This is a genomic window from Variovorax ginsengisoli, from assembly GCF_030486595.1.
Lineage (GTDB): Bacteria > Pseudomonadota > Gammaproteobacteria > Burkholderiales > Burkholderiaceae_C > Variovorax > Variovorax ginsengisoli_B.
Genome location: NZ_JAUJZH010000013.1, coordinates 1 through 110950 on the forward strand (window position 1 = coordinate 1; position 110950 = coordinate 110950).

Sequence of the window (110950 nt, forward strand, 5' to 3'; positions counted from 1 at the left end):
TCGTCGCTGGAAAGCGGCCAACCGTGATGAAACATGATCGGCTGGCCGTCCTTGGGGCCCCAATCCTTGTAGAAGATCTCTACGCCGTCCTTGGTCTTGATCGTGCTCATGAGCTGATGGCCTTTCTGAAAAGCTGTTTGGATTCGCGTGTGACGAACGCCACACGATATTTCGAACGATTCCTCCATGCAAGTCTCGCACCAGACGCGCGCGCGGCGCCCTTAGACTCGAAGCCAGATGACCGCCCCGCTTTCAGCCGTCGCGCGCGAACGAATCCGGCGCTTCATGCGCGTCGTGCGCATGGCCGCGGCCATCGGCGCCGGCGTCGGTGCCGTCTACGCGGGCGCGATGGCCGCCCCGGACGCTCGCTCGCTGCTCGCTTCCCTGCTGATCTCCATGCCGATCGGCGTCATCAGTGCCGTGCTCACGGCTTCGTCGATCGCCGGCATCGAGATGTTCCTGCTGCCGCGCGCTTCGATGCGCTGGCTCGACGCGCTGCCGTTTGTCGCGGTGTTCATCCTGAAGACGCTCGTCTACGGCGCGATCGCCTGGGCGGTGATCGCTGGCCAGCCGGGGCAGCGCCTGTTGGGCGTCGTCACCGCCTACGACGCGCGCACCGGCCTGATCGCGGCGTTCTTGTCGCTCGTGCCGGTTGCCGTCATGGTGATGATGTTTCAGGCCGCAGGCCTCGTCGGCTACCGCACCTTCATGGCCCTGCTGACAGGCAAGTATCGACAGCCCTTCGCCGAGCGACGCTTCTTCCTCTTCGTCGACGTGGTGGGCTCGACCGCGATCGCCGAGCGGCTCGGCGCCTTGCAGGCACACCGCTTCCTGGCCGCGGTGTTCTCAGCGGTCGCTGAACCGATCGAGCTGTGGCGCGGCGAAATCTACCAGTATGTCGGGGACGAGATCGTGATTACCTGGGTCGAGGCGGACGGCGTCGTCGATGCGCGGGCGCTGCGCTGCTTGTTCGCGATGCGCGCTGCAATTGCCGCCGACGCGAACCGGTTTGTCCAGCGCTTCGGCGTGCAGCCGGAACTGCGCGCGGCCCTGCACCTGGGCGAGGTCATCGCCGGCGAGGTCGGCCAGGTGCGCCGCGCGATTGTCTACCATGGCGACGTCATGAACACGACCGGGCGCCTCGAGCAGGCAACCCGCGAGGTCGGATGCCTGTTCATCGCCTCGGCGGAAGCGCTGGCCTCCCTGGCGGCGCCGCCCGAAATCCGTACCCACGACCTCGGGGCACTGGCCCTGCGCGGACGGGTCGAGCCCATTCATGCGTTCTGCGTCGAAGAGTCGGTCAAGAGCGTCTTGACGCGTGCACCTTGAGCAGGCCGTTTTCCAGCGGCGACCATGCCGCCGACCCGTCCGGTCGTTGCCCGGCCGGTCTCGCCCGCACCAGGCTCGCGATGCCCGCCGCCAAGGTCAGCACGGCGCCGATTCCGAGCCCGATCCTGGGCGCAGCGTCGGCGGATGCGACAGTGAACAGCAGGCTCATGACGATTCCGCCTGCGGTTTGACCCGCCAGCCTGGCGGTGCCCTGGAGGCCTCCGGCAGCCCCGCTCCGATCATCGGGAGCGGACAGGAACAGGTTGCGGTTGTTCGGCACCTGGAACAGCCCGAAGCCCAGCCCGCATGCCACGGTGATCAGGATCAGTGGCTGCGACCTCCCCTTCAGGGGCCACAGCGAGGCCGCCGCCAGCCCCAACGCGAGCAGCGTGGCGCCAGCCGCGCAAAGCCACGCCGTCGGCACGCGGTCGGCCAGACGTCCTGCAAGAGGCGCCGCGACCGCCACGGCCAGGGGCCAGGGCGTCATGAAGAGCCCTGTGGTCAGCGCGCCCTGCCTCAGGCTGTGCTGCAGGTAGAAAGGAAGCGCCATCAGGCCCGCTGTCGTGCCCGCGAAGCAGCACATCGAGGCGATCACCGAGAGGCGCATCGACGCCGAGCGGAGCAGATCCAGCGGGATCAGGGGCGTGGCCTTCGGCATCTCCCGCCGGACCAGCGCCGTCAGCCCGAAAGCCGCTGCGGCGAGGAGCACCGCGGCCAGGGCCGGCACCTCGACCAGAAGCTCCGCGCCAATGACCAGCGAGGCCAGTGCCCCTGCGTTCAGCGCCACGCTGGCCAGGTCGAGGCGGCGCGCCGTCCCGTCGAGCGCCGGCAATGCACGCGTGGCGATCAGGACCAGGCCACCCAGCGGCAGGTTCAAGGTGAACAGCCAGGGCCAACTCAAGTTCGTGAGGATCGGCGCGCCGACGGTCGGACCCGCCGCGGACGACAGCGCGACCGCGAGCGCGTTCCAGCCGATGGCGGCGCCGAGCCGTCGACGCGGAACGACGGAGCGCAACAGGGCAACGCCGAGCGCCATCACCGCCGCGCCGCCGAGGCCCTGGACAAAACGGGCCGTGACGAGCCACGGCAGCGAAGGCGAGAGCGCGCACAACGCGGAAGCGACCGTGAACACCGCAACGCCAACCCTGAACACCCGGCGATGGCCCAGGCTCTCGCCCAATGCCGCGCAAGGCAGCAGTCCGATCATCAACGCCGCCTGGTAGGCCGTGACGACCCATACCGACATCGCAGGCGCGACCTGCAGCGATCGTCCGATCGTCGGCAGCGCGACGTTGACGATGCCCGCATCGAGCACCACGAGCACCATCGCCGCCAGCACCGCCGCAACGGCGGCGGCCCGCGAACCTTGCGCGGTCGAGGTTTCGATCATGGCGTGCCGAAGGTCCAGACGCCGTCCTTCTCGACATAGCGCGTCACCCGGTGTTCGTCCTTGTCTTCCTTCTTGAGGTCGCGCTCGGTGAACCGGTACAGGAGCGCCGGCCCTTTCATGCACCGCGTGTCATGGATGTCCCCCGGCAGATACACCTGGACCTGCCCCGGCCGCATCAGCGTCGAGTCCCGCATCACGAGCCCGACCGTGCCGTTGCGGTTCGCCACCCGCGCATAGGTTCTCATCTCGATCTCGCCCTGCTGGATCGCGTAGATGACCCAGCCCCGGCCGTGGTCATGGGGTGGCCTGTAGAGCCCCGCGTGTTCCGAATGCGCCAGGAGCACGAAGCCGTGGGTCGGATCGCGATGGAGCTCCTTGTTCGCCGGCGCTTCGACGTGCAAGGCTGCCAGCCAGTCTTCCGTGCCCGGTGCCCGGAGAAGGTCGGCCAAGTGGCGCCTGCACCCGGCGACCACCTGCTCGCTCAGCGGGCCCCAGACGGACTTGATGCCCTGGATCGATGCTTCGAGCGTGTTGCTGGCCATGACTTCTTCCCTTTCAGTTGCGCTTGGACGACCCTCGTCAAGCAGTGCTCGAACGATAGGACGCCAGTGCGAATTGCGGAAGGCGCAGCAGTTGCAACATATACGTGCACCGAACGCCATGTCAGCCCGAACGTGCTAGCTTCGGCGCATGTCGACGCCTGATCTGAACCTGCTCGTCACCCTCGACGTCCTGCTGGCCGAAGGCAGCGTCGCGGGCGCTGCGCGACGTTTGCGCCTGAGCCCTTCGGCGATGAGTCGGGCCCTCGCGCGATTGCGGGAAACCACCGGCGACCCGCTGCTGGTCCGCGCCGGGAGGGGCCTGGTGGCCACTCCCCGCGCGCTGGATCTGCGCGAGCGCGTCAACCAGCTCGTCCAGGAGGCCGAGGCGGTCCTGCGGCCTGCCGAGGCGCTCGACCTCCGGGCGCTGGTCCGGACGTTCACGCTGCGCACCAGCGAAGGCTTCGTCGAGACCTTCGGACCCGGTCTGCTCGAACGCGCCGGTCGTGAAGCGCCCGGCGTGCGGCTGCGTTTCATGCAGAAGGCGGACAAGGAGAGCGCGTCCCTGCGCGACGGCACGGTCGATCTCGAGACGGGGGTCATTGGAAATACCACCGGACCGGAAGTCCGCGTGCAGGCCCTGTTCCGGGACCGATTCGTTGGCGTCGTGCGCACCGGGCATCCGCTGTGTCGGGGCGAGATGACGGCAGCCCGGTACGCGGCCGGAAGCCACGTGGTCGCGTCGCGGCGCGGCGCCGACAAAGGCCCGATCGACGAAGCCCTGAAGCCGCTCGGCCTGGAGCGCGAGGTCGGGACGGTCGTCGGCGGGTTCGCGACCGCGCTGGCACTGGCTCGGGCCTCCGACCTGATCGCCAGTGTTCCTGAACGCCACACCGAAGGCCTGCGCGCCGGCATGCACAGCTTTCGCCTGCCGATGCCCGAGCCGGAGATCACCGTGTCGCTGCTCTGGCACCCGAGGTTGGATGGCGACCTGGCGCACCGCTGGCTGCGCCGTTGCGTTCGGGACGTCTGCGGCGCGTTCACGCCACCCGACTGCGCCTGACGCCGGGTTCCGGGTGCTCCGTCGCATGGCGATGGCGCGGTGGAGGTCGCGCCATGACGATGGCGATCCCGACCACCCGGCAACCCCTGCCACTTCCTTCAAGGAACCCGCTCATGCGCACCAGACAACGTGGCCTCCTGCTGGCCCTCGGCCTGTTCCTGTCGATCAACGCCCTGGCCAGCCAGGCAGGATTCCGGACCCTCAGCGTTCCCGGCCTGCCCGCGGACCCCGGGCCCATCCCCGTCGCCTTGTTCTACCCCACGCAGGCGCCCGAACGAACCGTCGCGATGGGCCCGTTCACGGTCCATGCCGCCCTGGGCGGTGCGCCTGAGGCACAGGTGAAAGGCTTGATCGTCCTGAGCCACGGACACCGCGGCTCGGAACTGGCCCACGCCAGCCTGGCCGAAGCGCTGGCGCGCGATGGCTACCTGGTCGCCGCGCTGCGCCATCCCGGCGACAACTGGCAGGACGGCTCGTTGCTCGCGAACGGCCCGGCCCGCTACTTCAGCGCGCGCCCGCAACAGGCCTCGCGCGTGATCGACGCGCTGCTGCAGGACCCCGCCTGGAAGGACCGGATCGCGCGCGACGCCAGGGGGCCGCGCATCGGCGCCGTCGGACACTCGGCGGGGGGCTACACGGTGCTGGCGCTGGCCGGGGCAGAGCCCGAGCTGCAACGCCTCGCCACCCATTGCGCGAGCGAGCGTGCCGACGATCCGATTCTTTGCGGCCTGGCTCGCACCGGAGACCCGGCAGCGACCCGCACCGGGCAGACGGATCAGGGGGTGCCGACGCTGGCGGACGGCCGGGTTCGCGCCATCGTCGCGCTGGCCCCGCTGGGCGCCGTCATTTCAGCGCGATCGCTGGCCGCGATCCAGGTCCCGACCCTGGTCTACGAAGCCGAACAGGACCGATATCTGGTCCCGCGCTTCCATGCCGAGTGGATCGCGCGCAACCTGTCCGGGGTCGAACTGCGCCGCGTTCCCGGCGCCTGGCACTCGGCATTCATGGACATCCCCGGCATGCCCATCCCGACGCCCGACGGCGACATCGCGGCCGATCCGCCGGGCTTCGATCGGCCCGCGTTCCTGCAACGGTTGGGCACCGAGGTCCCGGCCTACTTCGACAGGGTCCTGAGCTCGGCTGCCCCCTGAAATTGCTCAGAGGCTGTCGACCATGCGCTGCAATGCCACCATGCCCGGGTCGTCCAGGCCGATGGTCTTGTCCGCGAACATGCGGGCGCGGCCGATCCGGTTGGGCTGGTCGCGAAAGGCATCCAGCGCATCGCGCATCGCGCTGCTGGCGACCTGACGCACAGCGGCCTCCGGGGACGCGCCGGCAAGTGCGAACTGGATCGCGTGCAGGCCGTCCAGAACCGTCTTGTCGCCGAGGCTGGCGCCACCGCGGGCGGACAGCACCGACACCACCTCGCCCAGCAGCGCCGCCAGATCGGATCGATCGAGCGAGGCCACGCCCGCGCAGCGCTTGGCCGACGTGGCCAGGGCGACCGTCAGCAGGGTGCCGAAGCTCGATCCCGATGCCTTGGCGCTGGCCTGCGCGCAGCGCTTGAAGATGCCTTCCAGCGTGTCGGGCAGTTCAGGCAAGGCCTGCTCGATCAGCGTTGCACACTTGTCGAGCGTGACGCCCAGGTCGGCATCGCCGAGACGGCCGTCCAGCGCATTGAGTTCGGGCGCCGCCGAATGCATGGCCGCGCACCAGCGCGGCACGGCGGCGGTCAGAGTGGGGGCGTCGAGCATCAGCGGACACTCCAGAACGGGCAATGGGCCGGCGCGGCCAGCAGGGTTTCGAGTTCGGCATCGAGCTTCATGACGCTCAACGAGGCGCCGGCCATTTCCATCGACGTCGCATAGCGACCCACCAGGGGCCGCACGACCGTGACGCCGCGCTCGGCCAGCACCGACGCCACCCGCCGGTAGAGGATGTAGAGCTCTTCGGCCGGGGTGGCGCCCAGGCTGTTGACCAGCACGGCCACGCGATCGCCCGAAGCCAGGAACAGCTCCGGCAACACGTGGGCCAGCATCTCGTCCGCCAGCGCGTCGGCCTTCTTGAGCGGTCCGCGCCAGATGCCCGGTTCGCCATGGATGCCCATGCCGAACTCGACATCTCCGGCGTCGATGCTGAACGAAGCCTGCCCGGATTCGGGCACCACGCAGGGCGACAGCGCCACCCCGATCGATCGGCATGCATCGTTGGCCTTGCGCGCCACCGCTGCGACCTGCGCCAGCGTTGCGCCCGCTGCCGCGCTCGCGCCCGCGACCTTGTAGACCAGCACGAGTCCGGCCACGCCGCGGCGCTTCTCGCGCTGCGCCATGGGCGCGCTCGCGACGTCGTCGGACACCCGGACCGATGCGATGTCCATGCCGTCGAGCGCCAGCATCTCGGCGGCCATCTCGAAGTTCATGCGGTCGCCGCCGTAGTTGCCATACAGCTGCAGCACGCCGGCACCGCCATCGGCCGCGCGCATGGCTTCCATGCAGTCGTCCATCCGAGGTCCGGCAAAGACGTTGCCCACGGCGCAGCTGTCGAGCAGCCCTTCCCCGACATAGCCCAGAAACACCGGCAGATGGCCCGAGCCGCCGCCGGTGACGATGCCGACCTTGCCGGACACCGCCCCGCCCGCGCGGCACACCACGCGCCCGCCGTCGCCGCGGCGCTGCAGTTCGGGATGGGCCATGCAGAGTCCGTCGAGCATTTCGTCGACGTAGGCATTCGGGTCGTTGAGGATCTTCTTCACTTGTCAGTCGACCTTGAGGCGGCCGTCCTTGGTGGCCTGGGCGGCGAGTGCGTACTCGGCTTCGAGGATCCGTCCGAATTCCTGCGGCGTGCTGGAGAGCGCCACGCTGCCGAGCTCGCGGGCGCTGTTCACCGTCTGCGGGTCTTTCACCGCCTGCGCCAGAGCGGCCGCGAGCTTGTCCTGGACGTCCTTCGGAGTTCCGCTCGGCGCCAGGACGCCGACATAGGTCGTGCCGTCGATGCTGCCGAAGCCGAGCTCCGAGACCGTCTGCACGCCGGGCAGCAGCGGGTCCTGGGTGGGCCCCAGGACCGCCAGCGCCTGCAGCGCGCCGCCCTTGATGTGCTGCAGCGCACTCGGAACCTGGTCGAAGTGGACGTCGATCTGGCCACCGATCAGGTCGATCAGCGCGGGACCGGAACCCTTGTAGCTGACGATCGTGAACTTGGTCTTGAGCAAGCTTTCCAGCTGCAGCAGGGCCAGGTGGTTGGGCGTGCCCGGGCCGGAATGCGCCGCGGTCAGCTTCCCTTCGCCGGAGCGTGCATAGGCGGCGAACTCCTTGAAGTTCTTGAAGCGCGTCTCGTCCTTGCGGGCGAGCAACACCATGGAGCTCTTGTTGACGAGCCCCAACGGCGCGAAGTTGGTGCGCCCGTAGCTGGTCTTGACCATCTCGGGAACGGTCACCACCACGCCGGCGCCGCACAGCAGCAAGGTGTAGCCGTCCGGCGCGGCGCGTGCGACTTGTGCAGCGCCGATCGAGCCGCCCGCGCCGGCGCGGTTGTCCACGATCACCGACTGGCCGAGCACCTTGCCCAGTGCGACCGCGACGGTCCGGGCCACGATGTCGGTGTTGCCGCCCGGGGCGAACGGCACGACGAGCGTGACGGGCCTGCTCGGGAAGGCTTGCGCCCAGGCATGCGAACCCAGTGCGCCGCTGGCGGCGGCGACCGCGCCGAGCTTGAGTAGTTGTCTGCGTTGGATGGTCATTTCCTTGTCTCCGTAGTCGTTGATTGCCCGGGCTTCAGTTGTCGAAGCGCAGCACGTTGTCCATGGCGGCCTTGATGCGGGCCAGCTGAGCCGGCTGGGTCGCCGGCATCGGTGCGCGCGGCAAGCCCGCGTCGCAGCCCTGCAGCGTGATGGAGGTCTTGATGTTGGCCGGCAGGTTGTCGCCGACCAAGGCGTTCCAGAATGCGAGCATCGCCTTGTGGATTTCCAGCCCCTTCACATGGTCACCCGCCTGCACGGTGTCCCACAGGGTGACGCACACACCCGGGAGTGCGGCCGGCGTTGCCGCGATCGTGCCGTGCGCGCCCAGCGCGAATGACGAATACAGCAACGCATCGACGGCGGAGAACACCTTGCAGCCTGCCGGCACGCCGAGCAGCAGATCGGCCATGAGCTTGAGGTCGCCCTGGCTCTGCTTGATGCCCTGCACACCGGGCAGCTCCTGCATGAGGCGAATCATCTGGGCCGGGTTCAGGTAGTTCCAGGGCACGACGTTGTAGATCACGACGGGGACATCCGTGGCTTCGGTGAGCGCCTTGAAATGGTTGTGGGTCGCTTCCTCGTCCGGCTTGAACAGGTAGTGGACCGGCGTGACCTGCAGCGCGGCGATGGGCAGGTGCGCGATCGCCTTGGCGCGGTTGATGGCATCGCGTGTGCTGTTCGAGATGATGCCGGCCACGATCGGCACGGCGCCCGCGACTTCCGCTGCGGTGATTTCCATGACGCGCTTGAACTCGTCGACCGTGAAGGTGTGGCCCTCCCCCGTGCTGCCGCCCGGGCAGACACCATGGACCTTCTTGTCCAGGTTGAAACGAATGACCTTGCGGAAGGCGGCTTCGTCGATGCTTCCGTCCGCGGTGAACGGTGTGACGAGCGGCGGAATGACGCCGGTGAGATCGAGACCCATGAGAACGACTCCAGTGGTGGTGAGGGATGGCTGTGGACGCTGAGTGCTGCGCTGGTATCGAACTATACTCCAACTGACATGTCAGTCATAGTTCAGTATTAACCCTAGTTCCTCGCCATGAGGTCCGCGCGCTCGACGCGGCTTAACATCTCACCCCATGAACACCAGCGCCATCGTCCGAACCGCGGCCGTGAAATCCGCCACTGCGGGAGCCAACGAAGGCGAACACGTCAACCAGCGCAGCCGCGCCTACCAGGGTTTCCGGCAACAGATCATCGACGCCAGGATCCGGCCGGGCCAGTTCGTTTCACAGCGGGAACTGATGGAACTGCTGGAGATGCCCCTGGCCGCGGTGCGCGAACTGATCCCCCGCCTCGAGGCTGCCGGATTGATCAAGACCGTGCCGCAGCGCGGGCTGCAGATCGCATCCGTCGACATGAAGCTGATCCGAAATGCGTGGCAGGTGCGGGCGATGGTGGAGCGCGAGGCGGTCGTGAACTTCGCGCGTGTCGCGAGCCCCGAGACCATTGCCCGGCTGATCAAGCAGCACGAGGCGATTCTTGAGCGCGCGATGCAGCCGCACCCCGACGAGCACCTCGAGAAGGATGCCCAGGCCGTGGACTGGGGACTGCACGACCAGATGGTCGACGCCATCGGCAACGAAATCCTGTCCGAGATCTATCGGGTCAACAGCCTCCACGTGCGCTTGATCCGCTACGACGCGGACTCGATGCGTCCGGTCCAGGTCGTGCCAGCGATGCGCGAGCACCTCGCGTTCCTGCACGCGCTGGAGGCCGGGGACAGCGAAGGCGCGCTGGCGCAGATGATGGCGCACATCGAGCAATCGAAGCACCGCGTTCTCGCCGGGATGCTTCGCGCCGGGCAAGGCGCAGCCTAGGGCTTCGACGACGAGGTGCGGCTGCGGCCGCCCTCCCCGCGCGAGGCCCTACGCCGCCGCAGGCCGCTTCGCCAGCTCAAGCTTGGCGATGGCATTGCGGTGCACTTCGTCCGGTCCGTCGACGATGCGCACGGTGCGCTGGTGCGCATAGGCCTCGGCCAGCCAGAAGTCCTGGCTGACGCCGGCCGCGCCATGCGCCTGGATCGCCCAGTCGACCACCTTGCACGACATGTTGGGGGCCACCACCTTGATCATGGCGATCTCGGCACGCGCTTCCTTGTTGCCGACCGTGTCCATCTTGTAGGCGGCGTTCAGCGTCAGCAGGCGCGCCTGGTCGATCAAGCAGCGCGACTCGGCGATGCGCTCGTGCCAGACCGATTGCTCGGCCAAGGGCTTTCCGAAGGCGATGCGCGAACGAAGCCGGTCGCACATCAGTTCCAGCGCGCGCTCGGCAGCGCCGATCGAGCGCATGCAATGGTGGATGCGTCCCGGGCCCAGGCGGCCCTGGGCGATCTCGAAGCCGCGGCCCTCGCCGAGCAGGATGTTGCCGACCGGCACGCGGACGTTCTCCAGCAGCACCTCCATGTGGCCGTGCGGTGCATCGTCGTAGCCGAACACCGAGAGGTGCCGCAGCACGCTCACGCCGGGCGTGTCGCGCGGCACCAGCACCATCGACTGCTGCGCATGACGCGGCGCCTCGGTGTCGGTCTTGCCCATCACGATGAAGATCTTGCAGCGCGGGCTGCCCGCGCCGGACGAGAACCACTTGCGGCCGTTGATGACGTATTCGTCGCCTTCGCGCGTGATGGTGCACTGGATGTTGGTGGCGTCCGAGGAGGCCACGGCCGGCTCGGTCATCAGGAAGCCCGAGCGGATCTCGCCGGCGAGCAGCGGCTCGAGCCACTGGTCCTTCTGCGCCTCGGTGCCGTAGCGTTCGATGGTTTCCATGTTGCCGGTATCGGGCGCCGAGCAGTTGAACACCTCGCCCGACCACGAGACACGCCCCATCACCTCGCACAGCGGTGCGTAGTCGAGGTTCGAGATGCCCGGCACGCCGCGGTGCTCGTGCGGCAGGAACATGTTCCAGAGGCCGGCGGCGCGGGCCAGCGGCTTGAGTTCCTCGATCAACGGCGAGACCTGCCATGCATTGCCCTGGCGGCGAAACGCATCCATCTCCTCGTGATAGCGCGCTTCGTTGGGATAGATGTGCTGGTCGAAGAATTGCCGCAGGCGCTGCAGCAGATCGCGGGTCTTGGGGGAGGGTTCGGCAAACATGGTGTGTCCTTCGTTCTGGAGGGTGGCGTCCGTTCATGGCGCCCGGTGTCCACGATTAGAACGCGGCCGCAGCCAGGATGCCGTCTCCCTTGTGACGCGGTGGCTAGACCCCGGCGACCGGATCCGCCGCGGCGAATCGCGGTTCGGCCTCCGCATCGGCCTTCGCCGGCCCGAAGCTGAAGCTGGCGTACCCGTCATGCGCGGCCGCCGCCGTGTACTGCCGGTAGGCATGGAAGCCCCCTGTGAAAAGCGTCAAACCCTGCGGCTTGTCCTTCACGTTGGCGCCGACCCACCAGGTCTTGGCCTTGTTGATCAGCGAGCGCTTGGCCAGGTTGCGCACGACGCCCATCCAGTCCTCTTCGGCCTTGGGGGTGGGCTCGATCGTCTTCAGGCCGTTCTTGTGCATGTGCGTGATGGCCCCGGCGATCCAGTCCACGTCGTGCTCGCTGATGCGGATGATGTTGGCGAGCGCCGCCGGACCGTTGGGGCCGGTGGTCATGAAGAGGTTCGGGAAGCCTTCCATCATCAGCCCCAGGTACGAGCGCGCGCCCTCCTTCCACTTGTCGTTGACCGTCCGCCCGTCGCGCCCGGTCACTTCGAAGGCCATCATGGCGCCGGTGAGCCCGTCGTAGCCGGTGGCGAGGATCAGCATGTCGAGTTCGACCTCGCCCGACTCGGTGCGCACGCCCTTCTCGGTGACCTCGACGATCGGATCGGCGAGGCAATCCTTCAGGTGCACGTTCGGCAGGTTGTAGGTCTCGTAGTAGCTGGAGTCCAGGCAAGGCCGGCGGGCGAAGATCGGATAGCCCTTGGGCTTGAGCTTCTCGGCGACCACCGGGTCCTTGACGATCTCGGGGATCCGGTTGCGCACGAACTCGGCCACCTGCTCGTTCGCCTCCTCGTTGAGCATCAGGTCCGAGAAGGTGCCGAGCATCGCCAGCCCGCCCTGCTTCCAGGCGTCTTCCAGCAAGGCCTGGCGCTGGGCCCGGGTGACGCTGAAAAAGGCCCGCGTCGACTGCGGCCGCGTGCCGCCGACGGCGCTGTTGCGCGCCGCCTCGCGGATCCCCGGGTAGTGCCGCTTGACCTCGGCCACGTACTCGGCGTCGAGCTCGACATTGCGCATCGGCATGGTGAAGCTCGGCGTGCGCTGGAAGACGAAGAGTTCGCCGGCCTGCGGGCCGATCTCCTGCACGATCTGGATGCCGGTCGACCCGGTACCGATGACGCCGACGCGCTGGCCCTCGTAGCTGACCGGTTCGTGCGGCCACCGGGCGGCATGCAGCAGGCGGCCCTTGAAGCGTTTCACGCCGGGGATGTCCGGCTCCTTCGGGACCGACAGCGGGCCGGTCGCCATGACGCAATACGGCGCCTCCCAGGTCTCGCCGCGGTCGGTCTTGAGCACCCAAAGCCCGCGCGCCGCGTCCCAGTTGGCACGGTTGACCCGCGTGTCGAACTGGAAGTGCGGGCGCAGGCTGAGCTTGCTGGCGACGAAGTCGATGTAGCGCAGCAGCTCGGGCTGGGCCGCGAACTGCTCCGACCAGGTCCATTCCTGCTCGATCTCGGGCGAGAACGAATAGCTGTAGTCGATGCTGGGCAGGTCGACCCGCGCGCCCGGATAGCGGTTCCAGTACCAGACACCGCCCAGGTCGCCCCCGGCCTCGAAGGCCTGCAGGCGGAGGCCCATCTCGCGAAAGCGGTAGACGGCGTACATGCCTCCGAAGCCGCCGCCGACCACCAGGACGTCGACGCGTCGGGTGCCGGGGCCGTTCTGAGCGAGGGCGGTGTTGAGGTTCTTCGAGGTGTCGGCGTTCATGCGCATCTCCATGGGGGTTCTGGTCAACAAATCGGGGCCGCACCAGGGCGGGTTCGCAGGGTCATGCGGCGAGCACCCCGCCGTCCACCGGCAGGGTGACGCCCGTGATGTAGCTGGCCATCGACGACGCCAGGAACAGCGCCGGCTCGGCGATCTCTTCGGGCCGGCCGACGCGGCCCAGCGGCGTGCGGCGCAGGAAGCCCTGCAGCCGCTGCGGATCGGCGCGGGTGGCATCGGTCATGGCCGTCTCGATCACGCCGGGTGCGATCGCATTGACGCGGATGCCGTCCGGCGCGAGGTCGACCGCCATCGACTGGGTCAGCATCTTCACCGCGCCCTTGGAGCCCGAATAGCCGATGCAGCCGGCCTGCGCGATGAAGGCCGCGCCCGAGGCGATGTTGATGACGCAGCCCCGCGTCCGACGCAGCGCGGGCAGGAAGGCGTGCAGCACGTTGAAGCCGCCCATAACGTTGACATCGAACACGCGGCGGATCTTGCGATGCGCGTCCGGCGCGTCGATGCCTTCGCGCAGCAGGATGCCGGCGTTGTTGACCAGCACGTCCAGCAGGCCGATCTCGCGGCCGACCCGTTCGGCCAGCTCGGCGCAGGCCGGCACGTCGGTGATGTCGAGCGCGAAGGCCCGGGCGCTGCCGCCGGCCTCGGCGATCTCGCGCACAGCGGCCTCGCAATCCTCGGCGCGCAGGTCGGCCAGCACCACGCGGGCCCCGGCGCGCGCATAGCGCACGGCGATGGCGCGGCCGATACCGCCGGCGGCGCCGGTCACCAGGGCGAGCCGGCCCTGCAGCAAGAGGGGGTCGGGACGCTCAGTCATGGACAGCTCCGGCACGCGGGGTCCGGGGAGGCACAGCGGCCGCCTCGGGGGTCTGGCCGAGTCTCGCGCGGCGGGCCAGGAAGGCATTGATCTCGCCCACGATGCCACGGCGGAAGAGCATGACCACCAGCACGAAGACGGTGCCCTGGACGATCATCACCGCCTCGGCGAAGGCGGACAACTGGTTGGCCATGGTCACGACCACCATCGCGCCCACCACCGGGCCGAGCATGGTCTGCAGGCCGCCGACGATGCCCATGAGCAGGGCCTCGCCCGAGGTGACCCAGCTCACGTCGGTGAGCGTGGCGATCTGGAACACGATGCTCTTCATGCCGCCGGCCAGTCCGGCCAGCGCAGCAGAGAGCGTGAAGGCCAGCAGCTTGTAGCGGTTGACCCGGTAGCCCAGCGAGATGGCGCGCGGCTCGTTGTCGCGGATGGCGGTCAGCACCTGCCCGAAAGGCGAATGCACCACGCGCCAGATCAGCCAGAAGGCGGCCACCACCGCGACCATGACCACGTAGTAGAGCGTGAGGTTGTCCTGCAGGCTCAGCAGGCCGAGCAGCTTGCCGCGCGGCACGTTCTGGATGCCGTCCTCGCCGCCCGTGAAGGGCGAGCGCAGCGCGATGAAATAGACCAGTTGGGCGCAGGCCAGGGTGATCATCGAGAAGGCGATGCCCGCGCGCCGGATCGCCAGCACGCCGGTGGTGGCGCCGATCGCCGCCGCCACGGCAGCACCGAAGAGCACGCCCAGCGCCGGGTCGAAGCCCCAGACCTTGACGGCATGCGCCGTCGCGTAGCCGGCCGAGCCGAAGAACATGGCATGCCCGAAGGACAGCAGCCCGACATAGCCGACCATCAGGTTCAGCGAGGCCGCGAGCAGCGCGAAGCACATCAGCTTCATCAGGAAGATGGGGTAGGCCACGAACGGCGCGGTGAGCAGCGCCAGCGCGCCAGCGGCCAGCAAAACCGTGCGGTGGCGATCGAAGAATGTGGAGGTAGCGGTCATGTTGTCTCCTTCGAGCGGTTTCAGCGCAGGCTGCCGAACAGGCCCTGCGGACGCACGGCCAGCACGATCAGCATGACCACGAACACCACCATGCCGGCGCCGTCCGGATACACCAGCTTGGTGATGCCTTCGAGCACGCCCAGGCCGAAGCCGGCCACGATCGCGCCCACGATCGAGCCCATGCCGCCGATCACGACGACCGCGAAGACCACGATGATCAGTTGGGAGCCCATCAGCGGATTGACCTGGTAGATCGGCGCCGCCATCACGCCGCTGAAGCCGGCCAGCGCCACGCCCAGGCCGTAGGTCAGCATCAGCATGCGCGGCACGCGCACGCCGAAGGTCCGCACCAGGTTCGGGTTCTCGGTGGCGGCGCGCAGGTAGGAGCCCAGCTTGGTCCGCTCGATCACGAACCAGGTCAGGATGCACATCCCCATCGAGGCGGCGATCACCCACAGCCGATACCAGGGGAAGAAGGCCATCGGCGTGTCCAGCCCGCCCGCGATCGGGTTCGGATAGGGCTGGCCGGTGGCGCCGAACTTGTAGCGGAACACGCCCTCCAGGATCAGCGCGAAGCCGAAGGTCAGCAGCAGCGCGTAGACATGGTCGATGTGATAGAGCCGGCGCAGCAGGGTGCGCTCAAGCGCGACGCCGCTCAGCCCCACCACCAGCGGCGCCAGCACGAGCGCCCACCAGTAGTTCAGGCCCAGGTACTCCAGCAGGCCCCAGGCGACGAAGGCGCCGAGCATGTACTGCGCGCCGTGGGCGAAGTTCACCACGCGCAGCAGCCCGAAGATGATCGCCAGGCCCAGGCTCATCAACGCATAGAGCGAGCCGTTGATCATGCCCACCAGCACCTGGCCCGCGATGGCGGCCAGTGGGAATCCAAACAAGGTGTCCGGCATAGGGTGTCTCTTTGTTTTCTTGTCTCGCGTCAGACGCCCAGCAGCGCCTCGATGCGGGCGTGGTCGGTGGCCAGGGTCTGGCGGTCGAAGTGCTCGGCGACCCTGCCCTCCTCGATCACGTAGAAGCGGTCGCCGACACCCGAGGCGAAGCGGAAGTTCTGCTCCACCATCAGGATCGTGAAGCCGCGCTGGCGCAGGATGCCGATGGCCTCGCCGATCTTCTCGATGATCACCGGCGCCAGGCCTTCGGTGGGTTCGTCCAGCAGCAGCAGCTTGGCGCCGGTGCGCAGGATGCGGGCGATCGCCAGCATCTGCTGTTCGCCGCCCGAGAGCCGCGTGCCGGGGCTCTTGCGGCGCAGCTTGAGGTTGGGAAACAGCGTGTAGATCTCTTCGAGCGTCATGCCGCCGGGCATCAGCACTGGCGGCAGCAGCAGGTTCTCTTCCACGTCCAGGCTGGCGAAGATGCCGCGCTCCTCGGGACAGTAGGCAACGCCCAGGCGGGCGATGTCCTCGGGCGCCATGCCCTGGGTGGGGCGGCCGTCGATCGCGATGTGGCCCCGACGCTTCGCGAGCAGGCCCACCACCGCGCGCAGCGTGGTGGTCTTGCCGGCGCCGTTGCGCCCGAGCAGGCACACGGCCTCCCCCGGCTGCACCACGAAGTCGATGCCGTGCAGCGCCTGCGTCTCGCCGTAGAAGCCGGTGAGGCCGCGCACCTCCAGGCAGGGCACGTTCTGTTCAGGCATGGGCGCCTCCCACGTAGGCTTCGCGCACGCGCGCATCGTTCGAGACTTCGTCGTAGCTGCCCTCGGCCAGCACCTCGCCGGCCTGCAGCACGGTGATGCGATCGCACAGCTCGGCCACGACCTTCATGTTGTGTTCCACCATCAGCACCGTGCGGTCCCGGGCCACCTGCGCGATCAGGCGCGTCACCGGCCCGATGTCCTCGTGGCCGAGGCCGGCGATCGGCTCGTCGAGCAGAATCAGCTCGGGCTCCAGCGCCAAGGTGGTCGCCAGCTCGAGCGCGCGCTTGCGGCCATACGACAGGTCGGCGGCGCAAAGGTCGGCGTAGGGCTCGAGGTTGACCGCGGCCAGCAGTTCGCGCGCGCGCCCGGTGTGGCGCTCCAGCACCCGCGCGCTGCGCCAGAAGGCGAATGTGCCGCCGGCCTTGCGCTGCAGCGCCACGCGCACGTTGTCCAGCACGCTCATCTGGCCGAAAACCGCCGAGATCTGGAACGAACGCACCATGCCGCCGATCGCCACGCTGGCCGGGTCGCTCTTCGTGATGTCGCGCCCGTTGTAGTAGATGCGTCCGGCACTGGCCGGGATGAAGGTGGTCAGCAGGTTGAAGCAGGTGGTCTTGCCGGCGCCGTTGGGGCCGATCAGGGCATGGATCGTGTGGCGCCGGATGTTCAGCGACACGTCCTTCACGGCATGGAAGCCGAGAAACTCCTTGCTGAGCCCTTCGGTGCGAAGGATGCAGTCGGTGGCGTGTGCCGGGTTCGTCACGCCAGACTCCGGTCGTCGAACAGCACCTCCGGCAGGCCGCGCACGCCCAGGCCGTGGAAGGCGAACAGCGCGCCCGCATCCGGATGGTCGCTGCGCAGCAGGTTGCCGGTGTTGCGGATGCTGGTGAGATACAGCACATCCAGGTCCGGCCCGCCGAAGCAGGGGCAGGTCGGGAACGGCGTCGGCACGTCGATGAGCGTCAGCAGCTGGCCGTCGGGCTGGAAGCGGCCGAGCTTGCCGCACTGGACCAGCGCGATCCACAGGCAGCCCTCGGCATCCACCGTGGCGCCGTCGGGCGCCGACCCGTGCGCCTGGGTGCTGAAGAGCGTGCGACGCGGCCCGACCGCCCCGGTGTCCGGGTCGTAGTCGACCACGCTGACATTGCCGCTCAGGCTGTCGGCGTGATAGAGGCGGCGGCCGTCGGGACTGAAACAGGTGGCATTGGCCAGCGCGATGCCGTCGAAGAGCGGCGTCACGCTGCCGTCGGTCTCGAGCCGGTAATAGCCGCCATCGGTGTCGTGCCGGCCCATCACCATCGAGCCGGCGACGAAGCGGCCCTGCCGGTCGGTGCGGCCGTCGTTCATGCGCATGGCCGGGCCCTTGTGCCGTACCTCCGCCAGCCGGCGCACGGCGCCCGTCGACAGGTCCATCAGGTGGAAGCCGTCCTCGAGCGCCAGCACCAGCCGGCCGCTGCACGTGAGCGCGATCGAGCCGACGTCGCTCGGCGTGCGCCACTCGCTGTACCGGCCTTGCGACATGCGCCGCACCAGCCTGGCCTTGGAATCGACCCAGTACAGCGACTGGTCGCGCGCATCCCACAGCGGGCATTCGCCCAGCCGGTCGCGCGTGTCGCCGATGATCTCTTGTCGTACGCTCATGTGGCCCCCTGCCCGCTCGTGCTCACTTCTTGACGAAATCGCAGCCGCCTTCAGACAGCGGACGAAACACCTTTTCGGCGGGGATCGCGGCGCCCACCGTGTAGAAGTCGTTCTTGCCCTTGGACTGCGCGGGGCTCTTCACCTCGACCGGATAGACCGGGCGCATCACCTGGCCGTCCTCGCGGATCTTCACGTCCTTGGACATGAAGTCGTTCACCGGCGTGGCCTTCATCTTCTCGACCACCGCCGGGCCGGCATCGCTGCCGGCCGCCTGCACGCCCTTCAGGTAGTGGGTCACGGCGCTGTAGACGCCGGCCATGATGTAGGTCGGCACCACCCCGTTGTTGCGTTCCATGAAGCGCTTGCTCCAGGCCCGCGAGGCGTCGTCCCGGTCCCAGTAGAAGGGCACGGTGATGTTCAGCCCCTGCGCGGTCTCCAGGCCCATCGCGGCGACGCTGTTGATCGTCATGCCGAACACGCTCACGCTCTGGCCGCCCTTGGTGATGCGGAACTCGGCCGCCTGCTTGAGGGAATTCGACAGGTCGAGCCCCGCGTTCAGGATCACGATCGCCTTGGCGCCGCTCGACTGCGCCTGCAGCAGGTAGGACGAGAAGTCGGTGGTGCCCAGCGGATGCTTGACCGAGCCCACCACCTTGCCGCCGGCCTGTTCGATGAAGCGCGTGGCCTCGGTCTGCAGCGCCGCGCCGAAGGCGTAGTCCACGGTCACGAAGAAGAAGGTCTTGATGCCCTTGTCGATCAGCGTCTGCACGCCGGCCTTGGGCAGCGAATAGGTGTCGACCAGGAACTGGAAGGCCATCGGGGAGCAGGCCTTGCCGGTGAGGTCGGAGGTGACGGTGCCGGCGATCAGGTAGGGCTTCTGCTTTTCCTTCATCAGCGTCTGCACGCCCAGCGCGATCGACGAGGCCGAGCCGCCGACGATCGCGTCCACCTTGTCGGCCTCCAGCCACTTGCGCGCCGCGTTCAGCCCGACGTCGGGCTTGTTCTGGTCGTCCATGGTCAGCAGCTCGACCGGCTTGCCGTTGACCTTGCCGCCGAAGTCCTCGATGGCCATCTTGGCGGCAAGCACCGAGCCAGGCCCGCCGTTGCCGGAATACGGGCCGCTCAGGTCGCCCATGAGGCCGATGCGGACCACGTCGTCCGAGATCTGGGCCTGGGCCAGGCCGGCGATCGCGGCCAAGCCGGCCGTGGCGAGGACGGCGCGCAAGGCCGCGATGGAGTGGCGAAAGGTGTTCATTTCTGTGTCTCCTGCTGTCGTTGGTGAAGGCTTGGCCGGGTATCAGGCGCGGCCCGAAGGCAGCGCCAGGATCTGCTTGGCGAGGATGTTGCGCTGGATCTCGTTCGAGCCACCGAAGATGGCGGGCATGCGCGAATCCAGGTACTGGTTCATCACGTCGGCCGCGATGTCGCCGATGACCACGTCGTCGACCTGGCCGCCGTGGTCGCCCGCGAGCTGCACCAGTTCGTCCGTGATGCGCTGGTAGGTCTCGGTGCCCCAGACCTTGAGGTAGGACACTTCCGGCCCGAGCTCTTCGCCGCCGCGCAGGCGCCCCATGAAGAGCTCGAACGCGGCCTTCAGGTCGCGCACGTCGAGCACCAGCTGCGCATAGCGGTCGCGGAAATCGCCCGCGGCGAGCGCATTCGTGGCCTCGGCCAGCCGGTCGAGCTGGGCCAGTGCATATTCGCACTGGCGCGGCGTGCCGAAGAAGATGCGCTCCTCGCGCAGGAACGAGTTGGCCACGCTCCAGCCATCGTCGATGCGGCCCACCACGTTCGACACCGGCACCCGGACGTTGTCGAAGAAGACCTCGCTGAATTCGCCCTCGCCCTTGAGGTTGACGATCGGCCGCACCTTCACGCCGGGTGACTTCAGGTCGATCAGCAGGAAGGTGATGCCGCGTTGCTTGGCGCCGTCGACCTTGCTGGTGCGCACCAGCGCAAACATCCAGTCCGCCCCCGGACCCAGCGTGGTCCAGGTCTTCTGGCCGTTGACGACCAGGAAGTCGCCGTCGCGCTCGGCGCGCGTGCGCAGGCTGGCCAGGTCGGAGCCCGCGTTCGGTTCGGAGTAGCCCTGGCACCACATGATCTCGCCGCTGAGCACGCGCGGCAGGTGGTAGTCGATCTGGGCCGGCGTGCCGTGCATCAGCAGCAGCTTGCCGATCGCGAGCCCGTGATCCGGAATGCGCGCGCAGCCGTGGCGTGCGATCTCCTCGGCGTAGATCACCTGCTTGGTCGCCGACAGGCCCATGCCGCCGGCCGTCTTGGGCCAGGCAGGCGCGAGCCAGCCCTTCTTCGACAGCGCCTGGTACCAGTCAGAGATGTCGGCGTAGTAGGCGCGCTTCTTCATGAAGCGCTTCTCGGGCGGGTAGTTGGCGGCGATCCAGGTCGCCAGCACGCGCCGGAACTCGTCGTCGGGCAGCTCGGCCACGTCGACGCCCTCCGGCACCACCAGGGGCGAGTTGTCGGACTGGCGCACGCGGCCGCTCTTCATCAGCTGGTCCAGGAAGCGGGCGCGCTGCCACAGCGGATTGCCGAGCCAGGCCGACAGCGCCAGCGCCCGCTTCAGGCACAGGCCGATGTCGGTTTCGTCGGCGATGCCCATGCCGCCGTGCAGCTGGATCGCGGTCTTCGAGACCCCCAGCGCCGTGGCGCCGGCGCGTGCGCGCGCCGCGCGGACCGACTGGATACGCGTGGACTCGTCGGCCGGGCGCGCCCAGTCCAGCAAGGCGTTCTCGGCCGAGGCGCGCGCCAGCTGGCAGAGCATCCACATGTCGACCATGCGGTGCTGCAGCGCCTGGAAGGACGCGATGGGCTTGCCGAACTGGACCCGCTGCGAGGTATAGGCCACCGTGGCTTCCAGCGCCCGTTCGGCGACGCCGACGAGTTCGAAGGCGCTGGCCAGCCGGGCCAGCTCGATCGCCTGCGCGACCGCGTCGCGCACCGCCGGGCCGCTGGCGAGCCGGGCGTCGGCCGCAAGCGCAAGCCCCTCGACCTCCAGTTCGCCGAAGTCGAGTCCGTCGACGGTGCGGGTCGTGCGGATCGCGGCGGGCTGCGTGATCCAGAACAGCGCCGGGATGCCGTCCTCCAGCGCGTAGACGAGGAAGCCGTCGGCAGCGTCGGCCAGCGGCACGAAGCACTTGGCCGCACCTTCCAGCCGCCAGCCCTCGCCGCTGCGGACGGCGCGCATCCGGACATCGTCGATGTCCAGCGCGCCGGCGGCTTCCTGCCAGGCCAGGGCCGCCAGCGTCCGACCGTCCAGCACCTGCTCGAGCAGCGCACGGGCGGGCGCCGAGCCGGTGGCGAGCGGCACCAGCGCCTGCACCACCATCAAGCCACAGGCGACATAGGGTTCCGGCGCCAGGCCGCGTCCCAGTTCGCTGGCGATCAGCATCGCCTCCGCCGCGCCCAGACCATGCCCGCCGAGCGATTCGGGGACCAGCACGCCGCTCCAGCCCGCCTCCGCCATCTCGCGCCAGACGCTGCGGTCGAAGGGAATGGCCTGGTCGCGCAGGCGCCGCACGCGCGCCGGGGCCGGGTGTCTTTCATGGAATGCCTGCACGCTGTCGCGCAGCATCGTCTGGGTTTCGTCGAGATGGGTCATGGGTTGGGAGCCTTGGTGCTGCGCGAACGTCGCGCGCGTCATGCGGCCGGGCCGCTCGCGGCCACGTCCGTCGGAAGCTGGTGAGATCGGAACTGTTCGCGCAACTTGAGCTTCTGCAGCTTGCCCGTGGCGGTATGCGGCAGCGCGTCCACGAAGACCACGTCGTCGGGCATCCACCACTTGGCGACCTTGCCGGACATGAAGGCCAGGATGTCCTCGCGCGTCGGCTGCATGCCGGTCTTGGGCACGACCAGGAGCAGCGGGCGCTCCTGCCAGCGCGAGTGGGCCACGCCGATCACGGCGGCCTCCTGCACGTGGGGATGCGCCACGGCCGCGTTCTCGAGGTCGATGGACGAGATCCATTCGCCGCCGGACTTGATGACGTCCTTCGAGCGGTCGGTGATCTGCACGAAGCCGTCGGGGTCGAGCGTGGCGACGTCGCCGGTCGGGAACCAGCCCGCGGCATCGGTGGCGTCGCCGTCGCCGCGGTAGTAGCCCGAAGCGACCCAGGGCCCGCGCGCCTTCAGGTCGCCGAAGGCCTTGCCGTCGTGCGGCAGCGGCTGGCCGTCCTCGCCGAAGATCTCGATCTGCACGCCGTAGATGGCGCGGCCCTGCTTGGCCTGCACGTCGTAGCGCTGCGCGAGAGGCAGCTCGCGGTGCTTGTCGAGCAGGGTGCCGATGGTCGCGAGCGGGCTGGTCTCGGACATGCCCCAGGCATGGATCACGTAGGCGCCGAAGAGCTCCTCGAACTTCTGGATCATGGCGCGCGGCGCCGCCGAGCCGCCGACGATCAGCCGTTCGAGCGCGATCTCCGACAGGTCGAGCGCGGCGCGGTTGCGCTCGATGTAGTCGAACAGGCCCAGCCACACGGTGGGCACGCCCAGCGAGAAATTGCAGCGTTCCTCGCGCAGCAGGCGATAGATGTTCTCGCCCGACAGATGCGGGCCGGGCAGCACCAGCTTGGCGCCGCACATGGCGCCCGCATAGGGCACGCCCCAGGCGTTGACATGGAACAGCGGCACCACCAGCAGCACGCTGTCGCGCGCCGAAATCGCCAGGCCGTCGGCCGCGCAGGCGGTGAAGGAATGCAGCACCGTCGAGCGGTGGCTGTACAGCACGCCTTTCGGGTTGCCGGTGGTGCCCGAGGTGTAGCAGAGCGACGATGCGGTGTTCTCGTCGAACACCGGCCATTCGAGTGCCGGCGACGCGTCGGCCAGCAGTTGCTCGTAGCACAGCAGGTTGGGCAGCTTCACGTCCGGCATCTGCGAACGCTCGCAGAGCGCGACGAAGCCCTTCACGCGGCCGAGCTGGGGCGCCAGCTCGGCCAGGGTCGCTGCGAAGCTGATGTCGAAGAAGACATAGCCGTCCTCGGCATGGTCGACGATGTAGGCGATCTGCTCCGGAAAAAGCCGCGGGTTGACCGTGTGCAGGATGGCCTGCATGCCCGAAACGCCGAAGTACAGCTCCAGGTGGCGGTGCGTGTTCCAGGCCAGCGTGGCGACCCGGTCGCCCGCGCCCACACCCAGATGCGCCAGGGCATTGGCCAGGCGCTTCGCGCGCTGCTGCACCTCGCGCCAGTTGCTGCGGTGGGTGCTGCCGTCCGGCATGTGGCTGACGATCTCGCGGTCGCCGTGGAAGGCCGCGGCATGGTCGATGAGTCCGGACAGCAGCAGGGGATGCTGTTGCATCAGGCCGTTCATGAAGTCTCCTTGGTCCGATCCGGTTCAGTGGTAGCTGCGCCCGCCGTCGACCGCCAGCACGATGCCGGTGACGAAGGAGGATTCGGCGCTGCTCAGGTAGAGCGCGGCCAGCGCGATCTCGTGCGGCTCGCCGATTCGGCCCAGCGCGTAGCGCGGGCCGACCTGCTCGCGCAATTCCTCGGGGCTGTAGCCGCCGCGCACCATGGGCGTGTCGACCGCGCCGGGGCAGACGGTGTTGACGCGCACCTGCGGTGCCCATTCAATCGCGAGCGAGCGGGTGAGCGAGATCACACCGGCCTTCGAGGCCGCGTAGGCGCTGCGCTGCTTGAAGGGCGCCAGGCCCTGGCCCGACGCGAAGTTGACGATGGTGCCGGCGCCTGCCTCGCGCAAGTGCGGCAGGCAGGCGCGGCAGACGATGAAGCTGCCGGTGAGGTTCACCTCCAGCACGCGCTTCCAGTCCGCCAGGCTCACCTGGTCGGCCCAGTCGGTGTTGGCGATGCCCGCGGCGTTGACCAGACCGTCGAGGCCGCCAAAGGCTTCGGCGGCGTGGGCCACCGCGCGTTCCACGGCATCCGGGTCGGTCACGTCGGCTTCGAGGCAGAGCGCCTCGCCCGGCAGGCCCTCCGGCCGCTGCCGGTCCAGCGCCGCGACGCGCGCCCCGGCGCGCAGGAAGAGCTCGGCCACCGAGTGGCCGATGCCGGAGGCCGCGCCGGTGACGAGGATGCGCCGGCCGGCGAGGCGGCCCTCGACCTTCAGGTCGGCGGGCGCCAGGGGTGCGTGTGCTTGCATGGTCTCAATCCGCCCTGATGTTCTTGTCCCGGATCACCGGGCCCCAGCGTTCCGCTTCCGACTTCAGGTAGGCGGCGAATTCGGCCTGGGTCATGGGCAGCGGCTCGACACCCGCGCGGTCGATGGCCTCGCGCATGTCCGGCGTGTCCAGCACCGCCCGGATGTCGGCATGGAGCCGGCTTTGGATCGGCTTCGGCGTGCCCTCGGGCACCAGCACGCCGAACCAGCTCGCGGTCGCGAAGTTGGCCAGCTCGGGCACGCCCGATTGCGCGATCGGCTTGAGATCGGGTGCCAGGGTCGACGGCTTCAGCGAACTGATGCCGAGCGCCTTGAGCTTGCCGGCCTTGACGAAGGCCAGCGCCGCCTTCGAATCGAACATGCCCTGAACCTGGCCGCCGATCAGGTCGTTCAGCCCTGGGCCGTTGCCCTTGTACGGCACGTGGACGATGCTGACGCCGATCTGCGAGGCGAACAGCTCGGCACCGATGTGCGGGCTCGAGCCGTTGCCCGACGAGGCGAAGCTGAAGGGCTTGCCCGAGGTCCGGATGTACTTCACCAGCGACGGCACGTCGTCGGCCGGCACCGAGGGATGCACGAACAGGATGGCGGGCGCGACGGCGATCATCGCCAGCGGCTCCAGCGCGCTCTGCTTGTAGGGCAGGTGGGACATCATGAACGGGTTGGTGGTGAAGCCGAAGCTGGTCACCAGCAGGGTCTTGCCGTCCGCCGGCGCACGGGCCGCGGCCGCCGTGCCGATCACCGTGCCGCCGCCCGCGCGGTTGTCCACGATCACCGGCTGGCCCCAGCGCTCGGCGAGCCGCTGGCCCAGGGCGCGGGCCAGGTTGTCGGTGAGGCCGCCCGCCGCATACGGCACGATCAGCGTGACGGGTCCGCCGGGAAACGGCGGGGTCTGCGCAGCCGCCGGCAGCGTGGCCAGCGCGGCGACTGCCCACAGTGCTGTCGCCGCAGCCCTTCTCCAAAAATGACTTGCCGGCCGGTCAATGAGAAGAGCGAGAAAGGTGGAAAGCATGGTTCTCATGGTTCAGGCCTTGGCTGAGCGGGCCGCGGGCGGCCCGGCGGCTGCCGTGTCCGCCGGACGCGCTTCGGCGAGCAAGCCGTGCAGCGCCATGTCCAGAAACTGCCGCATCACTTCGGTGACGCCCAGGCGGCCATCGGGCCGGTGCCAGTTGGTCATCTGGTTCAGGCCGGACAGAAGAAAGCGGCCCGCGATGGCGGGATCGATGGCGCGCACCTCGCCGCTGGCGATGCCCTCGGAAATGCACTGCCGCAACAGGTTCTCGTAGCGGTCGCGCAGCGCGATCGCGGCCAGGTGCTGCCCTCCCCTGCCGCCTTCGCGGAAGGCCCGGGAGCCGGCGATCCACCGATCGCGCGCCAGGTCGAACACGTCCGCCGAGGATTGCATGAAGGCGCGGATGCGCGCCGTCGGAGAGTCCGCGGCGGCCACAGCGGCGGACACGTCGTCCACCAGGGACTGCATCGACTCCAGCACCACCCGCTCGTACAGCGCTTCCTTGTTGGGGAAGTAGTAGTAGAGCGCGGCCTTGGTGATGTCTGCGACTTCCGCGATGTCCCGCATCGAGGTGCGCTCGTAGCCGTCGCGCGCGAACAGGCTGCGCGCGATGGCCAGCAGCTGGTTCTCGCGCGTGTCCGGTGCATCGGCCGCCGCCGCGCGGGCGGGTGGCGATGAAGCGGTTCGGCGTTGGGACATGGCGAAGCGAACGAAATGGTGGAATGCGGACGACGCGCCTGGCTCAGCGTCCGGTGAAGACCGGCTTGCGCTTCTCGAAGAAGGCGCGCTGCGCTTCCTTGGTGTCTTCGGTCTTCGACAGCGCCACCGTGTTGCCCTGCTCGTAGCGGTAGGCGTCGCGCGGCGGCATCGTCAGGGTCATGCGCGCGGCTTCCTTGGCCAGCCGCACCGCGATCGGGCTCTTGGATGCGATCTCGCGCGCGATGCCCATCGCATAGGGCATCAGCTCGGCCGCCGGCAGGCAGGCTTCGACCAGGCCGAGCCGGTACAGCTCCTGCGCCGACACCTGCATGCCCGTATAGAACATGCGGCGCGCGCGCGACTGGCTGAAGAACTTCTGCAGGAAGGTGACGCCGCCGGCCAGGCCGACGTTGATCTCGGGCATCGATACATAGGCGTCCTCCGAGGCGACCCAGATGTCCGATCCCATCACCAGGCCGAAGCCGGCGCCGAGCGCGGCGCCGTTGATGGCGGCGATCACCGGCTTGGAACATTCGACCACCGCGTAGTAGGACTCCCGCACCAGCCGGTTGTGGCGGCCGTAGGCACCCGGCGTGGCCGCCAGGTTGGGCCGCTCGCGGATGTCGGCGCCGGCCGAGAACAGCTTGCCGCTTCCGGTCAGCACGATGGCGGCGACCTCGTCCATGTCGCTGAGCGTGTCGAACACCTCCGTGATCTCCGCCCGCATCTCGGCGTTCTGTGCATTGACCGGCGGGCGGTTCAGCGTGACGACGGCGATGCCGTCCTCGATCGTCAGGGTGAGTGTCTTGAGGTCCATCATGCGTGTTCTCTCGGGTTGGGGTTGACGGGGGCTTGGCGCATGGAGATCAGGGCATCCAGGCACACGCCCCCCTGGGGCTTGACGACGAAGGGGTTGATGTCGATGCCGGCCAGGTGGTCGGCATGGCGCAGCGCGAATTCCGACAGCCGGCTGAGCGCATCGGCGAGGGCTCGCGTGTCGTAGGCCGGGCCGCCGCGCCAGCCCTTCAGCAGGGCCGACGAACGCACCGCGTCGACCAGCGACATCGCCTGCGCGGGCGTGAGCGGCGCGGAGGCGAAGGCCACGTCCTTGAACAGCTCGACGGCCGTGCCGCCGAGGCCGAACATGACCATCGGCCCGAACACCGGATCCATGTGGACGCCGATGATGGTCTCCACGCCGCCGCGCACCATCGGCGCGATCAAGACGCCATCGATGCGGGCCTGCGGCGCGCGCTCGGCGGCACGGGCCATCAGCGTGTCGTAGGCGGCAGCCACCGCGCCGGCGTCCGCCAGGCCCACGAGCACGCCGCCCACCTCGGTCTTGTGCGGGATGTCGGCGGAGACGATCTTGGCGACCACCGGGTAGCCCATGCCGTCCGCGGCACGCGCGGCCGACGCGGCGCTGGTGCAGGTCTGTTCGGGCAGCACGGGGATGCCGGCCGCGCCGAGCAGCGCCTTGGCCTCGGCCTCGGTCGCGGCCTGCGGCAGGGGCTCGGAGCCGCTGGCGGCGGGGCTGTCGCTGCGCATCTCGCGCCGCAGTCTGGCCATCCGCGCTGCACCGGCGACCGCGCGCACCGCGCGGGACGGATCGGCGAAGACGGCGACGCCCGCGGCCTCGAGCCGCTCGGTCACGCCCTGCTCGGACAGCATCACCAGCACCAGCGGCCGGTCCGGATGCGCCGCCCGGATCTCGATCATCCGCTGCTCGGTCGATGCGAATCGCGACGGCGACAGGCCGACGTGTGCCAGGTAGGCGAACAGGGTGCCGAAAGGCGAGCCGGGCAGCAGCATCGCATCGAGCACGCGGGCCACGCCGTCGGGCACCGCGGTGACCTGCGCGGTGGTGTCGTAGGGATTGGCCGGCACCGCGAAGGGCAGCAGTTCGCGCAGGGCGTCGGCCGAGCCGGTGGTGATCGGCGGCAGCGCCATGCCGAGCTCGGACGCGTCGTCCGCCATCAGGATGCCGATGCCGCCCGAGCCGGTCATGATGCCGATGCGCTCGTTGGCCGGCAGCTGGCCGGTGACGGCGCACAGGTGAGCGATGTCGAGCATCTCCTCGATCGATGCCGCGCGGTGCGCGCCGCACTCGGCGAACACGGCGTCGTAGATCGCGTCGTTGCCCGCCAACGAGCCGGTGTGCGTCGCGGCGGCGGCGGCACCGACCTCGGTCCGGCCGATCTTCATGATGACCACCGGCTTGCCGGCGGCGGCCGCCTTGCGCAGCGCCGCGCGCAGCCGGGCGCCGTCCTTGCAGGCCTCCAGCGCGGCGCAGATGACGCGCGTGTCGGCGTCGTCGGCCAGGTAGTCGATGCATTCCGCCACGTCGACGTCGGCCTCGTTGCCGGTCGCGATCACGCGGCTGAGCCCGATGCCGCGCAAGGTCGCCATGCCGTACGCGGCCGAGCCGAAGGCACCGCTCTGCGTGGCCATGCCGATCACGCCCGGCTTGGGCCGCAGGCCGTTCAGGGCGGTGGAGAAGGTGGCGTAGAACTTCGCCGACGGATTGAGCAGCCCGAGCGCATTCGGGCCGACCATGCGCATGCCCGCTTCCTTGCAGATGCGCACCAGCCGGGCCTGCAGTTCGGCGCCCGCCGCGTCGGCCTCCGCGAAGCCCGCGGTGAAGACCTGGACCACCTTCACGCCCTTGCGGGCGCAGTCCTGCAATGCGGCCTCGACACCCGGCACGGGCACCGCGACGATGGCATGGTCGACCGCGCCGGGCACGTCGGCCAGGCTGGCGAAGGCGGGCAGGCCCTGGATCTCGGCGGCGCCGCTGCGGTTGACCGGGTACAGCGCGCCGGCGAAGCCCGCCTCGACCAGGAAGCGAAGCGGCCGCCCGCCGATGCGCTCGGGGTCGGACGAGGCGCCGATGATGGCCACCGACGACGGGAAGAAAAGCGGATGGAGCGAATGCATGGGTGCGGCGCCGGTTCAGAGAAACGCGTGCGTCACGCCGCCGTCGATCAGCATCGACTCGCCGGTCATGAAGCCGCTGTCGTCGCCCGCCAGGAACACCGCGGCGTTCGCGATGTCCTCGACCTGGCCGAGGCGGCCTACGGGCGTCCGCGCGATGCGCTTCGCCATGCCGGCCTCGTCGACGTTGATGCTCACGCCCTCGGTCATGATGGTGCCGGGCGCAATGGCGTTGACGCGGATCTTCTTCGGCCCGAGTTCTACCGCCGAGGCCCGGGTCAGTCCCAACACCCCGGCCTTGACGCCGCAGTAGATCAACCCGTTGGGCATGCCGAGGAATCCGGCCGCCGATGCGATGTTGATGATGGAGCCGCCGCGGCCCCTGGCCATCAGGCCGGCGGCGACCTGCGTGCCCCAGACCACCGACTTGAAACCGGTCGCGACCATGCGATCGAGCGTCTCGGGCGTGATCGCGTCGATCGGGCCGTAGCGCACCCAGATGGCGTTGTTGACCAGCACGTCGAGCCGACCGTGGTCGCGCTCGAGCATGGAGACCGCCGACTCGAAGGTGGCCCGCTCGGCCACGTTGCCGGCACAGGCCACGGCCTGCCCGCCTTGCTCGCGGATCGCCTGCGCCGAGCGCTCGGCGTTCTCGGCCTTGATGTCCAGCACCGCGACGATCGCGCCTTCGGCGGCGAATCGCTCGCAGATCGCTCGTCCGATGCCTTGTGCGCCGCCTGTCACCAGGGCCACCTTGCCTTCCATGCGTAAAGCCATGCTTGTCTTCCGTGCTCTATTTGCAGAAAATTCTACCGGCCGGTTAGTAAGTCGATGAAGCGTTTTTTGACTAGGAGATACCCTATGGACCGCAACGAAATGAACGCCAGCGTGGTCGAGCTGATGGACCGCGAGGCCATCCGCGAGTGCATGTTTCGCTATTGCCGCGGCATCGACCGCCAGGACGAAGCTGCCTTGCGCAGTGCCTACTGGCCCGACGCGACCGACCGCCACGGGCCCTACCAGGGCAGCGCCACGGGATTCGTCGACTGGGCTCTGGAGAAGTTGCGCACCCAGGGCGAGCGCTCGGTGCACAACGTCGCCAACCTGTCGATCACCCTGCGCGGCATGCAGGCCGCGGTGGAGACCTACTTCACGGCCCTGCAGCGCGACCGCGACGCGCAAGGCATCGCGCGCGAGGTCTTCCTGGCCGGCCGCTACCTCGACCGCTTCGAGAAGCGCGACGAGGAATGGCGCATCGCGCAGCGCACTGTGGTGTACGACTGGGTACGGCCGCTGGGCACGCCCGACGGCAGCGAGGCGGAGCGCTTCGGTCCGCGGCAGCCGATCGGTGGCGTGCGTGGCGACGATCCGGTCCATGCGCTGCTGGCTGCAATACAGCAGCCAGGCAGCCAGGACGACCCCGGGTCAGCGAGAAATCTCTGAAGAAGCGCGCCTCAGGGCTTCGGCGCAGCGCGACGGCCCGCGGCCTTCGCGCCCTTGGCCGCGCCCGGCGCATTCATCCCGACCAGGATGATGTCGAGATACTGCTCGATCACCTGGCGCGGCTTCAGCCGCCCGTCGGGCTTGATCCATCGCGTCATCTGATTGAGCGTCGACAGCAGCAGGCGCCCCGCCGTCGCCGCGTCGAGTTCGCGAAACTCGCCCGAGGCCACGCCCCTGGCGATGCAGCCACGCAGCAGCTTCTCGAACCGGTCGCGGCGGCCGACCGCGGCTTCGCGTATTTGCGGACCCATGCTCGACCAGAAGACATTGGACCCGGCGATCCAGGCGTCGGGCGCTTCCGCGAAGACATCCGCCGCGGTCAGCATGAAAGCGCGCACCTGCTCGGTCGCGCCATCGGCCTGCTCCACCGCTTCGCTCACGCGATCGATGAGCGCCTGGAGGTTGTCGACGACGATCTGCTCGTAGAGCGCTTCCTTGTTGGGGAAGTGATAGTAGAGCGCGGCCTTGGTGATGTGCGCTTGCTCGGCGATGTCGCGCAGCGAGGTGCCGGCGTAGCCATGGGTGGCGAAGAGGCGGGAGGCGATCTCGATCAGCTGGGTCGGGCGGTCCTCGACCGTGGCGCTTGCGCCCGCCTTTGTCCGTGCTGCTCTGTCGGTTGCCATCCATGCCCTCGTTGATGGGCGTGAATATACTTCATGGCCCCTGCCGGCTACTCCAGCTTCATGCCGGCACTCTTGACGAGCGGCCCCCACTTGTCTCGTTCGGTGCGGGCGAAACGCGCCAAGCTGTCGGGCGTTCCCCCGGCGGCTTCGTGGCCGAGTTCGAGCAGGCGCTGCCGCGCTTCGGGCAAGGCCAGGATCTTGGCGATCTCCACATTCAGCTTCTGGATGATGGCGGCGGGTGTCCCGTGGGGCGCATAGAGCCCGTTCCATGCGATCACCTGGAAACCCTCCAGGCCCTCGCCGGCCGCCGGTGGCGTACCCGGCAGAAGTGGCGAGTCCTTGAGCGAAGTCACAGCCAGCGCCTTCAGCTTGCCGCTCGCGACGAAGGGACGTGCCGCGCTCGCCGTGTCGATGGCGACCAGCACCTGCCCGCCCATGAGATCCGTCATCGAGGTGCCTGAACCTTTGTAGGGGACGGCACGCATCACCATGCCGCTTTGCTTCTGGATGAGCTCCAGCACCAGTCGCGACGTCGTGCTCGGCAGGCCGACGTTGACGACATCGGGCCGCGCCTTGGCGTCCGCCAGCAGGTCGGCCATGGTCTTGTAGGGCGCATTCGGGTTGGCCAGGATCACCATCGGAAAGGTGCTGACCAGTGCCACCGGCTCGAAGTCCTTCTCCGGGTCGAAGGGCATCGAGGGATAGAGGAACTGGTTGAGCACATGGGTTCCGTTGGTTCCCATGAGCAGCGTATAGCCGTCGGGCGCAGCGCGCGCCACTTCGGCGGCCCCGATGTTGCCTCCGGCGCCCGCGCGGTTTTCGATCACCAGCGCCTGCCCCAGCGCGCGGCCCAGATGCTCGGCCAGGTACCGGGTCGCGACATCCGTCCCCTGCCCTGCCTGGTAGGGCACGATGACGCGTATCGGCTTGTTGGGATAGCTTTGCGCCGAGACGATGGAAGAGGTCCAGAGCGCGACCAGCGCGATCAAGAGGCTGAAGATCCGATTCATGACTTTGTCTCCGTTGCTTGTTATAGGTGCGATTGCCGTTGCTCAGGGCGCTTCGCCGAGAAGCTCCTGGGCATGCTGGTCCAGGCGCGGCGGAGGTCGACCCGGCCGGCCCGGTGTCCGCGACAGGCGCACCGGGACACCGATGCCCCGGTAGCCGTCGCTGCTCACACTCATGGCCCGGTGCGACGCATGGGCCTGCGCGAACGCTTCGGGCACCGTGTGTACCGGCCCGACCGGGACGCCGACGTGCATCAAGGCGCTGCAGAGGGTTTCTCGCTTCCACCCCGAGAGGGCCGCCTCGATCTGCTGCCGCAACGCGTCGCGATGTTCGAGGCGTGCGGCATTGACCGCGAAACGCGGGTCGCTCGCGAGCGCCGGAAGTTCCATCACGGCGCAGAACTTGGCGAACTGGCGGTCATTGACGATGCCGAGAAAAACCAATCCGTCCTGGCAATGAAACTTGTCGTAGGGCGCGATGTTCGGATGCGCGCTTCCCAGCAGGCCGGGCACCTGGTCCGAGTGCATCCAGTTGGCCGCATGGGGCACCAGCAAGCTCAATGCGGAATCGAACAGCGTCGCTTCGACGCGTTGCCCGAGGCCGGTGCGGTCGCGGTGATGCAGCGCGAGCAGGATGCCGGTCAGCGCGGTGTAGCCCGTCAGGTGATCGACGATCGGAATGCCCATCCGGGTCGGGCCGGACGAGGGCTCCCCATTGATGCTCATGAGGCCGCACATGGCTTGCAACACGGCGTCGTAGCCTGGCAGGCTGCCCAGCGGCCCGTCCGCTCCGAAGCCGGAAATCGAGCAGTAGATCAAACCGGGAAAGCGCGGCTTCAACTCGTCCTCGAAATCCAGCCCCCAACGTTGCATCGTGCCGGGAATGAAGTTCTCGACCAGCACGTCGGCCTCTTCTAGAAGACGCATCAGCGTCTCCCGGCCCTGCGGGACTGCAAGGTTCAGCGCGATGCCGCGCTTGCCTCGATTGACCGCCGTGAAGTAAGCCGCATCGCCGTCGTCATTGAACGGCGGGCCGAGCGTCCGCGTCTCGTCGCCCGACGGCGGCTCGACCTTGATCACGTCGGCCCCATGGTCGGCAAGCATCTGGGTGCACAAGGGCCCGGCCAGCACCCTGGACAGGTCGATCACCCGCAGCCCGGCTAGCGCCCCGCGCCCGTTGGCACTTCGCTCTGGAGTATTTGGCATAGCTGATCCGAGAGGCATCGCCCGAGGCGATGCCGGTTTGCCACCTGGCCTTCGCCCCCGGCAAGGGGGCGAGGCGACTCAACCGCGCGTCGGCAGTTCGACGACGCCCGAGCCGATCACCGACAGCTCGTCGTCCTGGTTGTGAGCCTCCTGGGAGATCTCCACCAGGTGGCGCCCGTTCTCGATGAACTTGCGCTTCACGAATCCCTTGATGAACAGCATGTCGCCTTCGGGGTTGTGGCGGCGGATCTTGCAGTGCGCCTTGCGCAGGAAGCCGTCGTCGCCCATCCAGTTGGTCAGGTGATGCGTGAGCCACGACGTGCGCTCCGGACCGTAGTCGTAGGCGCCGGGGGCACCAACCTCGAGCGCGAAGTCTTCTTCCCAGTGCACACGTTCCGGCACGTCCGGGATGCCGAAGCGGTTGGTGATGCCGACACCGGGGTGGGCGTCGATGAGCTTCCATGCCAGCTTGTTGGCGCGGATGTACAGGCCGCCCCAACCCTGCGCATAGGCGATGAACCCGGTCACGGTCATCGGTCCCTTGAACATCACCGGCAGCGCCTCGCCCTCCTTCACGTCTTCCCAGTAGCGGGGCGTGGCGCCGCGCACTTCTTCCTTGGCGTAGAGCTTGTACGCCTCCTGGATCTCCTCGGCCGAGTAGCGGCGCGGCGCCCGGGCCCGCACCTCCTTGTACTTGCTGCCTTGCTCGCGGGCGTGGTCGCGCTCGGTGCGGAAGCACCAGCTGTCGGCCTCGGCCACCTTGTCGCCTTCCTGGTTGAAGAAGTCGACGTGATAGGTCTGCTGGACGGCGCGGCCGGCGAAGCGGGTCTGGTGCTCGACCAGGTCCTTCAGGTAGGCCTCGGTCCGGATGGTGTCGTTGCGGTGGACCGGCTTGTGCCATTCCCAGTCGGCGCCCGACCACATGGCATGGACACCCGGCAGCCCACCGACGTAGCCGGACACGATCCGGCTGGTGGAGAACAGGAAGCTCGGCAGGGCAATGAGGCCGCCGTACTTCGTCTTCGCCGCGTAGTCGGGGTCGCACCACAGGGGGTTGTCGTCGCCGATGCCGTGCGCGTAGTGCCGGATGTTGTCGCGCGTTGCCTCGTAGCACCACGGCTCGGCGGTGGCGCCGATCTTCTGGCCGATGCGCTCGCGCAACTCGTCCATGCCGTTGTCGGTGATCTTGGGGAAGCTTCTTTCGGTGGTGGTGGACATGCCGTCTCCTGTTGATTGAAAGGGTTGAGGGGGTGGATTACGAATGCGTCGAAGCGGCGGCGGCCTCTTGCTCGCGCAGCTTCTTGCGGTGGATCTTTCCGGCGGGGGTCTTTGGCAGTTCGGCCACGAACGCCACCTGCCGTGGGTACTCGTGCTGGCTCAGGCGCGTGCGGACCGCGTCCTGGATCTCTTCGATGAATGCCTCGCCGGCGGGACGGTCCGAGACGACGAAGGCCTTCACGACCAGTCCGCGCAGCGCGTCGGGCACGCCGATGGCGGCAGCCTCCTTGACGTCGGGATGCTTGAGGATCGCGTCCTCGACCTCCACCGCACCGATCGTCCAGCCGGCCGAGATGATCACGTCGTCGGCCCGGCCTCCATGCCAGAAGTAGCCGTCGGCGTCGACGCGGCCGAGGTCCTTGGTGGCGACCCATTCGCCGCGGCGCCACAGCTTCAGCTCGCCGACGACACCGGGTGCGCAGGGCTTGCCGTCGATGTCGTGCACTTCGACCCGAAGGCCTGGAATCGGCTTGCCGAGCGCTCCCGACTTGACGGGGAAGTCCGCCGCGCCGGGATAGGACACCAGGCAGACGCCGATCTCGGTCGTGCCGTACATGCTGCAGGCCTTGTGGCCGAAGGTGGCCTCGATGAACGCGGCGGTCTCGCTGTCGATCGGCTCTCCGGTGAACGACAGCTTGTCGAGCAGGTAGCGATGTTTCGACACGGCGCCCGAGTTGCGCATCATGCGGTAGTGGGTCGCCGCCGCCGACAGGTTGTTGAAGCGATGCGCCTCCAGGGCCTGCAGCAGCCGCTCGCCGCTGAATCTGCCTGCATAGGCGCCGATCGTCACCCCCATGGCCAGCGGGGCCAGCGTTCCGTGCCAGAGGCCATGCCCCCAGGCCGGCGACGACGGACACATGAAGCGGTCACCCGGGCGCACGCCGGTTCCGTAGAGCGCCGCGAGCATCAGCGTGACGATCGCCCGGTGCGTGTGCTTGACGGCATCCGGCAGTTCCCTGGTGGTGCCGGAGGTGTATTGGAAGATGGCGAGGTCGTCGGCCCGTGTGCTGGTTTCGAAGCGCGACGGGAAGCAATCGAGCGATGCGATGAAGGCATCGTCGGCGACCGTTACGCGCAAGTCCTCGAACCCGGCCACGACTTCCGCTTTCTCGTGGTTCGTCACGAGCATCTTCGGCTGGCAGTCCTGCACGCGCAGCCGAATGCCGTCCGGGCCGAACAGCGTGAACAGCGGGACCGCGATGGCGCCCGCCTTCATCGCGCCGAAGATGGCGGCATAGAACGCCAGCGACGGCTCGAGCATCACCGCCACGCGATCGCCCGGCCGGATTCCCTGCTCGACGAGGAAGTGGGCGAAGCGGGACGAAGCTTCGGAGGTCTGCCGGAAGCTCAGAGTCTGGTCCTCGCGGTCGGCCCGAACGAGGACCACGGCCGCGTTGTCGCCATCGACATGCCGATCGATGCACTCGTGCGCGATGTTCATGCGCTCGGCGTCGCCATCGAAAAGCGCCCACAGGCCGGCGCTGCTGCAGCGCGATTGCGCATCCGCATAGGAAGTGAATTGCGTCAGTTTCGTCATCGCTGTCTCTCGTTTGCTCTTGATGGGGAGACTTTGCGCGTCTGCGTTTTAATTGTCAATGGCGTCTATGAATTGTCTATAGACAATTATTAGAATGACTTCAGGCGGTCCGCATGACCCATCGATGCCGGCCGACGGACGCCAGGTCAAAGCGTCGTATGCTTCGCCAACCCAGTGAACCGCCCCTTCTCCATGCCAGTCGCAGCACCCGCATCACCGTCCGCCAAGGGCCCTCGCGTTCGTCCCGTGCCCGCCGTCTCGCGCGCGCTTTCCATTCTTCGTTTGTTGGCGGGAAGCCCCGAGCCGATGACGCTCAAGACGATTTCGGAAGGACTCGATCTGGTCACCAGCACCTGCCTCCACATCCTTCGCGTTCTGGTCGACGAAGGCATGGTCAAGCTCGAGCCGGGAACCAAGCGATACAGCCTCGATGTCGGCGTGTTGTCCCTCGCGCGCAGCGTGGTCGAGAACAACCCGTTCCCCGTACGCGTGCAAAGCGCGCTCGACCGGATCGCCGAGCGATGGAACGTCACCACCATCGGCATGAAGGTCTCGGGCCTCGACGACCTCGTGGTGCTGTCGCTGGCGCGATCGAAGGGGCCGTTTCGCCTGTACGTCGAAGTCGGCAGCAGGGTGCCCGCCCTCACCAGCGCGACCGGGCGACTGGTCGCTCACTATTCCGGCTTGACCGACAGCGAGCTGCGCCGCGGCTTCAAGTCACTGAACTGGGAGAACCCTCCTTCGTTCGACACCTGGTTGAAGGAAGTGAAGTTGGTGGAGCAAAAGGGATTCGCGGTCGATCGCGGCAACTACATCAACGGCATTTCCGTGCTGGCTGTTCCCATTCTCGATTCGCAGCGCCGCATCGGCCACGCGCTGGCGGCGCTGGGCCTGGCGGACACGTTGACCCCATCGACCCTGCGATCCCTCGCCGCGGACATGCAGGTTGAAGCCGCCGCGCTGGCACAGTGAGTCCGTTGGCGAGGACTTGGGGCGCAAGCTATATTTCCGGCTCAGCAACAAGAGAGATCACCATGCCGAAAGCCTACTGGATCAGCGCGTACCGTGCCGTCAAGGACCCGGACAAGCTGGCGGCCTATGCCAAACTCGCCGGTCCCGCCATCACCGAAGGCGGCGGTCGCTTTCTGGCACGCGGCGTGCCGGCCAAGGTCTACGAGGCCGGCCTCGCCCAACGCACCGTGTTGATCGAGTTCGACAGCATCGAGCAGGCCACGGCCACCCACGACAGCCCCGCCTACCAGGCCGCGCTCGCCGCACTGGACGATGGCGCCGAGCGCGATCTCCGGGTCATCGAAGGGGTCTGAGCGCGAGCGCGTGCCGCGGCGCCGATGACTGCCGCCGACCTGCTTCCCGCCGCACTGACGATCGGCTTCGACGGCCCGTCGCACGAGGTGGCGCGCCGGCTCATCGGCGTCACCTTGCTGGTCGATGGCGTGGGCGGGCGCATCGTCGAGACCGAGGCCTACGACAGCACCGAGCCGGCGGCCCACAGCTTCGGAGGCCCGCGGCCGCGCAATGTCGCGCTGTTCGGCCCCCCGGGCCACGCCTACGTCTATCGCTCCTACGGCATCCACTGGTGCCTGAACTTCGTCTGCCGCGAGTCCGGGCACGGCGCCGGGGTGCTGATCCGCGCCTTGGAGCCGACCCACGGCCTGGCACGCATGCGCGAACGGCGCGGCCTCGATGACTTGCGGCTGCTGTGTGCCGGCCCCGGGCGGGTCGGCCAGGCACTCGGTGTCGACGACAGTTTCAACGGCAAGGCACTCGATGCGCCCCCTTTCGCGCTGCTCGCACGGCCCGGCGACCGGCCGCCGCTGGCGGTCGAGGTCGGGCCGCGGATCGGCATCTCGAAGGCCATCGAGTTGCCCTGGCGCTTCGGCGAGAAAGGCTCGCGCTTCCTGAGCAAGCCGTTCCGTCCTGCGGGCTGATCAATAGTCGGTGTCGCCGTACCAGGGCTTGGACCCCGGCCTCGGGTCGAAGCCCTTGCCGCCCTTGTGGATCTCGGCGTGGTGCAGTTCCCATTCGGTCCGCACGACATCGACCACGACCTTCAATTTAAGCCCGGACTGGATTCTTCGAACGGTGAAGGTGTAGGCCGATGGCCGCGCGATGTTCTCCTTCGCCAGCGCGATCGCCTCGCTGTCGCTGGGAGGGGTTTCGGCCGTGATGTCGACCGGGCCGTTCTTGAATTCGTTTTTCGGCGTGAAGGTGAACACGGTGTCCTTGCCCACGCGGCGGCTGGAGCCGAACGTGAAGTCCTTCACGTTGAGCTGCTTCGCCTGCGACCTGAGCAGGTCCAGTTCCTTGCCCTTGGACGGAAAGACGCCGTCGTAGGCGACTTCCTGGCTCTGGTCGGTGGTCCGCCGGAGCTTCTTTCGCATCGCGGCCCAATCGGTGACGAAGGCGTATTCGGGCTTGGCCTTCATCCGCTTGAACGCGTCCTCGTCGGACAGCTTGCTCGCGCCGGGCTCCTCGTAGAACGGATCGGCCAGCGATTCGGTGCCGCCGCCATAGCGTTGGCCATGGGTCGGCGCGATCACCCGCGCACTGCCGCCGAAGGCGGTGCGCACCTCGCCCAGCATCTCCTCGCTGCGCCCGAGGTTGCAGCCCCTGATCAGCACGTTGGTCCAGAAGCCCACCAGGTCCGGCTTGGGCTGGGTGATGCCGCCGGCCGCATTGGCCTTCTTGAGCTCCGCATACTCCACCTTGCCCGGCGTCGCATCCTTGGCGTCGAGAGAGAGCTGCAGGGTGCCGTCGGGGTGCGCGTGCGAGACGATGATCAGGTTGGCCACCGGCTTGCCGCCGCTGTTGATGCGCTGGTTGATGCCGTCGAGGTCGCGCACGTCCTCCACCAGTGTTGCGCCCGCATATTCGGCCGTGAAGAACTTCTTCGCTTCGGTATAGAACTTGTTGCCGCTCTTCGCGGCGTCCTTGCCCATGATGAAGACGTAGTCGATGGCGCCGCGCGCCGTATCGACACGCCCGATCTGGGCCTCGATCTCCTTCGCCAGCGCCGGGGCGTCGCCCTTGGCGACCCGCTGCAGCGCATCGTCGCCGGCGACGATGGTTCCGGTGGTCCTGGGTCCGCTGCCCTTGAAGTCGACGAAGACGCCCTTGCGGCCCTTGTCGTAGCGGCTGCCGCTGAGTTCGAAATGCATGTCGAGCCCGTAGGCGTTGATCAGCCGCCAGACGACTTCGTGCACGGCAAATGCCGGCTTGCCCGAGGCCAGGGCGCGCTTCGCCAGTGCCGCGAGCGTCGTCTCCTCCTTGGTGATCGCGGCGGCTTCGTCGGGATCGCGCGCCCTGCGCTGGAGACGGATCGGCGCGGCGGAGGCGCCGCGTTGCTGGACGACGTGGGCCAGTTCGTGGGCCAGCAATCGGCGCCCGTCGCCGGTGCCGTCCGCGCGCCGGCCGGCACCGAACACGATGTTGCGGCCGACGGTATAGGCATCCGCGGCGACCTCTCTCGCCGATTGCGCGGCCATGGTCCCGGAGTGAATCCGCACGGCCGAGAAGTCGGCATCGAAGCGCCTTTCCATGTCGCGCAGCAGCATGGGCGCGATCGGGCTTCCGGCCTGCTGCAGGACCTGATCCACGCTGGCCGGCACCTCGCCAGGCGTTGGTCCGCCCGCATGGATGGGAACCCCGCCGAAGCTGTAGCCGGCGCGCGTGAATTCGCGCCTCGGTGCGGCTCGCTCGCTTTCCGATACTGCGCCTCGCACCGGCCCGGATGGCCGCGCGACGACCGGATGCAGAGGATCGAACATTGGGCTTGCACGACGCATGGCGCGGATGGTGCCCCGATCCACGGGGCCTAGCAAGCTCGGGGCAGGCGCGGCGCCCCCAACGTTCGGCGTATCCCCAAGCGGCACGCCCAGGGCTAATATGCCGATCGCTCTTCTTGTCGCCCGCCACTTCGTTCCGGAAGGGGTCGATCCATGTACGCGCCGCAGGCCGCCAGGACGCAGGTCCGAAAATCCGCCAGCCGCACAGCGTGGGTGGGGTCCCCGCCCCTGCACGGGGTCGTCCAGCGCAAGCTCACGATCGGGGCGATCGACGACCCGCTCGAGCACGAAGCCGACCGCATTGCCGAGAAGGTCCTGCGGGCGCCCGACAACGAGTTGTCGTTCACGCCTGGGCCCCCGCGCATCAGCCGCGCCTGCGCCCGGTGCGAACGCGAGGAAGAGCAGGAGAAAGGGCTGCTGCAGCGATCCCCCGAGCCGGGCGAGGCGGTCGCCGAATCGCTGTCCCAAGGCCTCGGTGCGACCGGCGGCGGCCGTGCCCTGCCGCCGGCCACCCGCCTCTTCATGGAACGCCGGTTCGGCGCCGACTTCTCCGCCGTGCGCATCCATGCGGATGCCTCGGACAACGAGCATGCGCGGCAGCTGAATGCCCAGGCCTTCACGATCGGCAACCACATCCACTTTCGCCACGGCAAGTTCGACCCCGACCACCACGCCGGACGTCTGCTGCTCGCGCACGAGCTGGTGCACACGCTGCAGCAGGGCCACGCCACGCCGCGCGTGCAGCGCAAGACCGAGGCCGAATGGAAAACCGAGGCGACGGCGTTCGAGACCCAGATCCTGGCCGCCCCCGAATTCAAGGCGCTGGACGGCGTGTCCAAGGGCAACGTCACCTGGATCATCGCGCAGGCCAGGACCAAGCCGCTCGGGGATGCCAAGGGCCAGCGTCTCTACTATCTCTTCAAGCTGTTGAAGGCGATCGCTACGCCCTTCGTCGGCACCTCGACGGGATCGGGCTACGGCTGCTCGCCGGACGTCGCCAAGCAGAACCGCGAGGTCGTCGACAAGGCCCTCAAGACCGAGGCGATATGGGGCGGCGCCTACAGCGACGTCGACGAGCTCTCGGTCGCCTCGGCCACCCACATGGTCGAGAGGACCGGCGAGCAGGGCAAGAAGTACAAGGTGGACCGCAGCGATCCCAAGAACATCCGCGTGAAGATCAAGGTCAAGCTCAACGGCGCCCCTGACGAGGTGTCCAAGATCAAGGGCCTCGAGGATGCGATCGAGCGCTCGATCTCGATGACGACCAAGGGCTACTACGTCGACATCGTGTTCGTCGACAAGTCGGGGCCGGACGTGTTCGAGTTCACCGTCAAGTTCTGCGAATGGCCCAACTCGGGCAACTGGGCATCGAGCCCGGTGACGCTTTCGCACGAGGTCCATCATGCGCTGGGACTCGACGACCGCTACGACTACATCGAGAGCCATTCGAGCCGATCGAGCATGCGGCTCGAGATGCGCCTGAGCCTGTTCGTCCAGCAGATGAAGAAGACGGCCGGCCCCCGCGATGCCTACAGCAAGATGGCCTACAACAACAATCCGCTGCTGGCCGAAGACGTCTGTGCCGTGGCCTTCGCGGCCGGTGCCGATCGCAACAAGTGCATCGAGGCACGCAAGAGCCTCGACCCGGCCAACGTGCCGCCCTGAGGCGCAGGCCTTCGAGGGCATGGCGCTATGCCTATGGCCCACAGTCTATTGCGGTTCATGTTTCGCGCGGGTAATGTCGGCTCCCCTTCGGGCATCGATCCGTCGGCCTGGCGCGAGGCGCTGCCTCCAGGACCGCGCGTCGTGTCGATTTGCAACAAGGAGTGTCGACCATGCCTTCCGCACTGCTGTCCCCCGGCGTCTATATCGAGGAGGTGCCGAGCGGGGTGCGCACCATCACCGGCGTGGCGACTTCGGTCGCCGCTTTCATCGGCAGGACATCGCAGGGACCCGTGAGCGAGCCTGCGCTGATCACCAGCTTCGGCGACTTCGAGCGGCTGTTCGGCGGCGTGCAGATGGACTATCCACTGAGCTACGCGGTCCAGGACTTCTATTTGAACGGCGGCAGCCAGGCCATCATCGTGCGGCTGCAGTCGGGCGCCGTCGCCGCCTCGGCGGCGCTGGTCACGGGCGGCGCCAACGGCGAGGCGCTGGACCTCGTCGCGTCGAGTCCGGGCACCTGGGGCAACGCGCTCAAGGCGATCGTCGACGACGCCACGCGCGACCCGACCGACACCACGCTCTACAACCTCACGATCACCCAGGCCGGCGGTGCCACGGAGAAGTTCCTGAACGTCTCCTCCAGCGCGGCCAGCCCGCGCTTCGTGGCCCGCGTGCTCGACAGCAGTTCGCTGCTCGCGAAGGTGGCGCTGGACAACGCCGGCCATCCGATCGCGCCTGCCACGCGACCGCAGCCGGGCACCGTCGCACTGGCCGGCGGCGTCGACAGCGCGCATCTCGCGAACGCCGACTACCTGGGCTCCGCGAGCCTGAAGACGGGCATCTTCGCGCTCGACAAGGCCGACCTGTTCAACCTGATGTGCATCCCGCCCGACACCCGTGGCGGCGATACGGCCGCGGCGGTCTACCAGGCGGCGATGGCCTATTGCGCGACCCGCCGCGCGGTGCTGCTGGTCGATCCGCTGGCCGCCTGGGGGCAGGTCAAGGAAACCGCGGCGGCGAAGGCCTCCGACCCGTCGACCGGCGTCGCCAGCCTGGGACTGACCGGCGACGCGGCACGCAACGCGGCGATCTTCTTCCCGCGCGTGATCAAGTCCGATCCGCAGCTCAACGGACAGCCCGACGTCTTCGCGCCTTGCGGCGTGGTGGCCGGCATCATCGCGCGCACCGATGGCACGCGGGGCGTCTGGAAGGCACCCGCCGGACTGGACGCGGCGCTCAACGGCGTGCAGGGCCTGCAAGCCAACCTGAGCGATGGCGACAACGGCGTGCTGAATCCGCTCGGCATCAACTGCCTGCGTTCGTTCCCGGTCTCCGGCCGCGTGATCTGGGGTTCGCGCACGATGCGCGGCGCCGACCTGCTGGCCGACGACTACAAGTACCTGCCGGTGCGCCGGCTTGCGCTCTACATCGAGGAAAGCCTCTACCGCGGCACGCAGTGGGTGGTCTTCGAGCCCAACGACGAACCGCTGTGGTCGCAGATCCGGCTCAACGTCGGCGCCTTCATGCAGAACCTGTTCCGCCAGGGCGCCTTCCAGGGCCACACGCCATCGGCCGCGTACTTCGTCAAGTGCGACAGCGAGACGACGACGCAGAACGACATCAACCTCGGCATCGTCAACATCCTGGTCGGCTTCGCGCCGCTCAAGCCCGCCGAGTTCGTCGTCATCCGCCTGCAGCAACTGGCCGGCCAGATCGCCGCCTGAGGAGAAGACCATGGCCCAATTCACCGTCAACACCTTTCGCGTCGACCCCTACAAGAACTTCAAGTTCAGGGTCAAGTGGGATGGCCGGTATGTCGCGGGCGTGAGCAAGGTCGGCATGCTCAAGAAGACGACCGAAGTGGTCAAGCACCGCGACGGCGGCGATCCCAGCACCTCGCACAAGTCGCCGGGGCGCACCGAGTTCGACGCCATCACGCTGGAGCGCGGCGTGACGCACGACCCCGAGTTCGAGAACTGGGCCGGCAAGGTCTGGAACTTCGGCGGCGGCCTCGGCGCGGAAGTCTCGCTCAAGGATTTCCGCAAGGACATCATCATCGAGGTCTACAACGAAGCGGGCCAGAAGGTGATTGCCTACAACGTGTACCGCTGCTGGGTGTCCGAGTTCCAGGCCTTGCCCGACCTCGATGCCAATGCGAATGCGATCGCCATCCAGCACCTGAAGCTCGAGAACGAAGGCTGGGCGCGCGACACTTCCGTCACCGAACCGACCGAGCCGACGATCAACGCCTGATCCTCGCCCTTCACCGCGCGTTTGCCATGGACACCCTGGCCGACTCCGACCTGCTCCACCTGTGGGAAACCATGCGGCGCCAGACGCTGCCGCGCCGTGCCGCCGCGCTGCTCGCGGTGGCGGCGCCGGACCTGGCGAGCGGCCGGTTGGCCGGGCTGAGCCTCGGCGAGCGGGAGCGCCGGCTGCTGGACCTGCACGCGCATTGCTTCGGCGCCCGCCTCGCCTGCGTCGCGGACTGCCCGCAGTGCGGCGAGGCCTTCGAGTTCGAACTCGACGCGCGTGCGCTTGCGGCAGGGTTGCCCGTGCCGGCCGAGGCCGCGCCGACGCGAACTGTCGAGTCCGGGGACTTGCGCGTCGAGATGAGACTGCCGACCGTGGCGGACAGCATCGCGCTCGCCGACGAAGACGATGTCCGGCATGCCTACAGCCGGTTGCTGGACCGCTGCCTGGCCTGCACGACGCGAACGGGCGAGGCCATGGCGCCGCAGGCGCTGCCGCCGGCGCTGCTGGAGGAAGCCGCCGCCTGGATGGAAGCCGCCGATCCGGCCGCGGAGCTGATGATCTCGATGGCCTGCCCGGCGTGCGATGCGGTCCTCGGCGAGCCGATCGATCTCGCCGCCTTCTGCTGGGCCGAGGTCGAGGCCCGCGCGCCGCGCCTGCTCGCCGAAGTGGATGCGCTGGCCTCGCGCTACGGCTGGAGCGAGGCGGACATCCTGTCGATGAGCCGCGTCCGGCGCGACGCCTATCTCGCACTGGTGCTGTCGTGATGGGCTACCTCGATCGTCTCGCCGCACGACTCGTCGAGCCCCGGCCCCTCATCAGGCCGCGTCCCTTGTCGCGTTTCGAGGCTGTGGATCCGCTGAACGCATCCATGGCGGAGCCCGGATCGGCCAGCGAGGACGAGGCCTTGCCTGCGCCGCCGGCGCGCGCGCGGCCGGCGCCTGTGGCGCAAGAGCGGGGAGAGGAGAGCCTTGCGTCGTCCATGCGGACGCCTCGTGCAGGTGTCGATGCAAGCCCGAAGGAACAGCGCCGGCCTTCGGTCATCCGCGAGATCTCCGACCCGCCATCGGTCCAGGATGCTTCGCGGGAAGTTCCGAAGCCTGCATCGCAGGGCGTTCGAACGACGCCACGCGAAGGACCTGCTCCGGCGTCGGCCGAACGGCCGGCGTCGGTCCATGCGGTCGCCACCGCAGTGCCCGCCATCCGCACCGCATCGCCGCGGCCGGACGCTGCGCCCATGCCCTTGCCTGCGCTGCCCGCCGCAGCCGAGCAGCCCCGCACGCCGGTCACCGACATGGCGAGCCGCATCGCGCCGTGGCGAGAACCGACCGACGCCGCCGCACGGCCTTCGATCGACACGCGCACAACGGCCGCGGCCTCCACCGCCGCAACAGCGCCGAAACGCCGCGAGCCGGCGGCCACAGCCACCGATCCGTCCGCCGTGGTGCAGGTGACGATCGGCCGGCTCGAGCTTCGATCTCCCGAAGCGTCGCCGCGCCGGCCTTCGGCGAAGCCGGCGCGCGCCGCGCCGCGGATGAGCCTGCAGGACTACCTGCAGCGCCGTGCCGGAGGACATGGGCGATGAGCAGTGCGCTCGCCATCGCCAGCGTGACGCGCGGGCTGCGCGCATTGGTCAACCAGGCGCTGCAGGCTCCCTTGCCCGCCAACCTGCCGGCCGACACCGTGCCCACCACCCAGGTCCAGGTGACGACGCTGCCGCTCGACAAGGTGCGCAGCTTCTCGGCCAACGGCAACCTGCTCAACCTGTACCTCTACAGCACGGTGCCCAACCCGGCGCTGAGCAACGGCCTGCCGCCGCACGGCGGCCCCGCCGGCGGCGAGCCGCCGCTCGCGCTCAACCTGCACTACATGCTCACGGCCTTCGGGCAGGACGACAACGAGCTGATCGCGCAGCTGCTCCTCGGCCGCGCGATGCTGGCATTGCACGACAACCCGCTGCTGATGCCGGCCGACCTTGCCGATGCCCTGGGCGCGGCCGACGTGCAGGGCCAGGTCGAGCGGGTGCGCATCACGCCGCACTCGCTCGGCTTCGAGGAGATGTCGAAGCTCTGGATGGCCTACCAGACGCAGTACCGCCTGTCGGCGGCCTACGAGGCCTCCGTGGTCCTGATCGACAGCGCCCGGCCCGCGAAGATCGCGCCCCCGGTGCGCAGCGCGAGCATCGTCGTCGCGCCGCTGCGCACGCCCTCGATCGACCAGGTCACGCCGCAGGTCGCCGTGCCGGGCGCGACCATGACGCTGGTGGGCGCGAACCTGGGTGCCCCGGCGACGCAGGTGGTGGTGGCCGGCCTCCGGGTGGCGCCGTCGACCGTCGCCGATCGGACGCTGTCCTTCACCCTTCCTCCCGGTGTCCCGGCCGGCGTGAACACCGTGCGAGTGGTGCAGGAAGTGCCGCTGGGCGCGCCGCCGGTGGTGCATCCGGGCGTCGGCTTCGAGTCCAACGCCGCCGCCTTCATGCTCAGCCCGAGCATCGCCGCCGCATCGCCGATCAGCGTCGCGCGCGGCGCGGTGCTGCAGCTGCAGGTGGCGCCGCCAGTCGGCCGCACGCAGCGCGCCGTGCTGCTGCTCGACGACGAGCAGGTCGCGTCGGCGCCGCATGCGCCGGGCGACCCCGACACCAGCAGCACGGTCTCGTTTCCCATTCCCGCCAACTTCGTCGCCCGCAGCTACCTGGCCCGGGTGATGGTCGACGGCGCCTGCAGTGCCCTGGTGACGGATGAAGCGCCCGGGAGCCCGACCCTCCACCAGTACGTGGGCCCGACGGTGACACTCACATGAACGCCGGCGCCACACCCCTGCAGAGCAACGAGCTGGCGCTCGGGGCGGCGCTCGCGTGGCTGCGCGATCGGCTGCAGCGGCTGGCCGATCGCAGCGCGCCCGCGGCAGCCGTCGACGCGGACGAACTCGTGGCGGTGCCGACCCTGGCCGTGCTCGCGCAGCGGCTGGGTCTGTCGACGTTCGAGTGCAGCGTGCTGCTGCTGTGCGCCGCGGCGGCGCTCGACACGCGCATCGGCGGGCTCTGCGCACAGGCGCTCGACGAACCCTCCCGGCCCTGGCCGAGCTTCGCGCTCGCGATGGTGCTCTTCGACGACCCCGCATGGGAGGCCCTGTCGCCCGACCGGCCGCTGCGCTACTGGCGCCTGGTCGAAGTGCACGCCAACGGCGCGACGCCGCTGACGATGAGCGCACTGCGGGCCGACGACCGGATCGTCGACTACATCAAGGGCCTCAATCGCGCCGACGAGCGCATCGCGCCTTCGCTGCTGCCGATCGCCACCGACGACCTGCAGGCGCTGCCGCCCTCGCAGCAGTCGGCGGTGGATGCGCTGCTGGCCTTCGTGCACAGGTCCGCCGACGAAGGCAGCGCCCCGGCGCTGCAGCTGACCGGGATCGACGTCGCCAGCAAACAGCTGGTGGCTGCCCATGTCGCGGCCGGGCTGGGGCTGCGCCTCGAACGCGTCGGGCTGTCCGCGCTGCCGGCGCAAAGCGCCGATCTGGAGGCCTGGTGCCGGCTCTGGCGACGCGAATGCCTGCTGATGCCGCTGGCGCTCTACATCGATGCGCACGACGTGCCCGCCGGCGAGTCGTCCGACGCGAGCGCGGCCGTGCTGGGGCGGCTGCTCGACCGGCTGCACGCGCTGGCCTTCGTCGCCACGCGGGACGCCCATGCGCTCGGTGCCGGCGGCCGCGACGGGCTTCTGGTGACGGCGATCGAGAGGCCCAGCGCCACCGAGCAGACGCAGGCCTGGCTCGACCTGCTGGGCGAATCGCGCGAGGCGCTCGCGTCGCGGCTGGCGAGCCAGTTCAACTTCAACCTGCCGCAGATCGCGTCGATGGTGCGCAGCGCCGGGCGCGCGGCCGGCGACGACGGCGACAGCGGCGATGACGGCGTCGCCTCGGCGCTCTGGACGGCCTGCCGCCAATGCGCGCATTCGAAGATGGACATGCTCTCGCAGCGCATCCGGCCCAAGGCCGAATGGAGCGACATCGTGCTCCCCGCGGAGGCGCTGTCGCTGCTGCACCAGATCGTGGCCCAGGTCGCCCTGCGCCGCCGGGTCTACGGGGACTGGGGCTTCGAGCGAAAGATGAGCCGCGGCCTGGGGCTCAGCGCGCTGTTCCACGGCGAGAGCGGATGCGGCAAGACGATGGCGGCCGAAGTCATCGCCAACGCGCTCGCGCTCGACCTCTACCGCATCGACCTCTCGGCGGTGATCAGCAAGTACATCGGCGAGACCGAGAAGAATCTGCAGCGCATCTTCGATGCCGCGGAAGACGGCGGCGGCATCCTGTTCTTCGACGAGGCCGACGCGCTGTTCGGCAAGCGCAGCGAGGTGCGCGACAGCCACGACCGCTACGCAAACATCGAGACCAACTACCTGCTGCAGCGCATCGAGGCCTTCCGCGGCCTGGCGATCCTGGCGACCAACCTGAAGGGCTCGCTCGACGCGGCCTTCATGCGGCGGCTGCGCTTCGTCGTGCCATTCACCTACCCCGGTCCGCACGAGCGGGCGCTGATGTGGCAGCGCGCCTTTCCCGCCGACACGCCGCTCGAAGGGCTCGACCCGACGCAGCTCGCAAGACTCGACTGCACCGGCGGGAGCATCCACAGCATCGCGTTGAACGCCGCCTTCCTCGCCGCCCACCGCGGCGGCAGCGTGACCATGGCGCTGGTCCACGAGGCCGCGCGCAGCGAGCTCCTCAAGCTCGGACGGCCGATCCACGAAGCGGATTTCCGGCCCGCGGCCGTTCAGGGAGCACACGCATGAAGATCGAGCTGCACATCGACCGGCTGGTCGTCGACGCGGGCAGCGGTGCCGCCGTCGATCGCGAGCGGCTGGCGCAGGCGGTGTCGCAGGCGCTTGCGCAGCGCATCGACGCCGGGGCTCCACGCCAGCCGGCCGTTCGGCAGGAACCTGCCGCAGGGCAGCGCCTCGAACACCGCATCGCCGCGGCGGTGCACCAGGCGCTGCCGCCCGCGGCGCGCGGAGGCCGGCCATGAGCGGCTTCCCAGGCTCGCCTCGGCTCGTGAAGGGCGCGATCGTCGGCATCGATCCGTTCAACCCGCTCGCGAGCATCATCAGCTTCCAGTACAACCCCGACACCATGACGCGCCAGATCGAGGCGCAGACCACGCGCTCGGACGATGGCGACCGCGGCGAGGCACTGCGCCTGAAGGGCGCACCGGTCGAGACCATCTCGCTCGACGTCGAGATCGATGCCACCGACCAGCTCGAGCAGGCCAACCCGCTGGCGGTGAGCTCGGGCATCTATCCTCAGCTCTCGGCCCTCGAGATGCTGGTCTATCCGAAAAGCAGCCTGGTGATCGCCAACACGATCCTGCTGGCGGTCGGGACGATCGAGATCATTCCGCCGGCCGCCCCCTTCACCTTGTTCATCTGGGGGCCGCAGCGGGTGCTGCCGGTTCGCATCAGCACCTTCTCGATCACCGAGGAGGCCTACGACGTCAACCTCAATCCGACCCGCGCCAGGGTGCAGCTGGGCCTTCGCGTGCTGAGCTACAACGACCTGCCGATCACGCATCCGGGCTATGCGCTGTTCCTTGCGCACCAGGTGGCCAAGGAGACGATGGCCACGCTCAACACGGTCGGCAATGCGTCGGCGTCGGGTTCGCTGTCGTTCAGCGGCGGCGTCAGCACGGGGATGTAGACCATGGCCACGACCAGCCGCTATGCCAGCCTTCCGGTATTGACCCACACGGACCCCGGCGGGCGCGCCGTAAGCTACTTCGGGCGCCGCTTCCTGCCGGCGGGCAGCGCGATGCCGCTGGTGATGGGCGTCACGGTCACGCAGGGCGACCGGCTCGACCTGATCGCGGCGCGCACCTTCGGCGATCCGGAGCAGTACTGGCGCATCTGCGACGCCAACGATGCGCTCGATCCCTTCGAACTCACCGCGACGATCGGCCGCGTGCTGCGCATCGCATCGCCCCAGTTCTGAGCCATGGACTTCCTCGGCATCCACCTGACCCTGCTGATCGGCCCCTCGGTGCCGCTGCCGGCGCCCGTGGACATCATGGAGGCGCTCGAGGAGGTGGAGGTCCACACCGGCGACGATCGATCGGGCTTCCAGATCCGCTTCCAGGTCGGCCGCTCCGGGCCCGCCGACCTGCTCGACTACGCCCTGCTCGCCAGTCCGCTGCTGCAGACCTGGAACCGGGTCATCCTGATCGTGACCTTCAACGCGACGCCGCGGGTGCTGATGGATGGCTTCGTGACGCAGCGCGAGTTCTCCGCCAGCGACGAGCCCGGGCGCTCGTTCATCACGCTGACCGGCGACGACGTGAGCGTCAAGCTCGACCTCGAGGAGAAGAGCGCCGAGCATGTCGGCCTCGACGACGGGCTGGTCGCGCTGAAGCTCATCGGCAGCTATGCCGAGTACGGCCTGGTTCCGAACCTGATCCCGCCGCCGGTGATCGATCCGCCGCTGCCGATCGACCGCGTGCCGGTGCAGCTGCGCACCGACCTCGAGCACCTGCGCTTCCTGGCGCTGCGCCACGGCTATGTGTTCTACATCGTGCCCGGCCCGGTGCCGATGACCAACACCGCCTACTGGGGGCCGCCGGTTCGCGCCGGCCTGCCGCAGAGCGCGATCACGGTGAACATGGGGCCGAACACCAACGTCCGCGATTTCAGCGTCCACAGCAACGGCCTCGGGCCGACCCAGGTGAGCGGCAAGGTGCAGGACCGTTTGACCAACCAGGCGCTGCCGGTGCGGCTGTTCGCGAGCCTTCGGCCGCCGCTGGCTGCGCTGCCCGCCTGGCTGGTGAACCAGCCGAACGTGCGCACCACCCGGTTCCGCGAGTCGGGCGTCGATGCGATGCAGGCCTACGGACGCGCGCAGGCACTCATCGAGGACTCGATGGACCTGGTGGTCGCCAACGGCGAGCTCGATGCCCTGCGCTACGGCGACATCCTGCAGCCGCGCGGCGTGGTGGGCGTGCGCGGGGCAGGCTACCTGCACGACGGCCTCTGGTACGTGAAGAACGTCAGGCACCGCATCCGCAAGGAAAACTATTCGCAGTCGTTCACGCTGGCGCGCGAGGGCTGGGGATCGACTGTCCCGGTGGTACGAACATGACTCCGTTCTACGGCAAGTACCGCGGCAAGGTCGAGAACAACGTCGATCCGATGATGCTCGGGCGGGTGCAGGTCAGCGTCGCGGCGGTGCTCGGCGACGGCACGCTCTCGTGGGCCCTGCCCTGCGCACCCTACGGCGGCTCGGGCGTGGGCTTCTTCGCCGTGCCGCCGGTGGGCGCCAACATCTGGGTCGAGTTCGAGGGCGGCAATCCCGAGCAGCCGATCTGGAGCGGCTGCTTCTGGGGCGCGGGCGAGGTGCCGGCGATGCCGGCCGTGGCCGAGATGAAGGTGTTCAAGACCGATTGCATCAGTCTCCAGATGAGCGACCTGCCCGGCGTCGGCGGCTTCATCCTGGAGGTCAGTCCGCCGGCGGTCGCGGTGCCGCTCAAGCTCACGCTCGATTCGGACGGCATCAAGCTCGCCATGGCCGCGTTCAGCATCGCGATCGGTGCCACCGGCGTGTCGATCAACGACGGTGCGCTGGAGGTGATCTGATGCCCGGCTTCCTGCTCGACCAGACCTCGGTGGTGACCTGCATGCACGCGGGGCAGGCGAAGGCGACCGCGCCCTTCCCGCGCGTCACGCTGAACAAGCAGGCGGTGGTGACGCAAGCCGCGGCCTACATGGTCTCGGCCTGCCCCTTCAATGTCTCGGGCGCGCCGAGCCCCTGCGTGAGCGCGGCCTGGACGACGGTGGCGACCCGCGTCAGGGCCGGCGGCGCACCGGTGCTGCTGGTGGACAGCCAGGCCCAGTGCGTGCCCAACGGCACCGGCGTGCTGGTCGCGCCTTCGCAAGTGCGCGCGAGGGGAACGTGATGCAGCTAGCCTATCCCTACGGATTCGACGCCCAGGGCCGCACGGCACAAGCCGCCGGCGACGACCATATCCGAGACCTGATCGAGCAGGTGCTGTTCACGGCGCCGGGCGAGCGCGTGAACCGGCCGACCTTCGGCACCGGGCTGGCGCAGCTTCTCTTCTCACCGACCAGCCCCGAACTGGCGACCGCCACGCAGTTCCTGGTGCAGGGTGCGCTGCAGCAGTGGCTCGGAGACCTGATCAAGTTCACCGGCGTGCAGGTGGAGAGCGTGGAGAGCACGGTGACGGTGACTGTGCAGTACGTGGTGCTTGCGACGCAGCAGCGCATGTCTGCCGAGTTCACTCGGGGGGGTGGATAGCATGAAGAACAGCTTTTCGATCCAGGGAACGATGGGGCCGGCACGCGCCCCGGAAGTCTCCAGCCCAGGCGCGGTGGACCGCTGACATGGACCAAACCCTCTGCTGCGACGCCCAACGACGCATCGACGTCGCGAACTCGACCACGCTCAACGGCATCGACTTCGTGGAGGTCGTGGACGTGGGCGCGCAGTTCCAGCAGGGCCTGCGCGTGCACTTCCTGCGCGCTCCCGCGCCCGCGGGCATCACGGCGGCCAACGTGCGCATCAGCGGCGGCGAGCGCTTCACCGGCATCGTGGTCGACCGGCCGCCCACCTACGACAACAACGTGCTGTTGCTGCACGTCGACCAGCCCGGCGACTTCTCGACCTACACGCTGCAGCTCGTGCAACCGGACGGCAGCGGCCTGCCGATGACTGGCATGGACCCGGTGCTGGCGTCGGCGCAGTTCTCGTTCAAGGTGGATTGCCCATCGCCCTTCGATTGCCAGTCGTCGACTGCCTGCGCGCCCGCCGTGGCCGCGGTGCCGGAGCTCAACTACCTGGCGAAGGACTACGCGGGCTTCCGCCAGCTCATGCTCGACCGCCTCGCCACGCAGGTGCCCGGCTGGCAGGAGAGCCACGTGGCGGACCTCGGCGTCGCGCTGGTCGAGATGCTGGCCTACGTCGGCGACTACCTGAGCTACCAGCAGGACGCCGTGGCGACCGAGGCCTACCTGGGCACGGCACGGCTGCGGACCTCGGTGCGCCGCCACGCCCGGCTGGTCGACTACTTCATGCAGGAAGGCTGCAGCGCCCGCGCCTGGGTGCAGGTGCAGGTGCAGGCCGACAACGTGGCGCTGCCGGCGCACACGCCGGTCCTCGGCGGCAAGGCCGGCGCTGCGCCGGTGGTCGCCAGGGCCAGCTACGTCGCCGCACTGGCGGGTCTTCCTGTCGTGTTCGAGACAGCCCAGGCCGCGACGCTGTTCCAGGCCCATCAGCAGATCGGCTTCCACACCTGGGGCGACCGGCGCTGCGCGCTGCCCCGGGGCGCGACGCGGGCAACCCTGCGCGGCCGCTTCCCGAACCTGAAGCCGGGCGACGTGCTGGTGTTCGAGGAAGTGCTCGGGCCCGAGACCGGCCTGGCCGCGGACGCGGACCCGACCCACCGCCAGGCGGTGCGGCTCGTCAGCGTCTCGGTCGACGATGCCAAGGGCCAGCCGCTGCAGGACCCGCTGTACAAGCAGCCCGTCACGCAGATCGCATGGGCCGCCGACGACGCGCTGGCCTTTCCACTGTGCCTCTCGGCCCGCATCGCGAAGGACAACACGGAGAGCGACGTGAGCGACATCAGCGTCGCCCGCGGCAACATCGTGATGGCCGACCATGGCCAGCGTCTCGCGGCGGCCGAGGCCATCGGCGAGGTGCCCGCGCCGACTCTGTTCCGCGCGCCGGCGGCGAGCGGCGCGATGTGCAGCGCCGCCCGTCGCGAGCCGGTGCCGCCGCGCTTCAGGCCGCGGCTGGCGCGGTCGCCGCTCACCTGGGCCGTGCCCTTCGATCCCACCGATCTCGCCGCCTCGGCCGCGGCGCTGCAGCAGCCCGATGCAGCACGCGCCGCGCCGGCGATTCAGCTCGCCGGCCAGCTCGAAGGCCTGTCGGTCGACTGGTTCGCGCAGCAGGACCTGCTCGGCAGCCATGCCGACGATCCGCACTTCGTCGTCGAGCCCGACGACGCGGGCGTGGCGTGGCTTCGCTTCGGCGACGGCAGCCACGGCCGCCGTCCCGCGTCCGGCACGACCTTCAGCGCGAGCTACCGCGTCGGCACCGGCAGCGCCGGCAATGTCGGCGCCGGCACGCTGGTGCGCATCGTGACCGACGACCCGGCCATCGTCGGCGTTCGCCAGCCGCTGCCGGCGAGCGGCGGCAGCGAGCCGGAGAGCATCGCCTCGGTGCGCGCCAACGCGCCGTATGCGCTGCGCACGCAGCAGCGCGCGGTCACGACCGACGACTACGCCCGCCTGGCCGCGCAGCTGCCCGGCGTGCAGAGCGCGGCCGCCACGATGCGCTGGACCGGCAGCTGGCGCAGCGTCTTCGTCACCGTCGACCCCTTCGGCGGCGGCGCACTGGATGCGGAGTCGCAGGCCCGGCTCGCGCAGTCGCTCGACAGCCTGCGCATGGCCGGACACGACCTGGAGATCGAGGCCCCGATCGCCGTGCCGCTCGACATCGCGATGGAGGTCCGCGTGCGGCCCGACTACTTCCGCGCCGAGGTCGCGCAGGCCCTGTCGGAAGTCTTCAACAGCCGCGTGCGGCCGGACGGGCGGCTCGGGCTCTTCCACCCCGACAACTTCCGGATCGGGCAGGACGTGTATTCGAGTCCGCTCTATGCGGCGGCGATGGCCATCGATGGCGTCGAATCGGTGCAGATCACGACCTTCCAGCGGCGCGGCGAGCCGGGCCGCGCGGCACTGGACGCCGGCGTGCTGCCGATCGGGCGGCTCGAGGTGGCCCGGCTGGACAACAACCCGGACTTTCCGGAGCGCGGCGTGTTCAGCTTCGCGGTGAGGGGCGGAAAATGAACGTCGAACTGGACGCTTGCGGCGCCTGCGCCGGCACGTCGCCGCAGACGCCCGCGCCGGTGGCCAACCGCGCCGGCCTGTCGGCGATCGGCTACCGGGTCGGAACGCAGCCGCTCTTCAAGGAGAGCATGCAGGCGCGCCTGGGCACCCTGCCCGAGCTGCGCACGCGCGACCCCGGCGATTTCACGCTCGGCCTGATCGACGCCTGGGCCAGCGTCGCCGACGTGCTCAGCTTCTACCAGGAGCGCATCGCCAACGAATCCTTCCTGCGCACCGCCACCGAGCGGCGATCGCTCGCGGGCCTGGCGGAACTGGTCGGCTATGTGCCTCAGCCCGGCGTGGCCGCGAGCACCTGGCTCGCCTTCACGCTGATGCAGGCCCCCGGCGCGGCGCCGACGGCGGTCGAGGTTCCGGCGGGCACGCGGGTGCAGAGCATTCCCCTGCCCGGCGGCCTGCCGCAGACCTTCGAGACCCTCGAGGCCGTCCCGGCCAGGGTCGAATGGAATGCGTTCCGCCCCAGCCTCAGCCTGGCCCAGACGGTGGACGCCGACACGACGGAAGTCCTGTTGAGCGGCGTGTCGACGGGGCTCAAGCCCGGCGACAGCGTGGTCGTCGCACCCAGCGACGCGGGCAGCCGCCCGGTGCTGCGCACGGTGGCTGGCGTGACGCCGATGGCGGCCGAGCAGCAGACCCGCGTGACGCTGCGACCGGCGATCTCGGGGGCCCAGGTGCCGGCACCGGCGCCACCTCCGCCGCGCCCGCGGCGCCCGCGGATCGCCTTCGAATCGCTGCGGGCCGACACCGTGCCGCTGCACATCACAGCCACCTTCGCCGCGCCGCGCAACTGGTCCTTCGTCACGCAGCAGGCGCTGTCGGCGCATGTGCCCTTCGTCGCGCGCGCCGACGACCTGAAGGTCTTCGGCTGGCGCTTCGGGCTCAAGCTCAGGCACTTGTTCCGGACCCTCGCGGCCTGGTCGCCGCCGGTCGCACCGAGCATCTACGCGTTGCGTACGAAAGCTTCGCTCTTCGGCTACAACGCACCCGACCCGCGCAGCCTGCCGGCCGCCATCTCGGGCCAGTATTCGGACGAGTACGTGGCGGGCGGCGACTGGGTACCGCCCGCCGACGTGCTCGACCCGCTGCTCGACGCCAGCTATCCGCGCATCGCGCCGGGCGGCGATGCGGCCCCCAGCTTCGCCGCGCTGAGATGGAGCGATGCCCAGGGCGACCACTGGGTGGTCGCCAACGTCGACGGCGTGGCGGAGCACGGCATCGCCAGATACACGATGACCGGCAAGGTGACCCAACTCCGGCTGTCGGTGGTCGGCCAGAGCGACAGCGGGCCGGTGTCGATCGCCTACCCGAGCTTCAGCAGCTACCGCGGCGCCACCCTGCAGGCCGAGAGCGAGGCCCTGCCCCTGGCCCGCCTGCCGAACGAGGACCCGCTGCCCGCCGACAGCCAGATCGACCTCGACACCTGGGTCGACGGCCTCCATGCCGGCCAGCGGCTGATCGTCAGTGGCGAGCTCGCCGATTCGCCCGGCAACCTGGCGAGCGAGATGGTGCAGATCCAGGCGGTGGCGCACGCCATCGGCGCCGACGGCGGCACCAGCCTGACCCTGGTCAGCGCGCTGACCCAGGCCTATGTGCGCAAGACCGTCACGATCAACGGCAACGTGGCAGCCGCCACGCACGGCAGCGCGGTGAGCGAGGTGCTCGGCAGCGGCAATGCCGCCGTGCCGTCGCAGCGCTTCACCTTGCGGCAGTCGCCGCTCACCCATGTCAGCGCGGCGACGCCCAGCGGCGTGGCATCGACCCTGGCACTGCGCGTGAACGGCGTGCAGTGGCGCGAGGTCCACGACTTCTTCGGCAGCGGTCCCCGCGACCGGGTCTATGTCGCCCGCCTCGACGACGACGGCAGCACCGTCGTCGGCTTCGGCGACGGCAGCCACGGCGCGCGGCCTCCGACCGGCACCGAGAACATCGTGGCCAGCTACCGCAAGGGCATCGGCGCGGTCGGCAATGTCGGCGCCGGCCAGCTCACGCTGCTGCAGACGCGCCCTCTCGGCGTGCAGGGCGTCACCAACCCCACGCCCGCCACCGGCGGCGCCGACGCCGAGACCGCGGACGACATCCGCGCCAACGCCGCGCTCGGCCTGAGCACGCTCGGGCGCATCGTCTCGCTGCAGGACTACGAGGACTTCGCCCGCGCCTTCGGCGGCATCGCCAAGGCGCGCGCCACCTGGACCTGGTTCGGACAGACCCGCGGCGTCTTCCTCACGGTCGCCGGCATCGACGGTGCCGACGTGGAATCGGGGGGCGCGGTCTTCGGCCACCTGCTCTCGGCGATCGGCGATGCGGCCGAGCCGAACGTGCCGGTCAGGCTCAGCAGCTACCGGCGCGGCGCCTTCACCTTCAGCGCCAACCTGATGATCGATCCGGCCCGCGACATGGACGCCGTGCTGGCCGCCGCGCAGCAGGCGGCGCGCGATGCGTTCTCGTTCGCGCGCCGCGGCTTCGGACAGGCGGTGGCGCGCAGCGAGGTCATCGCGCTGCTGCAGGGCGTGCCGGGCGTGGTGGCGGTGCAGGTGAGCGCGCTCCGGCGCACCGACACGGCCCTCTTCGTGCCGGCGGCGCGCCTGGCCGTGCTGCGCGAGAACGCGCAGATCGATGCGGCGCTGCCCCAGGTCGGCTCCGACGCGAGTGTCCTGGCGGCCGAATTGCTGACGCTGGACCCGAGGCCGCTGGACCTGGTCGCAACCTGGGCGGAGGCACCTCCATGACACTCGACGGCGCCGCCCTCCTCCAGCTGCTGCCCGCGATCTACCGGCTGCGCGACGCCGACCAGGGCGGGGCGCTGGCGCGCCTGCTCGACGTGCTGGCGGAACAGGTGCAGGTGCTGCAGGAAGACCTGGCGCAGCTCTACGACGACCAGTTCATCGAGACCTGCGCCGACTGGGTCGTGCCCTACATCGGCGACCTGATCGGCTACCGGCAACTCAACGGCGTGGCCGCCACCGTCAGCAGCCCGCGCGCCGAGGTGGCCAACACCATCAACCTGCGGCGCGGCAAGGGCACCGTCACCGTGCTCGAGCGGCTGGCCCGCGACGTCACGGGCTGGGATGCGCATGTCGTCGAATACTTCCTCGGGCTGGCGGCCACGCAGTGCGTGAAGCACGTCCGGCCGGGCGCCGGCGGCACGGTCGACCTGCGCGGCCAGCCCCTGCTCGAACGGATCGGCTCGCCTTTCGACGGCGCGGCGCACGGGGTCGAGGTGCGCGGGCTCGGCTGCGGCGGCCGCTGGAACCTGCCGAACGTCGGCATCCACCTGTGGACCCAGCGCAGCGTCGGCTTGTCGCAGGCCACGGCCTTCGCGCGCGACAACCTGCGCTTCTTCTTCGATCCGCTCGGCGCCGACACGCAGCTCTTCAACCGCCCGCAGCCGCTGCCAGCCGATGCGCCGCTGGCCCGCGAATCGAACCTGCCGGTGGCCATCAGCCGCCGCGCGCTGGCTTCCGGTATGGCGGACTTCCACGGACCGGACGCGTCGCTCTTCATCGCCGGCCTGCCCGCCGGCACGACCTTGCTGGCGGCCGATCTGTCGGACCTCGATGCCGCCGGCACCCAGTGGGCGCACGTGCCGGCCGCGGGCAGCGTGCTGATCGATCCGCAGCGCGGCCGCATCGCCTTCGCCGCCGCGCCATCCAGGCCGCTGGCGGTATGGTTCCATCGCGCCACCGAGGCGGACCTCGGCGGCGGCGAATACGAGCGCTTGTCGACGCTCTCGCTCGGCCTCCAACCGGTGGTCGAGGTCCAGGCCGCGAACGGCAGCGTGCAGGCCGCGTTCGGCGCCGTCAGCGCGGGGGGCGCGGCGCAGTTCCCGAGCAGCGCGACCTGGGCCGAGACGCCGTCGGTCGCGCTGGCGGCCGACGCGGTCGTCGAGCTGCGGGCCGCCGACCAGACGCGGCCGGTCCTGCAGCTGGCGGGCGAACTGAAGATCAGCGGCGCGGCCGGCTCCGAGCTGACGCTCAACGGGCTGGTCATCAGCGGCGGTGCGCTGCACCTGGCGGCCACCGCCAACGGACAGGGCCCGAACACGCTGCGGCTGGTGCACTGCACGCTGGTGCCGGGGTCGACGCTGAAGAACGACGGCAGCGCCGCCCAGCCCGGCGCGCCCAGCCTGATCGTCGAGACGAAGGGCACGCGGGTCGAGCTCGACCATTGCGTGGTCGGCGCGCTGCGCATCGCCGCCGAGTGCCAGGTGAGCCTGAGCCACTGCATCGTCGACGCCGGGGATCCGGCCTCGGTGGCCTTCGCGGCGGTCGACGGCAACGCGGCGGGCGGCGCACTGCAGGCGACCGACTGCACGCTGGTCGGCCGCGTCCACAGCGCGATGATCGGGGCGGCCTCGAACTGCATCTTCCACGCCCGCGCCAGCCTTGCGGGCGGCGCTGCCCCGCCCTGGCCGGCGCCGGTCTGGTCCGAGCGGCGGCAGGAGGGCTGCCTGCGCTTCTCCTACCTGCCGCTCGATTCGATCGTGCCGCGCCGCTACCGCTGCCAGCCGGCGACAGCAGCGGACGCCAGCCGCGTCGTGCCGCTCTTCGATTCGCTGCGCTACGGCGACCCGTCCTACTGCCAACTGGCCCGGCGCTCGGCGATCGAGATCCGCACCGGCGCCGAAGACGGCGCCGAAATGGGCGTCCACCACGAACAGATGGCCCAGCAGCGCGAGAGCAACCTGCGCCTGCGCCTGGCGGAGTACCTGCGCGTCGGACTCGACGGCGGCCTGCTCTTCGCCGACTGAGCCTCCGAGGGAGAAACGACATGACAGCCGACTTCAGCCGAAACACCTTCGATCCGCGCAAGCACTACAGCGACGTGCTGCTTCAGCAGGGACGGGTGCAACTCGATGCCGACTGGAACGAGCAGCAGTCGATCAACGCCCATCGGCGCGAGCGCCTCGGCATCGATGTCGTCGGCCCGAGCGGCGCGCCGCAGGACGACCCGGGCTTCGGCCTGGCCCTCACCGCCGACGGCAGCGACCTGACGATCACCTCGGGCCGCTACTACGTCGACGGGATCGCCTGCGATGCCGAGCCGGGCCAGCGCCTGGCCTTCAGCAGCAGCGGCGACAACAAGGCGCTGGTGGCCCTGCCGCGCGCCGATCTGGCCGACTTCCGCGCCGGCCAGTGGGTGCTGCTGAACGTCACGGCGGACGCGTCGCAGATGCTGCGCATCACCGCCGTGGCGGCCGCGGACGGCGGCTTCACGCTGACCCTGGCGGGGGCCGTCACCCGGCCGCCGACGCCGACCAGCGGCAGCTTCAACGGCGTGCTGCGCCGGATCACGACCTACCTGACGCAGCCCGATTTTCCGAATCCGGACTTCGCCAGCGCCGCGGCCGGCGCCAATCCGGCCACCCTGGCGCTGCCCAAAGGCCTGTACGTGGCCTACCTCGACGTCTGGCAGCGCCTGGTCACTGCGCTCGACGATCCGGACATCCGCGAGAGCGCGCTCGGCGGCCCCGACACGGCCGTGCGCACCAGGACCATCCGCCAGCTGAAGCTGCTCGCGGTCACGCCGCCCGCCACCGATGCGCCGGCCTGCGGCACGGCCTTCCCCGAATGGGATGCGCTGACCGGCGGCACCAGCGGCGCGCTGTCCGCCCGCGCGGCACCGTCGCTCGGTCAGAGCGGACCTTGCCTGATCCCGCCCGGCGGGGGCTACCGCGGACTCGACAACCAGCTCTACCGGGTCGAGATCCACGACGCCGGCATCGACGGCAGCGCGACCTTCAAATGGTCGCGTGACAACGGCAGCGTGGTCACGCGCATCCGGGGCTTCAACGGCAGCACGCTGACGGTCGACAGCACCGGACCCGACGACGCGCTGGGACTGGCGAACGGCCAGTGGGTCGAGATCATCGGCGCCGCCGACGAACTGCACGGCCGGCCCGGGCAGCTGATCCAGATCGCCACCGTGCAGCCGGCCACCTCGACCGTGAGCTTCGCCGCGTCGCCGACGCCGATCGATGCGTCGCTGAATCCGAAGATGCGCCGCTGGGACGGCGCCGCGACCGTGGTGCCGGCGGGCGGCGGCGGCTGGCTGGACCTGGAGCTCGGCGTGCAGGTGCAGTTCACGGCCGGCCAGTACGCGACCGGCGACCACTGGCTCATTCCCGCCCGCTCGGGCGCCACGGCCAGCGTCGAATGGCACCATGCGGCCCCCCAGCCGCCGGCCGGCATCGTGCACCACTTTTCCCGCATCGGGCTGCTGCGCTGGGCCGGCGCCCCGGCCGGCAGCCTGCTCACGGACTGCCGGCGGACCTTTGCGCCGCTGACCGACATCCCGCCGGCGCTCCACGTCACCGGCATCAGTTGGCAGAACGACGACGTGCTGCAGCTGTCGCAGTTCGTCGCCGGGCTGTCGATCTCGATGGACGGGGCGCCGATCGGGCAATACACGGTCAACCTCGACCCGGGCACGGGCACGCCGGTGCCGACGAACGTGGCGCTGATGACGGTTTCCGACAATTCGATGGTCGTCAGTGTCGAAATTCCGACACCGGTGCCGAACCAGCCCGCCAACGCCCAGCCAGCGTTGACCATGCCCGTGCCGGTGGTGCTGCCCGGCAACCCGATCAGCTGGCAGGCGAAATCGAACACGCTGCTGTGGGTGCCCAGCCCGGCGGCCCAGAGCGTGGTCAATGCACTGAGCGGCGGGCAGGCGCGCGTGCGCGTGCGGATGAAGGGCAATTTCATCTGGGGCGACCTCGGGCAGGAGCGGCTCTATCTCGACGGCGAGGTCCGCGGCCAGCCCGGGCTGAGCGCATCGCGCACCAACAGCCTGCGCACCGACCTGGCCTTTCCCTCGGGCTGCGGGCGCCGCTACAGCGACTTCGAGAGCTGGTTCACCCTCCAACTCGCCGCCACGCCGGTCTCGCTGCGCAGCTTCGGCCTGAACGCGGCGGTGCTGCTCGGCGACGGCGCGCTGACCGGCCAGGTGGTGCTCGCGAGCGTCGCGCAGTCGGCGGTCACGGTGACGCTGTCGGCCAGCAGCGCGCCGGCGATCCCGGTCGTGCTGAACGGCGGCAACCCGCTCACGATCCCGGCCGGGCAGACCAGCGCGAGCTTCCCGATCACGGTCTCGGCGCCGCCATCGAGCAGCGTGGTCAACGTGACGGCCAGCGTGCCCGCAATTCCCAATTCGCAGCTGACGACCACGCTCACCACCAACTTCACCGTGGTGGTCCTGGCGGTCGGCGTGTCGCCGCCGACGGCGCTGCTGCTCGCCGGCACCTCGCAGCAGTTCACGGCCAGCGTCGGCAGCAGCGGGGTCGCGATCCCTGGGGGTGTCGACACCGGCGTGAGCTGGAGCTGCAGCGGCGGCTCCGTCAGCGCCTCGGGCAACTACGTCGCACCGGGCGCGGCCGGCGTGTTCGCCGTGGTCGCGACCAGCGTCGCCGACCCGCGGCGCAGCGCCCAGGCCACGGTGACCGTGCGCGTCAAGGGCAAGGACAAGGACAAGGACAAGGAGGCCGCCGCCGACAAGACCGTGCGCCTCGACAAGGCGGTGCTGGCCGAGAAGGTCAGCGACGTGGTGGTGCGCCCGGCGGTGGTCAGCCCGGTCATCGCCAGCCCGGCGGTGATCTCGTCGCCGGTGATCCTGCAGCGCTCCTTCATCGCACCCGCACAGCGGCCGGAGGTCGGGCCGCCGCCGCCGGCCGCGCCCGAACCGCCCGCACCCCCTGCGCCGCCCAAGGCACCCGGCAAGACCAAGGGCAAGAGCAAAAAAGGTGGCTGATCGGCCGCTGCTCGTGCTCGCCGACGAACGGGATGTCGCGGCGCAGGCGTTCGTCGCCCGCCATCGCGCGGAGGGCGCGCGGCTCTTGTTACCTTCGGACCTCTCGCGCCCCGGCTGGCGCCTTCGCGTCGGCGATCCGGGCGCCTCCGTCGCCGTGGCGGAAGATGGTGCCATCCCCGCATCGGCGCTGCGCGGCGTGATCACGCGGCTCGCCGCCATCGCACCCGCGCAGCTGCCGCACGTGGCCGATGCCGATCGCGACTACGTGGCGAGCGAGATGAGCGCCTTTCTCGGGGCCTGGCTGTCGGCGCTGGCCTGCCCGGTGATGAACCGCCCTTTCGTTCCCTCGCTTTCGGGGCCGGTGTGGCGCCGGGAACAGTGGGCCCGGCTGGCGCTCGACCTCGACATTCCCGTCGCGCCGGTCCGGCTCACGCTGCGGCCCGGCTCGCCGATGCCGGCGCCACCGCCTCCGGGCGCGGCCCGCGTTCGCCTCGACGTCATCGGCCGGGCGGTCATCGGCCACGGGCATCCGCGGCTGCGCGAGCATGCCCGGCGGCTGGCCGATGGCGCCGGCATGGCGCTGCTCGGCGTGTTCTTCGATGCGGACGACGGCCAGGCACGCTTCGTCGGCGCCGACCGCTGGCCCGACCTGTCCGACCGGTCGATCGGCGATGCCGTGATGGAGAGCCTGTCATGAGCCTCCGCCCGTCCGGGCCGGTGCTGCTGTGGGGCTCGCCGCTGGACCTGCCCATCGCCGCCGTCTGCACCGCGCTGAGCCGTCTCGGGACGCCGATGTTCCTGGTCGACCAGACGCGCGCCGGCGAGACTTCCATCGACATCGAGATCGATGGCGTCCTCGGCGGCTGGATCCAGGTCGGCGACCAGCGCTGCGCGTTGGACCGCATCCGTTCGGCCTACGCGCGGCCGCAGGACGCGGTTCGCGCCGACGACACGGCCCCCGCCAGGCTCCACGCCGTCGCGGTCGACGAGGCGCTGGCCTGCTGGCTCGAACTGACGCCGGCGCTGGTCGTCAATCGGCTGTCCGCGATGGGATCGAACGGCTCCAAGCCCTACCAGGGAGCATTGATCGCGAAGGCCGGCTTCGCGGTGCCCGACACGCTCGTGACCAACGACCCCGATGCCCTGCGCGGGTTCTGGCGGCGCCACGGCAGCATCGTCTACAAGTCCTGCAGCGGCGTTCGCAGCATCGTCTCGCGCCTGGCGGCGGACGATGCCGACCGGCTGGCCCGGCTCGCCACCTGCCCGACCCAGTTCCAGGAGTATGTGCCGGGCACCGACTACCGCGTGCATGTGATCGGCGACCAGATCCACGGCCACGCGATCGACTCGGAAGCCGACGACTACCGCTATGCGGGATCGGCCGGCGTTCGACTGCAGCCCTGGCGGGTGCCCGACGAACTCCGGCCCCGGGTGCGCAACCTGGCGGCATCGCTGGGGCTGGTCATGGCCGGGATCGATCTGCGTCGCAGCGCACAAGGCGAGTGGATCTGCTTCGAGGTCAATCCCTCGCCCGGATTCACCTTCTACGACGCCGAGGACGACGAGCCGATCGCGCGCGCGGTCGCGCGGCTGCTGACGGGGGGCTGACCCGCCACACCCGGTTGCGCAAAGTCATCGCGGCTTTACGGTTCCTTCATCAAATTGCCGCATCGCCGCGCCAATATGCTGGATGCAGAGAAAGGAAGCAGACACATGGCAAACCTCGCATCGTGGCCTGACGACCCCACACCCGAATCCCCCGAAGCCACCGCCGAGACGGCGATCCCTGCGCTGGTGGCGCAGGTCTACGAGTCGGCGCCCGCGGAAGAGCGTTGCCGCCTGGTCGAGACGCTGCTGCGCCCCTTGGGCGTGCTGTCGCTGGTAGCCATCGCCAATGGCATCTTCGCCAAGATCCGGTTCCGCAACGCGGGCCAGGATCCGGGCGTGCGCATCGACGATCTTCAGAACGTCGGCACCGCCGACATGGTGGCGCTGGCCCACCACGCGCAGCAGGTCAGCGTCGAGACCGTCGACGGCCTGGTGCAGCAGCTCACCACCTCGGGCGCACTGGCGGGTTCAGCGGCCGCGGCCCTGCTGATCGGGCTGCTGGTGCAGCGCGCACGGTCCCGGCGCGGTGCGCAGGCCCGCGCCGACGACGGGTCCCTGGACCCTTCCTGAGCGAGCCGCCGGACGCTGTCACCAGGTGCCCGGCGGCAGCACGCTCGCTGCAAGCAGCCGGTCAGAACCGCGCCGCCGAATAGGGCGCGGGGTCGACCACCGGCGGGCTGCCCTCGATCATCTCGGCCAGCAGCCGGCCGCTCACCGGCCCCAGCGTGAAGCCCTGGTGCGCATGGCCGAAGTTGAACCACAGGCCCGGATGCTGCGGCGCCGGCCCGATCACCGGCTTCATGTCGACCGTGCAGGGCCGATTGCCCATCCAGGGCTCGGGCTCGACCGGCTGCGGCAGATCGAGCAGCTCGCGGGCCGCGGCTTCCGCCTTGTCGAGCTGCACCGGCGTGGCCGGCGCGCCGATGCGCGCGAACTCGGCGCCGGTGGTGATCCGCATGCCCTGCGCCATCGGCGCCAGCACCAGGCCGCGCTCCGCATCCAGCAGCGGCAGCCGCAGCCCGGGGCCGCCGCGGTAGTGGCGGTGATAGCCGCGCTTGACGAACAGCGGAAGCCGGTAGCCGAGCGGCGCGATGAGCGGGTCGGCCCAGGGCCCGAGCGCCACCACCGCGTGGCGCGCGGCCAGCGGCCCGGCCGCCGTCTGCACCTGCCAGCCGCCGCCCACCGGGCGCAAGCCGCTGGCGTCGGCCTCGACCACCTGCCCGCCGAGTTCGGCGAAGCGCCGGGCGTAGCGCGCCACCAGCGCGCCCGGATCGTTGACCGACCATGGATCCAGCCAATGCAGCGCACCCGCCATGGGCCGGCGCAAGCCCGGCTCGGCGCGCGCCAGCGCGTCGCTGTCGAGCAGCGCATGCCGCACGCCGTAGCGCCGCGCCAGATCGGCGGCGCGCGCCACGGCCTGCTCCATCGCCGCCGGTGTGCGAAAAGCGAAGTGGTAGCCCTCCTTGCGCACCAGATCGCCGGCGCCGGATTCGTCCATCAGGGCCTGGTGCTCCGTCAGGCAGTGCTCGATCAGCCGGCTGTACGCCTGGGCGATCGGTGCGTAGCGCGCCGGGGCCGAGGCGTGCCAGTAGCGGGCCAGGCGCGGCAGCACCGCGGGCAGCGCGCTGAAGTGGTAGTTGACGTCGATGCCGCGCTTGAACGCGACATCGAACACACTCGCCCACTCGCGGGGAAAAGCATAGGGCTCCACCGCCTCGCGCTGGATGATCCCGGCATTGCCGTAGGAGGTCTCGCGGCCGGGCGGGCGCCGATCGACCAGGGCCACCGAGTGCCCGCGCCGCGCGAGCTGCAGCGCCGTGCAGGTGCCGACCATGCCGGCACCCAGGACCAGGACATCGCACGCCATCTGCGCCTCGCCTTTTAGTCGGGCTGGGCCGCGGTGACCGTGACTTCGAGCCGCGCGCCGGGCGCCAGCAGGCTCGCGACCACCGTCGTGCGCACCGGCAGCGGGTCGCGGAAGTGCTGGCGGTACTCGGCGTTGAAGGCGGCGAAGTCGGCGCCGTCGACCAAGTGCACGGCGACCTGCACCACGTCGTCCAGCCCCAGGCCCACCGTGGCGAGCGTGGCGCCGATGCGCCGCAGCACCAGCGCGGTCTGCGCCGCGATGCCCTCCGGGATGCCGCCGTCGTCGGCAAAGGGCATCTCGCCCGACAGGAAGACCAGGCCCCTGGCCTGGCGAAGCTTGGAGAACGGAAGTGCGGGTGCTGTCATGTCGCTGCTTTTGAAATGCGATCGATTATGGGTGGCCGAGCACATTACAGAGGTGCCAATCTGTCGAACGATGTGTTGCGCAAATCACAATGCGTCCGGCGCTTCATCCCTCCCGGCGCAGCACCTCTCTAAGGTGATCGAGAAAGGCCCGGCATGATCCGGACAAGGTCCGCCCGGCCATGGTCTGGACCTCGAAATGGCGCTCGTTCATCTCGCGGTCGCGCAGCGGGACGCCGACCACCAGGCCGGCCTTCAGCCGGGTGCGCAGCGCCGCTTCGCCGCTGAGCGCGATGCCGCCGCCGGCGGCGGCGAAGGCGATCATGGCGTCGAGCCGGTTGCTCAGGAAGACCGGCTCGCACTGCAGGCCCTGCCGGCTGCAGCTGATGTCGAACAGCTGGCGCAAGGTGGAATACGGGCCGGGCAGCGCCATCGGGTAGCCGACCAGCTGCGACAGCGCCAGCTGGCGCCGCGACGCGAGCGGGTGGTCCTTCGCCATGATCGCCAGGATCGGCGAGGGGTGGCGCAGCTCGACGTTGATGTGGCGCTCGGAACTGGTGCTGAGCGTGACCCCGATGTCGACATCGCCGTCGCGCACCAGCTGCGGGATCTCGGCTTGCATGCGGACATCGAGCGCGAAGCGGATGCCGGCGTAGTCGCGCTGGAAATCGGCGATCAGGTTCGGCAGGAACTCGGACGCGAAGCCCTCGGTGCTGGCCACCCGCACCTGCCCCGTCTGCAGCCCGCGCAGCGCCAGGATGTCGTCGGTGACGCGCTCGATGTCCTGCCAGGCGCGCTTGGCGTGCGCGGCCAGCAGTTCGCCTGCGGCATTGGGGACCATGCCGCGCGCCCGGCGTTCGAACAGCAGCGTGTCGAGTTCGCTCTCCAGCCGCGCGATGTGCCGGCTGACCGCCGACGGCGCCACGTTCAGCCGCTCGGCGGCCGCCGTGACCGAGCCGGTGCGCACCACCTCGAGGAAATGGCGCAAGGAGCTTTCCTGCAACACGCGCTGACTGATGTTCCTGGACACGGGATGACCCTGATGAAGATTGCCATTATCGCAATGAAAGGTTTCTAACATTGATATTGCTGGAGGGCATTCGCCTTTCTACGATGAGGCTTCGCTGCCCCTCCCGCCCCATCGCCCCCACCCAGCCATGCACCTCCAACACCTGCGCGCCCTCGGCATCGCCGCCCTTTGCACACTCTGTCTGCACGCCCCCCACGCGATGGCGCAGGACGCCTGGCCGTCGCGGCCGATCACGATGGTGGTGCCGTTCCCGCCGGGTGGCGGCGGCGACGCCCAGGGCCGCCTGCTGGCCCTGAAGCTGGCCGAAAAGCTGGGCCAGAACGTGATCGTCGACAACCGCCCCGGGGCCGGCACCGCCATCGGCGCCGCCTACGTCGCCAACGCCAAGGCCGACGGCTACACGCTGCTGATGAGCTCGGCCTCCACCTTCACGCTGAACCCGGCGATCCGCAAGACGCTGCCCTACGACCCGGTCAAGAGCTTCGAGCCGATCGGCATCGTGAGCCGGGTCGGGCTCGTGATGCTGGCCAACCCGAACGTGCCCGTGAACAACCTGAAGGAGCTGGTGGCGGCCGCCAAGGCCGCCCCCGACAAGTACGCCTATGCCTCCTTCGGTGCCGGCACCAGCTCGCACTTCGCGGCCGAGATGGCGCTGCAGGCGATGGGCATCCGCCTGGTCCACGTGCCCTACAAGGGCAGCGGCCCGGCCATGACCGACCTGATCGGCGGGCAGGTGCCCTTCTCCTTCGACACCGTGACCGCCGCGCTGCCGCAGATCAAGGCCGGCAAGGTCAAGGCGATCGCGGTCACGACGGCCAGGCGTTCGGCGCTGATGCCGGGCGTGCCGACCTTTGCCGAGTCGGGCTTCCCATCGGCCGTGCTCGACAGCTGGGGCATGGTGGTCGCGCCGCGCGGACTGCCGCCGGCGGTGCATGCCCGGCTCGAGAAGGCGCTGGCCGAGACGGTGGCCGATCCGGCGGTGCGCAAGGGCTTCGCCGAGCAGGGTGTCGAGCCCGGCTTCATCGGCTCGGCCCAGGCCGCCGCCCAGCTCGAGGCCGAGCTGCCGCTGATGCGTGCCGTCGCCGTGCGCGCCAACATCCAGCCGGAGTGATCCGATGAGCGAAGGAACCCGTCCCGTCGCGCTGGTCGAGCACTCGGCCGTCGCCCTGCGGCAGATGATCGCCACCCGGGAGATCTCGCCGGTCGAGCTGCTGGCGGCCTGCATCGAACGCATCGAAACCGTCAACCCCTTCGTCAACGCCGTCACCGCGACCTGCTTCGAGCGCGCCCGCGACGAGGCCCGCGCCGCCGAGCGGGCGGTGCTGAGAGGCGAGCCTCTCGGCCTGCTGCACGGACTGCCGCTCGGCGTCAAGGACCTGGAGCCCACGGCCGGCCTGCTGACCACCTTCGGCTCGCCGGCCTTTCGCGGCCACGTGCCGACCCAGGACATCGAACTGGTGGCCCGCCTGCGCCGCGCCGGTGCCATCGTCGCCGGCAAGACCAACGTGCCCGAGATGGGCGCCGGCGCCAATTCGCGCAACCCCGTGTGGGGCGCCACCGGCAACCCCTTCGACCCCCGCCTCAATGCCGGGGGCTCCTCGGGCGGTTCGGCCGCCGCGCTGGCCTGCGACATGCTGCCCGTGTGCACCGGCTCAGACACCGGCGGCTCGCTGCGGATCCCGGCATCGAAGTGCGGCGTGGTGGGCTTCCGCCCCTCGCCCGGTGTGGTGCCGAGCGTGCGCAAGCTGCTGGGCTGGACGCCGATCTCGGTCGTCGGCCCCATGGGGCGCAGCGTCGGGGATGCCTGCCTGCAGCTGGCCGCGACGGCCGGCATGCATGCCGGCGATCCGCTCAGCTATCCGCTCGACCCGCTCGCGTTCCTGCAGCCGCGGGCCGCCGAGCTGGGCCGCCTGCGGGTCGCCTGGACCACCGACTTCGGCAGCTGCGACGTCGACCCGGAGATCCGTGCCACCTTCGCCAGCCGGATCGCGGCGATGCGGCACCTGTTCGCCCGCTGCGACGAGGTGCGCTTCGAGCTCGGCGACGTCCACCGCTGCTTCGACGTGCTGCGCGCCGAAGCCTTCGTCGCCGGCATGCGCGAGGCCTACGAGAAGGACCCTGCGAGCCTGGGCGAGAACCCGCGCGCCAACTACGAGATGGGCGCCGGCATGAGCCTGCTCGACAGCGCCTGGGCGCAGGCCGAGCAGACCCGCATCCTGCAGCGCTTCCAGGCCACCTTCGCCGACTACGATCTGGTGCTGGCGCCGACCACGCCGGTCTCGCCCTTCCCATGGACGCAATCCCACGCCCAGGTGATCGACGGCAAGGCGCAGTCCAACTACTACCGGTGGCTGGCCCTCACCTACGTCACCACGCTGACCACCCACCCCGCGCTGACGCTGCCCTGCGGCACCGATGCCAGGGGCATGCCCTTCGGGCTGCAGGTGGTCGGGCCGTTCCGCGGCGACCTGCAGGTGCTCTCGGCCGCGCTGGCGCTGGAGCAGGCCTTCGCCGCCGACCCGGTGCTGCGCCGACCGCGCCCGGACCTCACCGCGCTGCGGATGACGGAGCCGGCGCTGGACTCGATCGTCACCGCGCCGCCGCCGGCGAACTGGCGCGAGCCCGGCTTTGCCGGCGGCGGTGCCACGTCGGTGGTCTAGGATAAACAACGGAGACACAAGAAAGAGCCATGACGACTTCCTCGCCCACCTCCCAGGCGCTCGACCAGGCGCTGGCGAACTTGCTGGACGCGTTCGCCGCGTCCAACCCCGCCAGCCGCGAGTGCTTCGACATCCATGCGCGCTACCTGCCCGGCGCCAACAGCCGCTCGGTGCTGTTCTACGCGCCCTTCCCCCTGACGATGGCGCGCGGCGAAGGCGCCGTGCTGTGGGACCTGGACGGCCACCGCTACGACGACTTCATCGCCGAGTACACGGCCGGTGTCTACGGCCACTCGGCCCCGGAGATCCGCGCGGCCGTGATCGAGGCCATGGAAGGCGGCATCAGCCTCACCGGCCACAACCTGCGCGAAGGCCGGCTCGCGCAGCTGATCTGCGAGCGCTTTGCGCAGATCGAACGGGTGCGCTTCACGAACTCCGGCACCGAGGCCAACCTGATGGCCATCACCGCAGCGCTGCATTTCACCGGGCGGCGGCGGATCGTGGTCTTCTCGGGCGGCTACCACGGCGGCGTGCTGGGCTTCGGTGCGCAGCCGGCGCCGACCACCGTGCCCTTCGACTTCCTGGTGCTGCCCTACAACGACGAAGCGGCCGCGCGCGCCGCCTTCGCGCGCGAGGGGCCGGACATCGCCGCGGTGCTGGTCGAGCCCATGCTCGGCGCCAGCGGCTGCATCCCGGGGCGGCCCGCCTTCCTGCAAGCCTTGCGAACGCTGGCCACCGACGCCGGCGCCCTGCTGATCGTCGACGAGGTGATGACCTCGCGCCTGGCGCCGCACGGGCTGGCGGCTCAGCACGGCATCCGCCCGGACCTGACCACGCTGGGCAAGTACATCGGCGGCGGAATGCCCTTCGGCGCCTTTGGCGGGCGCGCCGACATCATGGCGCTGTTCGATCCGCGCAGCGGGCCGCTCGCCCACTCGGGCACCTTCAACAACAACGTGGTGACCATGGCCGCGGGCCACGCAGGCCTGACCCGGCTCTTTCCGCCCGAAGCCGCCGCGGCCCTGGCGGCGCGCGGCGCGGCGCTGCGCGATCGGCTCAATGCCCGCTGCGCAGCAGCCGGCGTGGCGCTCCAGTTCACCGGCATCGGTTCGGTGATGAACGCCCACTTCGCGGCGGGCGAGGTCCGGCGGCCGGAAGACCTGGCAGCGGTCGACGCGCGCCTGCGTCAGCTGTTCTTCTTCCACCTGCTCGCGCAAGGCATCTATGCCTCGCCACGCGGCTTCATCGTGCTGTCGCTACCCCTCGACGACGACGCGATCGCGCGCCTGGAGCAGGCCGTGGGGGACTTCCTGGCGCGTTTCGCAGCGCTGCTGCCGCCGCGCACGATGCCTTGAGGCCTTCATTTGCGCGCCAGTTTGGCCGGGTCGACACGGTCATAGCCGCTCAGCTCCATGAAGCCCTCGCCGCCCGCGCCACTGGTGACCTTGACCGGACCTTCCCAGTAGACATTGGCGGTGGTCTGGGCGGCATCGAACTCCGCGTCGGCGAAGTACGGTTTGAGGTGGAAGACCCCCGAAGGCAGCTTCAGGTCCCATTCGACGACATAGCTGATCCGGGTCCGCGGACTGGTCCAGGTGCCGGCGGGCGTCAACACGGTCTCGCCGGCCTTCAGTGGCACCGCCGCCCCTTTGCCATCCGAGACCGTGCCGGCGGTCAGGACGTTTCGGCCTTCCATGTCGAACAGTGCATAGAGCATCACGTCCGAGCCGTCGGCCAGGTGGAGGGCGAACCAGTTCCAGCCCAGGGTCAGGACATCGAAGTCGCCCCACTGGTGATCGAACCAGATCTCGCCGCGCACCGGCACCTGCTTGCCGCCGATCGAGACCTCGCCCTGCGCCTCCATGCGCGGGCGCGAATAGTAGTAGCTGATGCCGCTCTGGCCGAAATCGAGCAGGCCCGGCGTGCGGGAATCGGCGGCGCGGTGGGCGACCACCGGGTGGCTGTCCTTGAGGTCGAGCGTGAACCACGCCCCGTCGAGCGCCGCGCGCACCACGTGGGCCGGACCCGAGCCGGAAACCTGCCAGCCCTCCGGCCTGAAATCGAAGCCCTTCTCGACTGCGTTCGAGGGCATGCCGCCGGTGCGGCTCTGGCTGGTGAAGCGCCGGCCGGATTGAAGATCGGTCAGCGCGGCATGCAAGACCGTGTGCTTGATCAGCCCGTTGGCCACGAAGACGGCGACGTGGAACGCATAGCGCTCCCCCGACGTGGCGTTGAGGATGCCGCTGTAGTACCACCACTCCATGCCCGAGCCGTGCGCCCGGTCGTCGGCCGGCAGGTTCAGGGGGGCCAGGGCGGCGGTGCGTTCGACCGGCTGTCCGGGCCCGGCGGCGGCGGCCGCGGCCGCGCCCGATGCGGCCAGCGGCGCCGGCTCGAAGGCCAGGAGATGGTACAGGCCGGCGCCGACCACCGCGGCCACCACCACCAGGGTGGCGAAGAAGATCAACAGGCCCTTCCTGCGCGCCCGTCGCGAACGGCGGCTGCGCCAGCGGCCCGAACCGGAGCGTCGGGAACTTCTGGAGAGATCGTCGGCGTTCATGGCGGGGTATCCTGGGTCGTGAAGTCAGGTGGTGAGCAAGCGTATCAGTTGCATCTGTCGCCAACCGACAAAATTGCCGCGCGCCCTCAACTTTTGCCGCGAAGCGCCGATAGACCGGGATTCATCTCCGGCGCGCCTCCATGAACGATCTCAGCTTCCTTGCCGCGGATCACGATCCGTGGGTCGTCCTCGCTTCGGTGGCGGTGGCGATCCTGGCGTCCTACGTGACGCTCGACCTGTCGCTGAAGGTCCGCACCCCCGAGGGCGGCGTCAACCGAATGTGGTGGATCGCCGGTGCGCTGGTCATGGGCACTGGTGTCTGGTCGATGCATTTCGTCGGCATGCTGGCCCTCATGCTGCCGATGGACATCGGCTTCACCTCCCTGTTGACCTTCATCTCCTGGCTCGCCGCGGTCGGCGCCTCGGTGATCGCGCTGGGCGTGGCGAGCCACGGCAGGTACAGCCGCCGCTCGATCGCGCTGGCGTCGCTCGCGATGGGCGCCGGCATCTGCGCCATGCACTACATCGGCATGGCGGCCCTGGACTTGCAGCCCGGCATCGTCTGGGACTGGCGCCTGGTCGCGGCCTCGGCGGCGATCGCCGTGGCCGCCTCGGCCGCGGCCCTGCTGATCTTCCGGCTGCTGCAGCGCGTGCACGCGCGGCGGCGCTTCGCGATGCAACTGCTGTCCGCCACCCTGATGGGTGCCGCGATCTGCGGCATGCACTACACCGCCATGGCCGCGGCCGGCTTTCCGGCCGATTCGGTCTGCCTCAGTGCCGACGCGCTGGGCGGGCGCAGCCTGGGCGCCGCAGTCGCCATCGCGACCCTGGTGCTGCTGCTGGGCACGCTGCTGGCGTCCATGCTCGAGGCCCGGCTGCAGCGGGTCGCGCGCCTGCTGTCGCAGTCGCTCCAGGAGTCGAACGCGCGGCTGCAGACCGCCAATGACGAACTGCTCCAGCGCGCCTTGTCCGACCCGCTCACGGGACTGCCGAACCGCAAGCTGTTCGAAGACCGGCTGCGCCAGGCCGTGCACCGCTTCGAACGCGTCAACCAGAAGACGGTGGTCGAACAGCTGGCCGTGATGTTCGTCGACCTCGACGGCTTCAAGCCGGTCAACGACACCTTCGGCCACGGCGCCGGCGACCAGATCCTGATCGCCACCGCGCAGCGGCTGATCACCGAGGCCCGCGCGGGCGACACGGTGGCCCGGGTCGGCGGCGACGAGTTCCTGCTGCTGCTCGAAGGGCTGGACGCCATCGAGGACTGCGTCCAGGTGGCCAACCGGATCCTGCGCGCCTTCGGCCAACCCTTCGAGCTGGCCGACCGGCAGCTGCGCATCTCGTGCTCGATCGGGATCGCGACGCACTCCCTTCGGGGCGACCCCGAGAAGCTGGTCGCCCACGCCGACGCCGCGATGTACGCGGCCAAGCGCACGGGCGGCTCCAGCCTGGCCTTCTTCGAGCCGCACATGGCCATCGACACGGCCGACCACCTGCAGCTGCAGAGCGACCTGCGCCAGGCGCTGGAAGACAACCAGTTCGAGCTCTACTACCAGCCGAAGATCCACGGCCGGCGCCATCGCATGAGCGGGCTCGAGGCCCTGGTGCGATGGAACCACCCGCGGCTGGGCATCGTCGGCCCCGACACCTTCATTCCGCTGGCCGAGCGCTTCGGCCTGATCGTGCGGCTCGGCCACTGGGTCATCAACGAGGCCTGCCGGCAGGTCGCGGCCTGGAGCGCCGAGGGCCGCCACATGCGCGTGGCGGTGAACCTGTCGGTGCACCAGTTGCGCGAAACCTCGCTGGTCGATTCGGTCGAGGAAGCGCTCAGGCGCTACGGCCTGCTCGGGTCGCAGCTGATTTGCGAGATCACCGAGTCGGTCGCGATCCAGGAGCGCGAAGTCACGACCCGGACCTTCGAAGGCCTGGCGCGCATCGGCGTCCACCTGTCGATCGACGATTTCGGCACCGGCTACTCGAGCCTCAGCCAGCTGCGCGACCTGCCGGCCCGGCAGCTCAAGATCGACCGCAGCTTCGTCAAGGACATCGAGTCCAAGGAGGATGCGCGCGCCGTGGTCGAGGCGGTCATCAAGCTGGCGCACGCGCTGCGCCTCACGGTGGTGGCGGAAGGCGTCGAGACCCAGGGGCAGCGCGACGTGCTGCTGCGGCTGGGCTGCGACGAGCTCCAGGGCTTCTTCTACGCGCGGCCGATGCGGGCCAATGCGGTGCTGGGGTGGTCGCTGGACGAGTCGGCCGGCCTGGCGCCGGCATCGTAGCCACCGCCGGCGCGCACCCTCACTTCCCCGCCGTCGCCGCGTCGCTGACCCAGCTGGCCGAGCGGCCGATGCTCTCGAGCAGGTGCTCGGTGAAGGCCCGGACCTTGACACTGGCACGCGGCGCGGCCCGCACCAGGAAGATGCCGCTCGGCTCCTGCCGCGGCGTGCCTTCGAGGTCGAGCTCGACGATGCGGCCCGCGGCCAGGTCCTCGCCGATGGCCCAGTTCGGCATCAGCGCGATGCCCAGCCCCTGGGCGGCGCACATGCGGCGGGCGTCGCAGTCGTTGCTCTCCAGCGCGAACTGTGGCGGGCGACGCCAGTCAAAGCCGTCGAGTTCGCGCCAGCCGCGCGCACTGGTGCTGTGCTGGCGGTCGATCAGCCGGTGCCCCGACAGGTCTTCGAAGGTCCGCGGGCGGCCGTGGCGCTGCAAATAGGCGGGCGAGGCGCCCATGACGTAGCGCTGGCTGCCGATGCGCTGGCAGATCAGGCTGCTGTCGGGCTGGTCGCCGATGCGGATCACGATGTCGAAGCGCTCCAGCACCGGATCGACCACCCGCTCGGTGAGTTCCAGCTCGACGTTGAGCGCCGGATGCCTCTCGAACAGCGAGCCCAGGTGCGGCGCCACGTGGCGGCGGCCGAAGGCCGGCACGCAGCTCACCCGCAGCAGCCCCTGCACGCTGCCGTCGAGCGAGACGACCTCGCTGCGCGCATCGGTCATGTCGTGCAGAATCTTCACCGCCCGCTCGAACAGCAGCGAACCGGCCTCGGTCAGCACCAGGGCCCGGGTCGAGCGCGTGAACAGCGGCACGTTCAGGTCCTGCTCGAGGGCGTCGATCTGGCGCGCCACCGACGATGCGACCAGGCCCTTGCGCCGGGCCACGGCCGAGAAGCTCTTCGCCTGCGCCACGTCGACGAACATGGAGAGGCTTTCGGCAAAGCGGATGGATTCCATTGGTGCGATTTGTGCGACTGGCGCAAAGGCATTTGGCCCTCATGCCGGATTCCCATGACGAAGCGCAAAGAATAGCATCGGTGGGCGCCACCATCAAAAGGACCCGCCGCATGACCCGACCAGAGACGACGCCCCGCCGCTCCCTCATTCCCGCCACCCTGCTGCTCGGCCTGGCGCTGGCCCTGGCCGGCCCGGCACGGGCGGAGACTTTTCCCTCCCGGCTGGTCACGGTGATAGTGCCTTTCGCGGCCGGCGGCACGGTCGACAAGGTGGCGCGGCAGGTCCAGGAGCCGTTGCGGGCCCGGCTCGGCCAGCAGGTGCTGATCGACAACCGGGGCGGTGCCGGCGGCACCATCGGCATGGCGGCGCTGGCCAAGAGCGCGCCCGACGGCTACACGGTCGCACTGGTGTTCGACTCCTACGCGACCGAACAGCACATCTACCCGAAGCTGCCCTACGCGACCTTGCGCGACTTCAGCGGCGTCAGCTACGTGGCCCGCTCGCCGATGGTGCTGGTGGTGCCGGCCGCCTCGCCCTACAAGACGCTCCAGGACTACGTGGCGGCAGCCAAGGCGAAGGGCGCGGTGTCGTACGCCTCGGTCGGCGCCGGCAGCTCGAACCACCTGGCGGCCGAGCTCTTCCACGAAACCGCGGGCAGCCAGGGGCTGCACGTGCCCTTCAAGGGCGGCGGCCCGGCGCTGACCGACCTCATGGGCGGCCATGTCGATTCGATGATCGCCAGCCTGCCGCTGGTGCTGCAGCAGGTGCAGAGCGGCAAGCTGCGAGCGCTCGCCGTGACCTCGCCGAAGCGCAACCCGGCGCTGCCCGAGGTGCCGGCGGTGGCCGAGACCTACAAGGGCTTCGAGGTCTATTCCTGGGTCGGGATGGTGGCCCCCTCCAAGACGCCGCCACCGGTGCTCGACAAGCTGTCCGCCGACATGACCGCCACCCTGCGCGAGCCGGAGGTCGCGAAGCGGCTCGCGGACGGCGGCTTCGAGGTGGTGGCCGGGGGCCGCGACGCGATGAACCAGCTGATCAAGAGCGAAAGCGAACGCTGGGGCCGTCTGATCCAGGCTCGTAAGATAGTCGCCGAATGACCACCGATGCGGGTGCTGGCCGTCTCCAGTCCTTCAGCTTCGAAAGCCGCGCACAGCGCGTCCTGTTCGGCCATGGCTGCCTGGCCAAGGTCGCCGACGAACTCGCCAGGATGGGCGCCAGCAAGGCGCTGGTGCTGTGCACGCCGCCCCAGCGCGCCCAGGCCGAGCGGGTGGCCGACCTGCTCGGCGCCAGCGCGGCGGGCATCTTCGACGGTGCCGTCATGCACGTGCCGATCGAAAGCGCACGCGCCGCGCGCGAGGCGGCCGCGCGTCTCGGCGCCGACGCCGCGGTGGCGATCGGCGGCGGCTCCACCGTCGGACTGGGCAAGGCCATCGCGCTTGAGTCGGGGCTGCCGATCCTGGCCATCCCGACCACCTACGCGGGCTCCGAGATGACCCCGATCTACGGCCTCACCGAGAACGGGCTCAAGCGCACCGGCAAGGATCCGCGCGTGCTGCCGCGTACCGTCATCTACGACCCGGCCCTGACCCTGGGCCTGCCGGTCGGCCTGTCGGTGGTCAGCGGCATCAACGCCATCGCGCACGCGGCCGAAGGGCTCTACGCGGTGGACGGCAACCCGGTCTGCGACCTGATGGCGGTCGAGGGCATCGCCGCGCTCGGCCGCGCCCTGCCCGGCATCCATGCCAATCCGGCCGACACCCAGGCCCGCCGCGACGCGCTGTACGGCGCCTGGCTGTGCGGCACCGTGCTGGGCAGTGTCGGCATGGCGCTGCACCACAAGCTCTGCCATACGCTGGGCGGCAGCTTCAACCTGCCGCATGCCGAAACCCACACCATCGTGCTGCCGCACGTGCTGGCCTACAACGCCGCGGCCGCGGCCGGCGCGATGCAGCGCATCGCCGCGGCGCTGAACGCCGCCAGCGCGCCCCAGGCGGTCCATGCGCTGGCGCTGGCCAATGGCGCACCGGTCGGGCTGAAGCAGATCGGCATGCGCGAGCAGGACCTCGACCGCGCCTGCGGGCTGGCGCTGCAGAACGCCTACGCCAACCCGCGCCCGGTCGAGGCGCAGGCCCTGCGGCAACTGCTGCAGGATGCCTTCGACGGCGTGGCGCCGAGGATCTGATGGCCTCTCTCGGCGCTGCCGCCACCCCGTTCGCGCGCCAGCTCGCGCACCAGTACGGACTCGACGACGTGCCGGCCTCGCGCTCGCCCGGCCTGTCGCTCGACATGGCCAGCATGCACCACGCGCAGCCGCACCTGTTCGTGCTGGACCCGCTGCCGGCCGAGGACGCCTTCGTCGTCAGCGTGGAACTGGCACGGGCCGGCAGCCGGCGCTTCTTCCAGGGCAATGCCCAGACCTATCTCGGCCTGCTGGAGCCCGGTGCGGTCCATATCTCCGACCTCGCCGAGCGGCCGTCGGCCTACGTGTGCAGCCCTTTCCATTCGGTGCTGTTCCGCCTGCCGCGCGCCACCATGGACGACTTCGCGCGCGAAAGCGGCGGCCTCGCGATCGCCTCGCTGGACTGCACGCCGGGGGTGACCGACCCGGTGCTGGCCGGCATCGCGGCGGCGCTGCTTCCGGCGCTGGAGCGGCCGGCCGAGGCCTGCAGGCTGTTCCTCGACCACATCGCGCTGGCGCTGTGCGCGCACCTCGCCAGCACCTACGGCGGCGCCCGCAGGCGGCCCGCGACCGTGGCCGGCCTGGCGCCTTGGCAGGAGCGGCGCGCCAAGGAACTGCTGTCCGGAAACCTCGCGCGCCAAGTCTCGCTGGCGGAAGTGGCGGCAGAGTGCGCGCTGTCGCGCGGCCACTTCAGCAAGGCCTTCAAGGCGACCACCGGGCACTCGCCGCATGCCTGGCTGATCGAGCGCCGGATCGAGGCGGCGCGGCAGATGCTGCAGGCGTCGACCGCCTCGCTGTCGGAGATCGCGATCGCCTGCGGCTTCGCCGACCAGAGCCACCTGACGCGCGTCTTCGGCGCCCGCGTGGGCAGTTCGCCCGCGCAATGGCGGCGGATGCGCCGCCACTGACCGAACAGGTTCTCAGGCCGCCGGCAGGATGTCCGGCAGCAGCGGCCGCTGCAGGCGGGCCCGCCACCACTTGAGCGCCTCCCCCACGGCGGTGCCGGTCTTCCAGGCCAGCCAGAAGCCTTCTTCGGGCCGCGCTTCTTCGAGCGACAGCTCGACCAGCTCGCCGCGCGCCAGCGCCGCCCGCACGCAGGCCCGCGGCAGGAAGCCGTGGCCCAGTCCCTCGGCCTGGAGGGCGATCTTGGCCGCCATCGACGGCACGGTGATGCGCCGCTGCCCGGCCAGCAGGCCGATGGTCCGGTCGGACATCGAGCGGGCGCCGTCGCCGACCACCACCGCCGTGTGATCGAGCAGGTCGGCGCGGGTCAGCGGCCGCTGCAGCATCGCCAGCGGGTGGGTGGGTGCGACGCAGAAGGCGAAGTCGAGGCTGCCCACCGACACCGCCTTGTAGCCGCCGCCACCGGGCCCGTCGCCGGCGGCGACGATCAGGTCCGCGCGGCCGTCGCGCAGCGCCTCCCAGGTGCCGGTCAGCGTCTCGCAGGCGATCCGCAGGCGGGTGCCGCAGTTCAGGTCCTCGAAGGCCCGGATGTCGTGGCTGAATGCCGAGGTCGGGATGAGCGAGTCGTGCACCAGCCGCAGCTCGGCCTCGAACCCGGTGGCGATCTGGCGCATGCGCGATTCCAGGTCGGCGGCGGCCGCCACCAGCCAACGCCCTTCGCGCAGCATCTCGTGTCCCGCGGCCGTGAGGCTGACGCGCGGACCCTGCCGCACGAACAGCGCGATGCCCAGCTGCTCCTCGAGGCGGCCGATGGCGTACGAGATGGTCGAGGGCACCTTGTGCAGACGCTCGGACGCAGCGGCGAACGAGCCGTGGCGGGCGATCGCATCCACCAGTTCGATGGCTTCGAGGCTGAGTTTCAGCACGGCGGGTTCCTTCGCTTTGAATGATCGAAATTATCGATCATTGAAGCCGAAAATTGTCAGCATATGGCCATATCCGAGCGAGATACTAAGCGCACTGAATCGTGAATTTCATCGAACGAAGAACCCGAAAGGAACGCCCATGATCGAACTCCGCAAGGCAGACCAACGCGGCCTCGCCGACCACGGCTGGCTCAAGTCGCGTCACACTTTCTCTTTCGGCCACTACCACGACCCGAAGCAGCAGGGCTTCTCCGACCTGCTGGTGATCAACGACGACCGGGTGGCGCCCGAACAGGGTTTCGGCACCCACCCGCACCGGGACATGGAGATCATGTCGTACGTGCTGGACGGTGCGCTGGAGCATCGCGACTCGATGGGCACGGGCTCGGTCATCCGCCCCGGCGACGTGCAGCTGATGAGTGCCGGCACCGGCGTGCGCCACAGCGAGTTCAACCATTCGAAAAGCGAGCCGGTGCACTTCCTGCAGATCTGGCTCGTGCCCTCGGTCCGCGGCGCGGTGCCGCGCTATCAGCAGGTGCACTTCAGCACCGCCGAGAAGCGCGGCAAGCTGCGCCTGATCGTCTCGCCCGACAGCGCGCAGGGCTCGCTGTCGGTGCACCAGAACGCCCGCGTCTACGCCGGGCTCTTCGACGGCGCCGAGAGCGCCACCTTGCAGCTCGATCACGACCGCTATGCCTACGTGCACGTTGCGCGGGGCAGCGTCGAGGTCAACGGCGAGCGCCTCGGCCAGGGCGACGGCGCCCGGATCCGCGACGAGCGCACCCTCCGATTCGCGAAGGGCGACCAGGCCGAGGTGCTGGTGTTCGACCTGCGGCCGCGCGAACGGCCTTCGATGTAGCCGAACATCGCACTACAGTGCGGGGATGTCACCGGTCCAGAAGCATCTGATCATCCACGGCGCCGTGCAGGGCGTGGGATACCGCTGGTCGATGGCCCAGGCCGCCGAGGCGCTGGGCGTGCACGGCTGGGTGCGCAATCGCCGCGACGGCACGGTGGAGGCCCTGGCCGTCGGCGATGCCGCGGCGGTGGAGGCGCTGGTGCGGTGGGCGCAGCGCGGTCCGCCGGAGGCGCGCGTCGATCGGGTGGAGGTCCTGGCGCCGCGCGATCAGGCCGGGGCGCCCGAGGGATTCGAGCAGCGGGCTACCGTGTGACGCCCGGAATCGTCGACGGCTCGGCTACGCCGCCTCGCCGAACACGATGCGGGCCGTGGCGGCGGCTTCTTTCCAGACCGCATCGCGATTGCCCGAATAGGTCGGCGCCGGCGCGACCGCGACGACCAGCACGTTGACGGTGGCGCCGCTGTAGTGCGCCCGAAGCAGCACCTTGCGCTGGGTCGCCGCGGTGACGGCACGAACTTCGACGCCGTCCATCGGCTTGAGGGGCACGTCTTCGCCCGGCGCCTCCAGGTGCTTGTCGATGTCCGGCAGGCCCAGCATGAAGCGTTGGCCGATCTTGAATTCGAAGCCCACCGGGGCGCGAAGCTCTACCGAAAACGCCGGCAGCTTGCGCGGCCGTGTGAGAAGTTCCTGCTTGTCAATATGCATGGCGGCGAGTCTATGAGCTTCGAGCCGGGGCGGGAAGGGATCGCGCGAACCCATTGCACAATCTGTCAATTTCTTCCGGGCAGCGCATGCGAATCCACGAACTCCAACGGCGAATGCGGGACGCCGGCGCCGGCCCCCTCCACGAACACCGGATCCTGCGGCTGTGGTCCCATGCATTGCCCAGGGACAGCGGCCGGCGCCGGCCGGACACTTTCTTTCCGTCGTCGCTGCTGGCCGCCCTGCCGGCCATCGAAGCCGAGCTGGCGGGACTGGCGCGCATCCACGCGGTCCATCCCGGCGCCGATGGTTCCGAACGGCTGCTGGTCGCGCTCGCCGACGGCCAGACCGTCGAGAGCGTGCTGCTGCCGCGGGACGGCCTGTGCGTCTCGTCGCAGGTCGGGTGTGCCGTCGGCTGCCAGTTCTGCATGACCGGCCGCGACGGCTTGCTGCGCCAGGTCGGGAGCGCCGAGATCGTCGCCCAGGTCGCCCTGGCGCGCGCGCGGCGCCCGGTCCGCAAGGTGGTGTTCATGGGCATGGGCGAGCCGGCCCACAACCTGGACAACGTGATCGAGGCGATCGACCTGCTCGGCACTGCCGGTGACATCGGCCACAAGAACCTGGTGTTCTCCACCGTCGGCGATCCCCGCGTGTTCGATCGGCTGCAGCAGGAACGCGTGAGGCCGGCGCTGGCCCTTTCATTGCACACGACCAAGGCCGCGCTGCGCCGCAAGCTCCTGCCGCGGGCGCCGAACCTCGCGCCCGAGGAACTGGTCGCCGCCGGCGAGCGCTATGCCCGCGCGACCGGCTACCCGATCCAGTACCAATGGACGCTGCTGGAAGGCGTCAACGACGGGGAGGACGAGCTGGAAGGCATCGTCCGCCTGCTCGCCGGCAAGTACGGCGTGCTGAACCTGATCCCTTTCAACGCGGTCGACGGCGTGCCCTTCGGTCGTCCGACCTGGGAGCACTGCAAGCAGATCGCCCGCACGCTGCACGAGCGCGGCATCCTCACCAAGCTGCGCTACTCGGCCGGCCAGGATGTCGATGGCGGCTGCGGCCAGCTGCGGGCGCGCGCGGCCCAGGTGCCGGTGCAAGCGTTGGTGCGAAGAGTGCCGTAGGTCCGTCTTCGGCTCAATGCGGCGCGACCGCCTCCGCCAACTGGCGCAGCAGCGCGCCGCCGTCGCCCCGCCAGGCGCTGCCGTGCATGCAGGCCAGCACCTGCGGCGCGTGCGCGGCCAAGCCGGCCAGCAGCGCCGCCGTCTGCGGCGCGTGGGCGAAATAGTCCATCTGCTGGCGGAAGGCTTCGCTGGGGCCGAGGATGTCGGCCTCGGTCAAGGCCTGCTCGCTCGGCCCCGACTGCGTGAACAGGTCGCCGCAGAAAAGGGTCCGGGTGCGGGTGTCCATCATCAGCCCGCATTCCCAGCCGTGCGGCACATGGGGCATGTCGAACCAGCGCACCGTGTGGGCGCCCAGCGCCAGTTCTTCGCCATCGGCCAGCGCACGCGGCGGCCGGTCGGCCAGGTCGCCCATCGAGACCATGGCAGCGACCTGCCCGCACAGCGGCACGGCGCTCGGCGCGGCGGCCAGCAGCAGGTTCATCGCGCCGCATTCGTCGGCCTCCACGTGCGACAGCGCCAGGTAGCGCAGCCGCTCGATCGGCATCACGCGCCCGATCGCCTCGCTCACCAGCGGGAACAGCTGGCGCGGGCCGGTGTGGAACAGCAGCGGTTGGTCGTCCACCAGCAGGTACTGGTTGAAGCTGAAGCGCTGGCCATCGGGCAGCGGCACGGGGGTGTTGATGCGGTAGATGCCGGTGGCGATTTCCTGCACGTTGGTGCCGGCGGTGGCGTTGGTGATCATGCGGGGCTCCTTGGGTGAAAGACGGCAGGTTGTGTCACCATGCCGCGCAGCGTCGCGGCCCTATGCTGCGCCCCATGCCGGCCGTCATGCAAGTGGAACAAGGCCGGGTTCGATTCGAGGTTCTTGTTCGGGGCGGGCTCAGCTGAACAGCGCACCGTCGAGCGCGCTGCGCACGGTGCGCACCGTGAGAACCGCCAAGGCGACGCTCAGCAAGCCCAGCAGTACCGCGGCGAGCACCCCGTGCGGCCCGCTGGCGCGGAAGTCCGCGTACTTCAGGGCCGCGTTGGCCAGCGCGGCCATCGGGAAGCCGATCGCCCACCAGGCCGCAGAAAACCCGATGCCGCGGCGGAACACCTTGGGCGCCACCACCGCGAACATGAACAGCCCGAAGTAGAAGAGCAGCGCGGCGAACCGGTCGATGCCGCCGATGATGTTGACGTAGGCCAGGAAGCCGACCGCGAAGGGCGCCACCAGGATCATCAGCGACGGCGTCATGGCCGGCACCAGCGGGTCGCGATGCACCAGCCGGCTGACGATCATCGCGAACAGCACCAGCGCCAGCACGGCGCCGACAGCGCCCGCGAACAGGTTGATCTCGGAGGCCCAGGCCATGGGCATGTGGCCGCCGGTGACGGCGATGTCCAGCGTCGCAACGCCCGGGATCAGCCAGGCCGGCATCGCGTGCGAGGCGTCGACCTGGCCCTTGAGCAGGCGCGACACGGCGACGAAGCTGAGCGCGAAGGCCGCCAGCACGCCGATGGTCCAGGTCGCCCGCGCCGCCGCCGCGCTGTAGGGCTCGACGACTGCCGACAGCAACAGCACCGAGATCGCGATGGTGCCGAAGAAATTGCCCGCCACCGGGTGCTGGAACTCCGCCCGCACGGCCTGCGGATGCTGCGCGAGTTTCGTCAGGTAGCCGAGCGCGACGAGCACGAAGACGCCCAGCGCGAACGCGCCGATGGCTTCGCCGACGAAGGCCGGCGCGCCGAACCGGTCGTGCGCCAGTCGCCAGGCCAGGGCCAGCCCCGAGAGGCCCATGACCGAGGCGAACAGGTTGACGGGCAGGTTCCGTACCGATGACTTTCCGGACGGTTCGACGATCGGGCGGGACGGGTCCATCGATGGGGCTTGCATGGGGCTCCTTTGGCAGAATTTGCAGGTGCAGTTAGTTTCTGCCAAACTCCGCCGTGCTCCATGCCCCGCTGCGGGCCTTTCCTGCCAATCTGTGAGCTTTCTCGGCCATGCGCATCGCCATCCTCGCTTTTCCCCGGGTCCAGCTGCTCGACGTGGCCGGGCCGGCGGACGTGTTCGCCGAGGCCGCGCGCCAGCTCGGGCGGCCCGCCGCCTACCGGGTGCAGGTGATCGGCACCGGCGCCGGCCTGCTCAGGAGCAGCAACGGCCTGCGCCTGGCCGTCGACGCGACCGTGGCGACCCAGCGCGGGCGCATCGACACCTTGCTGGTCGCGGGCAGCCCCGACATCGAGGACATGGCCGGCGACCCGGCGTTGTACGACTGGCTGCGCCGCCAGTCCCGTACCGTGCGGCGCTATGGCTCGGTCTGCAGCGGAGCCTTCGTGCTGGCGGCCGCCGGGCTGCTCGATGGCAAGCGGGTGGCGACCCACTGGAACGCCACGGCCCGGCTGGCGGTGGCCTGCCCGCTGGCCAGCGTCGAGCCCGACGCCATCTATGTGAAGGACGGCAAGCTCTTCACTTCCGCCGGCGTGACGGCCGGCATGGACCTGGCCCTGGCGATGGTGGAGGAGGACCACGGCCGCGAACTCGCGCTGCGCGTGGCGCGCGAGCTGGTGATGTTCCTCAAGCGCCCCGGTGGCCAGAGCCAGTTCAGCGCCCACCTGGCGGCGCAGACGGCCGAGCGCTCCAGCGTGCGCGAGGTGCAGGCGCATGTGCTGGCGAACCTGAAGGACGACCTGTCCGTGCCCGCCCTGGCCCGCCACGCCGGCATGAGCGAAAGAAGCTTCGCGCGGACCTTCCGCAGCGAGGCCGGGACCACGCCCGCGGAGTTCGTCGAGAACGCGCGCATCGACGCCGCCCGCCGCCTGGCCGAAGCGTCGGACCTGCCCGCCAAGCGGCTCGCGGATGCCGTCGGCTATGCCAATGTCGACGGCTTCAGGCGCGCCTTCGGCCGGCGCCTGGGTGTGAGCCTGGTGGAATACCGGCGGCGCTTCGCGACCTGATGGCCGCCGCCGTGCGCGCACGTCAGAATGCAGGTCGGCCCACGCTTGCTCCAGGAGTTGCCATGGATTCGATGCCCCCCAGCGCCGTCGTCGGAAGGCGGCTTGCAATGAAGCGCAAGTTCGCGCGCGCCCGGGCCGTCCCGGCAGCCGCGACGGGCGCGCAGGCCATCGGCACCACCGCCTTGGGCTCGATCGCTGTCGGCGCCCTGGCTTTCGGCGCCCTGGCCATCGGTGCCTTGTCCGTCGGCCGGCTCTTCGTCGGCCGGGCTCGCATCCGGCAGCTGGAGATCGACGAGCTCGTCGTGCGCCGCGTTCGTGTCATGGAGCCGCTCGCGGCACCAGCGACACCCGCCCCGGCGGACACGGCCTGACGGTCGATTGGCGCTACGCCGCCGCGGCCGGTGCAGCAGCGCGGCCGTCGTGGTCGTCGTGGCCGGCGTCCAGTTCCAGCGCCAGGAAGTGATGCACCACCGGCGCCTCCGGCCCGATGTGGAAGCGCACCGCCTCGTGCTGCAGGTCGGCGTCGGCTTTCGACACCCGCTGGTGCTGGCGCAGGTGCTCGGCCCACGACTCGACCAGGAACCACTCCATCAGGCGCTCGGGCTCGCGGGTGTGCTCGGTGATGCCCCAGGCGTAGGCGCCGTCGCGGCGGCGCTCCATCGACATCGCCTTCAGGGCCTGCAGGAAGGCCGGCCGGTCTTCCTTGCGGATGCGGTATTCGATCTGCACCATGACCGGCCCGCGGTCGTTCGCGACCGGCGCGTCGAGCAAGGGTTCGGGCCAGTGGTTGGAGGCCTGCAGGTCGGCTTCGCCGGTCGGCAGCCGCACGCGATGGAAGACGAAGGCCACCACCGTCAGGCCCGCCGCGCCGACCAGCAAGGTGGCCGGCACGCCCATCTTCTGCGCCACCAGGCCCCAGCCGAGGCTGCCCGCGGCCATGGCGCCGTTGAAGACGGTCAGGTAGATCGCCAGGCCGCGGCCGCGCACCCAGTTCGGCAGCACGCCCTGGGCGACGCCGTTGAGCGTGGTGAGCGCGATGATCCAGCCGCCGCCCAGCACCAGCATGAGCAGCACCGCCGCCCATTGCGGCGGCGCGCCGGCGAGCACCCCCATCACCCCCGCCGACAGCAGCGAGGCCAGCAGCACCAGGCCATCGGCGTCGAGCTTGGCGCGCAGCCGCGGCAGCAGCAAGGCGCCGAGGATCGCCCCGACGCCCACGGCGCCCAGCATCAGGCCGTAGAAGCCCGCCGTGCCGCCGAGCATCCGGCGCGCCACCAGCGGCAGCAGCGCCCAGACCGAACTCGCAAACAGGAAGAACACCGCCGCACGCAGCAGCACCACGTGCAGCTCGCGGCTGGCGCGGGCATAGCGCAGGCCGGCCCGGAAGGCGCCGAAGAACTGCTCCGACAGGCCGGTGTCGGGCGTCGCTGGACGCTTCCACCACAGCAGCGCGGCAATCACGAACACATAGCTCAGCACGTCGGCGCCGTAGGCCGCGGCGGCGCCGAAGCTCGCCAGCAGCAGGCCGCCGGCCGCCGGCCCGATGGCGCGCGCGATGTTGATGCCGAGCGAGTTCAGAGCCACCGCGTTCTTGAGGTCGGCACGCGGCACCAACTCGGGCACGATCGACTGCCAGGTCGGCCCCATCAGCGCGGCGCCGATGCCGCCGACGAAGGTCAGCGCGATCAGGTACTCGACCGTCAGCGCCTTGGTGCTCGCGAGCAGCAGCAGCGTGCCGCTGACCGCCGCCAGCATCAGCTGGATGAAGATCAGGAACCGGCGCCGGTCGAGGATGTCCGACAGCACGCCGGCCGGGATCGCGAGCAGGAAGATCGGCAAGGTCGCCGCGGTCTGGACCAGCGCCACGGCGGTCGGGCTGGCCGACAGCTCGGTGACCATCCAGGCGCTGGCGACGTCGCGCATGAAGCTGCCGACATTGCCGAGTACGGTGGCTGCCCAGAGGACCGCGAAGACCGGCTGGCGCAGCGGCGCGAAGCTGCCGGACGCTGCCGGCACTGCCGGCGCTTGTTCAGCGCTCATGGCGCTCGCTCAGGTCGTGCCAGGCGACCAGCAGGAAGCCGCCGACCAGTCCCCAGTGCTCGAAGAAGGCATTGGCGACCATGAAGCGCTCGGGCATCGCGAGCTCCCAGAAGCGGTTGGCGACGAAGGTGGCCATCAGCGTGAAGCCGGCCAGGCCCAGGGCGCCGAGCCAGCGGTAGAAGCCCGCCAGGATCATCAGCGCGGCACCGAGTTCGAAGACGATCACGGCCGCCGCCAGCGGCCCGGCTGGCGACAGGCCGAAATGATTCATCTCGGCGACGGCCGACGCGAAATCCGTCGCCTTGTTGAAGCCGCCCTGCAGATAGGCGGCGCACAGGAACAGCAGTGCCAGCCAGCGCACGGCCGGATGCGTGAAGATCCGGCGCATCACACCGCCCAGCAGGCGCAACCCAGAGCGCCCCAGAAGCTCTTGAGATCGGCCACCGGCAGCCGGCTCGACCACGCGGTCGCGTGCTGGTGGCCGTGCAGGTTGCAGTCGTTGGCGCAGGCGCAGTCGGCCACCAAGCGGCGCACGGTCGCCTGCAGCGGCCGGCCCTCCTTGTCGCCCCAGCCCGCGTAGCCGCCGAAGCTGCGCACCGGCGACCAGTCGGGCATGGCCGGCGGCGGGGCGCCCTCGTCCTGCCCGGCGAACTCGCCGGCGCCCCAGACCACCTTGCCGCCGACCATCGTGAGCAAGGCCGTGGTGTCGGCGATCTCGGATTCGGGGCAGGCGAAGAAGTCGCGGTCGGGCACCACCAGGTCGGCCAGCTGCCCGACCTCGATGCGGCCCTTCTTGCCCACTTCGTTGGAGAACCAGGTCACGTTCTCGGTCCACATGCGCAGCGCCGCTTCGCGGTCCAGGCAGTTGCGCTGCGGCGTGATCCGCAGGCCGCCGACGGTCTTGCCGGTGACCAGCCACGACAGCGACACCCACGGGTTGTACGAGGCGACGCGGGTCGCGTCAGTGCCGGCCGACACCTTGACGCCCTTCTCGAGCATCCGCTTTACGGGCGGCGTCGCCTCGGCCGCGGCGGCGCCGTAGCGCTCGACGAAATACTCGCCCTGGTAGGCCATGCGATGCTGCACCGCGATGCCGCCGCCGAGCGCCGCGATGCGGTCGATCGACTTCTCGGAGATCGTCTCGCAGTGGTCGAAGAACCAGTTCAGCCCGGCCAGCGGCGTGTCGCGGTTCACCTTCTCGAAGACGTCGAGCGCGCGCTCGATGGTCTCGTCGTAGGTCGCGTGCAGCCGCCAGGGCCACTTGTTCTGCACCAGCACCCGCACCACCTCCTCCAGCTCGCCCTCCATCTCGGGCGCCATGTCGGGGCGCGGCTGGCGGAAGTCCTCGAAGTCGGCGGCCGAGAACACCAGCATCTCGCCGGCGCCGTTGTGGCGGAAGTAGTCGTCGCCCTGCTTGTATTTCGAGGTCGCGGTCCAGTTGAGGAAGTCCTGCTTCTCCTGCTTGGGCTTCTGCGTGAACAGGTTATAGGCCAGCCGGATCGTGAGCTGGCCGGCGTCGGCCAGCTGCTGGATCACCTGGTAGTCCTCGGGGAAGTTCTGGAAGCCGCCGCCGGCGTCGATCGCGCCGGTGACGCCGAGCCGGTTCAGCTCGCGCATGAAGTGCCGGGTCGAATTGAGCTGGTAGTCGAACGGCAGCTTCGGCCCCTTGGCCAAGGTCGCATAGAGGATGCTCGCGTTCGGCTTGGCCAGCAGCAGCCCGGTCGGGTTGCCGGCGCTGTCGCGCACGATCTCGCCGCCGGGCGGGGCCGGCGTTTCCTTGGTGTAGCCGACGGCCCGCAGCGCGGCGCCATTGAGCAGCGCCCGGTCGTACAGGTGCAGCAGGAACACCGGGGTGTCGGGCGCCACGGCGTTGAGCTCCGCGATGGTCGGCAGCCGCTTCTCGGCGAACTGGTGCTCGGTGAAGCCGCCCACCACCCGCACCCATTGCGGCGCCGGCGTGATCGCCACCTGGCGCTTGAGCATGGCCATGGCGTCGGCCAGGCTGCGCACGCCGTCCCAGCGCAGCTCGAGGTTGTAGTTGAGGCCGCCGCGGATGATGTGCAGGTGGTTGTCGATCAGCCCGGGCAGCACCGGGCGGCCGCGGAGGTCGACGACCCGGGTGCCGGCGGCGGCCAGCGGCAGAATGTCCTCGCTGTGGCCCACATGGGTGAAGCGGCCGTCGCGGATCGCGACCGCGCTGGCCGTCGGGTTGCTGCGCGCCAATGTCGTGAAGCGGCCGTTGTGCAGGATGAGCTCGGGGGCACCGGTGTCGACCATGTCGGATTTCCTGGGAGAGAGTGGCTGGGCCGCCGCCTGGCCGGCGAGCGCGGCGCCGAGCGTGCCGAGAAACAGCCGGCGGCGTCGAGGATCGAATTCGGCCGTCATGGGGTGTCGCGGTGCGCCGCCGCCGAGTCGGCCGCGGCGACGTCCACGGTCTTCGCGCATTGAGGCAGCTCCCCGAACATGTGGGGCTTGACCTGGTGCTGCAGCCACGAGCCGGCGGCGTGGGACGGCTCGAGCAGGCGCTTGACCAGCGGCGGCAGCTGCTCGCCGGCCAGGATGCCGAGCAGGCCCACCAGCGCGATGATCGGCGGCGCCGGCGAGCGCACGCTGAACAGCGCATAGATCACGCCGACCAGGATGCCGAGCGCCAGCGAGACGAGGTAAGCCTTCATGGCCCGGCCCGCCCGCTCAGCCTTCGTGGGCGCCGAACATCGACTGGGCGTAGATGATCCCGAGCCCGTAGGCGCCGCCGAACTTCTTGGCGATGCCGGTGGTCATCTCGTAGGTGTCGGTGCGGGCCCAGTCGCGCTGCAGCTCCAGCAGGTACTGCAGCGAGGTCATGGGCTGGGCGCCGGCCTGCACCATGCGGTCCATGGCACGGTCGTGGGCCTCGGCCGAGACGTCGCCGCAGGCGTCGGCGATGACATACACCTCGAAGCCCTGGTCGAGCGCGGACAGGGCCGGGCCGACGATGCAGACGCCGGTCCAGAGCCCGCACAGCACGATGCGCGACTTGCCGATCTCGTTGACCCGCTTGATGACGGCGGCGTCCTCCCAGGTGTTCATCGAGGTGCGATCGAGCATCGCCTGGCCCGGGAAGGCGGCTTTGATCTCGTCGAACATCGGGCCCGAGAAGCTCTTCTCGGCCACGGTCGTGAGGATGGTCGAGGCGCCGAAGCCGGCCGCCGCATGCGCCACCAGCGCCGCGTTGTTGCGCAGCGTGACGGCCTCGATCGAGTGCGTCGCGAACGCCATCTGCGACTGGAAATCGATCATGACCAGGGTGTGGTCGGTGGGGGTGAGCAGCTTGGCGCCGGGGGCGGGCTTGGCGGTGATGGGCATGGCGGTGTCCTTGGTGGAGGGGGAGCAGGTCTGCGGCCCCCGAGACTAAGGCACGCCGGCTTCCCTGGCTTGAACAATGCGGCGCCGCTTTTTCGAATCGTGCGGTCGCGACTCCCGCACCAGCACCCCGAGTCAGGCCACTTCGCCCGGCACCCGGTAGTGGTAGCGATAGCGATCTTCGAAGCCCAGCTCGGCGTACAGGCGGCGCGCCGCCTGGTTCTGCTCCCTTACCTGCAGGTACGCGGATGTCGCGCCCGCTTCGCGGCCCCAGTGCATCAGCGCCTGCGTCAGCGCACGACCATGGCCGCGGCTGCGCCGGCCCGGGCTCACCACGATGTCGTAGAGACCCACCGCGCCGCGCTCCAGCACGGCGAGCCCGAAGCCGATCGCATCGCCCTCGTCGTGGAGGGTGGCGAAGGCGGCCGGCCAGGCGATGGCGCGCACCATGCCATGGTGCAGTTGGTCCTGCGGCGGCGCCACGCCGTTGGCCGCGGCGATGCCTTCCAGCCAGGCCGGTGACGGCACGCTGTCGATGCGCACCCCAGGCTGCGGTGCCGCGCCGGCCAGCGACGCGCAGGCGACCTGGCTCGGATCGAACAAGACATAACCCGCCTGCGCGAGTTCCTGGTCCGCCTCGGGCGGCGCCAGCGGCGAAAGGCGGAACACGGCCGGCAGGCCGTGCCGCCCATAGAAGGCCTCGGCGGCGCGGCGGACCCCTTCGAAAGAGGCACCGGGCTGTGCGCAATTGACCGAGTTGGCCCGCTTCGTATAGCCGCCCGACAGCCGGAACAGCCAGCCGTCGAAGGAGACGGTGTGGCGCGCCGGCCAGGCATTGAAGCTGCGTTCTTCGAGGGCGCGGACGGTGGTCGGTTCCAACAAGCGGGGCGGGCTGCGCACGGGCATCGAGGTCTCCAGCGGCGTGATCCGCGTTGGCGCGATTGAAGCACGAGCCCCGTTGGCCATCGACCGGCGGTTGCCCCGTGCTCAGGCCAGGCGGTCGCCGATGCGCCGGGCGGCGTCCTTGACGAGGTGCGCCAGCCGGTCGGTGTCGACGATGGCCAGCCGGGCGGTGTCGAGCACCAGCGAGATCGCACCCCAGACGCCGCCCTCGGACTTCTCGATCGGCGCCGCCAGCGCCGCCAGCTGCGGTTCGAGTTCGCCCACGGAGAGATAGTGGCCGGCCTTGCGGATCGCCGCGTAGTAGCGCCTGAAATCGCTCCACTCCGAGGGCAGCCCGCAGCGGACGATTTCCGCATGCCGGGCATCGAAGAGCTTGTGCAGGGGCGCCGGCGCGAAGCTGGCGACGATGACCTTGGGCGCCGCGCCCTGGAACAGCGGCCGCGGCCGGCCGCGGCCGTAGGCCAGCGCGGCGGGCGTGCTGCCGGCTTCCCGGTGGGTGTCGAGCAGCTGGGTGCCGAACAGGCCCGAGCTGACACAGTCGAAGCCGGTCTGCTGGACCAGTTCGCGCATCACCGGAATGCCTTCGCGCAGCACCGGGTCGGCCTTGCGGATGTAGTGGTCGAGCAGGATGATGCGCGGCCCGAGGGTGTAGTGGGAGTTCTCGACCCGCTGCAGCAGGCCGGCTTCGACCAGCATCCGCACATAGCGGTAGCCGGTCGGCAGCGACACCTCCAACTCGGTCGCGATGTCCTCCGCGGTCCGCGTCAGGCGGTTGTCGTCGAACAGATCGAGCACATCGAGCATGCGTCCCAGGCTGGATGTTGATTTTTCCGCCACCGGAGTCCTTCGTTCATTCATTCGTTGGTTCTTGGCGCGACCGCCAGGTGCGCGCGCGGCTCCGACGATATATCGATCCGACCCGGCCGGTCCGCCGGCCTCCGAAGAAATTTACAGTTCGTATTATCGTATTTTGACAATTTAATGATTTTATGTACCATCGTGCCGTGGTGCAGACGCGCCGCTATCACAAGGAGACATTGGATGATCGATTTGAAGACCTGGAGCCGCCGCCTGCTCGCCGGCACGGCCGCCGTCGCCGCGCTCGCGGCCCACGCGCAGGACTACCCCACCAAGCCGGTGCGGATCATCGCGCCCTTCCCGGCCGGCAGCGGGCCCGATGCCAATGCGCGCGAGATCGCGGCCGAGCTGACCAAGATCCTGGGCCAGTCCTTCTTCGTCGAGAACCGCCCCGGGGCCTCGAACATCATCGGCACCGAAGTCGCCGCCAAGGCGCCGGCGGACGGCTATTCGCTCTACATCGGCACCACCAGTTCGCTGTCGGTCGTGCCGCATCTCTATGCCAGGCTGCCCTTCAACGCCGAGAAGGACTTCGCCCCGGTGAGCCTGCTGGGCGTGCTCAACACCGGCCTCATCGCCAACCCGAACCTGCCGGCCAAGGACGCCCGCGCGCTCATCGCCGAGCTCAAGGCCAGGCCCGATTCCGTGACCGTCGCGACGGCCGGCATCGGCAGCTACTCGCACCTGTCGGGCGTGTGGTTCAACAACGCCGCGGGTGTCAAGACCAACCTGGTGCCCTACAACAGCAACAGCCCCTACACCGACCTGATGGCAGGCCAGGTGCAGGCCATGTTCGACGGCCTGCCGGCGGCGGCCAGCAACATCCGCGCCGGCAAGCTCAAGCTGCTGGCCATCACCGGCAAGCAGCGCCACCCGAGCTTTCCGGACGTGCCGACCTTCGCCGAGGCCGGCCTGCCCGACTACGCGCCGATCGCCTGGCAGGGCATCCTGGCGCCGGCCGGCACGCCCAAGCCGATCCTCGACAAGCTCAGCGCCGCCATGCAGAAGGCCTGCCAGTCGCCGGAGCTGGCGAAGCGATGGACCGAGTACGGCGGTGCGCTGCGCTGCAACACGCCGGCCGAGTTCAGCGCCTTCATCGAGGCCGACCGCGCGATGTGGGGCAAGGTGATCCGCGAGGCCAACATCAAGCTGGATTGAGCGCCGGGGCGCGCTAAGCTGGGCGCATGCGACGCCGCCAGTTCCTGCTCTCCTCCGCCGGCGCAACCCTCGCGGGCTGCGCCGCTTCGCCAGGCCGCATGCCCGCTGCGGTGCATGCCGCGCAGGCGGGGGCACCCGCCCTCCCCGCCGCGCCTTCATCGGCCGAGCCGTATGCCCGGCTGCAGGGCGGCGTGCCGCACCACCTCACGCCCGACCAGGAATCGCAGCGCAAGACCGACAGCCCCGCGCCCGCCGGCCCGCCCGGGCAATGGGCGGCGCGGGCCGCGCTGCCGCTGCCGCGCAGCGAGATGGCGTGGGCCACGGCGACCGCGGGGCGCATGCACGTCGTCGGCGGCTATGGCGAAGGCGCGGTCAACCGTGCCTACCACCACATCTACGACCCGGCGGTCGACCGCTGGCTGCAGGGGGCGCCGTTGCCGCGCGGCGCCAACCACGTCGCGGTGGCCTCGGACGAGCGATTCGTCTATGCGCTCGGCGGCTTCGTCGAGCAGAACCGCCTGTCGGACACCCATGCCTACGCCTACGAACTGGCGACCGATCGCTGGCGTGAGATCGCGCCGCTGCGGCGGCCACGCGGCGCCGCGGCGGCCGTCATGCTGGACAGCAAGCTGCACCTGGTCGGCGGCGCCTCGGAACCCGCGAGCGAGCGCGCCAGCGTCGGCTGGCACGAGGTCTACGATCCGCAGGCCGACGCCTGGAGCCAGCGCAAGCCGCTGCCGGGCGCGCGCGACCATGTGGGCTGCGTCGCCCACGCGGGGCTGATCCACGTGGTCGGCGGGCGCTTCAACACCTTCGAATACAACACCGACCTGCACCATGTCTACCTGCCGGCGCGCGACACCTGGGAGCTGCGCGCCCCGCTTCCCACGGCCCGATCGGGCCACGGACTGGTGGTGCTGCGCGGACGCTTCTACGCCATGGGCGGCGAAGGCGGCATCCTGGCCGGCGGCGTGCCGCGCCAGGCCACCGTGTTCGGCCAGATGGAAAGCTACGACCCCGCCACCGACGGCTGGCAGCGGCACGCGCCGATGACTACACCCCGGCACGCGGTCGGCGCGGCCGCGATCGGCGACCGGATCTACGTCGCGGGCGGCGGCGCCGTGCTGGGCGGGGCGGTGCAGTCCGCCGTGCACGAGGCGTTCACGCCGGGCTGAGCCGGGGCCCTCGAGCCTCCGCCCGCCGCCGAGGGCGAGCGCGCCCTAGTGATCGAAGTGAAACCCCACCGTCGCCCGCTCGCCCGCGCGCCTTGAGGTCACGCGGTCGGCGAAGCGCCGCAAGAGGAAGCCGGCCAGCCGGCGCTCGCCATGGTCGGACTCGATGATCTCCTCGATCGAGGGCCGCTGTTCCGGCAGTTCGAGCTGCTCGCCGACATAGGACACCCTCAGGTCCAGGTTGAACTCGTCGAACGATGCCTCGATGTGCAGCGGCCCCGAGGCGACGCCGCTCCCCGCCAGCGTCTCGATCGATTGCACGAGATTGAACTTGGCCCGCTCGATCACGTCGGAGCGCGCGCCCCAGGCCGCGCCCTGGCCGTCGAGGAACTCCTCCAGCGCCTCGGGGTCGATCGCTTCGGGCGCGACGCTCATCGAGACGCTGCGCCGAAGCCCGATGCGGAACAACAGATTCAGGCCGAGCCCCACCAGCGTGCCGAACACCAGCGAATTGCCGAACGATGGCCGCAGCGCCGGCGGCAGCACCACCAGCAGACCCGGGAAGATCTCCACCGCCAGGCCGAACACGATCGCCAGCCCGATCACCAGCGTCTTGCGGGCGTCGAGCAGGCGCGAGGTCATGATGACCAGGCCGTTGGTGACGATGAAGGTCGACGAGAACACCAGCGCCGCGCCGAGCACCGACCGCGGAACGAGGTTGAAGAGCATGCCCAGCTTCGGCACGAAGGCGAAGACCAGCAGGATGGCGGCCACCGACCAGCCGACGCGCCGGCTGGCCACGCCGGTGGCGGTCGCCAGGCCGACCGCGCTGCTCGATGAATTGATGCCCGGTGCGCCGATCGCGCCGGCGACGACCGCGCCGAGCCCGTCGGCCAGCACGCCGCGGCTGATGGAGCGCATGTCGGCGCGTACCCAGCCCACCTGAGTGGCCTTCTGCGAGGTCGTCACGTTGCCGATCACCTTCAGCACCGCGGCGACCGCTCCGATCAGGAACGGCAGCAGCAGGCCGGCATCGAAGGACCAGCCCACGTGGCCCAGCAGGGGTGCCGCGAACGCGGGCGCATCGGACAGGCGGGCGACTTCCTCGGCATCGAAACGCCCGAGCAGCCAGCCGGCCGCGCAGCCCGCCACCAGCCCGATCAGCACGCTGAAGACCCGCAGCGCGCCCCGGCCCCACACGTTCAGCGCCACCATCAGGCCGAGCGTGCCCAGGCCCAGCAGCAAGTCGACTTCGGCCGGTTCAGCGACCGATGGGCCCCCACCGAGCGCGGTGCGCAGACCGACCACGCCCACCGAGATGCCGGTCAGCAGCACCACCAGGCCGGTGATCTCGGGCGTGAAGATCGGACGCAGGCGCGGCAGCACGCGCGCCAGCGCGACCTCGAACAGGCCGGCCAGCATGGTCATGCCGAAGACCGCGGCGAGGTTGCCGCTGCGCGCCGCCACCAGCGAAGGCACGATGTAGACCACGCTGGAGGTCGGTTGGCACAGGAAGCCCGAGCCGATCGGCCCGATCGTGATGACCTGCAGCAAGGTCGCGACGGCCAGCGCGATCAAGGTGGCACTGACCAGCGAGGCCGCGACCTCGGCCGAGGCGCCGGCTGCCTGCGCGATCAGCACCGGGTAGACCAGGTAGATCGACATCAGCCCGACATGCTGCAGTCCGCTGAGGATGTTGATGCCCAGCGGCGGCGTGTCGTCGACGCCGTAGATGAGCCCGGCAGGCTTGTGCGACATCGGCTTCCAGTCCTGGTGGCTCGATGTGTCCGTCAAGCCGATGGTTGAGACGCGCGGCCGGCGGCATGGGTTTGCCGGGGGCCGCCGCATCATAGCGGGCGAGGTGCTGTCGCAGCGACGCCGCATCAGACCTGCTGCGCGCGGAATCTCCCGCGCCTGGAGCAGTCCCGATCAAGGGTTTCCACGAAAACGAAAGCGTTCAGGCCGTGACTTATTGCACTGGGTGCACTGGGCGAAACTGTATCTAATTGTGTAGTGAGCCGTCCCGCCTCCCATTCGCGATTTCAAAGGAGTCTTTCGTGCGAATTGCCGCCAGTCTCGCCATCACCCTGACCCTGCTCGCCGGTTGCGCAACGCATGCGCCCACCAAGGAGTTCTCGACCGTGAACCTTGTCAACGGCATGCTCGTCAACGACAAGGGGTTCACGCTCTACACGTACGACAAGGACGCACCGAACAGTGGCCGCTCGACCTGCTATGGCAACTGTGCGGTGACCTGGCCACCGGTCTTGGCCGCCGAAGGCACCAAGCCGAGCGGCGGCCTGTCGCTGATCACCCGCGACGACGGCGCCAAGCAGTGGGCATTCAAGGGTCAACCGCTGTACACCTGGCCCGAGGACCAGGAGCCCGGTGACGTCTACGGCGACGACTACGACAAGGTCTGGCACGTCATCAAGACGAGCCAGCTCTGATCACATGCGCAACCCTCCGCCCTTTCGCGTGCCAGGCATGCGCGGTTCATTCGTCGCATTCGCCAGCGCGCTTCTTTGCACGCTCTGTGCGGCGACCCCTCTGCAGGTTGGCGTCCTCGACAAGGATGGACAGCCCGTCGTCGATGCAGTGGTCGTCGTGATCACCGCTTCGAAGGCCGCGCCATCTCGGCCGCTGCCCAAGGAAGTGACGATCAGCCAGGAGAAGATGCGCTTCGTGCCGGCCGTGAGTCTGGTGGCCCCCGGGGCGAAGGCGCACTTCGTCAACAACGACCCGTGGGACCACCACGTGCGCGCTTCCGCCGCCGGTGTCGCACAGTTCGACGCCGGTCCCGGAGGCAGCTTCGAGCTGATGATCTCGGGCAAGCCCGAAGGCAAACCCGGCAAGACCGCCGACGCCATCTTCGACAAGCCCGGCGCCGTGCTGCTCGGCTGCCACTTGCACAACTCGATGCGCGGCCATGTCTACGTGAGCGATTCGCCCTGGGCGGCGCTGACGGGCCCGGACGGCCTCGCCATGCTCGATGCTCCTGACGGTGCCGCGTCGATCAAGGTGTGGCACGCGGACCAGCTGATCGACATCGCGCCGCTGCAGGTCATGCTGGGTGACGGGCCCGCGAAGGCCACGCTCCAGCTCAACGTGGTTCCGCGGCGCAAGCGGATATGAGACCTGGGCGATGACCGATCCCGGCGCTTCCGAGCATCAAGAAACCCGATGTTGAAGCACGATGCCTTGTGACTCGAGATCGGTCAGCTCATCCGTCGAGAAGCCGGCCTCCTTGAGGACATCGAACGTGTGCTCACCGATGTGCGGGGCACGCGCCGTGTCATGCGGCGCCACGCCATCGAAATGAATCGGGCAGCCCAGTGAGCGGGTCGTACCACCATCCGGATGCTCGACATCCACGACCATGTCGATGGCGCGAGTCTGTGGATGCTCCATGGCCTCCTTGACGTTGTTGACCGGGCCTACCGGCACGTCATGCGACTCGAACACGCTGATCCAGTGCGAAGCATCCTGCTTTGCCAACTCGGCGGTGATCAGGCGCTCGAGGGCGTCCCTGTTCGCAAGCCGATCGCGCCCCGTCAAGAAGCGCACGTCATCGATCCATTCCGGATGATCGAGAACCGAGGCGATGCGCTTCCAGTTCGCCTGGTTGCCGCCACCCAATGCGATCTGTCCGGTGCGGCACTTGTAGGTCTGGTAGGGCGCGATCAGCGGATGGGCGGTACCCATCGGCTCGGCAATCGCCCCATTGAAGAAGTAGGCCGCGGCGAACCAATACATCTGCTGCATCGAGGCCTGCAGGAGTGAGGTGTCCACGCGACTGCCTTCACCGGTGCGCAGCCTCTTCACATAAGCCGTCACGACGCCGAGCGCGGCAAGGATGCCCGCGTTGATGTCGGACACCGAGTTGCCAGGCTTCACCAGATTGTCTGGCCCGGAGCCAGTGACGCTGATGAGACCAGAGAAGGCCTGCAGCACCAGATCGAAGCCACCCTTGTCGGCCATCGGGCCAGTTGGACCGTAGCCGCTGATGGAGCAGTAGACCAGTTGCGGATTGATCTTGCGCAAGGCCTCGTAGCCAAGGCCAAGTGCATCAAGCTTCCCGCGACGGAAGTTCTCCGTCACGACATCGCTCCGTGCAGCGAGGCGCTCGATGATTTGACGCCCCGCTGGCTTGCGGATATCGACGGCGACCGAACGCTTGCCGCGGTTGAGCATGAGGAAGCCAGGCGCAAGGCCAGGATCTCCCGGTTTCGCATATCCGCGCGCATCGTCTCCGCCCGGGAATTTCTCGATCTTGATCACCTCGGCACCCATGTCCGAGAGCATCAAACCGCAGGTCGGTCCTGCCATGATCTGCGAAAGCTCGAGGACACGCACGCCGGCGAGCGGCAGGTCGTTGCTCGATTTCATCAGCGACCCTTGAAGACAGGCTTGCGCTTCTCGGCAAAAGCCGCAAGCGCTTCGCCGATGTCCTCCGTCTTCAGGCTTGCATGGTAGGCAGCCTTCGCTGCCTCCTCGTCGTACTGCTGACGCGCGATGTCGTTGAGCACGGTCTTGATCGACACCAAGGGCACCGGTGCCATCGCGAGCAGCTCATCAATCCAACGCTGCATTTCTGCCTCGAAGAGCGCAGCGGGAACGACGGCGTCGAGGTATCCGATTGCGCGCATCTCGTTGGCATCGATCTGGCGCGAGGTCAGGAAGAGCTTCTTGGCCGGACCAATGCCGAGACGCGATACCCAACGACGCAGGCCGTGGCCGTAGTAGTGCAGCCCGAGGCGCGCCGCTGGCATGAACATGCGGATGCCTTCCGCCCCGATACGGAAGTCGCAAGCCAGAGCCAAGTCCGTCGAGCCGCCATACACGGGCCCGTCGAGCCGAGCGATGGTGATCGCCCGCGCATTCTCGACTTCGTCTGTCAGCACCTCGAAGGAGTTCTCGGTGCTTTGGCCAGCGACCTTGCCCAGTCGCGTCAAATCGAAGCCCGAGCTGAAAGTCTTTCCCTCTCCTCGGAACACGATGACACGAACATCGTGGTTGGCGTTGAGCTCCTTCAGATAGCCGCGAAGGATCGCAACGTCGTCCGGCTCGATGCGATTGTGATTCGCCGGCCGGCGGAAAGTGATCGTTGCGAGCGCGCCTTCGATCGAAAGGGCTGGGGGCTGGGACAGCGCGGCAGTAGTCGTGGAGGTCATTGAACAGGAAGGCTGATTGACGGATTGGAAATCGACACGTGAGATCATTCGAAGACGATGTTTTGTTCTCGAATGAGGGCGCCCCACTTTTGGTAGTCCTTGCGAACGAGGTCTTGTGCCTCTTGCGGAGTGGAGAGGCGAACGACGCTACCGAGCGAAACGAAGCGGTCACGCACCGACGGCGTGGACAAGGCGGAGTTCAGGGCCTCGTTGAGCTTGGCCAGGATCGGGGCCGGAAGATTCTTCGGTGCCGCAATCAGAAAGACACCCTGCGCGTCGTAGCCTGGCACTCCCTGTTCTGCCACGGGCTTCACGCCGGGCAGGGTCGGCACTTCACGCGTCGACGTCACTGCAATGGCCCGCGCGCGGCCCGACTGAACCACGGCGACGGCGGGCGCGATCGTTGCGAATGACACCTTGACCACTCCACCCATCAAGTCGGTCATCGCCGGACCGGAGCCGCGGTAGGGCACATGGACCATGTCCGTCTTGGTGGCCGCCTTCAGCAACTCACCGGAGAGGTGGTGAATGGTGCCGAGACCGGACGTCGAATAGTTCAGCGAACCAGGCGCCTTGCGCATCAGCGCAGTCAGCTCGGGGAGATTCGTCGCCGGCACCGATGGATTCACCAGGATGACCAAAGGCGACTGCGACACGATCCCCACGTATGCGAACGAGGTCATCGGGTCGTAACCGACCTTGTGCGCGTGCGGAATGATCGTGAGCGGACCGCCATCGATGAGGCCGATCGTGTAGCCGTCCGCCGGCGAGTTGGCGAGCAGGTCACCTGCGATCGCGCCGCCGGCGCCAGGCTTGTAGTCGATGACGACGGTTTGCCCCAGCACCTTCTCCATTGCGGGCGCCAGGTCGCGAGCAACCTGGTCAGCCGCGCCACCAGGGGTGTAACCCAGGACCATCCGGATGGGTCGGTTCGGATACTCCGAGGATTGAGCTGCCTGGGAGGCGAGCGAAGCGAGGGCCATCAACGAGCCGGCGATGGCGTTTCGGGTAAATACACTGGTCTTCATGTGTCTCCGTGGATATATTCTCATGCGATTTCGATATATTAAAATGGCCTTTCAATATGCACACTGGTGAAAACCCACGTACTCCCGGCGCCCCAACCATGGCGGCGCAGATTCGTCGCGCGGTGATCGAAGACCTGCACCGCGGGGCGCTTGAGCCGGGGATGGCAATCGACGAACAAACCCTCTGCGAGCGCTTCAGCACCTCGAGAACACCCGTGCGCGAGGCAATGCTTCAACTTGCGAGCGAAGGCTTCCTGTCGGCCGGCCAACGCTCCGGCGTTGTTGTTCCCAAACTCTCCGTCTCCCGGCTGCGAGAAATCCTGGAAACGCTGGCCGAGATGGAAGCGGCTGCCGCGAAGTTTGCGACGCGTCGTATGACCTCAGCCCTCGGAAAGGAGCTGCGTTCGTCTTTCGAGCGCTGTGAATCGGCCGCGAAATCCGCTGACGCCCTGGCCTACCGAGATGCGAACGACGCCTTTCACGAGGTGATCTACAGGGCTGCCCACAACGAACTGCTGATCGGGCAGATTCGCATGTTGCGCACGCGCTGCGCCGCATACACCCGCGATCGGTTCGACTCGCCCGGACGAATCCAGCTCTCGCTCCAGGAGCACCGCAAACTGCTGCTGGAGATCGAGAGCGGTGACCCCGCGCGAGGACACGCGGCGATGCTCGAACACATCAGCATTGGTGGGCGCGACTTCGCCGAGTTCGTCAGCCGGCTGCCAACGCAGTACATCGGCGAATAGGCGCGCGGCCGTATGACGCAGAATCGGTCGCCCTTCGCCAACCCCGGAAGAACTCCCTCCATGCCCCGTCCCGTCCTAGACGAAGCCCACATCCATCCGGCCATCCGCACCCGGCTGGCCGAAAACCGGCAGGCCATCGTGCGCGAGGTCATGGCTGCGATCGCTGCCAGCGACATCGTGGTGGTCGGCATGGCGATGAACCCGTTCCCGCGCAAGGCGCGCAAGCTCCTCGACCACGCGAAGCTGCCGCACCGCTATCTCCAGTACGGCAGCTACCTGAGCCGATGGCGCGATCGCAACGCGCTCAAGATGTGGACCGGCTGGCCGACCTTCCCGATGATCTTCGTCAAGGGCGTGCTGATCGGCGGCGCGAACGACTTGCAGCAGCTGATCGGCAGCGGCGAGCTGAAGGCGATGCTCCAGCCCGATTGACGAAAATCAATCCGCCGCCGCCGACCCGGCGGATACTGCGATCTGCTCTTCACCCTGGCGGGGTTTCACATGACTCAGGAAGCGCAACCGGCAGGCAGGTTCCAGGCGGCCGATGCATCCGAGCAGGGCTGGCGCGCGGCGTTTCCGCCGGCCCGGTGGCTGCGGACCTACGAACCCAGGTGGCTGGCGAAAGACGCCATCGCGGGCGTGACCCTGGCCGCCTACGGCATCCCGGTGTCCCTGGCCTACGCATCGCTCGCCGGGCTGCCACCGCAATACGGCATCTACTGCTACCTGGTCGGCGGCCTGTTCTATGCGCTGCTGGGATCGTCTCGCCAGCTGGCGATCGGCCCCACTTCGGCGATCTCGATGCTCGTCGGCGTCACCGTCGCCGGCATGGCGGGAGGCGATCCGCAGCGATGGGCCGGCATCGCCGCGCTGACTGCGCTGCTCATCGCGGCCATGTGCGTCCTGGCATGGCTCCTGCGCCTCAGTTCACTGGTCAACTTCATCAGCGAGACCATCCTGCTCGGCTTCAAGGCCGGGGCGGCATTCACGATCGCCCTGACCCAGCTGCCCAAGCTTTTCGGCGTCAAGGGAGGCGGCGAGGACTTCTTCGAGCGCCTGGTCATCCTGGGCGGTCAAATCCCCGACACCAACCTCGCCGTGCTGAGTTTCGGCCTGGTCGCGCTGGTCTTTCTGCTGCTCGCCGAAAGGTACCTGCCGGGCCGGCCGGCGGCGCTCTTCGTGGTGGTCGCCTCGACCATCGTGCTGTCGGTCACCTCGCTGGGCGACCTCGGCTTCAAGGTCGTCGGCGCGCTGCCCGAGGGGCTGCCGAGCTTCCAATTGCCCGGCCTTCGGGTGCGCGACGTGCAAGGCGTGGTGCCGCTCGCGTTCGCCTGCCTGCTGCTCTCCTATGTGGAAAGCGTCTCGGCCGCGCGCGCGCTGGCCGACGCCCACAACTACGAAATCGACCCGCGCCAGGAATTCCTCGGCCTCGGCGCGGCCAACCTCGGCGCGGCGCTGTTCCAGGCCTATCCGGTGGCCGGGGGTCTGTCGCAGTCGTCGGTCAACGACAAGGCCGGCGCCAAGACGCCACTGGCGCTGGTCTTCGCATCGATCACGATCGGCCTGTGCCTGCTGTTCCTGACCGGCGGACTGAAAAACCTGCCCAATGTCGTGCTCGCCGCCATCGTCCTCGTGGCCGTCAAGGGACTCGTGAACATCGGCGAGATGAAGCGTCTCTGGCGTGTCAGCCGCTATGAGTTCGCGGTCTCCATGATCGCGTTCGCCGCGGTGCTGCTGCTGGGCATTCTCAACGGCGTGATCGTTGCGGTCCTGGCTTCGCTGACCTTGCTGATCGGCCGGGTCGCGCGGCCGCACGTGGCGGTCCTCGGACGGATACCGGGCACGCGCAAGTTCTCCGACATCGAACGCAACCCCGACAACACGGCGACGCCTGGCGTGTTGATCGTCCGCGTCGACTCCGGCATGCTCTATTTCAACGTCGACCACGTGTACGAAGCCGTGCGTCACATGGTCCGGTCGGCACCGGACAAGCCGAAGCTGGTGATCTGCGACCTGTCGACTTCGCCCCAGGTCGACCTGGCGGCGGCGAAGATGCTGTCGAAGCTGCATCAGGAACTGGCACAGGCGGGCATCCGCCTGCGCCTGGTCGCGGCGCACGCGCCGGTGCGCGACCTCCTGCGGGCCGAGGGCCTGGAAGAGCGCCTGGGCTACTTCGGACGCAGGACCTCGGTCGCCGATGCCATCGACGAGTTCGACGGCACCAGCCCCGTGGACCCACCGACCGGCAGGCTCGCCCCCGCCTGAGCATCGCCGATGCGCGACCACTCGAGCCGAACCCCATGCCGGTGATCGCCTTCCTGGCCGGGGCCGTGCTCGTGATGGCGACCCTGATCGACGCTTTCGAAGTGGTGCTGCTGCCACGCCCGGTGCGCCGCCGGATCCGGCTGAACAGCTACTTCTTCAAGGTCACCTGGGATGCCTGGGCCTGGTGCGCCGGCCTGTGGCCCGCCGGCCGCCGGCGAGAGGACTTCCTCGGCGTCTATGGTCCGTTCTCGATGGTCATGCTTTTCGTGCTCTGGGCCGGGTCGCTGGTGGTCGGCTTCGGCTTGATGCAGTGGGCGATGCAGGGCCTGGCGCCAGGCGCGCGCTTCGACACCCTGGTCAGCCAGGTGATCGTCAGCGGCGACGCCTTCTTCACGCTCGGCTACGGCGACATCGTGCCGCAACATACGCTGGCACGCCTGCTGGTCATCCTGGAGGCCGGCACCGGCTTCGGCTTCATCGCGCTGAACATCGGCTACCTGCCGGTGCTCTATCAACACTTCACCCGCCGCGACCTGCAACTCATCGAGTTCTCCGCCCGCGCGGGGTCGCCCCCGACCGCCGCGACATTGCTCGGATGGCACGCGCACGGCACTACGGAGGAACTCGAGCGCTGGCTGAGGGACTGGGAGATCTGGGCCAGCGACCTGATCGAGAGCCACGCCGTCTATCCGATGCTCGCGTTCTACCGCTCCCAGCACGAAGGCCACTCCTGGCTCGGCTCGCTGGCCGTGGTGCTCGACGTCTGCACCCTGCTGATCGCAGGCGCCGACGACGCGCAGCGCCACCAGGCCACCGCGACCTTCGCGGCACTGCGACGCATCCTCGACGAAGCCAGCGAATCGCTGCAGGTGCCACCCGCGCACGGCGCGCCCCCGCGCCGGCTGGACGCGGAGGCGATGTGCGTTCTCGTGGCCACGATCCGCAGGATCATTCCTCGCTGGCACGACGACGATGGCGCACTCAGGGCCATCCGGCTCCTGCGAGCCACCTACGAGCCCCGGCTCCAGGGCCTTGCCGCCTACCTGCTGCTTCCCCTGCCCGACTGGATCAACCCCGCCATGGCGGCCGAGCGCTTCAGCCGGGACGCGGTGGTCCTGCAACTCACCAGGGGGCGCCCGGATTGAGGACGCGCTTTTTGAGACGGCTCTCATGGCCCGGATCGGCCGCGTTCCCTACGATCAAGGCATGCAGACCCCCTCCAACCTCTCTTCGCGCAACAGCCTTTTCGGCTTTGGAATCCTTCGCCGGCCGCACCGGGTCCAACCGTCCCCGGCGGTCTCCACCGTCGCTGCCTTCGACATCCCGGCGCCGTTCACGCAAGAGCAGGCCGAGTGGATCCTCGCGCTGCACAAGCTGGGTGTCCGCGACCGAAGCCGCGCGACGCAGGTCCTTCACGACTGGACCCCGGCGCGATGCTCGCCGGCGCAAGCCACCTGCATCGAGGCCTTGCTGGATCTCGACGCCCAGGACCTGCATGACACCCTCGCGGACGCCATGGAAGACTGCGACTTGTGCGGCCGCCTCGCGGATGACGCTCAGCGATCCCTGCGCAGCAGCTGCCTCAAGGTCGGCCGCGCCGCCGACCTGGCCGCGGCCTCCGTCCGCTCGCGATAGGCGGTGCGCTGGGCCTGCAGCACAGACGCGAGTGCCGAGACGCTGGCCTTGTCGTAGCGCCACACGCCTATCACCGCGAAATGGCCGGCTTGGCCGGGATGCGGCTTGGGATGGATCCGCACACCGCTCGTGCCGATGCTTTGCAGGATCTCGGCGCGGGCACTGGCCAGCGTCGCCTCCCGCCCTTCGTAGCCCTCGATGTCGCGGCTGAGCTCGATGCCGATGGCGTGGATCGACGGATAGCGCTCGGCGATGAAACTCACCACCTCGGCCAGCACCAGCTTCGGCAGCGCCTTGGCGCGGAAATCGGCGAAGTCGGTGGTCAGGAAGTTCTCGAGCCGAACTTCATCGCCGGCCGGGCTCTGGGTGACCGACTGGACCCGCCCGATCAGCGCCGGCCCGTCATACACCTCGATGCGCTCGCCCAGGACATAGGGACGGCCCTGCGGGCCGGTCAGGTGCAAACGCTGGAAAGTCATGAATGGAAACGGTGGCCGTGACCGAACTGTACTCGGCGCCATACGGCTTTCAAGGCTTGGGCGGCCCCGGTCTGTCGCCGGCGGCACTCGCGGCCGCGGCCGGCCGCCCGCTCAGCGGCTGTGCGCCTCGGCCCAGCGAACGATGTCGGCCGCGCCCATGGCCCCGGCCTGGCGTGCCACCTCGCGCCCGCCCTTGAACAGCGCCAGGGTCGGAATGCTGCGGATGCCGAATCGCGCGCCCAAGGCCGGAACCGCCTCCGTATCGACCTTGGCAAGCCGCATCCGGGGTTCGAGCCGCGCCGCCGCCTGCTCGAAACCCGGCGCCATCTGGCGGCACGGGCCGCACCAGGGCGCCCAGAAGTCGACCAGCACCGGAATCTCGTTGCGCGCGACGTGGCGATCGAAGGCGCCCTCGTCCAGGGCGGTCGATCGGCCGGCGAACAGCGGCTGGTGGCAGTGGCCACAGTCGGGCGCGCTGGCCAGCTGCGCCGTCTGCACGCGGTTCGTGGTGTGGCAGTGCGGGCAGACGATGTGCAGCTTGTCGGTCATGGAATCTCCATCGGTGGCGGGCGAATGAGAGGCAACTGGGGGCGCGGGGCGGCAGCTGCAAGACCTGAAATAATGAACACTTAGTTACAGGAGTCTTATTTCGTGATCTTGAGAACCTCTTCGACCGCCTTGGCCGTTCTGGCTGCCCTCTCCGTCCTGGCCGGTTGCGCCGGACAGTCCAGGAACCAGGCCGAGCCCGCCGCCGCGGCCAAGCCCGAGCCCGTCGCCGCCGCCCCGGCGCCCGCTCCGGCCAAGCCCGAGGTGCCGAGCACCGGCAAGACCACCTACGACCAGGTGCTGAAGATGGTTCGCGGTGCGCGCGGCGACGAGGCCAAGCTCGACAAGGCCCTGGTCGGCAAGGACCTGAGCGCGCGCATCGCCAAGGTCAAGGGCGCCGGCGACGACTTCGCGGTGCGTCCGGCCGATCCGGTCCGCTTCCGTTGCGACGAGGGCGAGTCCTTCGCGGGTGGCCAGGTGTCGTCCCGCATCGTCGGCGTCGACTGGTCTGCCGACACCAAGCGCGCCCTGCTGCAACTCGATCGCTGCGGCCCGGCACCGGCCGTGGCGGCCTCGTCCGCACCGAAGGCCGCGCCCGCCGCCGCGCCGGCCGCGGCTGCACGGGCGGCCGCACCCGCCGCCCGCACAGGCGCCAAGCCCGGCATGGACGCCCAGGGCAACGTGATCGATTCGAGCAAGATCGAAGCCGGCAGCGGCCGCACCGTGAAGGGCATGAACGACTACGAGGGCGAGATCACCGGCAACCCGGCGCCGAACACCAAGTTCACCCAGCTGCAGATCGGCATGAGCCTGAAGCAAGTCACCGACATCGCGGGCCAGCCGACCGACTCGGGCGCCTACGTCACCGGCAAGGCCTTCATTCCGTTCTATTTCGGCGGCGACCGCACCCGGATCGAACTCGCCTACAAGGGCCAGGGCCGGCTGATCTTCGCCGGCGGCAACCCGGGCAACATCTCCGGCGGCAACCTGGTCTGGATCATCCACAACGCGAACGACACCGGCTACCGGTGATTTGCGGCCGATTGACGCTATTCAGCCACCGCGGAGCATCGCAACTCCGCCACTGCGCCGGCGCCTTCAGCTCGGCAGTGCGAGATCGACCCAGGCCGGCGCGTGGTCGCTGGCACCGGGCCGGCCGCGCACCTCCCGGTCCACGCCGGCCGCCCGCAGCAGCTGCGCCGCTTCCTCGTTCAGCAGCAGGTGGTCGATGCGCAGGCCCGCGTTGCGCGGCCAGCGCTGGCGCCAGTAGTCCCAGAAGGTGTAGATGCGTTCCTGCGGGTGCAGCGCCCGGATCGCATCGGTCCAGCCCTGGTCGAGCAGCGCCTTGAAAGCCGCCCGGCTTTCGGGCTGCAGCAGCGCGTCGTCGCGCCAGGAGGCCGGGTTGTAGATGTCGGCATCGGTCGGCACCACGTTGTAGTCGCCGGCCAGCACCACCGGCAGGCCGCAGCCGAAGAGCGCCTTGGCATGGGCGTCGAGGCGATCGAACCAGATCAGCTTGTAGTCGAACTTCGGGCCCGGCTGCGGATTGCCGTTGGGCAGGTAGAGGCAGCCGATCACCACGCCGTCGACCACGGCCTCGAGGTAGCGGCTTTGCGGGTCGTCGGCCATGCCGGGCAGGCCGCGGCCGGTCTCGATCGGCTCGCGCCCGCGCGCCAGGATCGCGACGCCGTTCCACGCCGGCTGGCCATGGAAGACCACGCCGTAGCCGGCCGCGCGGATGGCCGCCGCTGGAAACTTCGCGTCCGGCGATTTCAGCTCCTGCAGGCAGGCCACGTCGGGCTTCGACTCGGCCAGCCATTCGAGCAGCGCCGCGAGGCGGCCGTTGACGCCGTTGACATTGAAGGTGGCGATCTTCATGGACCGCCGCCGTCCCCCAGCGCGGCGAGCGTGAGCGGGTCCCGCTCTCCGGCATACAGGCGATCGAGCACCCGCGCGAAGACGGGCGCGGCCGTGGCCAACTCGAACAGCGTCATGCAGGAACGCAGCTTGAGATCGTCCGGCGTGCCGAAGATCTCGTGCGCGCTGCGGCCCGAGGCAGCGAGCACGAGTTCGCTGCATTCGACCAGGCGCGGGCCGAGCACGGGATGCGCGGCGTAGGCTTGTGCCTCGGCAAGGTCCGCAAGGCCGAAGAAGCGGGCGGTGGCGCTGCGCCCCAGCACGCGCAACTGGGGAAAGACGAACCACATCCAGTGGCTGGTCTTGCGCCCTGCCCTCAGCTCGCGGCACACGGCGTCGTAGACCAGCTCCTGGGCTTCGACGAAGCGCTGCAGGCCTTCGGGGTCAAGCGGCGGTCGCATGGGCATCCTGCCGCCTCAGCGAAGCGCGAAGCAGAACACGGCGCCCTTTTCGGCCCGCTGCTGCAGCCGGATGTCGCTGCCGTGCAGCTGCAGGATGCGCTGCACGATGACCAGCCCCAGCCCGCCGCCGCGACCGGTCGACGACGAGAACAGCGGCCGCGTGAACAGGCTCTGGCGCAGCTCGCCCGGGATGCCCGGGCCGGTGTCGCTGACCTCGACCGCGACCCCCTCACCGTCGGCGCGCAGCACCACGGCGATCTCGCCGCCTTCGGGCGTGTGGCGGATCGCGTTGTCGAGCAGATTGGTCAGCACCCGCTCGATCAGCCCGAGGTCGGCCGTCACCACCGGCAGGCCCGGCGGAATGTCGGCCACCAGCCGCTGCCGCCGCGCCTCGGCCGCCAGCTCGAACTTCTGGAACACGTCCTGCACCAGGTCGGCCAGCGCGAAGCGCTCCTTCTCAGGCTTGACGACGCCGTATTCGAGCCGCGCCAACTCGAACAGCTCCTGCGCCAGCCGCCCCACCTTGCGGCTCTGCCCGAGCGCGATCTCGAGGTAGTGCCGGCGCTCGGCCGGCGCCAGCGTGTCGGACTTCATGAGCAGCGTCTCGAGGTAGCCGTGCAGCGAGGTCAGCGGCGTGCGCAGGTCGTGCGAGATGTTGGCGAACAGCTCGCGCCGCTGCTGGTCCTGCGTGCGCAGCTCGCGCCACTGGCCGGCGATGCGGCGGGTCATCTGGGCGAAGGCGTCGCGCAGCGTCGCGATCTCGTCGCCCCCGCCCTGCCCCGCATCGCCCAGCGTGGGCACGCCGCTCTCCAGCGCGGCCGACCCTTCGCTGTCGAACTGCCGCACCGCCGAAGTCAACCGCCGCAGCGGCCGCGTGATGAGGTGAAACGCCGCCAGCCCCGCCAGCAGGCCCAACAGGGCCACCAGCGCGATCGACCACAGCATGGTGCGCAGCACGCTGCCGGCCGCCACGTTGGCCACCAGCGCCTCGCGCTCCTCGCCCGACAGCACCACGTACACGTAGCCGGCATCACGGCCGTCGATCTTGAGCGGCGCCGCGCTGAAGACCTTGCGCACGCCCTGGGCGCGCGGATCGTCGCCCAGCACCGGCAGGTCGGCGCCGCCCAGCAGCCGGTGGATCGGCGCCAGGTCGACCCGGTCCAGCTTGAGGTGGCCCGGCGGCGCCGCCTGGGCCTCGATGCGCCCGTCGGGCGCCAGCAGGTAGACCTCGACACTGGGGTTGACCGCCATGAGCTTGTCGAACAGCGCGTGCACCTCGGCACGATCGAGCGCGCCGCTTTCACCGAGGATCGGGTTGCTGGCGGCGATGTGGGCCGCCAGGCCAGCCGACAGGCGCTGCGTCACCTCCTGCTCGTGGCGTCCGCTGGCCTGCAGCTGAAGCCAGGCCGAAGCCCCGCAGCAGGCCAGCAGCAGCACGGCGAACACCAGCGACAGGCGCTGCGAGAGCGTGCCGCGCAGCCTCATCCTGTGGCCTCCTCGAGGTCGCCCGCCGCCAGCTTGTAGCCGCGCCCCCAGACGGTCAGGATGCGGCGCGGCGCGGCCGGGTCGGGCTCGACCTTCATGCGCAGGCGGTTGATGTGGGTGTTGACCGTGTGCTCGTAGCCGTCGTGCTGGTAGCCCCACACCTGGTTCAGCAGGTCGAGCCGCGAGAACACGCGCCCGGGATGGCGGGCAAGGAAATAGAGCAGGTCGAATTCGCGCGGCGTGAGCTCGATCGGTTTGCCGTCGACCTCGACCTCGCGCGCGATCGGGTCGATGCCCATCCCGGCCAGCGCCAGCCGGCCGGATTCGATGCGGGCGTTGCGCGCCATGGCCTCGGTGCGCCGCAGCAGGGCCCGCACGCGGGCCACCAGCTCGAGCACCGAGAAGGGCTTGGCCAGGTAGTCGTCGGCGCCCAGCTCCAGGCCCAGGATGCGGTGGACCTCGCT

107 protein-coding genes (1 of these 107 cut by a window edge) are annotated in these 110950 nt (G+C 69.5%); 51 read left to right on the forward strand and 56 right to left on the reverse strand.

Annotated elements, in window-relative coordinates; all coding sequences use genetic code 11:
• Nucleotides 1–110: alpha/beta fold hydrolase (locus QZH52_RS18230; protein WP_301812050.1), on the reverse strand; the 110-nt coding region annotated here is incomplete at its 3' end.
• A gap of 127 nt (nt 111–237) precedes the next feature.
• On the opposite strand from QZH52_RS18230, the gene QZH52_RS18235 reads away from it, so the two are divergent.
• Nucleotides 238–1329, forward strand: coding sequence for an adenylate/guanylate cyclase domain-containing protein (locus QZH52_RS18235; protein ID WP_301811661.1), 1092 nt, complete (start codon nt 238–240; stop codon nt 1327–1329).
• Here QZH52_RS18235 and QZH52_RS18240 read toward each other — a convergent pair.
• Both QZH52_RS18240 and QZH52_RS18245 read right to left on the reverse strand, forming a co-directional pair.
• Nucleotides 1301–2719, reverse strand: coding sequence for an MFS transporter (locus QZH52_RS18240; protein WP_301811663.1), 1419 nt, complete (start codon nt 2717–2719; stop codon nt 1301–1303). The two genes, QZH52_RS18235 and QZH52_RS18240, sit on opposite strands and share 29 nt — an antisense overlap.
• Nucleotides 2716–3261 carry a cupin domain-containing protein gene (locus tag QZH52_RS18245; protein ID WP_301811667.1) on the reverse strand — a complete coding sequence of 182 codons (546 nt, stop codon included), beginning with the start codon at nt 3259–3261 and terminating at the stop codon, nt 2716–2718. The genes QZH52_RS18240 and QZH52_RS18245 overlap by 4 nt, the downstream gene beginning before the upstream one ends.
• Nucleotides 3262–3409: 148 nt before the next feature.
• On the opposite strand from QZH52_RS18245, the gene QZH52_RS18250 reads away from it, so the two are divergent.
• Both QZH52_RS18250 and QZH52_RS18255 read left to right on the forward strand, forming a co-directional pair.
• A complete protein-coding gene (locus QZH52_RS18250) occupies nt 3410–4321 on the forward strand; it encodes a LysR family transcriptional regulator (protein WP_301811669.1) in 912 nt (303 codons plus the stop codon).
• Nucleotides 4322–4434: 113 nt separating this feature from the next.
• Nucleotides 4435–5472 (forward strand): alpha/beta hydrolase family protein, encoded by a 1038-nt coding sequence (locus QZH52_RS18255; protein ID WP_301811671.1) that lies wholly within the window; start codon nt 4435–4437, stop codon nt 5470–5472.
• A 6-nt stretch (nt 5473–5478) separates the two neighbouring features.
• Here the strand turns inward: QZH52_RS18255 and QZH52_RS18260 are convergent, their stop codons facing one another.
• The 4 genes from QZH52_RS18260 to QZH52_RS18275 are packed head-to-tail and all read right to left on the reverse strand — an operon-like array spanning nt 5479 to nt 8982.
• Nucleotides 5479–6075, reverse strand: a complete 597-nt coding sequence (locus QZH52_RS18260; RefSeq protein ID WP_301811674.1) for a DAK2 domain-containing protein — start codon at nt 6073–6075, stop codon at nt 5479–5481.
• Nucleotides 6075–7073 (reverse strand): dihydroxyacetone kinase subunit DhaK, encoded by a 999-nt coding sequence (locus tag QZH52_RS18265; RefSeq protein WP_301811677.1) that lies wholly within the window; start codon nt 7071–7073, stop codon nt 6075–6077. The genes QZH52_RS18260 and QZH52_RS18265 overlap by 1 nt, the downstream gene beginning before the upstream one ends.
• Nucleotides 7074–7076: 3 nt before the next feature.
• A complete protein-coding gene (locus tag QZH52_RS18270) occupies nt 7077–8057 on the reverse strand; it encodes a Bug family tripartite tricarboxylate transporter substrate binding protein (RefSeq protein ID WP_286538137.1) in 981 nt (326 codons plus the stop codon).
• Between the two features lie 34 nt (nt 8058–8091).
• Nucleotides 8092–8982 carry a dihydrodipicolinate synthase family protein gene (locus QZH52_RS18275; RefSeq protein WP_301811680.1) on the reverse strand — a complete coding sequence of 297 codons (891 nt, stop codon included), beginning with the start codon at nt 8980–8982 and terminating at the stop codon, nt 8092–8094.
• A 157-nt stretch (nt 8983–9139) separates the two neighbouring features.
• Between QZH52_RS18275 and QZH52_RS18280 the strand changes: the two genes are divergently transcribed.
• Nucleotides 9140–9880 (forward strand): GntR family transcriptional regulator, encoded by a 741-nt coding sequence (locus tag QZH52_RS18280; RefSeq protein ID WP_301811682.1) that lies wholly within the window; start codon nt 9140–9142, stop codon nt 9878–9880.
• Nucleotides 9881–9928: 48 nt separating this feature from the next.
• On the opposite strand, the gene QZH52_RS18285 is transcribed toward QZH52_RS18280, so the two are convergent.
• The 17 genes from QZH52_RS18285 to QZH52_RS18365 form a co-directional block, all read right to left on the reverse strand.
• Nucleotides 9929–11155, reverse strand: a complete 1227-nt coding sequence (locus tag QZH52_RS18285; RefSeq protein ID WP_301811684.1) for an acyl-CoA dehydrogenase family protein — start codon at nt 11153–11155, stop codon at nt 9929–9931.
• 103 nt (nt 11156–11258) lie between these two features.
• Entirely contained in the window at nt 11259–12968 is a 1710-nt protein-coding gene (locus QZH52_RS18290; protein WP_301811686.1) for a flavin-containing monooxygenase, read from the reverse strand.
• A gap of 61 nt (nt 12969–13029) precedes the next feature.
• A complete protein-coding gene (locus tag QZH52_RS18295) occupies nt 13030–13800 on the reverse strand; it encodes an SDR family NAD(P)-dependent oxidoreductase (protein ID WP_286538126.1) in 771 nt (256 codons plus the stop codon).
• The gene (locus QZH52_RS18300; protein WP_301811691.1) at nt 13793–14806 is read right to left on the reverse strand and encodes a branched-chain amino acid ABC transporter permease; all 1014 of its coding nucleotides are present in this window, start codon (nt 14804–14806) and stop codon (nt 13793–13795) included. Before QZH52_RS18300 ends, QZH52_RS18295 begins: the two co-directional genes overlap by 8 nt.
• A gap of 20 nt (nt 14807–14826) precedes the next feature.
• Nucleotides 14827–15711 (reverse strand): branched-chain amino acid ABC transporter permease, encoded by an 885-nt coding sequence (locus QZH52_RS18305; RefSeq protein WP_286538123.1) that lies wholly within the window; start codon nt 15709–15711, stop codon nt 14827–14829.
• Between the two features lie 29 nt (nt 15712–15740).
• Entirely contained in the window at nt 15741–16454 is a 714-nt protein-coding gene (locus tag QZH52_RS18310) for an ABC transporter ATP-binding protein (RefSeq protein WP_286538121.1), read from the reverse strand.
• Entirely contained in the window at nt 16447–17217 is a 771-nt protein-coding gene (locus QZH52_RS18315) for an ABC transporter ATP-binding protein (RefSeq protein ID WP_301811696.1), read from the reverse strand. The genes QZH52_RS18310 and QZH52_RS18315 overlap by 8 nt, the downstream gene beginning before the upstream one ends.
• The gene (locus QZH52_RS18320) at nt 17214–18095 is read right to left on the reverse strand and encodes an SMP-30/gluconolactonase/LRE family protein (protein WP_301811698.1); all 882 of its coding nucleotides are present in this window, start codon (nt 18093–18095) and stop codon (nt 17214–17216) included. Before QZH52_RS18320 ends, QZH52_RS18315 begins: the two co-directional genes overlap by 4 nt.
• Nucleotides 18096–18117: 22 nt before the next feature.
• Nucleotides 18118–19350, reverse strand: a complete 1233-nt coding sequence (locus QZH52_RS18325) for an ABC transporter substrate-binding protein (protein ID WP_286538117.1) — start codon at nt 19348–19350, stop codon at nt 18118–18120.
• Between the two features lie 42 nt (nt 19351–19392).
• Complete coding sequence (locus QZH52_RS18330; RefSeq protein ID WP_301811703.1) at nt 19393–21714, reverse strand: acyl-CoA dehydrogenase family protein; 2322 nt, start codon at nt 21712–21714, stop codon at nt 19393–19395.
• A 38-nt stretch (nt 21715–21752) separates the two neighbouring features.
• Entirely contained in the window at nt 21753–23414 is a 1662-nt protein-coding gene (locus QZH52_RS18335; RefSeq protein ID WP_301811706.1) for a 3-(methylthio)propionyl-CoA ligase, read from the reverse strand.
• Nucleotides 23415–23438: 24 nt separating this feature from the next.
• On the reverse strand, nt 23439–24203 hold the full coding sequence (locus QZH52_RS18340) for an SDR family NAD(P)-dependent oxidoreductase (RefSeq protein ID WP_301811710.1): 765 nt from the start codon (nt 24201–24203) through the stop codon (nt 23439–23441).
• Nucleotides 24204–24207: 4 nt separating this feature from the next.
• A complete protein-coding gene (locus QZH52_RS18345) occupies nt 24208–25242 on the reverse strand; it encodes a tripartite tricarboxylate transporter substrate binding protein (protein ID WP_301811712.1) in 1035 nt (344 codons plus the stop codon).
• A 3-nt stretch (nt 25243–25245) separates the two neighbouring features.
• A complete protein-coding gene (locus tag QZH52_RS18350; protein ID WP_301811714.1) occupies nt 25246–25932 on the reverse strand; it encodes a TetR/AcrR family transcriptional regulator in 687 nt (228 codons plus the stop codon).
• Nucleotides 25933–25975: 43 nt separating this feature from the next.
• The gene (locus QZH52_RS18355; protein ID WP_286527207.1) at nt 25976–26749 is read right to left on the reverse strand and encodes an enoyl-CoA hydratase/isomerase family protein; all 774 of its coding nucleotides are present in this window, start codon (nt 26747–26749) and stop codon (nt 25976–25978) included.
• Entirely contained in the window at nt 26749–28869 is a 2121-nt protein-coding gene (locus QZH52_RS18360; protein ID WP_301811721.1) for an acetate--CoA ligase family protein, read from the reverse strand. The genes QZH52_RS18355 and QZH52_RS18360 overlap by 1 nt, the downstream gene beginning before the upstream one ends.
• A gap of 15 nt (nt 28870–28884) precedes the next feature.
• Nucleotides 28885–29643 carry an SDR family NAD(P)-dependent oxidoreductase gene (locus QZH52_RS18365; RefSeq protein ID WP_301811724.1) on the reverse strand — a complete coding sequence of 253 codons (759 nt, stop codon included), beginning with the start codon at nt 29641–29643 and terminating at the stop codon, nt 28885–28887.
• An 84-nt stretch (nt 29644–29727) separates the two neighbouring features.
• Between QZH52_RS18365 and QZH52_RS18370 the strand changes: the two genes are divergently transcribed.
• A complete protein-coding gene (locus tag QZH52_RS18370) occupies nt 29728–30309 on the forward strand; it encodes a nuclear transport factor 2 family protein (RefSeq protein WP_301811726.1) in 582 nt (193 codons plus the stop codon).
• A gap of 11 nt (nt 30310–30320) precedes the next feature.
• Here QZH52_RS18370 and QZH52_RS18375 read toward each other — a convergent pair whose 3' ends face one another.
• From QZH52_RS18375 to QZH52_RS18395, 5 genes are all read right to left on the reverse strand, one after another.
• Nucleotides 30321–30992: a TetR/AcrR family transcriptional regulator gene (locus QZH52_RS18375; RefSeq protein WP_301811728.1), complete on the reverse strand. Its 672-nt coding sequence runs from the start codon at nt 30990–30992 to the stop codon at nt 30321–30323.
• Between the two features lie 47 nt (nt 30993–31039).
• A complete protein-coding gene (locus QZH52_RS18380) occupies nt 31040–32002 on the reverse strand; it encodes a Bug family tripartite tricarboxylate transporter substrate binding protein (protein ID WP_301811731.1) in 963 nt (320 codons plus the stop codon).
• Between the two features lie 42 nt (nt 32003–32044).
• Entirely contained in the window at nt 32045–33205 is a 1161-nt protein-coding gene (locus QZH52_RS18385) for a CaiB/BaiF CoA transferase family protein (RefSeq protein WP_301811734.1), read from the reverse strand.
• Nucleotides 33206–33283: 78 nt separating this feature from the next.
• Nucleotides 33284–34423 (reverse strand): FAS1-like dehydratase domain-containing protein, encoded by a 1140-nt coding sequence (locus tag QZH52_RS18390; RefSeq protein ID WP_301811737.1) that lies wholly within the window; start codon nt 34421–34423, stop codon nt 33284–33286.
• A 37-nt stretch (nt 34424–34460) separates the two neighbouring features.
• Nucleotides 34461–36020 carry an acetate--CoA ligase gene (locus QZH52_RS18395; RefSeq protein ID WP_301811739.1) on the reverse strand — a complete coding sequence of 520 codons (1560 nt, stop codon included), beginning with the start codon at nt 36018–36020 and terminating at the stop codon, nt 34461–34463.
• Nucleotides 36021–36266: 246 nt separating this feature from the next.
• On the opposite strand from QZH52_RS18395, the gene QZH52_RS18400 reads away from it, so the two are divergent.
• From QZH52_RS18400 to QZH52_RS18410, 3 genes are all read left to right on the forward strand, one after another.
• Nucleotides 36267–36992, forward strand: a complete 726-nt coding sequence (locus QZH52_RS18400; RefSeq protein ID WP_301811743.1) for an IclR family transcriptional regulator — start codon at nt 36267–36269, stop codon at nt 36990–36992.
• Between the two features lie 62 nt (nt 36993–37054).
• Entirely contained in the window at nt 37055–37345 is a 291-nt protein-coding gene (locus QZH52_RS18405; RefSeq protein ID WP_301811746.1) for a DUF1330 domain-containing protein, read from the forward strand.
• Nucleotides 37346–37369: 24 nt separating this feature from the next.
• Complete coding sequence (locus QZH52_RS18410; RefSeq protein WP_301811750.1) at nt 37370–37969, forward strand: DNA-3-methyladenine glycosylase; 600 nt, start codon at nt 37370–37372, stop codon at nt 37967–37969.
• Here QZH52_RS18410 and QZH52_RS18415 read toward each other — a convergent pair whose 3' ends face one another.
• Complete coding sequence (locus QZH52_RS18415) at nt 37970–39637, reverse strand: eCIS core domain-containing protein (protein ID WP_301811752.1); 1668 nt, start codon at nt 39635–39637, stop codon at nt 37970–37972.
• A 342-nt stretch (nt 39638–39979) separates the two neighbouring features.
• Between QZH52_RS18415 and QZH52_RS18420 the strand changes: the two genes are divergently transcribed.
• The 21 genes from QZH52_RS18420 to QZH52_RS18520 all read left to right on the forward strand — a co-directional run bounded on the left by QZH52_RS18420 (nt 39980) and on the right by QZH52_RS18520 (nt 64572).
• A complete protein-coding gene (locus tag QZH52_RS18420) occupies nt 39980–41491 on the forward strand; it encodes an eCIS core domain-containing protein (RefSeq protein ID WP_301811756.1) in 1512 nt (503 codons plus the stop codon).
• 170 nt (nt 41492–41661) lie between these two features.
• Nucleotides 41662–43215, forward strand: a complete 1554-nt coding sequence (locus QZH52_RS18425; RefSeq protein ID WP_286538091.1) for a DUF2586 family protein — start codon at nt 41662–41664, stop codon at nt 43213–43215.
• Nucleotides 43216–43225: 10 nt separating this feature from the next.
• Entirely contained in the window at nt 43226–43744 is a 519-nt protein-coding gene (locus QZH52_RS18430) for a phage tail protein (RefSeq protein ID WP_286538090.1), read from the forward strand.
• A gap of 26 nt (nt 43745–43770) precedes the next feature.
• Nucleotides 43771–44511, forward strand: coding sequence for a T4 family baseplate hub assembly chaperone (locus tag QZH52_RS18435; protein ID WP_301811759.1), 741 nt, complete (start codon nt 43771–43773; stop codon nt 44509–44511).
• Entirely contained in the window at nt 44511–45329 is an 819-nt protein-coding gene (locus QZH52_RS18440) for a hypothetical protein (protein WP_301811760.1), read from the forward strand. The genes QZH52_RS18435 and QZH52_RS18440 overlap by 1 nt, the downstream gene beginning before the upstream one ends.
• Nucleotides 45326–46543 carry a Pvc16 family protein gene (locus tag QZH52_RS18445; protein ID WP_301811762.1) on the forward strand — a complete coding sequence of 406 codons (1218 nt, stop codon included), beginning with the start codon at nt 45326–45328 and terminating at the stop codon, nt 46541–46543. The genes QZH52_RS18440 and QZH52_RS18445 overlap by 4 nt, the downstream gene beginning before the upstream one ends.
• The gene (locus QZH52_RS18450) at nt 46540–48531 is read left to right on the forward strand and encodes an ATP-binding protein (protein WP_301811764.1); all 1992 of its coding nucleotides are present in this window, start codon (nt 46540–46542) and stop codon (nt 48529–48531) included. The genes QZH52_RS18445 and QZH52_RS18450 overlap by 4 nt, the downstream gene beginning before the upstream one ends.
• On the forward strand, nt 48528–48764 hold the full coding sequence (locus QZH52_RS18455) for a hypothetical protein (protein ID WP_301811766.1): 237 nt from the start codon (nt 48528–48530) through the stop codon (nt 48762–48764). Before QZH52_RS18450 ends, QZH52_RS18455 begins: the two co-directional genes overlap by 4 nt.
• Complete coding sequence (locus tag QZH52_RS18460) at nt 48761–49432, forward strand: hypothetical protein (protein WP_286538084.1); 672 nt, start codon at nt 48761–48763, stop codon at nt 49430–49432. The genes QZH52_RS18455 and QZH52_RS18460 overlap by 4 nt, the downstream gene beginning before the upstream one ends.
• A 3-nt stretch (nt 49433–49435) precedes the next feature.
• On the forward strand, nt 49436–49723 hold the full coding sequence (locus QZH52_RS18465; protein WP_286538082.1) for a LysM peptidoglycan-binding domain-containing protein: 288 nt from the start codon (nt 49436–49438) through the stop codon (nt 49721–49723).
• A 3-nt stretch (nt 49724–49726) separates the two neighbouring features.
• Nucleotides 49727–50863, forward strand: coding sequence for a hypothetical protein (locus QZH52_RS18470; protein ID WP_301811768.1), 1137 nt, complete (start codon nt 49727–49729; stop codon nt 50861–50863).
• Nucleotides 50860–51357 carry a phage baseplate assembly protein V gene (locus QZH52_RS18475; RefSeq protein ID WP_286527253.1) on the forward strand — a complete coding sequence of 166 codons (498 nt, stop codon included), beginning with the start codon at nt 50860–50862 and terminating at the stop codon, nt 51355–51357. The genes QZH52_RS18470 and QZH52_RS18475 overlap by 4 nt, the downstream gene beginning before the upstream one ends.
• Nucleotides 51357–51677: a hypothetical protein gene (locus QZH52_RS18480; RefSeq protein WP_286538080.1), complete on the forward strand. Its 321-nt coding sequence runs from the start codon at nt 51357–51359 to the stop codon at nt 51675–51677. Before QZH52_RS18475 ends, QZH52_RS18480 begins: the two co-directional genes overlap by 1 nt.
• Entirely contained in the window at nt 51677–52036 is a 360-nt protein-coding gene (locus QZH52_RS18485; RefSeq protein ID WP_286538078.1) for a GPW/gp25 family protein, read from the forward strand. Before QZH52_RS18480 ends, QZH52_RS18485 begins: the two co-directional genes overlap by 1 nt.
• A gap of 86 nt (nt 52037–52122) precedes the next feature.
• Nucleotides 52123–54591 (forward strand): putative baseplate assembly protein, encoded by a 2469-nt coding sequence (locus tag QZH52_RS18490; RefSeq protein ID WP_301811774.1) that lies wholly within the window; start codon nt 52123–52125, stop codon nt 54589–54591.
• Complete coding sequence (locus QZH52_RS18495; protein ID WP_301811776.1) at nt 54588–57374, forward strand: putative baseplate assembly protein; 2787 nt, start codon at nt 54588–54590, stop codon at nt 57372–57374. Before QZH52_RS18490 ends, QZH52_RS18495 begins: the two co-directional genes overlap by 4 nt.
• Nucleotides 57371–59395 (forward strand): hypothetical protein, encoded by a 2025-nt coding sequence (locus QZH52_RS18500; RefSeq protein ID WP_301811778.1) that lies wholly within the window; start codon nt 57371–57373, stop codon nt 59393–59395. The genes QZH52_RS18495 and QZH52_RS18500 overlap by 4 nt, the downstream gene beginning before the upstream one ends.
• 20 nt (nt 59396–59415) lie before the next feature.
• Entirely contained in the window at nt 59416–62394 is a 2979-nt protein-coding gene (locus QZH52_RS18505; RefSeq protein WP_301811781.1) for a DUF6519 domain-containing protein, read from the forward strand.
• Entirely contained in the window at nt 62387–63091 is a 705-nt protein-coding gene (locus QZH52_RS18510; protein WP_301811783.1) for a hypothetical protein, read from the forward strand. Before QZH52_RS18505 ends, QZH52_RS18510 begins: the two co-directional genes overlap by 8 nt.
• Entirely contained in the window at nt 63088–64002 is a 915-nt protein-coding gene (locus QZH52_RS18515; protein ID WP_301811784.1) for an MvdC/MvdD family ATP grasp protein, read from the forward strand. The genes QZH52_RS18510 and QZH52_RS18515 overlap by 4 nt, the downstream gene beginning before the upstream one ends.
• A gap of 105 nt (nt 64003–64107) precedes the next feature.
• The gene (locus QZH52_RS18520) at nt 64108–64572 is read left to right on the forward strand and encodes a hypothetical protein (RefSeq protein ID WP_301811786.1); all 465 of its coding nucleotides are present in this window, start codon (nt 64108–64110) and stop codon (nt 64570–64572) included.
• Between the two features lie 61 nt (nt 64573–64633).
• On the opposite strand, the gene QZH52_RS18525 is transcribed toward QZH52_RS18520, so the two are convergent.
• The 3 genes from QZH52_RS18525 to QZH52_RS18535 all read right to left on the reverse strand — a co-directional run bounded on the left by QZH52_RS18525 (nt 64634) and on the right by QZH52_RS18535 (nt 67249).
• On the reverse strand, nt 64634–65869 hold the full coding sequence (locus QZH52_RS18525; RefSeq protein WP_301811787.1) for an NAD(P)/FAD-dependent oxidoreductase: 1236 nt from the start codon (nt 65867–65869) through the stop codon (nt 64634–64636).
• Between the two features lie 14 nt (nt 65870–65883).
• Entirely contained in the window at nt 65884–66234 is a 351-nt protein-coding gene (locus QZH52_RS18530; protein WP_301811789.1) for a RidA family protein, read from the reverse strand.
• Nucleotides 66235–66337: 103 nt separating this feature from the next.
• The gene (locus QZH52_RS18535) at nt 66338–67249 is read right to left on the reverse strand and encodes a LysR family transcriptional regulator (protein ID WP_301812053.1); all 912 of its coding nucleotides are present in this window, start codon (nt 67247–67249) and stop codon (nt 66338–66340) included.
• A 139-nt stretch (nt 67250–67388) separates the two neighbouring features.
• Between QZH52_RS18535 and QZH52_RS18540 the strand changes: the two genes are divergently transcribed.
• Genes QZH52_RS18540 through QZH52_RS18550 form a run of 3 tightly spaced genes read left to right on the forward strand, consistent with a single transcriptional unit; the run spans nt 67389 to nt 71276 of the window.
• Nucleotides 67389–68372 carry a Bug family tripartite tricarboxylate transporter substrate binding protein gene (locus tag QZH52_RS18540; RefSeq protein ID WP_436411602.1) on the forward strand — a complete coding sequence of 328 codons (984 nt, stop codon included), beginning with the start codon at nt 67389–67391 and terminating at the stop codon, nt 68370–68372.
• Between the two features lie 4 nt (nt 68373–68376).
• A complete protein-coding gene (locus tag QZH52_RS18545) occupies nt 68377–69921 on the forward strand; it encodes an amidase (RefSeq protein WP_286538060.1) in 1545 nt (514 codons plus the stop codon).
• 29 nt (nt 69922–69950) lie between these two features.
• Nucleotides 69951–71276 (forward strand): aspartate aminotransferase family protein, encoded by a 1326-nt coding sequence (locus QZH52_RS18550; RefSeq protein ID WP_301811794.1) that lies wholly within the window; start codon nt 69951–69953, stop codon nt 71274–71276.
• Between the two features lie 5 nt (nt 71277–71281).
• Here QZH52_RS18550 and QZH52_RS18555 read toward each other — a convergent pair whose 3' ends face one another.
• Nucleotides 71282–72478: a lipocalin-like domain-containing protein gene (locus QZH52_RS18555; RefSeq protein WP_301811796.1), complete on the reverse strand. Its 1197-nt coding sequence runs from the start codon at nt 72476–72478 to the stop codon at nt 71282–71284.
• A 140-nt stretch (nt 72479–72618) separates the two neighbouring features.
• Here QZH52_RS18555 and QZH52_RS18560 point away from each other — a divergent pair, with 140 nt between their 5' ends.
• Nucleotides 72619–74754: a putative bifunctional diguanylate cyclase/phosphodiesterase gene (locus QZH52_RS18560; protein WP_301811799.1), complete on the forward strand. Its 2136-nt coding sequence runs from the start codon at nt 72619–72621 to the stop codon at nt 74752–74754.
• Between the two features lie 19 nt (nt 74755–74773).
• On the opposite strand, the gene QZH52_RS18565 is transcribed toward QZH52_RS18560, so the two are convergent.
• Complete coding sequence (locus QZH52_RS18565) at nt 74774–75706, reverse strand: LysR family transcriptional regulator (protein WP_301811801.1); 933 nt, start codon at nt 75704–75706, stop codon at nt 74774–74776.
• A gap of 110 nt (nt 75707–75816) precedes the next feature.
• On the opposite strand from QZH52_RS18565, the gene QZH52_RS18570 reads away from it, so the two are divergent.
• From QZH52_RS18570 to QZH52_RS18580, 3 genes are read left to right on the forward strand one after another with little or no spacing between them, the layout of a single operon-like run.
• Nucleotides 75817–76803 (forward strand): tripartite tricarboxylate transporter substrate binding protein, encoded by a 987-nt coding sequence (locus QZH52_RS18570; RefSeq protein WP_301811803.1) that lies wholly within the window; start codon nt 75817–75819, stop codon nt 76801–76803.
• A complete protein-coding gene (locus QZH52_RS18575; protein ID WP_301811807.1) occupies nt 76800–77888 on the forward strand; it encodes a maleylacetate reductase in 1089 nt (362 codons plus the stop codon). The genes QZH52_RS18570 and QZH52_RS18575 overlap by 4 nt, the downstream gene beginning before the upstream one ends.
• Nucleotides 77888–78793: an AraC family transcriptional regulator gene (locus tag QZH52_RS18580; RefSeq protein WP_301811810.1), complete on the forward strand. Its 906-nt coding sequence runs from the start codon at nt 77888–77890 to the stop codon at nt 78791–78793. Before QZH52_RS18575 ends, QZH52_RS18580 begins: the two co-directional genes overlap by 1 nt.
• Nucleotides 78794–78805: 12 nt before the next feature.
• Here QZH52_RS18580 and QZH52_RS18585 read toward each other — a convergent pair whose 3' ends face one another.
• Nucleotides 78806–79714 carry a LysR family transcriptional regulator gene (locus QZH52_RS18585; protein ID WP_301811813.1) on the reverse strand — a complete coding sequence of 303 codons (909 nt, stop codon included), beginning with the start codon at nt 79712–79714 and terminating at the stop codon, nt 78806–78808.
• 139 nt (nt 79715–79853) lie between these two features.
• Here QZH52_RS18585 and QZH52_RS18590 point away from each other — a divergent pair, with 139 nt between their 5' ends.
• Together QZH52_RS18590 and QZH52_RS18595 are read left to right on the forward strand one after the other, a co-directional pair.
• Nucleotides 79854–80573 (forward strand): pirin family protein, encoded by a 720-nt coding sequence (locus QZH52_RS18590; RefSeq protein ID WP_301811815.1) that lies wholly within the window; start codon nt 79854–79856, stop codon nt 80571–80573.
• Between the two features lie 25 nt (nt 80574–80598).
• The gene (locus QZH52_RS18595) at nt 80599–80886 is read left to right on the forward strand and encodes an acylphosphatase (protein ID WP_301811816.1); all 288 of its coding nucleotides are present in this window, start codon (nt 80599–80601) and stop codon (nt 80884–80886) included.
• A gap of 24 nt (nt 80887–80910) precedes the next feature.
• On the opposite strand, the gene QZH52_RS18600 is transcribed toward QZH52_RS18595, so the two are convergent.
• Nucleotides 80911–81279 (reverse strand): hypothetical protein, encoded by a 369-nt coding sequence (locus QZH52_RS18600; protein WP_286527306.1) that lies wholly within the window; start codon nt 81277–81279, stop codon nt 80911–80913.
• An 86-nt stretch (nt 81280–81365) separates the two neighbouring features.
• Between QZH52_RS18600 and QZH52_RS18605 the strand changes: the two genes are divergently transcribed.
• Entirely contained in the window at nt 81366–82397 is a 1032-nt protein-coding gene (locus tag QZH52_RS18605; RefSeq protein ID WP_301811820.1) for an RNA methyltransferase, read from the forward strand.
• 13 nt (nt 82398–82410) lie between these two features.
• Here the strand turns inward: QZH52_RS18605 and QZH52_RS18610 are convergent, their stop codons facing one another.
• Together QZH52_RS18610 and QZH52_RS18615 are read right to left on the reverse strand one after the other, a co-directional pair.
• The gene (locus tag QZH52_RS18610) at nt 82411–83139 is read right to left on the reverse strand and encodes an oxygen-binding di-iron domain-containing protein (RefSeq protein ID WP_301811821.1); all 729 of its coding nucleotides are present in this window, start codon (nt 83137–83139) and stop codon (nt 82411–82413) included.
• Nucleotides 83140–83277: 138 nt separating this feature from the next.
• Nucleotides 83278–84273, reverse strand: a complete 996-nt coding sequence (locus tag QZH52_RS18615) for an SLAC1 anion channel family protein (RefSeq protein WP_301811823.1) — start codon at nt 84271–84273, stop codon at nt 83278–83280.
• 107 nt (nt 84274–84380) lie between these two features.
• Between QZH52_RS18615 and QZH52_RS18620 the strand changes: the two genes are divergently transcribed.
• Together QZH52_RS18620 and QZH52_RS18625 are read left to right on the forward strand one after the other, a co-directional pair.
• Nucleotides 84381–85334, forward strand: coding sequence for a GlxA family transcriptional regulator (locus QZH52_RS18620; protein WP_286535734.1), 954 nt, complete (start codon nt 84381–84383; stop codon nt 85332–85334).
• 107 nt (nt 85335–85441) lie between these two features.
• Nucleotides 85442–85705, forward strand: coding sequence for a hypothetical protein (locus QZH52_RS18625; protein WP_301811833.1), 264 nt, complete (start codon nt 85442–85444; stop codon nt 85703–85705).
• A gap of 13 nt (nt 85706–85718) precedes the next feature.
• Here the strand turns inward: QZH52_RS18625 and QZH52_RS18630 are convergent, their stop codons facing one another.
• From QZH52_RS18630 to QZH52_RS18660, 7 genes are all read right to left on the reverse strand, one after another.
• A complete protein-coding gene (locus QZH52_RS18630) occupies nt 85719–87374 on the reverse strand; it encodes an MFS transporter (protein WP_301811835.1) in 1656 nt (551 codons plus the stop codon).
• A complete protein-coding gene (locus tag QZH52_RS18635) occupies nt 87364–87762 on the reverse strand; it encodes a DoxX family protein (protein WP_301811838.1) in 399 nt (132 codons plus the stop codon). The genes QZH52_RS18630 and QZH52_RS18635 overlap by 11 nt, the downstream gene beginning before the upstream one ends.
• Nucleotides 87762–89651, reverse strand: coding sequence for an amidohydrolase (locus QZH52_RS18640; protein WP_301812057.1), 1890 nt, complete (start codon nt 89649–89651; stop codon nt 87762–87764). Before QZH52_RS18640 ends, QZH52_RS18635 begins: the two co-directional genes overlap by 1 nt.
• A gap of 104 nt (nt 89652–89755) precedes the next feature.
• Nucleotides 89756–90049: a XapX domain-containing protein gene (locus QZH52_RS18645; RefSeq protein WP_286535738.1), complete on the reverse strand. Its 294-nt coding sequence runs from the start codon at nt 90047–90049 to the stop codon at nt 89756–89758.
• Nucleotides 90050–90065: 16 nt separating this feature from the next.
• Complete coding sequence (locus tag QZH52_RS18650) at nt 90066–90719, reverse strand: hydrolase (protein ID WP_286527333.1); 654 nt, start codon at nt 90717–90719, stop codon at nt 90066–90068.
• A gap of 132 nt (nt 90720–90851) precedes the next feature.
• Nucleotides 90852–91622 carry a GNAT family N-acetyltransferase gene (locus QZH52_RS18655; protein WP_301811843.1) on the reverse strand — a complete coding sequence of 257 codons (771 nt, stop codon included), beginning with the start codon at nt 91620–91622 and terminating at the stop codon, nt 90852–90854.
• Between the two features lie 81 nt (nt 91623–91703).
• Nucleotides 91704–92477 (reverse strand): IclR family transcriptional regulator, encoded by a 774-nt coding sequence (locus QZH52_RS18660; protein WP_286527360.1) that lies wholly within the window; start codon nt 92475–92477, stop codon nt 91704–91706.
• A 183-nt stretch (nt 92478–92660) separates the two neighbouring features.
• Between QZH52_RS18660 and QZH52_RS18665 the strand changes: the two genes are divergently transcribed.
• Nucleotides 92661–93635, forward strand: coding sequence for a Bug family tripartite tricarboxylate transporter substrate binding protein (locus QZH52_RS18665; RefSeq protein ID WP_301811847.1), 975 nt, complete (start codon nt 92661–92663; stop codon nt 93633–93635).
• 26 nt (nt 93636–93661) lie between these two features.
• A complete protein-coding gene (locus QZH52_RS18670; RefSeq protein ID WP_301811850.1) occupies nt 93662–94810 on the forward strand; it encodes a Kelch repeat-containing protein in 1149 nt (382 codons plus the stop codon).
• Nucleotides 94811–94855: 45 nt separating this feature from the next.
• Here the strand turns inward: QZH52_RS18670 and QZH52_RS18675 are convergent, their stop codons facing one another.
• The gene (locus QZH52_RS18675; protein ID WP_301811852.1) at nt 94856–96565 is read right to left on the reverse strand and encodes a uracil-xanthine permease family protein; all 1710 of its coding nucleotides are present in this window, start codon (nt 96563–96565) and stop codon (nt 94856–94858) included.
• A gap of 299 nt (nt 96566–96864) precedes the next feature.
• On the opposite strand from QZH52_RS18675, the gene QZH52_RS18680 reads away from it, so the two are divergent.
• Together QZH52_RS18680 and QZH52_RS18685 are read left to right on the forward strand one after the other, a co-directional pair.
• On the forward strand, nt 96865–97257 hold the full coding sequence (locus QZH52_RS18680; protein WP_301811854.1) for a COG4315 family predicted lipoprotein: 393 nt from the start codon (nt 96865–96867) through the stop codon (nt 97255–97257).
• A gap of 157 nt (nt 97258–97414) precedes the next feature.
• Nucleotides 97415–97942: a cupredoxin domain-containing protein gene (locus QZH52_RS18685; RefSeq protein ID WP_286535750.1), complete on the forward strand. Its 528-nt coding sequence runs from the start codon at nt 97415–97417 to the stop codon at nt 97940–97942.
• A 36-nt stretch (nt 97943–97978) separates the two neighbouring features.
• Here QZH52_RS18685 and QZH52_RS18690 read toward each other — a convergent pair whose 3' ends face one another.
• Genes QZH52_RS18690 through QZH52_RS18700 form a run of 3 tightly spaced genes read right to left on the reverse strand, consistent with a single transcriptional unit; the run spans nt 97979 to nt 101009 of the window.
• Entirely contained in the window at nt 97979–99196 is a 1218-nt protein-coding gene (locus tag QZH52_RS18690; protein WP_301811857.1) for a CaiB/BaiF CoA transferase family protein, read from the reverse strand.
• Entirely contained in the window at nt 99196–100029 is an 834-nt protein-coding gene (locus QZH52_RS18695; RefSeq protein ID WP_301811860.1) for an enoyl-CoA hydratase/isomerase family protein, read from the reverse strand. The genes QZH52_RS18690 and QZH52_RS18695 overlap by 1 nt, the downstream gene beginning before the upstream one ends.
• A complete protein-coding gene (locus QZH52_RS18700) occupies nt 100026–101009 on the reverse strand; it encodes a Bug family tripartite tricarboxylate transporter substrate binding protein (protein WP_301811863.1) in 984 nt (327 codons plus the stop codon). Before QZH52_RS18700 ends, QZH52_RS18695 begins: the two co-directional genes overlap by 4 nt.
• Nucleotides 101010–101107: 98 nt before the next feature.
• Here QZH52_RS18700 and QZH52_RS18705 point away from each other — a divergent pair, with 98 nt between their 5' ends.
• From QZH52_RS18705 to QZH52_RS18725, 5 genes are all read left to right on the forward strand, one after another.
• Nucleotides 101108–101758 (forward strand): GntR family transcriptional regulator, encoded by a 651-nt coding sequence (locus QZH52_RS18705; RefSeq protein ID WP_301811866.1) that lies wholly within the window; start codon nt 101108–101110, stop codon nt 101756–101758.
• A 60-nt stretch (nt 101759–101818) separates the two neighbouring features.
• Complete coding sequence (locus tag QZH52_RS18710; protein WP_301811869.1) at nt 101819–102190, forward strand: glutaredoxin domain-containing protein; 372 nt, start codon at nt 101819–101821, stop codon at nt 102188–102190.
• 69 nt (nt 102191–102259) lie between these two features.
• Complete coding sequence (locus tag QZH52_RS18715; RefSeq protein WP_301811872.1) at nt 102260–104023, forward strand: SulP family inorganic anion transporter; 1764 nt, start codon at nt 102260–102262, stop codon at nt 104021–104023.
• Nucleotides 104024–104058: 35 nt separating this feature from the next.
• Nucleotides 104059–105168 (forward strand): potassium channel family protein, encoded by a 1110-nt coding sequence (locus tag QZH52_RS18720; protein WP_301811875.1) that lies wholly within the window; start codon nt 104059–104061, stop codon nt 105166–105168.
• 61 nt (nt 105169–105229) lie between these two features.
• The gene (locus QZH52_RS18725; protein WP_301811878.1) at nt 105230–105658 is read left to right on the forward strand and encodes a hypothetical protein; all 429 of its coding nucleotides are present in this window, start codon (nt 105230–105232) and stop codon (nt 105656–105658) included.
• Here the strand turns inward: QZH52_RS18725 and QZH52_RS18730 are convergent.
• On the reverse strand, nt 105580–106137 hold the full coding sequence (locus QZH52_RS18730) for a hypothetical protein (protein ID WP_301811879.1): 558 nt from the start codon (nt 106135–106137) through the stop codon (nt 105580–105582). The two genes, QZH52_RS18725 and QZH52_RS18730, sit on opposite strands and share 79 nt — an antisense overlap.
• 111 nt (nt 106138–106248) lie before the next feature.
• On the reverse strand, nt 106249–106686 hold the full coding sequence (trxC, locus tag QZH52_RS18735; RefSeq protein WP_301811881.1) for a thioredoxin TrxC: 438 nt from the start codon (nt 106684–106686) through the stop codon (nt 106249–106251).
• Between the two features lie 102 nt (nt 106687–106788).
• Between trxC and QZH52_RS18740 the strand changes: the two genes are divergently transcribed.
• Complete coding sequence (locus QZH52_RS18740; protein WP_301811886.1) at nt 106789–107715, forward strand: hypothetical protein; 927 nt, start codon at nt 106789–106791, stop codon at nt 107713–107715.
• Nucleotides 107716–107781: 66 nt separating this feature from the next.
• Here QZH52_RS18740 and QZH52_RS18745 read toward each other — a convergent pair whose 3' ends face one another.
• The 4 genes in view from QZH52_RS18745 to QZH52_RS18760 are tightly spaced (at most 9 nt apart) and all read right to left on the reverse strand, a layout consistent with a single transcriptional unit that may run on beyond the window.
• The gene (locus QZH52_RS18745) at nt 107782–108561 is read right to left on the reverse strand and encodes an exodeoxyribonuclease III (RefSeq protein ID WP_301811888.1); all 780 of its coding nucleotides are present in this window, start codon (nt 108559–108561) and stop codon (nt 107782–107784) included.
• Nucleotides 108558–109007, reverse strand: a complete 450-nt coding sequence (locus QZH52_RS18750) for a DUF1810 domain-containing protein (RefSeq protein WP_436411603.1) — start codon at nt 109005–109007, stop codon at nt 108558–108560. Before QZH52_RS18750 ends, QZH52_RS18745 begins: the two co-directional genes overlap by 4 nt.
• 9 nt (nt 109008–109016) lie before the next feature.
• Nucleotides 109017–110486 (reverse strand): sensor histidine kinase, encoded by a 1470-nt coding sequence (locus QZH52_RS18755; RefSeq protein ID WP_301811891.1) that lies wholly within the window; start codon nt 110484–110486, stop codon nt 109017–109019.
• Nucleotides 110483–110950 carry the 3' portion of a response regulator transcription factor gene (locus QZH52_RS18760; RefSeq protein ID WP_286535772.1) on the reverse strand. The gene runs 258 nt beyond the window's last position, so the window shows 468 of its 726 coding nt (coding positions 259–726); the start codon falls outside the window, past its right edge; its stop codon occupies nt 110483–110485. Before QZH52_RS18760 ends, QZH52_RS18755 begins: the two co-directional genes overlap by 4 nt.

What these genes read in the sequence shown, in the direction of transcription:
- QZH52_RS18260 (WP_301811674.1), bottom strand. Translation starts at nt 6,075, where the DNA reads ATGCTCGACGCCCCCACTCTGACCGCCGCCGTGCCGCGCTGGTGCGCG.
- QZH52_RS18320 (WP_301811698.1), bottom strand. Translation starts at nt 18,095, where the DNA reads ATGAGCGTACGACAAGAGATCATCGGCGACACGCGCGACCGGCTGGGC.
- QZH52_RS18715 (WP_301811872.1), top strand. Translation starts at nt 102,260, where the DNA reads ATGACTCAGGAAGCGCAACCGGCAGGCAGGTTCCAGGCGGCCGATGCA.
- QZH52_RS18405 (WP_301811746.1), top strand. Translation starts at nt 37,055, where the DNA reads ATGCCGAAAGCCTACTGGATCAGCGCGTACCGTGCCGTCAAGGACCCG.
- QZH52_RS18540 (WP_436411602.1), top strand. Translation starts at nt 67,389, where the DNA reads ATGCACCTCCAACACCTGCGCGCCCTCGGCATCGCCGCCCTTTGCACA.
- QZH52_RS18450 (WP_301811764.1), top strand. Translation starts at nt 46,540, where the DNA reads ATGAACGCCGGCGCCACACCCCTGCAGAGCAACGAGCTGGCGCTCGGG.
- QZH52_RS18360 (WP_301811721.1), bottom strand. Translation starts at nt 28,869, where the DNA reads ATGCATTCGCTCCATCCGCTTTTCTTCCCGTCGTCGGTGGCCATCATC.
- QZH52_RS18555 (WP_301811796.1), bottom strand. Translation starts at nt 72,478, where the DNA reads ATGAACGCCGACGATCTCTCCAGAAGTTCCCGACGCTCCGGTTCGGGC.
- QZH52_RS18305 (WP_286538123.1), bottom strand. Translation starts at nt 15,711, where the DNA reads ATGCCGGACACCTTGTTTGGATTCCCACTGGCCGCCATCGCGGGCCAG.
- QZH52_RS18430 (WP_286538090.1), top strand. Translation starts at nt 43,226, where the DNA reads ATGGCCCAATTCACCGTCAACACCTTTCGCGTCGACCCCTACAAGAAC.
- QZH52_RS18300 (WP_301811691.1), bottom strand. Translation starts at nt 14,806, where the DNA reads ATGACCGCTACCTCCACATTCTTCGATCGCCACCGCACGGTTTTGCTG.
- QZH52_RS18385 (WP_301811734.1), bottom strand. Translation starts at nt 33,205, where the DNA reads ATGCCAAATACTCCAGAGCGAAGTGCCAACGGGCGCGGGGCGCTAGCC.
- QZH52_RS18635 (WP_301811838.1), bottom strand. Translation starts at nt 87,762, where the DNA reads ATGCGCCGGATCTTCACGCATCCGGCCGTGCGCTGGCTGGCACTGCTG.
- QZH52_RS18710 (WP_301811869.1), top strand. Translation starts at nt 101,819, where the DNA reads ATGCCCCGTCCCGTCCTAGACGAAGCCCACATCCATCCGGCCATCCGC.
- QZH52_RS18625 (WP_301811833.1), top strand. Translation starts at nt 85,442, where the DNA reads ATGAAGCGCAAGTTCGCGCGCGCCCGGGCCGTCCCGGCAGCCGCGACG.
- QZH52_RS18605 (WP_301811820.1), top strand. Translation starts at nt 81,366, where the DNA reads ATGCGAATCCACGAACTCCAACGGCGAATGCGGGACGCCGGCGCCGGC.
- QZH52_RS18330 (WP_301811703.1), bottom strand. Translation starts at nt 21,714, where the DNA reads ATGACCCATCTCGACGAAACCCAGACGATGCTGCGCGACAGCGTGCAG.
- QZH52_RS18610 (WP_301811821.1), bottom strand. Translation starts at nt 83,139, where the DNA reads ATGATCACCAACGCCACCGCCGGCACCAACGTGCAGGAAATCGCCACC.
- QZH52_RS18500 (WP_301811778.1), top strand. Translation starts at nt 57,371, where the DNA reads ATGACACTCGACGGCGCCGCCCTCCTCCAGCTGCTGCCCGCGATCTAC.
- QZH52_RS18275 (WP_301811680.1), bottom strand. Translation starts at nt 8,982, where the DNA reads ATGGGTCTCGATCTCACCGGCGTCATTCCGCCGCTCGTCACACCGTTC.
- QZH52_RS18380 (WP_301811731.1), bottom strand. Translation starts at nt 32,002, where the DNA reads ATGAATCGGATCTTCAGCCTCTTGATCGCGCTGGTCGCGCTCTGGACC.
- QZH52_RS18310 (WP_286538121.1), bottom strand. Translation starts at nt 16,454, where the DNA reads ATGCCTGAACAGAACGTGCCCTGCCTGGAGGTGCGCGGCCTCACCGGC.
- QZH52_RS18705 (WP_301811866.1), top strand. Translation starts at nt 101,108, where the DNA reads ATGGCGGCGCAGATTCGTCGCGCGGTGATCGAAGACCTGCACCGCGGG.
- QZH52_RS18695 (WP_301811860.1), bottom strand. Translation starts at nt 100,029, where the DNA reads ATGATCTCACGTGTCGATTTCCAATCCGTCAATCAGCCTTCCTGTTCA.
- QZH52_RS18375 (WP_301811728.1), bottom strand. Translation starts at nt 30,992, where the DNA reads ATGGCAACCGACAGAGCAGCACGGACAAAGGCGGGCGCAAGCGCCACG.
- QZH52_RS18505 (WP_301811781.1), top strand. Translation starts at nt 59,416, where the DNA reads ATGACAGCCGACTTCAGCCGAAACACCTTCGATCCGCGCAAGCACTAC.
- QZH52_RS18395 (WP_301811739.1), bottom strand. Translation starts at nt 36,020, where the DNA reads ATGACGAAACTGACGCAATTCACTTCCTATGCGGATGCGCAATCGCGC.
- QZH52_RS18470 (WP_301811768.1), top strand. Translation starts at nt 49,727, where the DNA reads ATGGACTTCCTCGGCATCCACCTGACCCTGCTGATCGGCCCCTCGGTG.
- QZH52_RS18490 (WP_301811774.1), top strand. Translation starts at nt 52,123, where the DNA reads ATGGACCAAACCCTCTGCTGCGACGCCCAACGACGCATCGACGTCGCG.
- QZH52_RS18660 (WP_286527360.1), bottom strand. Translation starts at nt 92,477, where the DNA reads ATGAATGAACGAAGGACTCCGGTGGCGGAAAAATCAACATCCAGCCTG.
- QZH52_RS18570 (WP_301811803.1), top strand. Translation starts at nt 75,817, where the DNA reads ATGACCCGACCAGAGACGACGCCCCGCCGCTCCCTCATTCCCGCCACC.
- QZH52_RS18455 (WP_301811766.1), top strand. Translation starts at nt 48,528, where the DNA reads ATGAAGATCGAGCTGCACATCGACCGGCTGGTCGTCGACGCGGGCAGC.
- QZH52_RS18650 (WP_286527333.1), bottom strand. Translation starts at nt 90,719, where the DNA reads ATGCCCATCACCGCCAAGCCCGCCCCCGGCGCCAAGCTGCTCACCCCC.
- QZH52_RS18255 (WP_301811671.1), top strand. Translation starts at nt 4,435, where the DNA reads ATGCGCACCAGACAACGTGGCCTCCTGCTGGCCCTCGGCCTGTTCCTG.
- QZH52_RS18600 (WP_286527306.1), bottom strand. Translation starts at nt 81,279, where the DNA reads ATGCATATTGACAAGCAGGAACTTCTCACACGGCCGCGCAAGCTGCCG.
- QZH52_RS18370 (WP_301811726.1), top strand. Translation starts at nt 29,728, where the DNA reads ATGGACCGCAACGAAATGAACGCCAGCGTGGTCGAGCTGATGGACCGC.
- QZH52_RS18560 (WP_301811799.1), top strand. Translation starts at nt 72,619, where the DNA reads ATGAACGATCTCAGCTTCCTTGCCGCGGATCACGATCCGTGGGTCGTC.
- QZH52_RS18670 (WP_301811850.1), top strand. Translation starts at nt 93,662, where the DNA reads ATGCGACGCCGCCAGTTCCTGCTCTCCTCCGCCGGCGCAACCCTCGCG.
- QZH52_RS18575 (WP_301811807.1), top strand. Translation starts at nt 76,800, where the DNA reads ATGACCACCGATGCGGGTGCTGGCCGTCTCCAGTCCTTCAGCTTCGAA.
- QZH52_RS18495 (WP_301811776.1), top strand. Translation starts at nt 54,588, where the DNA reads ATGAACGTCGAACTGGACGCTTGCGGCGCCTGCGCCGGCACGTCGCCG.
- QZH52_RS18615 (WP_301811823.1), bottom strand. Translation starts at nt 84,273, where the DNA reads ATGCAAGCCCCATCGATGGACCCGTCCCGCCCGATCGTCGAACCGTCC.
- QZH52_RS18365 (WP_301811724.1), bottom strand. Translation starts at nt 29,643, where the DNA reads ATGGCTTTACGCATGGAAGGCAAGGTGGCCCTGGTGACAGGCGGCGCA.
- QZH52_RS18665 (WP_301811847.1), top strand. Translation starts at nt 92,661, where the DNA reads ATGATCGATTTGAAGACCTGGAGCCGCCGCCTGCTCGCCGGCACGGCC.
- QZH52_RS18725 (WP_301811878.1), top strand. Translation starts at nt 105,230, where the DNA reads ATGCAGACCCCCTCCAACCTCTCTTCGCGCAACAGCCTTTTCGGCTTT.
- QZH52_RS18630 (WP_301811835.1), bottom strand. Translation starts at nt 87,374, where the DNA reads ATGAGCGCTGAACAAGCGCCGGCAGTGCCGGCAGCGTCCGGCAGCTTC.
- QZH52_RS18590 (WP_301811815.1), top strand. Translation starts at nt 79,854, where the DNA reads ATGATCGAACTCCGCAAGGCAGACCAACGCGGCCTCGCCGACCACGGC.
- QZH52_RS18285 (WP_301811684.1), bottom strand. Translation starts at nt 11,155, where the DNA reads ATGTTTGCCGAACCCTCCCCCAAGACCCGCGATCTGCTGCAGCGCCTG.
- QZH52_RS18235 (WP_301811661.1), top strand. Translation starts at nt 238, where the DNA reads ATGACCGCCCCGCTTTCAGCCGTCGCGCGCGAACGAATCCGGCGCTTC.
- QZH52_RS18280 (WP_301811682.1), top strand. Translation starts at nt 9,140, where the DNA reads ATGAACACCAGCGCCATCGTCCGAACCGCGGCCGTGAAATCCGCCACT.
- QZH52_RS18250 (WP_301811669.1), top strand. Translation starts at nt 3,410, where the DNA reads ATGTCGACGCCTGATCTGAACCTGCTCGTCACCCTCGACGTCCTGCTG.
- QZH52_RS18350 (WP_301811714.1), bottom strand. Translation starts at nt 25,932, where the DNA reads ATGTCCCAACGCCGAACCGCTTCATCGCCACCCGCCCGCGCGGCGGCG.
- QZH52_RS18325 (WP_286538117.1), bottom strand. Translation starts at nt 19,350, where the DNA reads ATGAACACCTTTCGCCACTCCATCGCGGCCTTGCGCGCCGTCCTCGCC.
- QZH52_RS18290 (WP_301811686.1), bottom strand. Translation starts at nt 12,968, where the DNA reads ATGAACGCCGACACCTCGAAGAACCTCAACACCGCCCTCGCTCAGAAC.
- QZH52_RS18515 (WP_301811784.1), top strand. Translation starts at nt 63,088, where the DNA reads ATGAGCCTCCGCCCGTCCGGGCCGGTGCTGCTGTGGGGCTCGCCGCTG.
- QZH52_RS18465 (WP_286538082.1), top strand. Translation starts at nt 49,436, where the DNA reads ATGGCCACGACCAGCCGCTATGCCAGCCTTCCGGTATTGACCCACACG.
- QZH52_RS18425 (WP_286538091.1), top strand. Translation starts at nt 41,662, where the DNA reads ATGCCTTCCGCACTGCTGTCCCCCGGCGTCTATATCGAGGAGGTGCCG.
- QZH52_RS18620 (WP_286535734.1), top strand. Translation starts at nt 84,381, where the DNA reads ATGCGCATCGCCATCCTCGCTTTTCCCCGGGTCCAGCTGCTCGACGTG.
- QZH52_RS18475 (WP_286527253.1), top strand. Translation starts at nt 50,860, where the DNA reads ATGACTCCGTTCTACGGCAAGTACCGCGGCAAGGTCGAGAACAACGTC.
- QZH52_RS18420 (WP_301811756.1), top strand. Translation starts at nt 39,980, where the DNA reads ATGTACGCGCCGCAGGCCGCCAGGACGCAGGTCCGAAAATCCGCCAGC.
- QZH52_RS18245 (WP_301811667.1), bottom strand. Translation starts at nt 3,261, where the DNA reads ATGGCCAGCAACACGCTCGAAGCATCGATCCAGGGCATCAAGTCCGTC.
- QZH52_RS18545 (WP_286538060.1), top strand. Translation starts at nt 68,377, where the DNA reads ATGAGCGAAGGAACCCGTCCCGTCGCGCTGGTCGAGCACTCGGCCGTC.
- QZH52_RS18655 (WP_301811843.1), bottom strand. Translation starts at nt 91,622, where the DNA reads ATGCCCGTGCGCAGCCCGCCCCGCTTGTTGGAACCGACCACCGTCCGC.
- QZH52_RS18745 (WP_301811888.1), bottom strand. Translation starts at nt 108,561, where the DNA reads ATGAAGATCGCCACCTTCAATGTCAACGGCGTCAACGGCCGCCTCGCG.
- QZH52_RS18530 (WP_301811789.1), bottom strand. Translation starts at nt 66,234, where the DNA reads ATGACAGCACCCGCACTTCCGTTCTCCAAGCTTCGCCAGGCCAGGGGC.
- QZH52_RS18340 (WP_301811710.1), bottom strand. Translation starts at nt 24,203, where the DNA reads ATGCAAGCACACGCACCCCTGGCGCCCGCCGACCTGAAGGTCGAGGGC.
- QZH52_RS18595 (WP_301811816.1), top strand. Translation starts at nt 80,599, where the DNA reads ATGTCACCGGTCCAGAAGCATCTGATCATCCACGGCGCCGTGCAGGGC.
- QZH52_RS18720 (WP_301811875.1), top strand. Translation starts at nt 104,059, where the DNA reads ATGCCGGTGATCGCCTTCCTGGCCGGGGCCGTGCTCGTGATGGCGACC.
- QZH52_RS18240 (WP_301811663.1), bottom strand. Translation starts at nt 2,719, where the DNA reads ATGATCGAAACCTCGACCGCGCAAGGTTCGCGGGCCGCCGCCGTTGCG.
- QZH52_RS18700 (WP_301811863.1), bottom strand. Translation starts at nt 101,009, where the DNA reads ATGAAGACCAGTGTATTTACCCGAAACGCCATCGCCGGCTCGTTGATG.
- trxC (WP_301811881.1), bottom strand. Translation starts at nt 106,686, where the DNA reads ATGACCGACAAGCTGCACATCGTCTGCCCGCACTGCCACACCACGAAC.
- QZH52_RS18295 (WP_286538126.1), bottom strand. Translation starts at nt 13,800, where the DNA reads ATGACTGAGCGTCCCGACCCCCTCTTGCTGCAGGGCCGGCTCGCCCTG.
- QZH52_RS18640 (WP_301812057.1), bottom strand. Translation starts at nt 89,651, where the DNA reads ATGGTCGACACCGGTGCCCCCGAGCTCATCCTGCACAACGGCCGCTTC.
- QZH52_RS18335 (WP_301811706.1), bottom strand. Translation starts at nt 23,414, where the DNA reads ATGAACGGCCTGATGCAACAGCATCCCCTGCTGCTGTCCGGACTCATC.
- QZH52_RS18580 (WP_301811810.1), top strand. Translation starts at nt 77,888, where the DNA reads ATGGCCTCTCTCGGCGCTGCCGCCACCCCGTTCGCGCGCCAGCTCGCG.
- QZH52_RS18730 (WP_301811879.1), bottom strand. Translation starts at nt 106,137, where the DNA reads ATGACTTTCCAGCGTTTGCACCTGACCGGCCCGCAGGGCCGTCCCTAT.
- QZH52_RS18565 (WP_301811801.1), bottom strand. Translation starts at nt 75,706, where the DNA reads ATGGAATCCATCCGCTTTGCCGAAAGCCTCTCCATGTTCGTCGACGTG.
- QZH52_RS18345 (WP_301811712.1), bottom strand. Translation starts at nt 25,242, where the DNA reads ATGAGAACCATGCTTTCCACCTTTCTCGCTCTTCTCATTGACCGGCCG.
- QZH52_RS18520 (WP_301811786.1), top strand. Translation starts at nt 64,108, where the DNA reads ATGGCAAACCTCGCATCGTGGCCTGACGACCCCACACCCGAATCCCCC.
- QZH52_RS18485 (WP_286538078.1), top strand. Translation starts at nt 51,677, where the DNA reads ATGCAGCTAGCCTATCCCTACGGATTCGACGCCCAGGGCCGCACGGCA.
- QZH52_RS18675 (WP_301811852.1), bottom strand. Translation starts at nt 96,565, where the DNA reads ATGTCGCACAAGCCTGCCGGGCTCATCTACGGCGTCGACGACACGCCG.
- QZH52_RS18750 (WP_436411603.1), bottom strand. Translation starts at nt 109,007, where the DNA reads ATGCCCATGCGACCGCCGCTTGACCCCGAAGGCCTGCAGCGCTTCGTC.
- QZH52_RS18440 (WP_301811760.1), top strand. Translation starts at nt 44,511, where the DNA reads ATGGGCTACCTCGATCGTCTCGCCGCACGACTCGTCGAGCCCCGGCCC.
- QZH52_RS18755 (WP_301811891.1), bottom strand. Translation starts at nt 110,486, where the DNA reads ATGAGGCTGCGCGGCACGCTCTCGCAGCGCCTGTCGCTGGTGTTCGCC.
- QZH52_RS18390 (WP_301811737.1), bottom strand. Translation starts at nt 34,423, where the DNA reads ATGTCCACCACCACCGAAAGAAGCTTCCCCAAGATCACCGACAACGGC.
- QZH52_RS18435 (WP_301811759.1), top strand. Translation starts at nt 43,771, where the DNA reads ATGGACACCCTGGCCGACTCCGACCTGCTCCACCTGTGGGAAACCATG.
- QZH52_RS18525 (WP_301811787.1), bottom strand. Translation starts at nt 65,869, where the DNA reads ATGGCGTGCGATGTCCTGGTCCTGGGTGCCGGCATGGTCGGCACCTGC.
- QZH52_RS18550 (WP_301811794.1), top strand. Translation starts at nt 69,951, where the DNA reads ATGACGACTTCCTCGCCCACCTCCCAGGCGCTCGACCAGGCGCTGGCG.
- QZH52_RS18645 (WP_286535738.1), bottom strand. Translation starts at nt 90,049, where the DNA reads ATGAAGGCTTACCTCGTCTCGCTGGCGCTCGGCATCCTGGTCGGCGTG.
- QZH52_RS18270 (WP_286538137.1), bottom strand. Translation starts at nt 8,057, where the DNA reads ATGACCATCCAACGCAGACAACTACTCAAGCTCGGCGCGGTCGCCGCC.
- QZH52_RS18410 (WP_301811750.1), top strand. Translation starts at nt 37,370, where the DNA reads ATGACTGCCGCCGACCTGCTTCCCGCCGCACTGACGATCGGCTTCGAC.
- QZH52_RS18460 (WP_286538084.1), top strand. Translation starts at nt 48,761, where the DNA reads ATGAGCGGCTTCCCAGGCTCGCCTCGGCTCGTGAAGGGCGCGATCGTC.
- QZH52_RS18355 (WP_286527207.1), bottom strand. Translation starts at nt 26,749, where the DNA reads ATGGACCTCAAGACACTCACCCTGACGATCGAGGACGGCATCGCCGTC.
- QZH52_RS18690 (WP_301811857.1), bottom strand. Translation starts at nt 99,196, where the DNA reads ATGAAATCGAGCAACGACCTGCCGCTCGCCGGCGTGCGTGTCCTCGAG.
- QZH52_RS18445 (WP_301811762.1), top strand. Translation starts at nt 45,326, where the DNA reads ATGAGCAGTGCGCTCGCCATCGCCAGCGTGACGCGCGGGCTGCGCGCA.
- QZH52_RS18480 (WP_286538080.1), top strand. Translation starts at nt 51,357, where the DNA reads ATGCCCGGCTTCCTGCTCGACCAGACCTCGGTGGTGACCTGCATGCAC.